Here is a 115,343-nt window from a genome sequence, read left to right as displayed (position 1 = left end):
ATCACAATCCCTAAAACGGGGTGATGATGTCCTTAATTCACTTTGCGAGGCGTTACGCAAGAACGAAATGCCAGCGTCGAACCCCGAATTTGCCTGTGGCAGCATAATGGCAAACAGAAGGAGGCCGGGCATGGAAGAGACTGAACTGCTGCTACCGCGTGAAAAAATGCTGCGTCATGGCGTCACGTTGTTAAAGGACGACGAGCTGCTGGCGCTCTTTTTACGCACAGGCACGCCGGGGAAAACGGTATTTACGCTGGCGAAAGAACTGATAGACCATTTCGGTTCACTGTATGGATTGCTGACCGCTGAGCTGGAGGCGTTTACGCACGTTGAGGGCATTGGCGTGGCGAAATATGCCCAGTTACGGGGCATTGCCGAGCTGGCCCGGCGATTTTACAACGTGCGTATGGAGGAAGAAGACCCGATCCTCACCCCCGATATGACCCGCGAATTTCTGCAAAGCCAGCTCTCCGATCTGGAGCGGGAGATCTTTATGGTGATCTTTCTCGATAACAAAAACCGGGTACTGAAACATACCCGCCTTTTTTCGGGAACATTGAGCCATGTTGAGGTGCATCCGCGTGAAATTGTGCGGGAAGCGATAAAAGTGAATGCAGCCGGCGTGATCCTCGCGCATAATCACCCCTCTGGCTGTGCAGAACCAAGCAGAGCTGACAAAGCAATTACCGAACGTATTATCAAATGCTGTCAATTCATGGACATTCGTGTGCTGGACCATCTGATAATTGGCCGCGGAGAGTACATTTCTTTTGCCGAACGTGGCTGGATTTAGGCCTTTTCTCGCGATCCATCGGGATCTTTGTCTGTTCGGGACTTGAGCACACCGCCGAGTCAGCGTATACTACGCCACCTTTGAGAATCTCGGGTTTGGCATTTGGGCCTGGCAATCGAGAGTTCAATAGAACTATGCGATGACCGGGCTGTAAAGCCTGACGAGGCGCCGATACCCCATACGAAGCTCGAGCTAATTTGATTTTTGGAGAATAGACATGTCCCGAGTCTGCCAAGTTACTGGCAAGCGTCCGGTGACCGGTAACAACCGTTCCCACGCACTGAACGCGACTAAACGCCGTTTCCTGCCGAACCTGCACTCTCACCGTTTCTGGGTTGAGAGCGAGAAGCGTTTTGTCACCCTGCGCGTATCTGCTAAAGGTATGCGTGTAATCGATAAGAAAGGCATCGATACAGTTCTGTCCGAACTGCGTGCCCGTGGCGAAAAGTACTAAGTACTTAAAGAGGAAATAAATCATGGCTAAAGGTATTCGCGAGAAAATCAAGCTGGTTTCTTCTGCTGGTACAGGTCACTTCTACACCACCACGAAGAACAAACGTACTAAGCCGGAAAAACTGGAACTGAAAAAATTCGATCCAGTTGTACGCCAGCACGTACTGTACAAAGAAGCTAAAATCAAATAATTTTAGTCTCCTTGTATTGAAAAACCCCGCAACTGCGGGGTTTTTTGCATTCTGCATCTCAACGGAGGAACCATGCCTGAATTACCAGAGGTAGAGACCAGCCGCCGCGGCATTGAGCCCCATCTGGTTGGCGCGACTATTCTTCATGCTGTCGTTCGCAACGGGCGTCTGCGCTGGCCGGTGTCCGATGAGATCCACGCGTTAAGCGACAAACCCGTCCTGAGCGTGCAGCGCCGCGCGAAATACCTGCTGCTGGAGCTGCCTGACGGCTGGATCATTATCCATCTGGGCATGTCGGGAAGCCTGCGCATCCTCACCGAAGAGTTGCCTGCGGAAAAGCACGACCACGTTGATCTGGTGATGAGTAACGGCAAAGTACTGCGTTACACCGACCCGCGTCGCTTTGGCGCATGGCTGTGGACCAAAGAGCTGGAAGGACACAACGTGCTGGCGCATCTCGGACCTGAGCCGCTGTCAGAGGCGTTTAACGCGGATTATCTCAAAGAGAAGTGCGCGAAAAAGAAAACCCCGATTAAACCCTGGCTGATGGATAACAAGCTGGTGGTGGGCGTGGGAAATATCTATGCCAGCGAATCGTTGTTTGCCGCCGGGATCCATCCCGATCGGCTGGCCTCCTCGCTGTCGGCGCAGGAGTGCGAGCTGCTGGTCAGAGTAATTAAAGCGGTACTGCTGCGCTCAATTGAGCAGGGCGGGACGACGCTGAAGGATTTCCTGCAAAGCGACGGGAAGCCGGGCTATTTTGCGCAGGAGTTGCAGGTTTATGGCCGTAAGGGTGAGCCGTGCAGAGCCTGCGGGACGCCGATTATTGCCACGAAGCACGCTCAGCGCGCCACGTTTTACTGCCGTCAGTGCCAGAAGTAGGGTTACTTTAGCTTTTCCATCAACGCCTGGTGGACGTTAACCGGCAGGAAGTGGGTAACGTCCCCGTGATGGCGCGCCACCTCTTTCACCAGTGAGGAAGAGATGAAGGACCACTCTTTGGAGGGCATCAGGAATACGCTCTCCAGCTCCGGCATCAGATGGCGGTTCATGTGTGCCAGCTGCATCTCATATTCGAAGTCTGCTACCGCGCGAAGACCGCGGATCAGGATATTGGCCTGCCGGTCACGGGCAAAGTTTGCCATCAAGTCGCTGAATCCGACGACCTCAACATTCGACAGATGCGAAATCGCATCGGTGGCAAGCTGCACGCGTTCGTTCAGGTCGAACATCGGCTTTTTGCTCGGGCTGGCGGCAATGGCCAGAATCACCTTGTCGAACATACACGCCGCACGGGTGATGATATCAAGATGACCGTTAGTGATCGGATCGAAGGTACCCGGATAAATCGCTTTTGTGCTCATGGCTCACGTTTTCTCTGAGTAGCCGCGGTTCAGCGCCCACAGCTCGGTGTATTTGTTGAAAGTATACTGGGCATTCACTACGGCCAGTAACCAGCCCTGTTTGCCGTCCAGCACGCCGCCACGCAGCAGCAGCGTTTTCAGAAACGCGCCCAGCGTGTGGGTGAAGATGCCGGTCAGCGTGGCCTTCTTGCCGCGCGTATGCCGCTCCTGTGCCCAGGCGGTGGCATAGTTCAGCTGTTTCCGCTGGAAGCTGGCGAAATCGCGGCAGGTCAGATGAAGCAGATCGCCCGTCAGAGGGATGACCTGAGCGCTATCGCAGGCCAGAGATTCATGGACCAGGTTGTCGTTGTACTGATAACGCTCGCGCGCATAGAGGCGCATCACGCGGTCGGGGTACCAGCCGCTGTGGCGCATAAAGCGGCCCAGGAAATAGTTACGACGCGCGATACTGTAGACCGCGCCGGGCTGTGGCGCGGCAAGCACCGTTTGAATGGCCTGTCGGAGTTCCGGGGTGACGCGCTCATCGGTATCGATCATCAACACGTAATCGCCCGTGGCGTAACCCTGCGCACGCTGGCGCTGAATACCGTAGCCCTGCCAGTCGGTGTCGGTAAAGACTTTTGCCCCGGCTGCACGGGCAACGTCCGCCGTGTTGTCCGTACTTCCGGAGTCGAGAATGACGATTTCGTCAGCCCAGGCAACAGAGGCCAGGCAATCCGGAAGCAGGTCGGCGGCGTTTTTGGCGATCATCACGACCGACAGACGCGTTGACATTAGTGGCTCCGCTGCGGCAGGTAAGGTTGCAGAAGTTGCAGCAGACGGGTCAGTGCGCCCTGGTTCTGATGCAGGACTTCAACGGCGTGACGACCGTACCACAGGCGGTAATCTTCGTCAGTCAGAAGGGTAGAGACCTCTTTGACCACCGAATCCGCGTCGGTCACGGTGATTAAGCCATCGGCTTGCTGCAATTTCGCGCAGATATCTTTGAAGTTAAACGTGTGTGGCCCCATCAGTACGGGGATGGCGTGGGCTGCTGGCTCCAGCGGGTTATGACCACCGCGCTCCACCAGGCTTCCGCCAACGAATGCAAGATCGGCGATCCCGTACAGCAGCATCAGTTCGCCCATCGTATCGCCAATCACCACCTGCGTGCTGCCAGAGGGGATTTCGCCGCTGCTGCGCAGGGTGAAGCTGAAACCGCCTTTTTGCACCATCTCGCGGGCATCTTTAAAACGCTCAGGATGGCGAGGAACCAGAATCAGCAGTAAATCAGGGAATTTTTCCAGCAGCTGGCGGTGAGCCTGAAGAATAATGGCTTCTTCGCCATCATGGGTGCTGGTGGCAATCCAGACCTGGCGACGCGGCGCCCACTGACGACGCAGCGTTACCGCACGGGCGGCGAGTTCAGGGGTGACGGAAATATCGAACTTCAGGCTACCCGTGACCGCAAGCTGGTTGCGCTTCAGGCCGAGGGCGATAAAGCGCGCGGCATCTTCTTCGTTCTGCGCGGCGATCAGCGTGATTTTGCTGAGCAGGCGACGCATAAATTTACCCAGCTTGCCGTACCCTTTCGCCGAGCGTTCCGACAGACGCGCGTTGGCGATAACCAAAGGAATTTTACGGGCATGCAGGGCGGAAATCATATTCGGCCACAGTTCGGTTTCCATGACGATCACCAGTTTAGGGCGCACGGTATTCAGGAAACGGTTCATGGCGCAGGGGAGATCGTACGGCAGGTAGACGTGATGCACGTCTTTACCGAAGGCAGACATCACGCGCTCTGAGCCGGTTGGCGTCATCGTGGTGACGGTGATGGGCAGTGACGGATAACGGTGGCGCAGGGCACGCACCAGTGGAATGGCGGCCAGCGTTTCCCCGACTGACACGGAATGCAGCAGAATACCGTCCGGCGCCACTTTATTGCGGCAGTAGCCATAACGTTCGGCCCAGCGTTTACGGTACGCAGGCGCTTTACGGCTACGAAGCAACAGTCGCAGCCACACCAGTGGCTGAATGATGTAGAGCAGGGCGGTATACAACAATTCCAAGCGATTATCCGTTTTTTTAGTTTCGGCCGGGAAATTCTAAGCATTTAAGCGTGCTAAAGCTATCTCTTATGCCAGATACCGTTTTAAACGGAAGTAGCGCCGGCCCAGGCGCCAGCGCAAACGCGGGCTTTTGGCACTTTTCCAGATGAGCTTCCAGATCCCGGTGTCGAAGAACTCTTTGATTATCATTGATTTCTTCGCCTCATCCTTCATGTTGTCGAAGGTATGAATAATTCCCAGACCCTCTTTAGCGATTTGCCAGTAACAGGCCGGGATATTTTTCACTTTATCCGGGTAGCGCTGGTTAATGGCATCAAGCATCTTCAGGATCTTCATATAATGGCGCGCAGAGCGAATCAGCGTGTCGTCATTATCCGGGGTGTGCGATACCGAGGCGGAGTGAATGTAGTAGTCGTAAAAGCGTTCGCTGGTGTACTGAACGCGTTCCGCGGCAAGCAGCACCTCAGTCGTCCACGGGATATCCTGATGGCGCAGGCCTGGCTCGAAACGGAAGCCGTGCTGACGAATAAAATCGTGACGATAGATATTCAGCCAGGTCACATGCAGGAACTTACGTGAATCCAGCGCCTTTTTTAACCATGCCGCGCCATTCATGACGCCCGTTGAGGCGAGCTTATCTTCAGGGAAGATAGGGCGAGACGGTTTTTTGTTATTTTCCCAGACGTAGTTGCCATTGCAGGTGGCGACATCCAGGTTCTGCGTGACGGCCATATCCAGCAGACGCTGGTACATGCCGGGTTTGAAGACATCATCAATATCCGGGAAAGAGAGATACTGCCCGGTCGCAACGGCCAGGCCAGTATTACGCGCGATGGACACGCCCTGATTAGGTTGTTCAATAACCTGCATCTTTGGCAGCTTTTCGCGCCATTTTTCGACAATCTGCATCGAGCGGTCAGTGGAACCGTCATTCACGATGATGACTTCCATACTGTCGATGTGTTGATTTACAAGGCAGGTAAAGAACTGATCGAGAAAAGCTTCACCGTTATAAACGGCCACCACCACGCTTAATAAAGGCGCTGAATTTTGCATATGAAACCTGATTATTTTTGGTTGTCGACCAAAGCAATGTATTGCTGGCAAATGGCGTTGATACCGAACGATGCGATCGTTTCGCGATCAACAACCGGCGGAGAGGCATACAGTTCTGCCAGTGTTTTCGCCAGTGATTCGTCGGTTAACGCTGTCAGACCACGCGCCAGGGGGCCAGTAAGGATCTCAGCAGGGCCGCCAGGGCAGTTTGTACTCACCGGTGGGGTCTGACAGATAATGGACTCTACCAGTACATTACCAAAACCTTCGCAGTCGGAACTTAACACTAAAAGGCGTGCCCCTTTGATCCACGGGTAGGGGTTGGTTTCGAACGGGCGGAAGACGATCTTGTTTTCAATTCCCAGCTTAGCGGCAAGCTGTTTGAGCTGATTTATTTTCGCGTCAGAACCTTTGCCCATCAACACCAGCGATGCGTCGATCTTGCTCAGCGCGAACGCCCGCAGCAGCCTGTCGTGACGTTTGTGTTCATGAAAACGGCCAACATGGATAATGTAATCCTGCCCCTGCATCTCAAAGGGCGCTTCCGCCAGACGCTGAATTTCAGGGATATCAAAGGGGTTATGGATAACCGCTTTGCGCCGCAGGGGGATCGCGAGTACTTCAGACAGATCGTGCAGCACGGCGCCGGATACCGCCACCACGTTGCGGTTTTCATAGGTATGACGGATTTTATAATGCTTAAACCAGCGAGAAAGCCCGCTGCGATGGCGCAAATAGGAGAAGGAGAACATCCCGTGTACGCAGAACCAGACCTTATCCCGATCCAGCACGCGGCTGTGCGCCACGATACGGTCGGTTTTATGCAGATGTGAGAACACGACGTCAAATTTACCGCTGCGTTCTGCCTGCTCGATGGCGCGATCCAGCAAACGGGCGCGACGCGGGATCTCGGTCAGCTTCCGCCAGGGTTTTTTACAGGTATCCTGCACAACCTGAAAATCGATGCCTTCTGGAATGGCGTAGTCGCACACCTTCCGTAAGGAGAAAAGGGTGACCTGATGCCCCACTTCTGTCAGTCCGCTGGAGAGGGTAAGAACCGTCTTTTCGGCTCCTCCACCGGGTAAACCATCAATAATCATTAGGATGCGCATTATTAATCCAGTAATTTTTGATAAAGCGAAATAAGCTGACTTGATAGTTTTTCAGGGGTTGCTTCTCTGACGCGTTCACGCGCCGCAAGCCCCATATTGTTATTTTTCTCCAGTGAAGGGATGGACATGACGGCCTCCTTCAATGTGTGGATATCAAGTGCATCACAGTAAAACCCGTTCTGGCCTTGCTCAATAAATTCTGAACCACCGCAACTCTCTGACGTAATGACGGGCAATCCACAGGCCATTGCTTCAAGTATGACGTTAGGGAAAGGATCATACAGCGTCGGCAGCAGTAAACCATCAGAAAGCTGATAAAACGGCAGCGTCTCTTTTTGCATCCCCAGGAAACGGATTTGCCCCTCACAGCCTAATGAACGGGCGAGGTCGCGATAACGGCTTTCCGCTTTATCCTGACCGACCACAACCAGCCACGCCGAGGTTCCTGCTATAGCCCGAATAGCGCTTGCCAGCCCCTTGCGTTCAAATCCTGAACCCACGAAGCAGAAAATGACGGCATCAGCGGGTAAGCCAAATTGCTGACGCAGTACAGCGCGTTGTCTCTCTTCTGCCGGAACGAAGCGGCTGGAATCTATTGAATTATAAATCACATGTATCTTTTTTGCGTCAATATCAAAGTCTTCGACGATTTCGCGCTTGATCATCTCCGCATTACAGATAACGGCTTTCAACTCGGGAGCCTGGTACATTTCACGTTCTGCGTGCATCACGTAGCGGTGATAGCGATCGTGCATAAGCAGCTTCGCGCGCCAGGCGGGAAGAATACGCGTACGCTGTAGCAGCCAGCGTCGATGTACACCATCCCCGGCGCGGTAAATATCGCAGCCCGGAATACGTTCGTGGCTCTGGACAATATCAAACTGCTGTTGCTGCCACAGCGCGCGTGCGGCGTGTGCAAAGCCGCGCTCACGGCTGATGCGGCCCCACTTTCGGGGATCGCAAATATGAATATGCCAGTCGTCCTGCTTTTCGCCCTGCCACTCGCGGGTGATGACGTTGAGCTCAAGATTTTGATTGCTCAGCGCGGTAAGTGCCCTGGAGACAAAACGTTCTGCTCCCCCATCCGGACGATATTTTTGGCGCACAATGGCCAGACGATGAAGCTTCATTGCAGGTATCTCCTTGCGGCGGAGACGACAGCATCAACGGGGATGGCGTCGAGATAACGTTCCGTCGTTTTTGTATCAATGGCGTCAGGGTTGGGAAGCGGGCCGTAGTTACCTGCCCAGATGACCTCTCCGCTAACCTGCCATGGCGACCAGAACGTCAATTTTGACGGGCCAAACAGCGCCACGCAGGGCGTCTGAAGGGCGGCGGCCATGTGCATGGGTACGGAGTCAACGCCAATGAACAGGATCGCGTGATCGATTAGCGAGGCCAGTTGGCGCAGGGTTAACTGGCCTGCCAGTGATACAACACCCGTCTGCGGGGAGGCGGCAAGAATGCGGTCAATCATCGCCAGCTCTTTCTTATCCGGTCCCGCCGTGAGGACGATAGTGTGGCCGTCCTGCTGCAACGCGGCGATAGTTTGCGCCATTTTGCCTTCATCCCAGCACTTAAAGAACCAGCGTGAAGTGGGTTGAATAACGATGTAGCGGTCTCCCACGCCCTTTTGCGACAGCTTTTGGTGAGCATGGCGCCAGTCATCCGCGCTGTAAGCCATGGTCACGGTAGGGTTGGCCATTACCGGCAGCGCTGACAGTATGGAGAGATTTTGTTCAACGGTGTGCAACGACTGATGGCTGGCGACCGAGACCAGTTCACTGTGACAAAAACGCCAGAAGGCATTATTGCGCTTGTTAAAAGCGAACCCGAGCCGAATCGGTGCACCGGTGAAGCGGGTAACAATCGCGCTGCGCCACTGATCGGCAAGATTGATCACCAGATGATAATGCTGAGCGCGTAAAGCACGAAGCAACTGCCACTCTTTTTGCAGGTGCTTCAGCGTCCCCAGCTGCTTCCATTTACGATCGATACCATAGATCGTCCTGATTGCCGGATGCGCGGCGAGCATGTCTCGCGTCTCTTCATAGAGAAGCACGTCGATTTGGGCTTCAGGCCATTTCTGGCGTAATGAATTGATGACGGGGGTGGTGAGTAACATGTCACCATGATGGCGAAGTTTGATCAGTAAAATGCGCAAATCAGGCGTGTCAGGTAAGTTATTCATCATCATCTTATCGGCGTTGTACTATTGGCAATTCTAATAGACCTGGTAACGACTTGCACTCTTTCTCCATAATGTCAGGAATTTCCCTGGAAGGGTTTACTCCTGCTTTCGGGCGTGCGTAACATAGCGCTAACTATTTTGTCTTGCGGGCTCATTATGAAAAAACCAGCGTTTATCATCACGATCGATACCGAAGGGGATAATCTCTGGCAGAACCACCGGGTGATCAAAACGGAAAACGCGCGCTACCTGGCGCGGTTTCAGGCGCTTTGTGAACGCTTCGGCTTTAAGCCCGTCTGGCTGACCAACTACGAGATGGCAGTCGAACCGGTATTCATTGAGTTCGCGAAAGAGGTCATAGCCCGCGGCCAGGGTGAGGTGGGAATGCATCTCCATGCCTGGAATAGCCCTCCGGAGCACGATCTGACCGGTGATGACTGGCGCTGGCAGCCTTATCTGATTGAGTTTTCAGACGAGGTCATGCGTGAGAAAGTGCTCTTCATGACCCGCTTACTGGAAGAGACTTTCCAGACAAAAATGCTCAGCCATCGCGCCGGGCGCTGGGCATTCGACAGCCGTTACGCCCAGTTGCTGATTGAGCTGGGGTATCAGGTAGATTGTTCCGTTACGCCGCGCGTGAACTGGCGCAACGCGAAAGGTGCCCCGCAGGGTAAGGGCGGAACGAATTACCAGCATTTTCCCGATCGTGCCTACTTTTTGGACGTAGACGACATTTCCCGGCCGGGAAACAGCCCTCTCCTCGAAGTGCCGATGAGCATCCAGTATAAACACCCGGCATGGCTGAATTCCCTGAAGCAGGGTTATGATCGTCTGCGCGGTAAATACCGTTCTCCGTCAGTTAACTGGTTACGTCCGTCCGGAGGAAATGCGGCGGAGATGATTAAGGTTGCGCAGCAGTGCCTGGCTCAGGGGAATGACTACGTGGAATTCATGCTGCATTCGTCGGAATTTATGCCTGGCGGGAGCCCTACTTTTAAAGACGAGGTCGCGATTGAGGGGCTGTATCAGGATCTGGAGCAGCTCTTTACCTGGTTATCAGATAAGACCGTGGGGATGACGCTGGCGGAGTTTTACCAGTACAAAAAATAGTTATGCCCGCCAGGCGGGCTGAGCCGTTAGCCGTGGTTTTATTTTTTCCATAACGCCTCAATAACCCTTTTTTTGTAGCTAAAACGAACATCGGTGGACAGGAAAAAAGACAATGTATACATGGTCTTTACGCGTTGTTTCACGAGCTGCAATTGTTGGTCTGTCAGACAGGACCGATGGTTGCTGTAAATATCAAACCAGTGGCAATTGACGAGATGTTTGTAGCGTGACGGAAATGTTCTTTCCATCTGTAACGTGCATTCGACAAGCGTTGAAATTTTGCTGGCGTCCAGACTGCTCGACAAACTGTCGCGACGCTTGATGTAATAATAATGCCCCTGGCGTTGATAGGCTATTTTGCTCGATTGCATCAACATTCCCGGGAAGACAGCGAAATCCTCATAACATAACATCGGAGGTATGGGATTTTTCTCGTAAAGACTACGATGAATAAACTGGCCAATGAGATGTGCCTGAAAGTCTTTATGACGTAAGAAACGAGCAATTGCTTCATGTTGTGACAATGGCACAGGATTAAATCCCTGCCAGTCTGAAGTCATTCTCCGGGGATCGCGAATCTCAAGCAAACGTGTCAGTAACATATCCGGACGTTGCGCTTTCAGGTAGGCCATTGCGTCCCTGAGGCTGCCCGGCTTTAAGCAATCGTCACTGTCGAGCATCGTAATATACTCACCCGATGCCAGCGCGACAGCGCTGTTTCTTACCCGGCCTACGTTACGAAAGTTCACGTTGCGCGTTATGATCTGAGGAAATTTCGGCGACCACTCATCAATTATTGCCTGCGTGGCATCCTCAGAACTGTCATTGAAAATAATAATTTCAGTGTCCTGATCGGTTGCTGCCAGCAGGCTTGAAAGCGTGGCGTGCAGCGTAGCTTCAGCGTTATGCGCAGCAATAATGACGCTTAAAAAAGCCATAAAAATTAGTTTCCTTGAGCGTCGGTAGCGCTAGCCAGTGAGCGGGCTTTTGGTAATGTACGGATAAACTGCTGAAGATCGTGTAACGCGGAGTCAGTGACAGAGAATAGCGCTTCCCGTTCTTGCGGGAAGTAATAGCGCGTTTCAAACACATAAGAACAAATGTTATCGTCATTCCCGATCAGCATCACATTGCCAAGCGGACGCTGTTCATAGTGACAACACGGTCCAAACAGCAGGACCACCGGCACGCCGACGGCGTCTGCGATGTAGACATTCCCCGAGTCAGACGCGATATAGCAGTCCATCTTAGAAATGGCCCAGGGAAGCTCTTCCAGCGAAATTTTGCCAATAAGATTGATAAAATTGGGGATGTCACCGTAAAGACGGGTGATATCGTCCATCCACGACTGTTCGTTTGGCGCGCCGAAGACATAAAACTCGCAGGGTAAATCAGCGAGTTGATCAACAATCCGCTTCCAGATAACCGGAGGGACGGTTTTGGCTTTATTGCCCGCCGCAATACTGATGCCGATGCGGATAACGCCAGGTTTATCAAGAATGGCCGGCCAGGTCGTCGGCTTGAAGAGTGGCTTTGTGGCGTGCTTGGGAGAGTCTTGCCACGTGAGCGAGCGGTCGGCCAGTTTCAGGTAGTTCGTCACCGAAAGCGTTTTTTTGCCATGCTCAACGGTACCGTCGGCCGCGAGATAGAAAATCCCGTGATACCACCTGCGCGTGTAAATGCTTAAAAATTGTTTGTTTTTGGCATTGCAGACGGCGGCAAAAAAGAGGTTCACGCTGTTGGGCTGTAGCAGGTAGACGTTGTCGTAGCGGTTCATGATCCTGCACGCGAAGCACAGTTTACGCCACAGGTTGCGCTTATGCTGCTCAATAAAATAGATCTGCTCAATAGTCTCATCATGCTTCGCCAGCGCGCCAACGCTGCGACTGATCAACACATCGCTTTTTTGCAGATATGCCAGAAGAGGCGTCGCATTAATAAAGTCACCGATTTTGGCTGTCTGAATGACAAGGTTCTTGCCCGTGTCCTTTCGAAACAGCTTCCGGATGAGTTTCACCGGAAAGAGTAAAATCAGCAGAAATACATAACTCATGGGTTAAATATCCCTGTTGGAAAGCCGATGGCTGCCCTGTAAAAATGAAAAAATAGCATCTGCGCTAATATCCTTCGTTTGTTGCGTAGGGCTGACCATCTGATGCTGGTTTTTACCGTAACCCCCGATCAACCCCGGATCGGTCGGGCCGAAAATCGTGATATTAGGACGATCCAGTGCGGCGGTTAAATGGCTTAACCCTGTATCCACAGAAACGACGGCGTTAGCGCCCGCCAGCTGTGCGGCAACCTGCGCCAGCGTGAGTTTGGGTAACACCTCGACGTGGGAAAAACCTGCTGCCAGACGTTCCGCTCGCTGCCGCTCATGTTCAGCGCCCCACGGGAGTTTAATATGGATACCGCAAGGTTGCATTAGTTCAATCAGCCTTCTCCAGTGCGTTTCCGGCCAGTGCTTATCGTCGCGCGTTGTGGCATGCAGGAAGACCAGATAGGGCGCGATATCCTTGTCCGTTTCGCGCAGAAAATGCTGTGCGATGGCGTAGTCACCCTGGAGGTCGGGTTTTGCATAGCCGAGACTCTTAGCGAACAGCTCGCGGGTACGTTCCACGGCGTGCTGCTGCTTCGCAATATGGTGGCGACGATTATAGAACAGGCTCGCCAGCGGTTCGCGGGCGGTTTGCCAGTCCATGCCGTGCTTTACGCCGTGCGCCAGACGCGTGACCAGCGCGGCGCTTTTCACCAGCCCCTGGGCGTCGACGATCGCGTCGTAACGCCGGGCCTGCACCGCTTCGCGGAAGGCTTTGCGTTCGGCTTTAATCGGTGCGGAGAACCATGCTTTGCGCCAGCGGCGAATGGCCACCGGGATCACGCGATCAACCGCTTCATGCCAGGTGGGGATCTGCGCGAAGCCTTCTTCCACCACCCAGTCAAAACGGATGCCGGGAATGGCCCGCATGGCGTCCGTCAGCGACGGCAGCGTATGCAGAACATCACCCATTGAGGAGGTTTTAACGATCAATACCCGCATCCGTTATCCTTCTTCGCTCAACAGCAGTGCGTTGAGTTCTTCGAGAACACGCTGCGGGGTAATGTCGATCAGGCTCTGATGGTAACCTTCTGCGGCATCGCCTTTGCGCACCTTGTGGTAGCCGGTGATCAAACGGATCACGCGCGCCTTGTGCGACAGCGGCGGCGTGAAGTCCGGGCTGCTTGGGCCATACAGCGCGACCAGCGGGCGGTCCAGCGCGGCGGCGACGTGCATCAGGCCAGAGTCGTTACTGACCACGGCCTTACAGGCAGCAATCAGGATAACCGCCTGCTCGAGCTGCGTTTCCCCGGCCAGGTTTCGGCACCATGCCTGTTGCTCGGTGCTCAGCGTGGCGAGAATTTCATTGCCCGCCTCATGGTCTTTCGCCGAGCCAAACAGCACAATCTGATAGCCTTCATCGATAAGCTGTTTCGCCAGCTCTGCATAGTGATAGTGCGGCCAGCGTTTTGCCGGACCGAATTCTGCGCCAGGGCAGAACCCAATCATCGGGCGTTCGGACGAAATGCCAAATGCGTTGCAGGTGTGGGATTTCTCCCCATCGCTTACCTGGAGCTGCGGCCACAGCAGCGGCTGCGGCAGATCTTTCGCGCTGCGCATCACGCCTTTGTCGTAGGCCAGCGCCACGTAGCGCTCCACCATCAGCGGCCAGGCCTCTTTATCCAGCACCCGGGCGTCGTTCAGCAGGCCGTAGCGCATTTCACCGCGCCAGCCGGTACGGTGCGGGATGCCCGCAAAGAAGGGCACAAGGGCGGATTTGAAGGAGTTAGGCAGCACGTACGCGCGGTCATAGCGTTTCTCGCGCAGGCTGTGGCCGAGTTTGCGGCGTTCACCGATTTCCAGCGCGCCGTGTCCGAGCGGCATCGGGATCGCCTCGTTCACTTCCGGCATACGCGATAACAGCGGACGGCACCATGCGGGTGCCATCACGTCGATTATCGCCTGGGGATAACGCGCCTTGAGCGTGCGATAGAGACTTTGCGACATCATCATGTCGCCCACCCATGACGGGCCGATCACCAGAATTTTCATGCTTATGCGTCGCGGTTCAGCCAGGCCATATATTCCGTTACGCCTTCGGCAACGGTCTTGAACGGCTTGTCGTAGCCTGCGGCGCGCAGGTTAGTCAGGTCCGCCTGGGTGAATGCCTGGTAGCGGCCTTTCAGCTTATCCGGGAACGGAATGTACTCGATGCTGCCTTTCTTATGGTACGCCAGCGTCGCGTCTGCCACCGCCTGGAAGGATTCCGCGCGGCCGGTGCCCAGGTTGAAAATGCCGGACACGCCATTTTCCAGGAACCACAGGTTTACTGCCGCCACATCGCCCACGTAGACGAAGTCACGCTTGAAGCCGTCGCTGCCTTCGAACAGTTTCGGGCTTTCGCCGTTATTTAATTGGGTGTTCAGGTGGAACGCCACGCTCGCCATGCTGCCTTTGTGGCCTTCGCGCGGCCCGTAGACGTTGAAGTAGCGGAAGCCGACAATCTGCGAGTTCGCTTCTGGCAGGATCTGACGTACGTACTCATCAAACAGGAATTTGGAGTAACCGTAAACGTTCAGCGGCTGCTCATATTCGCGGGATTCGATGAAATCTGAAGTGCGCCCACCGTAAGTTGCCGCGGAAGAGGCGTACAGGAACGGAATTTCACGCTCCAGGCAGTAGTGCAGGAGCTCTTTGGAGTACTGATAGTTGTTATCCATCATGTACTTGCCGTCCCACTCGGTGGTGGAGGAGCAAGCACCTTCGTGGAAGATGGCTTCGATCTCGCCGAACTCTTCACCCGCCATAATCTGGATAAGGAAGTCTTCTTTATCCATGTAGTCAGCGATGTTCAGATCCACCAGGTTCACGAACTTGGTGCCGTCTTTCAGGTTGTCCACCACCAGAATGTCGGTGATGCCTTTGTCATTGAGGGCCTTAACAATATTGCTGCCGATAAAGCCCGCGCCGCCAGTAACGATGATCATAACTGTAACCTTTGAAGTATGAGTCGGGGAATATCCCGAACGCTAATCTCTTTATCATATCATCACAATGCTCAGGCTTCAGCCATTCACCGATATGCAGCAGGGGTACGCGTGATTTATGCTGCAAAAACGAGAAGAGATACTGCGTCATCTCGTCATGAACTATTGGTTTGGGTAATATGTGCCAAAATTTGCCGAGTCTGGAGAATTGCAATGCGTGGTGATTTTTACAAACAGTTAAACAGCGACCTCGACACCGCACGTGCGGAAGGGTTGTTCAAAGAAGAGCGTATTATCACGTCTGCCCAGCAGGCGGACATCACCGTTGCCGACGGCAGCCATGTGATCAACTTTTGCGCGAACAACTACTTAGGTCTTGCGAATCACCCTGAGCTAATTGCCGCGGCGAAAAACGGCATGGACACCCACGGTTTCGGTATGGCCTCCGTTCGCTTTATCTGCGGTACGCAGGACAGCCACAAGCAGCTTGAGCAAAAGCTGGCGAACTTCCTCGGAATGGAAGACGCGATTCTGTACTCCTCCTGCTTCGACGCCAACGGCGGTCTGTTTGAGACCCTGCTCGGCGCAGAAGACGCGATTATCTCCGACGCCCTGAACCACGCCTCCATCATCGACGGCGTACGCCTGTGCAAAGCGAAGCGTTTCCGCTACGCCAACAACGACATGGTGGAGCTGGAAGCGCGCCTGAAAGAGGCCCGTGAAGCAGGGGCTCGCCACGTCCTGATCGCCACCGACGGCGTGTTCTCCATGGACGGTGTGATCGCCAACCTGAAGGGCGTGTGCGATCTGGCGGATAAATACGACGCGCTGGTGATGGTGGATGACTCTCACGCGGTCGGTTTTGTCGGCGAAAACGGTCGTGGCTCCCACGAATACTGCGACGTAATGGGCCGCGTGGATATCATCACCGGTACGCTGGGCAAAGCGCTCGGCGGCGCGTCTGGCGGCTACACTGCCGCGCGTAAAGAGGTGGTCGAGTGGCTGCGCCAGCGCTCCCGCCCGTATTTGTTCTCCAACTCCCTGGCGCCGGCGATTGTGGCTGCCTCCATTAAAGTGCTGGAGATGGTGGAATCCGGGGCTGAGCTGCGCGACCGCCTGTGGGCTAACGCCCGCCTGTTCCGTGAAAAAATGAGTGCCGCAGGATTCACCCTGGCCGGTGCCGATCACGCGATCATTCCGGTGATGCTGGGCGACGCGGTTGTCGCGCAGAAATTTGCTCGTGAGCTTCAGAAAGAAGGGATTTACGTGACCGGGTTCTTCTTCCCGGTGGTACCAAAAGGTCAGGCGCGTATCCGCACCCAGATGTCTGCGGCGCACTCGCCTGAACAAATTGAACGTGCGGTGGAAGCCTTTACCCGCATCGGCAAACAGCTGGGCGTCATTGCCTGAGGACGTATGATGAAAGCGTTATCCAAACTGAAAGCGGAAGAAGGGATTTGGATGACCGACGTGCCGGAGCCGGAAGTCGGTCATAACGATCTGCTGATCAAAATTCGTAAAACCGCCATCTGCGGTACTGACGTTCACATCTACAACTGGGACCAGTGGTCACAGAAAACCATTCCGGTACCGATGGTTGTCGGTCACGAATATGTCGGCGAAGTGGTGGGTATCGGCCAGGAAGTAAAAGGCTTCAACATTGGCGATCGCGTCTCCGGTGAAGGCCACATTACCTGCGGTCACTGCCGTAACTGTCGCGGTGGGCGTACCCACCTGTGCCGCAACACCGTCGGCGTGGGCGTGAACCGTCCGGGCTGTTTCGCGGAATATCTGGTGATCCCGGCGTTTAACGCCTTCAAAATCCCGGACAATATCTCTGACGATCTGGCCTCCATTTTCGACCCGTTCGGCAACGCGGTACACACGGCGCTCTCCTTCGACCTGGTGGGTGAAGACGTGCTGGTTTCCGGCGCGGGCCCCATCGGCATTATGGCGGCAGCCGTGGCGAAGCATGTGGGTGCGCGCAACGTGGTGATCACCGACGTGAACGAATACCGCCTGTCGTTGGCGCGCAAAATGGGCGTCACCCGCGCGGTGGATGTCTCGAAAGAGAGCCTGACCGATGTGATGGAAGAGCTGGGCATGACCGAAGGCTTTGACGTGGGTCTGGAGATGTCCGGCGCGCCACCGGCGTTCCGCACCATGCTCGACACCATGAACCACGGTGGCCGTATCGCGATGCTGGGTATTCCACCGTCAGATATGTCCATTGACTGGAACAAAGTCATCTTCAAGGGGCTGTTCATTAAGGGCATCTATGGCCGTGAGATGTTCGAAACCTGGTACAAGATGGCCGCGCTGATCCAGTCCGGTCTGGATCTGTCCCCGATTATCACTCACCGTTTCTCCATCGATGAGTTCCAGCAGGGCTTTGACGCAATGCGGTCCGGCCAGTCAGGGAAAGTGATCCTGAGCTGGGATAAGTAATTAAAAAGGGGCCAGCGGCCCCTTTTTTTACTGATTCTTTTTCTCTTCGTCCGTCAGGTAACGCACCTTGCGGGTGTAATCCTGGCCTTTGAACAGCAGCCTGTTATCCGGCGATTCCAGATACTTCTGCCATTCGGAAAGCGGGAAACCACCGTGCGCGCCAATCACCTCTTTCGGCACAACGGCTTCCTGACCGCCGATCTTCTTGGAGACCGGCCAGTTCATCCAGTCACCGAGGTTAACCGTTTTTACATCCAGCATGTCCAGCAGCGCAGCGAGCGGCAGCTGATCGGTCGGCGGCTGCGTGTCGTCCATCAGCTCCCAGGTATCCTGGAACAGCGTCAGCCACAGCGGGCAGATACGGCGCCAGGTCTTTTTGGTGGCGGCAAGAAACGCGCCGTTAACGTGATCGACCAGATACGGACGCACCGTTTCTTTGTAATATGCCGGCACTTTCTCCGCTGGCGCGCCGTCCAGCTTGGCAATCATTTTGCCCTGACGGAAGCTGGAGTAGATGTGCATATCCGCCATGTTGATCTCTGGCATTTTAAGCAGGTTGAGATCGGAGTCGATCATCAGCACACCTTCACCGCGCGCCTGCAACGGAGCGTTAAGCTTCACCAGACGACTGAGGTAGATCTGCTTATAGCGGTAACCTTCTTCACGTTTTGGAAGCGTGAGGGTAACAACGCGGGTTTTTGGCGGCAGCTCGCCGAAAGCGGATTCAGGCTGATCGCTGACGATAACAATCTCGCTGACGTCGGTGGCATAACGCTCTGCAAAGGTCGCTGACAATAACGCCTCTTCGACGAAATCCGCGCCCGTACACGGGATCACAATGGAATCCACCGCAACGAGATCGCGCGTGACCGGAAGGGAAGCGTAAGGAATGTTATGACGCCCGGTAATGTGGCGGTAGCGAGCATTCAGGAATTTAAACATGTTCTTCTCGTTTGGTTATTGCGCGCCAAGAACGGCCTCGACACCGTTAACATAGCTTTCAATGGCATACATGTTGCAGACATTCTGGTGTGCGGCAGCGGCGAGCCGGGCGCGCAGAGCAGGATCCTGCCAGATATTATCCAGATGTTGAGCAAGTTGCGACACGTCGCTCCAGGGAAACAGCAGGCCGGTCGACTCATGATCGATCAATTCTGCCGTGCCGGTCACCTTTGAACCAATCACGGGAATATTCAGCAGCATTGCCTCCAGCACGACGCGCGGCAGGCCTTCGCTCTTCGAGGCCAGAATAAATGCGTCAAAGGTGGCGAGATAGTCAAAAGGCGTGTTCTGGAAACCGGTAAAAATGACGTGCTCAGCAATACCCAGCGCGTCAGCCTGTGCCGCCAGTGCGCCGCGCTCCGCCCCTTCACCGACCAGCACCATCTTCCATTTTGCCTGCGGGTGCCTCTGGCTGAACTGTGCCAGCGCCTCCAGCGTATGGTGGTTGGCTTTGCGAGGGATTAGCGAGCCAATGCTGCCGAACACAAACGTGTCGTCATCAATGTTCAGACGCTGGCGCATCGCGCGTCGGTCGGGCAAAGGCTGGTGGATGTCGATAGCATTGTTGACCGTGGTACACAGCGCTGGCCGGACGCCATGCTGAAGCAACACGCGTTCAACGCCGTGCGAGACGGCGATGATTTTTGTGGCATGGGCATTGACCAGCTTCACCAGCGGCGGGGTCAGCACCGGTTCAATCCGGCAGTGCTGGATTATCCGCGCATGCAGGTTTGCGCCCGCCAGATACCCTTCTTCGTTAGAGCCTGGCTGGTTGTTCATATACAGCGTATCGAATCCACCTTCCCTGAAAATGGTCTCGATCTTGCTGACGTTGGGGCGAATGCGCCACAGGGTATCGATATGCCGCGTAAATGCTTTGCGCGCTGAACGCGAGAAAAACAGCAGACCACGTCCCGCTTCTTTCAGTAGTTTTGCCCATGCCGGTTGCTTACGTTGAGGGATAACGAGTAGCGGGATCCCAATGCTATTGAGCACTTGGCCAATCGTTTGACCTTCAGCACGACTATAATCACTGTAAAAACAACAAGTAATGTCGAATTTGTCGCGGTTGATTCGCTTCAGAAGCTCAAGCATACTGTTGGTACCTCCCCCCCATTCTTTGCCCGTGTCCAGGAGGAGGATTTTACGTTTTTGCGGCATGTCTGAATCCGTATGCTACCCTTCATCTGACCGCATTATAAAGAATTTACTGAAATAAAATAGATTTTTTGTATTTCTTTGTCTTTTTACAAGAAAACATTTTAAACGCGCTTATTTTAAAAGTGCGATTTAAGACTTTAATCGCCTCTTCTCAATTCGATAGTATGAGTGAAAAATTTTATGTCGTTATTGAGAGAGTGAAAATATGTTTAAAATAACGGTCTGCTTATTAACGTTTAACTCCGAAAGAACGTTGCACGATGTTATTCCTCCTCTTTTAAAAATAGCAGATGAATTCGTTATAGTGGATTCCGGAAGTACAGACTCGACGATATATATTTGCCAGAGTTATGGATTGTCGCCCATATTCAAAAAATATAGCTGGCACGGCGAGCAGATGAACCATGCCGTATCCCATGCGCATAACGACTGGGTGCTGTGCATGGACAGTGACGAAATACTCGATCAAGAAACCGTTGATGCTATTTTAGAATTAAAAATGGGCGATGAACCCGAACTGGATATGGCGTGGCGGATATGTCGTCACTGGTTTGTTTTGGGAGAAAATGTCCGAACGATTTATCCCGTCTCATCACCGGATTATCCGGTGCGTCTTTTTAACCGTACGCAGTCGCGATTTAATAACCGGCCAGTAGACGATCAGGTTGAAGGTTTTCTCCGTTCTGAACGTATTCCAGGTTATGTCAGACATGAGACGTTTCATTCGCTGCATGAACTTTTTAATAAATTAAACGGATATACCACTCGCCTGGTTCAATATCAGACGATACGTCCCTCTCTTGGTCGCGGCGCGATCAGCGCTATCGGCGCATTTTTCAAATGGTATCTGTTTAGCGGTGCCTGGCGTCAGGGCAAAGTAGGTGTGGTGACAGGGTTTTATGCCACGGCGTACAGTTTTTTGAAGTATTTCAAGGCCTGGTATCAGGATCGGGAAAAGAGAGAGTCCGTTGCAAAAGAGCAGTCGGACTCTTATCTGGCAGAATAGGCGTTAGCCGATCAGGCTTTTTTTCCCCAACCCTGCCACTGTTGCTGGACGTATTTAACCAGTGTACTGCTGCTGATGCTTTCGCCAATCACCGAGAAGAAGCGGGTTGCATAGACCGGTTCAGGCGGCTGTTTCAGCGTGCAGTTCTTCACGCCGCGGAATGGATTACGCGGCTGCGTTGCGGATGGTTGCGTGCTACCCGGACGAGAAGTATCCACCTGAGGTTCATTGAGCAGATCGCTCGGACGCACCAGCGTAATATCGGCGGGTAATCCCGACAACATTTGCTGCAAAACGCGAACGGTAGACGGATGCGGATGCCCAATGGCAATCGCCGAACCGTTACGGCGCGCCAGCTGTACCGCGCGGTTGAACTGCACGCGGATATCCGCTTCGTTCTGGGAGTCGTCCAGGAATACTTTGCGCTTGATGACTTTTACACCTGTCCCCTGAGCGGCACGCATCGCCTGGCTGTTGCCGATGGTCATGCTGTCGAGGAAATAGAGATTGTAACGCTCCAGCGCCTGCATCACTTTCAGCATACCGTACAGGCTGGAGGTCATCGCGCTGCCCATATGGTTATTCAGACCCACGGCATACGGCACTTTATTGTACGCATCGCGGATGATGCGATCGATCTCGTCGCTGCTCATGTCCGGGCGCAGGGTATCTTTTTCCAGCGGCTGCTTGCTGAGGGGGGCCATCGGCAGATGGATGAGGACCTGATGGCCGCCATTGTGCGCTTTGGTCGCCATTTCATGCGCGTGAGGCGCATTAGGCAGGACGGCGACAGAGATGGCTGGCGGCATCGCCAGCACCTGATTTTCATAGTGTGGTCGATAACCGAAGTCATCAATCACAATCGCGAGTTTGCCTGCATAAACCGGTGCAGCCAGCGCCAGTGCGCTGACTACGGAAACAACAATTCGACGAAATTGAAGCAAAACCTATCTTCCCAACCACGGCTGTGGATTGACCGCCTGACCCTGACGACGAATTTCGAAATAGAGTGACGGGCGGCCCTGACCGCCACTGCTGCCCACAAGGGCAATGGGTTGACCCGCGCGCACCTGGGTGCCAACGCTGACCAGCGCGCTCTGGTTGTAGCCGTAAAGACTCATATCGCCTTTACCGTGTTCAACCACCACCACGAGCCCATAACCCTGTAGCCAGTCGGCCAGGATCACGCGGCCATCGGCGATGGCTTTCACTTCGCTACCTTCAGACGCACCGATAACGATCCCCTTCCAACGTAGCTCACCCTGCAACTGTTCGCCATAGCGATGCAGGATCGTACCGCGAACGGGCCAGTAAGCCTGACCACGCGGGGAGCCGAGGCCGCCGGTACGCGACATCAGGGAACGTTCATTTTCAGTCGGTTTGTAGGTGGTGCCTTTCCGGGAGGCTTCCTGCTGCTTATTACGCACCGCCTGCGCTTCGCGCGCTTCTTTTTCGGCGCGCGCTTTGGCCGCGGCTTCTGCCCGGGCAATGCTGTTACGCAGTCTGGATTCGTTGGCGCGCATTTCGCTCAGCTGGCTTTGTCCTGCCTGGATAGAGGACTCCAGCCCGGCGAGCGTCTTCTTACGCTCATTGCGCGCCTGCTCAAGCTTCTCCTGCTGCGCCTGCTGATCGTAGAGCAGCGTTTGCTGCTGGCTCTGCTTCTCTTCCAGCTCGGCTTTTTGCGTGGTGACTTCTTCGCGCGTCTGTTTCAGCTGCGCAATGGTCTCCTGACGCGCCTGGTTTAGATAGCCGAAATAGGCCTGTAAACGCTGACCACGCTGGCTCTCTTCACCGCTGAGGATCAGCTGAAGGCCTGTGTGCTCACCCTGACGGAAAGCAGCATCAAGCTGTGCAGCAAGGTTCCGCTCCTGGGCATCGCGCTGACGCTCCAGTTTCGCAATCGACGCGTTCATTTCATCGATTTGCTTATTGAGCTGGGCAAGGGTGTTTTGTGTTTCACGCAGCTTACGCGCGGCGGTGGAAATGGCCTCTTCCTGCTTTTTAAGCTGGGCGAGCAGGGTGGCGCGCTGCTGTTGCTGCTGACGTACCGCACGCTCTTTGGCGGCGATATCGGCCTGAATGGATTTAAGCTGATCGCGGTCATCCGCGTGGGCGGATGCGGCGCACAGCAATACGCCAGCGCTGAGTGCGCTGGCGCAAAGCAGAGGTCTGACTGATAACCGAAGCGGCTTCACGACCCATGTGATTGAAAAAATCGCCTTTCCCCTCATGGGGAGCGATTATTCCACGATGAACAGCGGCTTGCCAGTCATCTCTTCAGGGATTTCCATACCCATCAGCGACAACATGGTTGGCGCGATGTCGGAAAGCTTGCCGCCTTCCACAGCTTTCACTGATTTATCACCCACATAAATCAGTGGAACAGGCAGGTTGGTATGGGCGGTATGCGCCTGACCGGTTGCCGGGTCACGCATCTGTTCTGCGTTACCGTGGTCAGCGGTGATCAGCAGTTGGCCGCCTACGGATTCAACCGCCTTCGCAACCTGCTCAACGCAGTGGTCCAGCGCTTCAACCGCTTTAACGGCTGCTTCCATCACGCCGGTGTGGCCCACCATGTCGCCATTCGGATAGTTACAGATGATGGTGTCGTATTTACCGCTTTCGATCGCGGCCACCAGTTTTTCGGTCAGCTCCGCAGAGCTCATTTCTGGCTGGAGATCGTAAGTGGCGACTTTCGGCGAGTTAATCAGGATGCGGTCTTCGCCTTCAAACGGCTCTTCTACGCCGCCGTTAAAGAAGAAGGTCACGTGCGCATACTTCTCAGTTTCGGAGATGCGCAGCTGCGTTTTATCGTTTTTCGCCATCCACTCGCCGAAGGTATTTTCCAGGGAAGCGGGTGGATACGCGCATGGCGCTTTGATATCCGCTGCATATTCGGTCAACTGGATGAAATCGATCTTCGCCACTTTCTTACGGGCGAAACCGTCGAAATCGCTGTTGACGAAGGCGCGGGTGATTTCGCGCGCGCGGTCAGCACGGAAGTTCATGAAGATCAGCGCATCGCCATCTTCCATGGCGGCATCGGCCTGGCCTTCAGCGCGGATCACGGTTGCCTTCACAAATTCGTCGTTTTCATCACGCGCGTAAGCCGCTTCCAGGCCTTCAACGGCGGTCGGGAACTGGAACTCACCTTTTGCCAGGGTCAGCAGATCATAGGCTTGCTCAACGCGGTCCCAGCGGTTGTCGCGGTCCATGGCATAGTAACGGCCAACGATGGACGCCACGCGGCCTTTGCCCAGTGCGGCAAATTTATCTTCAAACGCTTTAAGAGAACCTTTTGCGCTGCGTGGCGGCGTATCGCGACCATCCAGGAAGGCGTGCAGATAGATTTTTTCCGCACCGCGCTCGGCGGCCAGTTCTACCATCGCCATGATGTGATCTTCGTGGCTGTGAACGCCGCCCGCAGAGAGCAGACCCATAATGTGAACGGCCTTGCCTGCGGCAACGGCTTTATCAACCGCTCCGGTGAGCGTTGGGTTGGCAAAGAATGTACGTTCTTTGATTTCAACGTCCAGGCGCGTCAGGTCCTGGTAAACGATACGGCCCGCACCCAGGTTAACGTGACCCACTTCAGAGTTGCCCATCTGACGATCCGGCAGACCCACTTCCAGGCCAGACGCATCAATCAGGGTGTGGGGACGTTTTGCCCATAGCGCATCCATAACCGGGGTTTTGGCGTTGAAAATGGCGTTATCCTGTTGATCTTCACGGTAGCCATAGCCATCCAGAATCACCAGTACCATAGGTTTTTTAGAAACCGACATTGCGACAACCTCATGCTCAAGAGACAAAAAATTTGCGTAATTTTACTACAGCTGAATCGATAAAATAGCCGCAGAAGATCAAAGAAAGCGCGGGGGCAATGCTGTTCTCAGGCCATTTTGAGGCTTTTTTTACGTGGCATGCCGCAGAAAATAGATTAGCTTTATGTCGCTGGCTGTATTTGCCACAGCGCACAGGTATACTCCTGTCCTGGTTTTTTTAATCACTTAGTCGGGAGTTGTTACCCCCCATGCAAGAAATTATGCAATTCGTTAGCCGCCACCCGGTTCTGAGCATCGCGTGGATTGGCCTGCTGGTCGCTGTACTGTTCACCACATTTAAGGGACTGACGTCTAAAATTAAGGTGATCACCCGCGGTGAAGCGACACGTCTGATCAACAAAGAGGACGCCGTGGTTGTCGATCTGCGTCAGCGCGACGATTTCCGCAAGGGCCACATCGCAGGTGCTATCAACCTGCTGCCAGCGGAAATTAAAGCGAACAACATTGGTGAGCTGGAGAAGCATAAAGCCCAGCCGATTATTGTTGTTGACGGCACTGGCATGCAGGCGCAGGAATCTGCCAACGCACTGCATAAAGCAGGCTTTGAAAACGTAACGGTGCTGAAAGAAGGCATCTCCGGCTGGAGCGGGGAGAATCTTCCTTTAGTGCGCGGTAAATAAGGAGTTAAGTGATGGCCAATATTGAGATCTACACCAAAGCAACGTGCCCGTTCTGCCACCGAGCGAAAGCGCTGCTGTCCAGCAAAGGCGTAACGTTCAAGGAACTGCCGATCGATGGTGACGCGATTAAACGCGAAGAGATGATCCAACGCAGTGGTCGCACAACGGTTCCACAGATTTTTATTGATGCGCAGCACATTGGCGGCTGTGATGACTTGTATGCGCTCGACGCCCGTGGTGGACTCGATCCGCTGCTGAGCTAGAGACTTTAGGACAATTAAAAAGGGTTTTTCCATGTCAGAACAAAATAACACCGAGATGACTTTCCAGATCCAGCGCATCTACACCAAGGATGTCTCTTTCGAAGCGCCAAATGCGCCGCACGTTTTCCAGAAAGACTGGCAGCCAGAGGTTAAACTTGATCTGGATACCGCATCCACCCAGCTGGCGGATGATGTGTATGAAGTCGTACTGCGTGTCACCGTGACCGCCTCTCTGGGCGAAGAGACTGCATTCCTGTGCGAAGTTCAGCAGGGCGGTATCTTCTCCATCGGCGGCATCGAAGGCAACCAGATGGCACATTGCCTGGGTGCATACTGCCCGAACATCCTGTTCCCGTATGCCCGTGAATGCATCACCAGCCTGGTTTCTCGCGGTACATTCCCGCAACTGAACCTTGCGCCAGTAAACTTTGATGCGCTGTTCATGAACTATCTACAGCAGCAGGCTGGCGAAGGTGCCGAACAACATCAGGATGCCTGATGAGCACTGTTAATGCGTCAATGACTGTGATCGGTGCCGGCTCTTACGGCACCGCTCTTGCCATCACGCTGGCAAGAAATGGTCACGACGTGGTCCTGTGGGGCCACGATCCAAAACATATCGCGACGTTGCAACACGACCGCTGCAACGTGGCGTTTCTCCCGGACGTTCCGTTCCCTGACTCTCTGTATCTGGAAAGCGACCTCGCGACCGCGCTGGCGGCCAGCCGCAATATTTTGATTGTGGTGCCAAGCCACGTGTTTGGCGAAGTCCTGCGTCAGATTAAGCCGCTGATGCGTGCGGATGCGCGTATTGTATGGGCGACGAAGGGGCTGGAAGCGGAAACCGGACGTCTGTTGCAGGACGTTGCCCGCGAAGCGCTGGGAACAGCGATCCCGCTGGCGGTGATCTCCGGGCCGACGTTTGCCAAAGAGCTGGCTGCGGGCTTGCCGACGGCGATTTCGCTGGCGTCCACCGACCAGGCATTTTCCGACGATCTTCAGCAACTGCTGCATTGCGGCAAAAGCTTCCGCGTGTACAGCAATCCCGATTTTATCGGCGTGCAGCTGGGCGGCGCGGTGAAGAACGTCATTGCCATCGGGGCCGGGATGTCTGACGGCATCGGTTTCGGCGCGAATGCGCGTACTGCGCTGATCACCCGTGGCCTGACCGAAATGTCCCGCCTGGGCGAAGCGCTGGGTGCCGATCCGGCCACCTTTATGGGAATGGCAGGGCTGGGCGACCTGGTGCTGACCTGCACCGATAACCAGTCGCGTAACCGCCGCTTTGGCATGATGCTCGGACAGGGCAGCGATGTAAAAAGCGCGCAGGAGAAGATTGGTCAGGTGGTTGAAGGCTATCGCAATACCAAAGAAGTTCGCGAATTGGCGCACCGTTTCGGTGTCGAAATGCCAATAACCGAGGAAATTTATCAGGTATTGTATTGCGGAAAAAATGCGCGCGAGGCAGCATTGACCTTATTAGGTCGTGCGCGCAAGGACGAGCGCAGCAGCAATTAGCCGGGAAGTATCGTCACCTGAATGACCCAGCCAGCGCAGAACTGGCTGGTCATTAACTATCGTCTGGAGCAAGCAATGCCGTGTGAAGAACTGGATATCGTCTGGAATAATATTAAAGCCGAAGCCCGAGCTTTGGCCGACTGTGAGCCCATGCTGGCCAGTTTCTATCACGCGACGCTACTCAAGCACGAAAATCTCGGCAGCGCCCTGAGCTATATGCTCGCCAATAAACTGGCTTCCCCTATCATGCCTGCTATTGCGATTCGCGAGGTGGTGGAAGAGGCCTACGCCGCAGATCCGGAAATGATTGCTTCTGCCGCCTGCGACATCCAGGCTGTGCGCACGCGAGACCCGGCGGTGGATAAATACTCCACGCCGCTGCTGTATCTCAAAGGCTTCCACGCCTTACAGGCGTACCGCATCGGCCACTGGTTATGGAATGAGGGACGCCGCGCGCTGGCCATCTTCCTGCAAAACCAGGTTTCCGTGACCTTCCAGGTCGATATTCACCCGGCGGCGAAAATTGGCCGCGGGATCATGCTCGATCACGCCACCGGCATTGTTGTTGGTGAAACGGCGGTGATCGAAGATGACGTGTCGATCCTGCAATCCGTTACGCTGGGCGGTACCGGTAAAACCAGCGGCGATCGCCATCCGAAAATTCGTGAAGGGGTGATGATTGGCGCGGGCGCTAAAATCCTCGGCAATATTGAAGTCGGACGCGGCGCGAAGATTGGCGCGGGGTCGGTTGTGCTCCAGCCTGTACCGCCGCACACCACCGCCGCTGGCGTCCCGGCGCGCATCGTCGGTAAGCCAGACAGCGATAAGCCGTCGATGGATATGGATCAGCACTTCAACGGTATTCATCACACCTTCGAATACGGCGACGGTATCTGAACGCCGGAACACCTAAATAAAAAAGCCCGGTGAGTCAATGCACCGGGCTTTTGATTAGTTGCGGTATAACACTTTGATAATGTGATAGCCGAATTGTGTGTGCAGAGGGCCAGTTGGCTCCAGCACCGGGCAGGAGAAGACCACTTTATCAAACGCCGGGACCATCTGGCCCTGGCGGAACTCGCCTAAGTCACCACCGCGTTTGCCTGACGGGCAAATCGAGTGTTTCTTCGCCAGTTTGCCGAAGTCGGCGCCGTTTTTAATCTGTTCGAGCAGATCCTGTGCCAGTTTCTCTTCTTTAACAAGGATATGCAGTGCTGCTGCTGTTTTTGCCATGATCGTGCCTTGAGTCGACTAGTTTACGGTCGGTATACTACCACGCGTTTTTCCTCCTCTCCCGACTTTCATTGAGTGACCATTTATGCGTTTAAACCCCGGACAACAACATGCTGTCGAATTCGTCACCGGACCCTGCCTGGTGCTGGCAGGAGCGGGATCCGGTAAAACACGCGTGATCACCAACAAAATCGCCCACTTAATTCGGGGTTGTGGATACCAGGCGCGCCATATCGCGGCGGTCACCTTTACCAACAAAGCGGCGCGTGAGATGAAAGAGCGCGTCGGCCAGACGCTGGGCCGTAAAGAGGCGCGCGGGCTGATGATCTCCACCTTCCACACGCTGGGTCTGGATATTATCAAGCGCGAATACGCGGCGCTGGGCATGAAGTCCAACTTTTCTCTCTTCGATGACACCGACCAGGTGGCGCTGCTTAAAGAGCTGACGGAAGGGCTGATCGAAGATGACAAAGTGCTGTTGCAACAGCTGATCTCGACGATCTCGAACTGGAAAAACGATCTGATGACGCCGGCCCAGGCAGCGGCAAGCGCCAAAGGCGAGCGCGACCGCATCTTTGCCCACTGCTACGGTCTGTACGACGCGCATATGAAAGCCTGTAACGTCCTGGATTTCGACGATCTGATCCTGCTGCCGACGCTGCTGCTTCAGCGGAATGAAGAGGTACGCGAGCGCTGGCAGAACAAAATCCGTTACCTGCTGGTGGATGAATACCAGGATACCAACACCAGCCAGTACGAGCTGGTGAAGCTGCTGGTAGGGCAGCGTGCACGCTTTACCGTCGTAGGCGATGACGATCAGTCGATTTATTCATGGCGTGGCGCGCGTCCGCAAAACCTGGTGCTACTAAGCAAAGACTTCCCGACGTTGCAGGTGATTAAACTGGAGCAGAACTACCGTTCTTCCGGGCGTATCCTGAAGGCGGCGAACATCCTGATTGCCAATAACCCGCACGTCTTTGAGAAGCGCCTGTTCTCCGAACTGGGTTACGGCACCGAGCTGAAAGTGCTAAGCGCCAACAACGAAGAGCACGAAGCGGAGCGCGTAACGGGCGAGCTGATTGCCCATCACTTCGTCAACAAAACTGAATACAAGGATTACGCGATCCTCTATCGCGGAAACCACCAGTCGCGCGTCTTTGAAAAGATGCTGATGCAGAACCGCATTCCCTACAAAATCTCCGGCGGTACGTCGTTCTTTTCGCGTCCCGAAATCAAGGATCTGCTGGCCTATCTGCGCGTGCTGACCAACCCGGATGACGACAGCGCTTTCCTGCGCATCGTGAACACGCCGAAACGCGAGATTGGCTCTGCGACGCTGCAAAAACTGGGTGAATGGGCGATGACCCGCAACAAAAGCCTGTTCACCGCCAGCTTCGATATGGGGCTGAGCCAGACCCTGACCGGGCGCGGCTATGACGCCTTAACCCGCTTTACCCACTGGCTGGGTGAGGTGCAGCGTCTGGCAGAGCGCGAGCCTGTGGCGGCAGTACGCGATCTGATCCACGGCATTGATTACGAATCCTGGTTGTATGAAACCTCTGCCAGCCCGAAAGCAGCCGAGATGCGGATGAAAAACGTTAACCAGCTCTTCAGCTGGATGACCGAAATGCTTGAAGGATCTGAGATTGACGAGCCCATGACCCTGACGCAGGTGGTCACCCGCTTCACGCTGCGCGATATGATGGAGCGCGGCGAAAGCGAAGAAGAGGCCGATCAGGTTCAGCTGATGACGTTACATGCCTCGAAAGGGCTGGAGTTCCCCTATGTCTATCTGGTGGGGATGGAAGAGGGCCTATTGCCGCACCAGAGCAGCATTGATGAAGATAACGTCGACGAAGAGCGCCGTCTGGCCTACGTGGGGATCACTCGTGCGCAGAAAGAGCTGACGTTTACGCTGTGCAAAGAGCGCCGCCAGTATGGTGAGCTGGTGCGCCCGGAGCCGAGCCGTTTTCTGCTGGAGTTGCCTCAGGACGATCTTATCTGGGAGCAGGAGCGTAAAGTCATTACCGCTGAAGAGCGTATGCACAAAGGGCAGGCAAACGTGGCAAACATTCGCGCGATGCTGGCAAAAGCCAAAGAGAAGGGATAACTATTTGCAGGCCGGGTAAGGCGAAGCCGCCACCCGGCACGCTTCAAAGGGTCACTTCACATCAAGCGCCCAGTGCACATAGCTCTGCCACTGGTACTCCTGCTCAATCAGTTCCGCCCCAAGCGGATGATCCTCAAGCCAGTTTTCCGGTAGCGTCAGCGTCAGTTTCTCATCGTCTGCCGCCAGCGTAATGGCTGGCAGCAAATCATCACGACGCCGACTGGCAAACAGGATCGCCAGGCGAAGCAGACGACACAGATGCTCCGCCACGCGCGGCGGTACAGCGTTCTGCTGGTGAAGGGAAGAGAGATCGACGGCGTTAGTCTGATTTAGCAGCAGGGTGGCCAGCAGCTTCTTCTGGGCGGGCGTATAGCCCGGTAAATCGAGATTACGCACCAGCCAGGCCGCGTGCAGCGGTGCCTGCTTGTACTCCACGCTGAGACCAATTTCATGTAGCGCACAGGCGCTTAGCAGCAGATCGCGGCTTAACGGTTCAATATCCCAGCTTTTTTTCACCTGATCGGCAAACAGTGACGCCAGTTGACTCACTCTGTGTGCCTGGTCGATATCAACAATAAAGCGGCGCTGAACGTTACGCAGCGTACGGCTACGGATGTCCTGATCGACCGACTGGTGCAGCATTCCGTAGACCAGACCTTCGCGCAGCGCACCGCCTGCCAGGGTCATACACTGGATATTGAGTTCAGTAAAAATGGCGATCAGAATGGCGAGCCCACTGGGGAAAACCAGCGCGCGTTCGAGCGTCAGCCCTTCTATTTCAAGCTCTTCCAGACGACCACACTGGATGGCGCGCTGTTTAAGCTGCTGGAGTTTGGCAAGCGTGATCCGCTCGTCCATTCCCTGTGCCATCATGATTTCCTGCAACGCCTGAACGGTTCCGGACGCGCCGACACACACTTTCCAGCCGTGATAGCGCAGTTCGTCCATGACCGGGCGCAGGACCGCACGCGCCGCGTTTTCCGCCTCGTCAAAATTCTCTTTGGCAAGGTTTCGATCGGTAAAGTAGCGTTCCAGCCAGGTCACACAGCCCATCGACAGGCTGAACAGTGACGTCGCCTGCGCGCCTGTGCCCGTGACCAGTTCAGTACTGGCGCCACCGATATCGACCACCAGACGACGATCGTCGCCGCCGGTCGTATGCGCCACACCCTGATAAATCAGACGCGCTTCTTCTTCACCGCTGATGACCTGCACCGGGCAGCCCAGAATTTCCTGTGCTCTGGCAATGAAATCGCCAGCGTTAACCGCCAGACGAAGGGTCGCCGTGGCAACAACGCGAATTTGACTGAGCGGGATATCCTGCAAACGTTCTGCAAACAGACGCAGACACTGCCAGCCACGTTCCATGGCTTCCGGGGAGAGGTGATTATCGCTGCTCAGGCCCGCCGCGAGGCGGACCTTGCGCTTAATGCGCGTCAGCGTTTGTATGCTTCCCGCCACCTCGCGCACAACCAGCATATGAAAACTATTCGAACCGAGATCAATTGCCGCATAAAGCGAGGTGGAGCTGAGCATATTTTTTAACCTGAACGACGACGATTACGCGGTGCACCGCCGGAACGACGCGGACCATTGCCGGAGCGTGGACGGGTAAGGCGCTTAGGTGGCGGCAGCTCGCTCAACAGCGCGTCCGGATTGTATTTGCTCTGTGGAATAGAGTGACCGATGTAGGTCTCAATGGCCGGAAGATTCAGCGCATACTCTTCACACGCAAGGCTGATGGAGTGACCGCTTGCGCCGGCACGACCGGTACGTCCGATACGGTGTACATAGTCTTCACAGTCATCTGGCAGGTCATAGTTAAAGACGTGCGTCACGGCTGGAATGTGCAGGCCACGGGCCGCCACGTCGGTCGCGACCAGAATATCAAGGTCGCCACGAGTAAATTCGTCGAGAATGCGCAGGCGTTTTTTCTGCGCCACGTCGCCGGTCAGCAGGCCCACACGGTGCCCATCTGCCGCCAGGTGACCCCAGATATCTTCACAGCGGTGTTTGGTGTTCGCGAAGATAATCGCGCGATCCGGCCACTCTTCTTCGATCAGGGTTTGCAGCAGGCGCATTTTCTCTTCATTCGAAGGATAGAAGAGCTCTTCTTTAATGCGGTGCCCGGTTTTCTGCTCCGGTTCTACTTCCACATATTCCGCATTGTTCATCTGCTCGAATGCGAGTTCACGTACGCGGTATGACAGGGTAGCGGAGAACAGCATGTTCAGACGCTGGTTTGCCGCAGGCATACGGCGGAACAGCCAGCGGATGTCTTTAATGAAGCCCAGATCGTACATGCGGTCTGCTTCATCCAGCACCACGACCTGGATTGCGCCGAGGTTGATATGGTTCTGTTTGGCGTAGTCGATAAGACGGCCGGTGGTCCCAATCAGGATATCGACGCCGCTTTCCAGCACTTTCAGCTGTTTATCGTAGCCGTCGCCGCCATAGGCCAGGCCAAGTTTCAGGCCGGTGGCTTGCGCCAGGGGCTCAGCGTCTGCGTGGATCTGTACCGCCAGTTCTCGCGTCGGGGCCATAATTAGCGCGCGCGGCTGGTTAACTTTGCGGTCTGCAATCGCCGGGTGAGAAAGTAAATAATGAAACGTTGACGTTAAAAACGCCATCGTTTTGCCAGTACCGGTTTGCGCCTGCCCTGCAACGTCGCGACCGGCCAGCGTCAGCGGCAGGGCGAGAGCCTGAATGGGCGTGCAGTTATGAAACCCTTTAGTTTCAAGGGCTTCGATAACCTTTGGGTGCAGGGCGAAGTCGGAAAACTTCTGTTCTGTTAAATGTGTTTTGCTCATAGTGTGGTAGAATATCAGCTTACTATTGCTTTACGAAAGCGTATCCGGTGAAATAAAGTCAACCTTTAGTTGGTTAATGCGACATCAACACGTCGTTGGTGGAGACAAAACCAACGTACCAGGCTTATTCCTGTGGAGTTATATATGAGCGATAAAATTATTCACCTGACTGACGACAGTTTTGACACGGACGTACTTAAAGCTGACGGGCTGATCCTCGTTGATTTCTGGGCTGAATGGTGTGGTCCTTGCAAAATGATCGCTCCGATTCTGGATGAAATCGCTGACGAATATCAGGGCAAACTGACCGTTGCCAAGCTGAACATCGACCAGAACCCGGGCACCGCGCCAAAATACGGTATCCGTGGCATCCCGACCCTGCTGCTGTTCAAGAACGGTGACGTGGCGGCGACCAAAGTGGGCGCACTGTCCAAAGGTCAACTGAAAGAGTTCCTGGACGCTAACCTGGCGTAAGGTTTCTCAGCTGAGCGTCCAGAACGCCTAATTAACGGCGAGCTCTGGACGCCCGGCTTTAGTCGTGCTAAGTTAGCTATGACTACGTTTTAAACATATCTTGTTGTTTGAATCTTGTTTTACCCGATACTTCCCGTTGTTAACTTAAACAGTGCGTGAAGTTGCTAGATTCCGGGCTTGTCACTCAATCCGTCTTGTCGTTTCAGTTCTGCGTTCTTTCCCTGTGACCAGACAGCGAACAGACATGAGGTGATGGCCGCTAAACAGGCATGGATGACCCTGCCATACCATTCACAACATTAAGTTCGAGAATCACCCCGAGTTTAAGAACCCACACCATTATGAATCTTACCGAATTAAAGAATACGCCGGTTTCTGAGCTGATCACTCTCGGCGAAAATATGGGACTGGAAAACCAGGCTCGTATGCGCAAGCAGGACATCATTTTCGCCATCCTGAAGCAGCACGCTAAGAGTGGCGAAGATATCTTTGGCGACGGTGTGCTGGAGATACTGCAAGACGGATTTGGTTTCCTCCGCTCCGCAGACAGCTCCTACCTCGCCGGCCCTGACGACATCTACGTATCCCCTAGCCAAATCCGCCGTTTCAACCTCCGCACTGGTGACACCATTTCAGGTAAGATTCGTCCTCCAAAAGAGGGTGAACGCTACTTTGCGCTGTTGAAGGTTAACGAAGTTAACTACGACAAACCGGAAAACTCCCGCAATAAGATCCTGTTCGAGAACTTAACGCCGCTGCACGCTAACTCTCGTCTGCGCATGGAGCGTGGTAACGGGTCTACTGAAGACTTAACCGCTCGTGTGCTGGATCTGGCATCGCCAATTGGTCGTGGCCAGCGTGGTCTGATTGTGGCGCCGCCAAAAGCCGGTAAAACCATGCTGCTGCAAAACATCGCGCAGAGCATTGCTTACAACCATCCAGACTGTGTGCTGATGGTGCTGCTGATTGACGAACGTCCGGAAGAAGTGACCGAGATGCAGCGTCTGGTGAAAGGGGAAGTGGTTGCGTCTACCTTCGACGAGCCTGCTTCTCGCCACGTTCAGGTTGCGGAAATGGTCATCGAGAAGGCGAAACGCCTGGTTGAGCACAAGAAAGACGTGATCATCCTGCTCGACTCCATTACCCGTCTGGCGCGTGCCTACAACACCGTGGTGCCGGCTTCCGGTAAAGTACTGACCGGTGGTGTGGATGCTAACGCCCTGCATCGTCCGAAGCGTTTCTTCGGTGCGGCGCGTAACGTGGAAGAGGGCGGTAGCCTGACCATTATCGCGACGGCGCTGATCGATACCGGCTCCAAAATGGACGAGGTTATCTACGAAGAGTTCAAAGGTACAGGCAACATGGAACTGCACCTTTCTCGTAAAATCGCAGAAAAACGCGTCTTCCCGGCGATCGACTACAACCGTTCCGGTACCCGTAAAGAAGAGCTGCTTACCACTCAGGAAGAGCTTCAGAAAATGTGGATCCTGCGTAAAATCATCCATCCAATGGGCGAAATCGACGCAATGGAATTCCTCATTAACAAACTGGCGATGACCAAAACGAACGACGATTTCTTCGACATGATGAAACGCTCGTAACGCAAATAATCCCAGTAAACGCCACGTTTTTACGTGGCGTTTTTTATTTATGGACTATACGCTATTACCACACACTCCCAATTTAGACCTGTCGGTGCGACAATAAGAAGGTTTGCACAGTCAAAGAAATAATTGATTGAAAAACATACAAAGGGAGTTGTGATGAGCCATCTTTAATCCTTCTGAGGCAGAGGCTTCATGGTTATACTTCCGGGACTAACATTTGTTGAGAGCAATCCATTGTGAATCTACTCACTGCTGTAACTGAGCTGATCAGTATTTTTTTATTCACAACCTGTTTTTTGTTCATTGCGCGCAAGGTAGCAAAAAGAATTGGGTTAGTGGACAAACCGAACTTCCGTAAACGTCATCAGGGGCTTATTCCGCTGGTGGGCGGCATTTCGGTATACGCAGGCATCTGTTTCACATTCGGGATCGCGGATTACTATATCCCCCATGCCGCACTCTACCTGGCATGTGCCGGTGTGCTGGTACTGGTCGGCGCCCTTGATGATCGTTTTGATATCAGCGTGAAGTTCCGCGCGACGGTACAGGCGGCCATTGGCATCATTATGATGGTGGTAGGCGGCCTCTATCTAAGAAGCCTGGGCTACGTGTTTGGTCCCTGGGAGCTGGTGCTTGGGCCATTCGGCTTCTTCCTGACGCTGTTTGCCGTGTGGGCGGCTATCAACGCCTTTAACATGGTTGACGGTATAGACGGTCTGCTCGGTGGGCTGTCCTCTGTTTCGTTTGGCGCTATCGGCATCATCTTATGGTTTGACGGCCAGTACAGCCTGTCAATGTGGTGCTTTGCCATGATTGCCGCCATCCTGCCTTACATCTGCCTGAACCTGGGTGTGTTAGGGCGTCGCTATAAAGTCTTTATGGGCGATGCGGGCAGTACCCTTATTGGCTTTACGGTTATCTGGGTCCTGCTGGAAACCACGCAGGGTAAAACGCACCCTATCAGCCCGGTAACGGCTCTCTGGATTATCGCCATCCCGCTGATGGACATGGTGGCTATTATGTACCGCCGTCTGCGTAAAGGGATGAGCCCGTTTTCTCCCGATCGGCAGCATATTCATCACCTGATTATGCGCGCCGGCTTCACGTCTCGTCAGGCATTTGTGTTGATTACGCTTGCGGCTGCTATTCTGGCTGCGATTGGCGTTGCCGCGGAATACGCACATTTCATTCCTGAATGGGTAATGTTGGTATTATTCTTGCTAGCATTTTTCATGTACGGTTACTGCATCAAGCGTGCATGGAAAGTCGCGCGTTTTATTAAACGTTTAAAACGCAGGATGCGTCGGAACAGTGGCAAAAACACAACATTAACTAAGTAAAACCGGGACTATGATGACTCAACCGTTGGCGGGAGCGAAATCAGTGGGCACTGAGAACGAGCTGGATATTCGTGGTTTGTTTCGCGTGTTATGGCAGGGCAAACTGTGGATTGTGGGGATTGCCCTGGGGTTCGCGCTGTTAGCGCTTGCCTACACCTTCTTTGCAAAACAAGAGTGGAGCGCCACGGCGATCACAGACCGACCAACGGTGAATATGCTTGGAGGCTACTACTCCCAGCAGCAATTCCTGCGTAATCTTGATATCAAGGCCAATCTGGCGACCCCGGATCAGGCCTCGGTGATGGATGAATCCTACAAAGAGTTTGTGATGCAGCTGGCGTCGTGGGATACACGTCGCGATTTCTGGTCCCAGACGGACTATTACAAGCAGCGCATGGTCGGTAACAGCAAAGCGGATGCCGCACTGCTGGATGACCTGATTAATAACATTCAGTTTATGCCTGGCGATGTGCTCCGTAACGTTAGCGACAGCGTGAAGCTGATTGCGGAAACGGCGCCGGACGCCAATAACCTGTTGCGACAGTACGTTGCTTTTGCCAGCCAGCGCGCGGCCAGTCATCTGAATGACGAGCTGAAAGGCGCCTGGGCTGCGCGTACTATTCAGATGAAAGCGCAGGTCAAACGCCAGGAAGAGGTCGCTAAGGCTATCTTCGCCCGTCGCGTACATAATATTGAGCAGGCGCTGAAGATTGCGGAACAGCACAATATTTCCCGTAGCGAAACGGATGTTCCGGCTGACGAACTCCCGGATTCAGAAATGTTCCTTCTTGGTCGCCCAATGCTTCAGGCACGTCTGGAAAATATCCAGGCCGTTGGCCCTGACTTTGACCTTGATTACGACCAAAACCGCGCCATGCTCAATACGCTCAACGTCGGTCCAACGCTGGACCCGCGTTTTCAGACCTATCGTTATTTAAGAACGCCTGAAGAGCCTGTAAAACGCGATAGTCCGCGTCGCGCATTCCTGATGATTATGTGGGGGATTGTGGGCGCACTGACTGGCGCTGGCGTAGCGTTATTGCGTCGCCGCACAAACTAAGAACGCCGTCTACGATGAAGGCTGCGGCCTTCATCGTCTAATCGAAGAGAATCGATGTGAAAGTACTAACCGTATTTGGCACCAGGCCGGAGGCCATCAAGATGGCGCCTCTGGTTCATGCGCTGGCCAGAGATCCTGATATTGAAGCGAAAGTGTGCGTGACTGCCCAGCACCGTGAGATGCTCGATCAGGTCTTAACCCTCTTTTCTATCGTCCCGGATTACGATCTCAATATAATGAAACCGGGACAGGGACTGACGGAAATCACCTGCCGTATTCTGCAAGAATTAAAGCCTATTCTGGAGTCGTTCAAGCCGGATGTGGTGCTGGTGCACGGCGACACCACCACCACCGTGGCGACCAGCCTGGCCGCGTTCTATCAGCGTATCCCCGTTGGTCATATTGAAGCGGGTCTGCGTACCGGCAATCTCTATTCCCCGTGGCCGGAAGAGGCCAACCGTACGCTCACCGGTCACCTGGCGATGTACCATTTTGCGCCAACCGAGAACTCACGTCAGAACCTGCTGCGCGAAAATATCAGCGACAGCAAGATCTTCGTCACCGGCAATACGGTCATTGATGCGCTGATTTGGGTGCGTGACCGCGTGCTGGCTAACAGCGAGCTTCAGGCAGAACTTGCTGCGCACTATCCGTTCCTGAACAACGGCAAGAAAACGATTCTGGTGACGGGCCACCGCCGCGAAAGCTTTGGCCGTGGCTTTGAGCAAATATGCCACGCGCTGGCTGAAATCGCCGCGCAGAACGAGGATGTGCAGATTGTCTATCCGGTGCACCTCAACCCGAACGTCAGCGAACCGGTCAACCGTATCCTGGGCCACGTGGAAAACGTGCTCCTGATCGAGCCGCAGGACTATTTGCCATTTGTCTGGCTGATGAACCACGCCTGGCTGATCCTGACCGATTCTGGCGGCATTCAGGAAGAGGCGCCCTCCCTCGGTAAGCCGGTACTGGTGATGCGTGAAACCACCGAACGCCCGGAAGCGGTTACTGCCGGTACCGTGCGTCTGGTGGGAACGGATCCGCGTCGTATTGTCGAAGAGGTCACGCGCTTACTGCATGACGATGAAGAGTATCAGGCGATGAGCCGGGCCCACAATCCGTACGGTGACGGGCAGGCTTGTGGTCGTATTTTGCACGCACTTAAACACAATCGGGTAACGCTATGAGTTTTTCTACCATCTCTGTTGTTGGTCTTGGCTATATCGGGCTGCCTACTGCGGCGGCCTTTGCCTCTCGTCAAAAGCAGGTCGTTGGCGTAGATATCAACGCGCACGCGGTGGAAACCATCAACCGTGGCGAAATTCATATCGTGGAGCCCGATCTCGATCGTGTGGTGAAAAAGGCGGTGGACGGTGGCTTACTGCGCGCCAGCACCACGCCGGTAGAAGCCGATGCGTACCTGATTGCGGTTCCAACGCCCTTTAAAGGCGATCATGAGCCTGACATGGTTTACGTCGAGGCGGCAGCAAAATCCATTGCGCCTGTGCTGAAGAAAGGGGCGCTGGTTATCCTTGAGTCCACTTCACCTGTTGGGGCTACCGAGCAGATGGCGCAGTGGCTGGCCGAGGCGCGTCCCGATCTCAGCTTCCCGCAGCAGGCGGGCGACCAGGCCGATATCAATATCGCCTACTGTCCTGAGCGCGTACTGCCCGGCCAGGTGATGGTGGAACTGATTAAAAATGACCGCGTGATTGGCGGCATGACGCCAGTCTGCTCCGCGCGCGCCAGCGAGCTGTATAAAATTTTCCTTGAAGGCGAATGTGTGGTGACCAACTCCCGCACCGCCGAGATGTGCAAACTGACCGAAAATAGCTTCCGCGACGTTAACATCGCGTTTGCGAATGAACTGTCGTTGATTTGTGCCGATCAGGGGATTAACGTCTGGGAACTTATTCGCCTTGCTAACCGTCACCCCCGCGTGAACATCCTTCAGCCGGGGCCGGGCGTGGGTGGGCACTGCATCGCGGTCGATCCGTGGTTTATCGTGGCGCAGAACCCGGAACAGGCACGCCTGATTCGCACCGCACGCGAAGTAAACGACCACAAACCGCACTGGGTCATCAACCAGGTCAAAGCCACGGTCGCGGATTGCCTGGCCGACAGCGGCAAACGCGCCAGTGAGCTGAAAATTGCCTGCTTTGGTCTGGCATTCAAACCGAATATTGACGATCTGCGCGAAAGCCCGGCGATGGAAATTGCCGAAATGATCGCTGCCTGGCACAGCGGTGAAACGCTGGTGGTTGAGCCGAATATTCATGCGCTGCCGGCAAAACTTGCCGGTCACTGCACCCTTACCGCCCTGGATGACGCGCTGGCGACGGCGGATGTGCTGGTGCTGCTGGTGGATCACAATGCGTTCAAAGCGGTTTCCGGTGATGCCGTACGTCAGCAGTATGTTGTTGATACCAAAGGCGTGTGGCGTTGAGTATCCTCAACGGCGTGCTGGAGGCCCTTGAGTGGGAAAGCGCATTCTTTGCGCGTCCCTCAGCGATAGTGCGTCTGCGCGACAATGCCCCTGCGTTGCAGGAAGCAGACTTCAGCGCCTGGCAGCGCGTACAAGCTAAGATCCCGGCGGACCGCGCCGATCTGCTGGACGCCCTCCAGCAGCACGGATTCCGGCTGGTCGAGGGTGAGGTTGATCTCTCTGTTACCGTGGCTCTCCACGCCTCACCGGGCGCGGAAATTGCAACGGAGCAGGATATCCCCGCGCTGCGCAAGATGGCGGCGCTGGCCTTCGCTCAGAGCCGTTTCCGGGCGCCCTGGTATGCGCCCGATGACAGCGGCCGCTTTTATGCCCAGTGGATAGAGAATGCGGTCAAAGGCACGTTTGACCACGTCTGTCTGGTGTTCCGTACTGCCGGGGGGCAGATTCAGGGTTTTGTTTCGCTTCGCAGGCTCAACGAGCACGAGGCGCGCATCGGTTTGTTAGCCGGGCGCGGCATGGGCGAGAAACTCATGCAGGCGGCGCTGCACTGGGCGGAGCAACAACAGGTATCGACGCTGCGGGTCGCAACCCAGATGGGCAACACCGCTGCGCTTAAACGTTATATTGCGAGTGGTGCCAGCATCGACGCCACCGCCTACTGGTTATACAGGTGACAAGATGATTCCATTTAACGCGCCTCCCGTTGTGGGCACTGAACTTGATTACATGCAGTCTGCTATGGGCAGCGGCAAGCTCTGTGGCGATGGCGGTTTTACCCGCCGCTGCCAGCAGTGGATGGAGCAACGTTTTCACAGTGCCAAGGTACTGCTGACGCCGTCCTGTACCGCATCGCTTGAGATGGCGGCGCTGTTGCTGGATATCCAGCCCGGCGATGAAGTGATCATGCCGAGCTACACCTTCGTCTCCACGGCGAACGCGTTTGTCCTGCGCAGGGCGAAAATCGTGTTTGTGGATATCCGTCCGGATACTATGAACATCGACGAAACGCTGATTGAAGCGGCGGTCACCGATAAAACGCGGGCGATTGTGCCGGTGCATTACGCGGGCGTGGCCTGTGAGATGGACACCATCATGGCCATCGCTAAAAAGCACAACCTGTTTGTGGTGGAAGACGCAGCGCAGGGCGTGATGTCCACCTACAAAGGGCGCGCGCTGGGCACCATTGGTCATATCGGCTGCTTTAGCTTCCACGAAACCAAAAACTACACCGCAGGCGGCGAAGGCGGCGCGACGCTGATTAACGATCGTGCCCTGGTGGAGCGTGCGGAAGTGATCCGTGAAAAAGGGACCAACCGCAGCCAGTTCTTCCGCGGTCAGGTGGATAAGTACACCTGGCGCGATATCGGCTCAAGCTACCTGATGGCGGATTTGCAGGCCGCGTATCTCTGGGCGCAGCTGGAAGCGGCAGAGCGAATCAATCTGCAACGCCTCTCCCTGTGGCAAACCTACTACGACGCGCTGGAGCCGCTGGCAAAAGCCGGACGTATTGAACTGCCGACTATTCCGGCAGACTGTATCCACAACGCTCACATGTTCTACATCAAGCTGCGCGATAACGACGATCGCAGCAAGCTGATTGCCTGGCTGAAAGAGGCGGAAATTATGGCGGTATTCCACTATATTCCGCTGCACTCCAGCCCGGCTGGCGAAGCCTTCGGGATGTTTGCCGGTGAAGACCGCTACACCACCAAAGAGAGCGAACGTCTGCTCCGCCTGCCCCTGTTCTACAACCTCGCGCCGGTGAACCAGCGTACGGTGATCAATTCGCTTCTGAGTTATTTCGCCTGATATGTCTCTGGCAAAAGCGTCGGTGTGGACGGCAGCGTCCACGCTTGTAAAAATTGGCGCCGGGTTACTGGTCGTCAAGCTGCTGGCCGTCTCATTTGGTCCGTCAGGCGTTGGGCTGGCAGGGAATTTCCGCCAGCTGGTCACGGTGCTTGGCGTGCTGGCGGGTGCCGGGATATTCAATGGCGTCACCAAATACGTCGCGCAGCATCATGACGATGCCGAAAAGCTCCGCACGGTGGTGGGCACCTCCTCTGCTATGGTGCTGGGCTTTTCTACGTTGCTGGCCGTCGTCTTTTTGCTGGCGGCGGCACCCATCAGCCAGGGACTGTTCGGACACACGCACTATCAGGGGCTGGTGCGCCTGGTGGCGCTCGTTCAGATGGGGATCGCCTGGGCAAACCTGCTGCTGGCGCTGATGAAAGGCTTCCGTGATGCCGCCGGGAATGCGCTGGCGCTGATCCTCGGCAGCATCATCGGCGTTATCGCCTACTACTTTTGCTATCGGCTGGGCGGCTATGAAGGCGCGCTGCTGGGGCTGGCGCTGGTGCCTGCGCTCGTTGTCATTCCGGCAGCGTTTATGCTGATGCGCAGAGGCAATGTCCCGCTGAATTACCTGAAACCGCAGTGGGACAAGATGCTGGCGGGGCAGCTAGGAAAGTTTACCCTGATGGCGCTCATCACTTCAGTAACGCTTCCCGTTGCCTACGTGATGATGCGAAACCTGCTGGCAGCGCATTACAGCTGGGATGAAGTGGGGATCTGGCAGGGCGTGAGCAGCATTTCAGATGCTTACCTCCAATTTATTACGGCTTCCTTTAGCGTCTATTTACTGCCAACCTTATCGCGCCTGACTTCCAGGCAGGATATTACCCGCGAGATTTTTCGCTCCCTGCGTTTTGTATTGCCGGCGGTTGCGATCGCCAGCTTTACCGTCTGGTTACTGCGTGATTTCGCCATCTGGCTGCTGTTTTCGGCGAAGTTTACCGCCATGCGCGATCTGTTTGCCTGGCAACTGGTCGGCGATGTGCTGAAAGTGGGGGCATACGTTTTCGGCTATCTGGTGATTGCGAAGGCTTCGCTGCGGTTGTATATCCTGGCAGAGATCGGCCAGTTTGCGCTGCTGACGGCATTTTCTCACTGGCTGATCCCCACCCACGGTGCGCTGGGGGCGGCTCAGGCCTATATGGCAACTTATATCGTTTATTTCGCTGCCTGTTGCGGCGTATTTTTACTTTGGCGTAAACGCGCATGACTGCACTGATACACATACTGGGATCGGATATCCCGCATCATAACCAGACCGTTCTGCGGTTCTTCAACGATGAACTGGCATCCGGCACGCCCGATGCGCGCGAGTTTATGGTCGTTGGACGCGATAACGGCCTGAGCGCGGCGTGTCCGGCATTGCACATCACCTTCTGGCCAGACAAAGCGGCCCTGACCAAAGCCGTTGTCGCGAAAGCCAAAGCGGACCGAAGCCAGCGTTTCTTCTTCCACGGACAATTCAATACCGGGCTGTGGCTGGCGCTGTTAAGCGGCGGGATAAAACCTTCCCAGTTCAGCTGGCATATCTGGGGAGCGGATCTCTACGAAGTCTCCCACGGCTGGAAGTTCCGTCTTTTCTATCCGCTGCGTCGTCTGGCGCAGGCGCGCGTGGGCTGCGTTTTTGCTACCCGTGGCGACCTCAACTATTTTGCTAAACAGCACCCGAAGGTTCGCGGGGAACTGCTCTATTTTCCGACCCGTATGGATCCGGCACTGAATACCATGGCGAATGACGCGGTTCGTGAGGGCAAACTGACTATCCTGGTGGGAAATTCCGGCGATCGCAGTAACGAGCATGTCGCGGCGCTGCGGGCGGTGCATCAGCAGTTTGGCGATACGGTGAACGTGGTGGTGCCGATGGGCTATCCCGCCAATAACGACGCCTACATCGATGACGTTCGCCAGCAGGGGCTTGGGCTGTTTAGCGCGGAAAATCTGCACATTCTCAGCGATAAGCTGGAATTTGATGACTATCTCGCGCTGCTGCGAAAATGCGATCTGGGCTATTTCATCTTTGCCCGTCAGCAGGGGATTGGTACGCTGTGTCTGCTGATTCAGGCGGGCGTACCGTGCGTGCTCAACCGCGAAAACCCGTTCTGGCAGGACATGGCCGAACAGCATATTCCGGTGCTGTTTACCTCTGACACGCTTAATGTCGAGGTGGTACGGGAAGCGCAGCGTCAGCTCACGCTGGTGGATAAAAATAGCATCGACTTTTTCAGCCCGAACTATCTCACGCCGTGGCACCGCGCGCTGCGTATTGCTTCAGGAGACAACGCATGAGCCAATTGCAATTTAGCGGCTTGCTGGTGGTCTGGCTGCTGAGCACGCTGTTTATCGCCACGCTCACATGGTTTGAATTCCGGCGCGTACGTTTTAACTTCAACGTATTCTTCTCGCTGCTGTTTTTGCTGACCTTTTTTTTTGGCTTCCCGCTGACCAGCATCCTCGTGTTCCGCTTTGATGTTGGCGTCGCTCCGCCGGAAATCTTGTTGCAGGCGCTGCTCTCTGCGACCTGCTTCTACGCGGTGTATTACGTCACCTATAAAACGCGCCTGCGCGCGGCGAAAGACACCACACCCCGTCGTCCGCTGTTTACCATGAACCGGGTAGAAACCCATCTGACGTGGGTTATGCTGATGACCATCGCCCTCGTCAGCGTGGCGATTTTCTTCATGCATAACGGCTTTTTACTGTTTAAGTTGCAGTCCTATAGCCAGATTTTCTCCGCCGAAGTCTCTGGCGTCGCGCTCAAGCGTTTCTTCTATTTCTTCATTCCGGCGATGCTGGTGGTCTTTTTCCTGCGTCAGGACAGCAAAGCCTGGCTGTTCTTCCTGGTCAGCACCGTCGCATTTGGCATTCTGACCTACATGATCGTCGGCGGCACCCGCGCCAACATCATTATCGCCTTCGCGATTTTCCTGTTTATCGGCATTATTCGCGGTTGGATCTCGCTGTGGATGCTGGCGGCGGCAGGCGTCTTTGGCATTGTGGGGATGTTCTGGCTGGCGCTGAAGCGCTACGGACTGAACGTGGCGGGCGACGAAGCGTTTTATACCTTCCTGTATCTGACGCGCGACACCTTCTCGCCGTGGGAAAACCTGGCTTTACTGCTGCAAAACTACGACAAAATCGAATTCCAGGGGCTGGCGCCGATTGTTCGCGATTTCTATGTCTTTATACCGACGTGGCTGTGGCCTGACCGTCCCGGTATTGTCCTGAACACGGCGAACTACTTTACCTGGGAAGTGCTGAACAACCATTCGGGCCTGGCGATTTCCCCAACCCTGATTGGCTCGCTGGTAGTGATGGGCGGAACGTGGTTTATCCTGCCGGGCGCGATCGCGGTCGGGCTGATAATAAAATGGTTCGACTGGCTATATACGCTGGGTAACGAAGAGACCAACCGCTACAAAGCCGCTGTTTTGCACAGTTTCTGTTTCGGTGCCATTTTCAATATGATCGTTCTGGCGCGCGAGGGGCTGGATTCGTTCGTCTCACGCGTGGTGTTTTTTATGGTCGTTTTCGGTCTCTGTCTGCTGCTGGCAAAACTGCTGTACTGGTTGTTTGACAGTGCAGGGCTTGTGCACAGACGTGAGCCACAGGGCAGCACAACGCTGTCGCAAGTCTGAGTAGGGATTATCATGACGGATACAACTTCAGCCCCGCGTTATGCGCTGCGTGGGCTACAGCTTATTGGCTGGCGTGACATGCAACACGCGCTGGATTTCCTGTTCGCGGACGGGCAGATGAAATCGGGCACGCTGGTGGCCATCAACGCAGAAAAAATGCTGGCGGTTGAAGATAATGCGGAAGTGAAAAGCCTGATTGAAGCCGCGGAGTTTAAATATGCCGACGGTATTAGCGTGGTGCGTTCAATTCGTAAAAAGTTTCCTGACGCTAATGTTTCTCGCGTGGCGGGTGCTGACCTTTGGGAGCGACTTATGGAACGCGCAGGCGCTGAAGGCACGCCGGTATTTTTGATTGGCGGCAAACCAGAGGTGCTGGCGCAGACCGAACAAAAGCTGCGTAGCCAGTGGAATGTTAACATCGTGGGCAGCCAGGATGGCTATTTCAGGCCGGAAGATCGCCAGGCGTTATATGAGCGCGTGCGCGACAGCGGGGCGAAAATTGTCACTGTCGCCATGGGGTCGCCGCGGCAGGAAATTCTGATGCGCGATTGCCGTCTGGTCAGCCCGGATGCGCTCTATATGGGCGTTGGCGGCACCTACGACGTCTTTACCGGCCACGTTAAGCGGGCGCCCAAAGTCTGGCAAAACCTGGGGCTGGAGTGGCTCTACCGCCTGCTCTCTCAACCGACGCGTATCAAACGACAGATTCGTCTGCTGCGCTACCTCGCCTGGCACTACACCGGGAAAATGTAATCAATATGCAGCGCGATCTGCTGTTCGCGCTGCAGCCCCCCTGTAAAACTGCTGGATTTCTGTACAATGCATTCATTTTTTTAATGCATTGTTTGCCATTTGCCAGAATTTAAGAAACCATTCGCTCCGTATTTCAGTACCCCTCAAAACAATACCCGGCAATAAGTCGGGAAACAGCAAACACAACCGAGGATTTATGGCAGAGAAAAAACCGGAGCTTCAGCGTGGGCTGGAAGCTCGACATATTGAATTGATCGCGCTGGGCGGGACTATCGGCGTTGGCCTGTTTATGGGCTCGGCAAGCACGCTGAAATGGGCGGGGCCTTCCGTCCTGCTGGCGTATATTATTGCCGGGCTCTTCGTCTTCTTCATCATGCGCTCAATGGGCGAAATGTTGTTTCTGGAGCCGGTAACGGGCTCTTTCGCCGTTTACGCCCACCGTTATATGAGCCCGTTCTTTGGCTATCTCACGGCCTGGTCGTACTGGTTTATGTGGATGGCCGTCGGGATTTCGGAGATCACCGCCATCGGGGTCTACGTGCAGTTCTGGTTCCCGGAGATGGCCCAGTGGATACCCGCGCTCATCGCCGTAGGGCTTGTGGCGCTGGCGAACCTTGCCGCCGTTCGCCTTTACGGTGAAATCGAGTTCTGGTTTGCGATGATCAAAGTCACCACCATTATCGTGATGATTGTTGTGGGTCTGGGTGTCATCTTCTTTGGTTTCGGTAACGGCGGGCACGCGATTGGTTTCGGTAACCTGACCGGACACGGCGGCTTCTTTGCCGGCGGCTGGAAAGGCTTCCTGACCGCACTCTGTATCGTTGTCGCCTCTTATCAGGGCGTTGAGCTGATCGGCATTACCGCAGGTGAGGCGAAAAACCCGCAGGTCACGCTGCGTAGCGCGGTAGGCAAGGTGCTGTGGCGTATCCTGATTTTCTATGTGGGCGCGATCTTCGTTATCGTGACCATTTTCCCATGGAACGAGATCGGCACCACCGGCAGCCCGTTTGTCTTAACCTTCGCTAAGATTGGCATCACGGCGGCGGCCGCCATTATCAACTTTGTGGTGCTGACGGCGGCGCTCTCCGGCTGTAACAGCGGGATGTACAGCTGCGGGCGTATGCTTTACGCGCTCTCGCAAAACAAACAGCTGCCGGCGGTGATGGGTAAAGTCTCCCGCGTGGGTGTACCGGTGGCGGGCGTAGCGGTGTCGATTGTGATTCTGCTGATTGGCTCTTGCCTGAACTACATCATCCCGAATCCGCAGCGCGTGTTTGTTTACGTCTATAGCGCCAGCGTGCTGCCGGGAATGGTACCGTGGTTTGTCATTTTGATTAGCCAGCTGCGTTTCCGACAGGCGCACAAAAAAGCGATCGCCAGCCATCCGTTCCGCTCCATTCTGTTCCCGTATGCGAACTATTTGACGATGGCGTTCCTGATTTGCGTATTAATTGGAATGTACTTTAATGAAGATACCCGCATGTCGCTGTTTGTCGGGATGATCTTCCTGGCTGCCGTCACAGCTGCATATAAACTTTTTGGCCTGGGCCGCCGTGGCTCCGCCCATAAAGTGGAGGAATAAGCGGCAAAATGTGCAAACCATAACCAAACGCGCATTTTTTCCAAAAAAGCACTAGACAGCGGGGACGGAGGTACGTAATATCCAGCCCCGCAACGGCGCTAAGCGCCCGTAGCTCAGCTGGATAGAGCGCTGCCCTCCGGAGGCAGAGGTCTCAGGTTCGAATCCTGTCGGGCGCGCCATTTTAGTCCCGGCGCTAGAGCTGCGGTGGTCTGAGAAGTAGTCAGAACCGCGTGAAAGAATACAGTGGTGGCTATAGCTCAGTTGGTAGAGCCCTGGATTGTGATTCCAGTTGTCGTGGGTTCGAATCCCATTAGCCACCCCATTATTGAAAGAGTTGTGAATTGCGAAGGTGGCGGAATTGGTAGACGCGCTAGCTTCAGGTGTTAGTGTTCTTACGGACGTGGGGGTTCAAGTCCCCCCCCTCGCACCACGACTTTTAATGAGTTGAACTAAAAATTCAAAAAAGCAGTACATCGGCGAGTAGCGCAGCTTGGTAGCGCAACTGGTTTGGGACCAGTGGGTCGGAGGTTCGAATCCTCTCTCGCCGACCAATTTTGAACCCCGCTTCGGCGGGGTTTTTTGTTTTCTGCGTTTTTTATCCTGTAGCCTTTCCCCGACAACACTCTATATCCTTGTCGCGATTCAGCGACATATAACCCGTTAATATTAAAGAATTTATTATTTTACCTCTTAACCTGTCTCCTGGTGACGACATATCGCCGCCTTCAGCGCGATGTTGTATGGCTTCAGGCGGTTCTTAACAGCATAATTTCCTTTTATCTTAAAATGTTGCGCGATGTAAAAGTTCTGCGTGTAAACCTGGCACATTACATGCAATAATATGCGTGTAGATGCTCATTCCATCTCTTATGTTCGCCTTAAGGCCTCATAAACTCAGGAATGACGCAGAGCCGTTTACGGTGCTTATCGTCCACTGACAGATGTCGCTTCGGCCTCATCAGACACCATGGACACAACGTTGAGTGAAGCACCAAATATGTTGTCTTACAGACCTGTTTTAACGCCTGCTTTTATAGCAGGCGTTTTTTTATGGGCGTAAAAAAGGAGGCCATCTGGCCTCCTGTTAATTACTGCTGCGTTCCGTTATTTTGCAACGTCAATAACAGCCCATCACGGCGCATAGCTGCGGCCTCTTCCGGCTTATGCTGCTTGTCCAGCGAATCAGCAAGCCAGGCGTAATCAAATGCGTCCGGACGTTGCTTCAGCGCGGCGCGGAAGGCGAGGCTCGCCTCCTGCCACTCGCCGTGTTTCATCAGAGACTGGCCCAGCGTACTCCACAGCAGCGGACGATCGCCCACGGTTTTGATCTGCTGGCGCAGTGCTTTTTCAATTTGTTCCGGATTGTTGGTTTTCAGACGCGGGATGACTATCACCAGGCGGTCATCATACTGTCGCTTGAGACCGTCGAGGAGGATCTCCTGCGCGGTGTCATGGTCATCACACTCAATCAGATGTTCTGCCATCGCCACCTGAAGAGGAACCTGCTGGCGCGTTTTGCGGCTCTGGTTTTTCCACCAGGTTTTCAGGCCGTCGCTGCCGAGATCGGCGCGCGCCTGATCCATCAGGCCAATCCAGGCCAGACGCTGAAGTTCATCACGATGTTCATCATCGCCCACGTCGGCTTTCGCCATGGAAGGGATAATGTCCAGCAGCGAGCCCCAGGCACCGGTCCGAATATATGCCTGCTCAGCCAGACGCAGCACTTCCGGGTGACGAGGGGTAATTTCCAGCAGACGGTCAACGCCGTGACGGGCGGCATGGTTTTCATTGCGCGCCAGTTGCAGACGAACGCGGGTGATCTCAACCGGAATCGGATCTTTAGTAGAGAGCTCAGACGCGCGTTCAAGATGCTGATTGGCGCGGGCCTCATCGCCTCGCTGTTGCGCCGCCTCAGCGGCCAGCAGATAGTTAACAACCGGCTGTTCTGCATGGTCGGCATTTTTCGACATCAGCTTTTCAACCTGCTGATAGTCGCCTTCGGCCAGCTTCAGCAACGCTTGCTCGGTCTGCTTGCGGGCGCGACGGCGCTTACGGCCAACGAACCAGCCGCGCGTATGTACGCCGGTACGGAAAATACGACGCAGGAGCCACTCCACTGCCAGCAGAACGACCACACCCAGGATCAGGATAATCACCAGCCCTGTTACGCTGGTTTCGATATTGTAGTTATCGGTCTGGATCAATACATAACCCTGGTGACCCGCGAGCATCGGCCCCAGTACAATCCCGGCGATCAGCAGGATGAAGAGTAAGAAGACTTTTAGCATCATTACTCTCCTTGCGGCGCGCTTTCAGGCGCTGGTGCGGCGGCAGGTGCTTCAGCCGGACGCTCTGCCGGAACGCCCGGCTGGGCCAGCAGGTTACGCACGCGCGTCTGCATGAGCTTCTCCAGAATCGGCTGGCTTTCCAGCTTGTCCGGCACGTTCATGGTGATGTTTTGCTGGCTCAGCTTGTCGATATCCTCAAGGAACGCGGTCGTGGTTGCGTCATTGGTATCGTAGTAAGCACGTACCCAGGTTGAAACGTTATCCAGCGCCTGTTTGTAGGTCTCTTCCTGGTGACGCGGTACGGCCTGGGCAGCCACCAGCAGGCGGGAGCGGATGTTTTCACGCAGATAGACGTCCTGGTTCGGCGCCAGCAGCGGCACGGCAGTTTCATCACGGCGGCGAATGGTAATAAAGCTGTCCATAAAGTTCTGCCAGCTCTTTTGCAGGTTGATACGCCATTCGCTCAGGGAGCTGGACAGCTCGGTGCCGTCAGAATCCATCGGGGAGTCATCGTCGTTGTTATCGGCCAGCTGAAGGTTATCAATCTGGTTGGAGAGCTGATTTACCTTAAGGATGATACCATCGTAATCGACCTGAGAAACCGCGGACAGGCTGGCGATATCTTCCGTAATAGCGCGGCGAGCGTTGATGAGGCTCGGATCGTTCATGTCCGCCAGGCTTGCGTCGGCGCTTTTCAGCAGCGCGGCGGCGGTGGTGACATCCTGATCGCTCCAGAGCTTGCGCCCGGCCAGTTTCACCAGAAAATCGGCCTGTGAAAGTAGCCAGGTTTTGGCATCGGTTCCCGAAATTGTGGCGACTTTTTCCTGCACTTCGCTCAGCTGTTTGGTCAACTCTTCACGTTTGCTGTTCGCGTCGGCGAGGGCGGCAGCCTGCTGTTTGATCACACCTTCCAGCTCAGCTTTTTGCGTCTCCTGCGCTTTCTGTAGGGCAGTGATTTGGTTAACCAGCGCGTCGCTGGTGGCCGTCTGGTTGGTGCCTTGTTTCTTCACCAGTCCGTAGAGTCCCACGCCTGCGGCCAGCGCAATCGCGATGGCAATCACGCTCAGCGTGAGGCTGGTTTTGTTGCTGCCGTTTTTCTTCTCAACGGTTGTGTCTGTCGTCTCTGGCTGTGACGTGGTGTCCACAGTCTCCCTGGTCTCTTCAACCACGGCGGAGGATTTTTCGTGTTCCGTCATTATGGCTTCCCATTTGAGAGTTATTGTAATGCGCGCAGCAGCGCATCGTTGTCGGCGTTTTCAGCGATCCGAATATCCTGCCAGCCCAGTTCCCGGGCGTGGTTCGCCAGACGCTCACTGACGACCAGAAGCCGACAGCGGAGTAACCAGTTTTCGCGATACCAAAGCGGAATCAGCGACCAAAGCTGTTGTAACATTTCACCGCTGGTGACCACCAGCGTATTAATACCGCGGGCGTGCCAGCGCATTGCTTCTTCCGCGCCATCATAGTGTTTCGCACAGCGCTGATAGCACTCCACAAACGTCACGTCTGCGCCGCGTTCGCGCAGCGTTTCGCCCAGCAGTTCGCGGCCACCGTTGCCGCGCAAAATGAGCGCGCGCTTTCCGGCAATGGTTTGTAATTCAGGTAATTGTAGCAAGACTTCGCTGATTTCCCGATCTAACGGGTAACGAACATCGATTCCGCTCGCGGTATGTAAGGCCAGCGCCGTGGTGCGCCCGATGGCGAAATAGCGGGGGGCGTGAGGCCAGCAAACGGCATGCTGTTGCAGCTGCGCATGGGCAAACTCCACGGCATGCTGCGACAGCGCAAAGAGCAGATCGCCTTCCTGCAAGAGACGCATCTGGTCAGCGAGCTCAGGCAGCTCGCGACCGGGGGAGAACTCAATCAGCGGAAAACTCCAGGCCACCTGCCCCAGTGCGCGCAGACGGCTCACTAACTGCTCTCCTGCGGGAGAAGGGCGGGTGACAAGTATGCTCATGCAGGGGGCTCTCCGTTATAGACCTCAGCCAGAATTTCACGCGCGCCGTTATTCAGCAGCTCTTCCGCCAGCGATACGCCAAGCGCCTCGGCATCTTGCGGCTTGCCGCGACGTTCACCGCGAACCATCTGTGAGCCGTCCGGCGCGCCAACCAGCGCACGCAACCACAGCTCACCGTCAGTTAATTCAGCATAGCTGCCAATTGGCACCTGACAGCCTCCTTCGAGGCGAGTATTCATCGCGCGCTCGGCTTTTACGCGAACTGCGGTATCGTCATGATTCAGCGGCGCGAGCAGTGCCTGAGTGCGCGCATCAACCAGACGACACTCAATGCCGACGGCACCTTGGCCGACGGCGGGCAGCGACAGCTCCGGCGGCAACGCGACGCGAATGCGTTCTTCCAGCCCCAGGCGTTTCAGGCCCGCAACCGCAAGAATAATGGCATCGTAGTCGCCGTTATCCAGCTTGCCAAGGCGTGTGCCGACGTTCCCGCGCAGCGAACGGATCACCAGATCCGGGCGACGTTCAGCCAGCTGACACTGGCGGCGTAAACTTGACGTGCCGACCACGCTGCCTGCCGGCAACGCATCGAGCGAGTCATAGCGATTAGAGACAAACGCATCGCGCGGATCCTCGCGCTCGCAGATGGTCACCAGCCCCAGCCCTTCCGGGAACTCAACGGGCACATCCTTCATCGAATGCACGGCGATATCGGCGCGGTTCTCAAGCAATGCCAGCTCCAGCTCTTTGACAAACAGACCCTTTCCGCCCACTTTGGCCAGCGGCGTATCCAGAATGACATCGCCACGCGTGACCATTGGCACCAGCTCAACGCGTAATCCGGTGTGGCAGGCTTCCAGGCGCTGCTTAACATAATGTGCCTGCCAGAGTGCAAGAGGACTTTGGCGTGTGGCAATTCTCAAAACATTGTCTAACATGCTTGTTACCGTCATTATCAATCGCTAACCATCCTAACATTGTTGACACTCGGATGGCAGTTTTACGGTTGATGAAGAGTGAGAGGGACAGGGCGGCGTACTCGTCAGCCATCGCCGTATTCAGGAATTTACACGTCAAGAACGGTGCTACACTTGTATGTAGCGCATCTTTCTTTACGGTCAACCGGCAAGGTGTTAAATTGATCACGTTTTAGACCATTTTTTCGTCTGTACCACCAGAAAAGCAAAAGGCGAAAAAAGGGTAACGGTTATTTTTTGAAATACTGCGGGTCCGCTGCTTTTTGTGTTCTGACTGGCGTGCGACACCCGGAAACATCAGGCGATACGTCTTGTACCTCTATATTGAGACTCTGAAACAGAGACTGGATGCCATCAATCAATTGCGTGTGGATCGCGCGCTTGCTGCCATGGGCCCTGCTTTCCAGCAGGTATACAGTCTACTGCCAACATTGTTGCACTATCACCATCCGCTGATGCCGGGTTACCTTGATGGTAACGTTCCCAAGGGCATTTGCCTCTTCACGCCTGATGAAACCCAACAGCATTACCTGACTGAACTTGAACTCTACCGTGGTATGCCGCCGCAGGATTCGCCGAAAGGCGAGCTGCCGATTACCGGGGTTTACTCCATGGGCAGCACGTCATCGGTTGGGCAAAGTTGCTCTTCTGACCTGGATATCTGGGTCTGCCATCAGTCCTGGCTCGACAATGAAGAGCGCCAGCTGTTGCAGCGTAAATGCAGCCTGCTGGAGAGCTGGGCGGCGTCGCTCGGCGTGGAAGTGAGCTTCTTCCTGATTGATGAAAATCGTTTCCGCCATAACGAAAGCGGCAGTCTGGGTGGTGAAGACTGCGGCTCGACTCAGCACATCCTGTTGCTGGATGAGTTTTACCGTACTGCCGTTCGCCTGGCCGGGAAACGTATTCTGTGGAATATGGTGCCGTGCGATGAAGAAGAGAATTATGACGACTACGTCATGTCGCTTTACTCGCAGGGCGTTCTGACGCCAAACGAGTGGCTGGATCTGGGCGGCCTGAGCTCCCTGTCCGCCGAAGAGTACTTTGGCGCAAGCCTCTGGCAGCTTTATAAGAGCATTGATTCACCGTACAAAGCGGTGCTGAAAACCCTGCTGCTGGAAGCCTACTCCTGGGAGTACCCCACGCCGCGCCTGCTGGCGAAAGATATTAAACAGCGTCTGCACGACGGGGAGATCGTCTCCTACGGGCTTGATGCCTACTGCATGATGCTGGAACGCGTCACCGAATACCTGACAGCCATTGAGGACGCCACGCGTCTTGACCTGGTGCGTCGATGTTTCTATCTCAAAGTCTGTGAAAAACTGAGCCGCGAACGCGCCTGCGTGGGCTGGCGTCGTGAAGTCGTCAGCCAGTTAGTCAAAGAGTGGGGATGGGACGAAGAGCGTCTCGCCATGCTCGACAACCGCGCCAACTGGAAGATCGATCAGGTGCGTGAGGCGCACAACGAACTGCTTGATGCGATGATGCAGAGCTACCGCAACCTGATCCGCTTTGCCCGCCGTAACAACCTTAGCGTTTCTGCCAGCCCACAGGATATCGGGGTGCTGACCCGCAAACTGTACGCCGCGTTTGAAGCGTTGCCGGGCAAGGTAACGCTGGTTAACCCACAGATTTCGCCTGACCTGTCTGAACCGAATCTGACCTTTATCTACGTACCGCCGGGCCGCGCGAACCGCACCGGGTGGTATCTGTACAACCGTGCGCCAAGCATGGATTCGATCATCAGCCATCAGCCGCTGGAGTATAACCGCTACCTGAACAAGCTGGTGGCCTGGGCCTGGTTTAACGGCCTTCTCACTTCACGTACCCGGTTGTTTATCAAAGGCAACGAGGTGGTCGATTTAGCCAAGTTGCAGGAGATGGTGGCGGATGTCTCGCACCACTTCCCGCTGCGTCTGCCTGCGCCGACGCCAAAAGCGCTCTACAGCCCGTGTGAGATTCGCCATCTGGCGATCATCGTCAACCTGGAATACGACCCGACGGCGGCCTTCCGCAATCAGGTGGTTCACTTTGACTTCCGCAAGCTGGACGTCTTTAGCTTTGGCGAGCAGCAAAACTGCCTGGTGGGCAGCGTGGATCTGCTGTACCGCAACTCGTGGAACGAAGTGCGTACCCTGCACTTTAACGGCGAGCAGGCGATGATCGAGGCGCTGAAAACGATCCTCGGCAAGATGCACCAGGACGCCGCGCCGCCGGACAGCGTGGAGGTGTTCTGCTACAGCCAGCACCTGCGCGGCCTGATTCGTACCCGCGTTCAGCAGCTGGTGTCTGAGTGCATCGAACTGCGTCTCTCCAGCACCCGACAGGAAACCGGGCGCTTTAAAGCCTTGCGCGTCTCCGGCCAGACCTGGGGGCTGTTCTTTGAGCGCCTGAACGTGTCGGTGCAGAAGCTGGAAAACGCCATTGAATTCTACGGCGCGATTTCACACAACAAACTGCATGGCCTGTCGGTCCAGGTGGAAACCAATCACGTTAAGCTGCCGCAGGTGGTGGATGGCTTTGCGAGTGAAGGGATTATTCAGTTCTTCTTCGAAGAGTCGGGCGATAACGCCGGGTTTAACATCTACATTCTGGATGAAACCAACCGTGCCGAGGTGTATCACCACTGCGAAGGCAGCAAAGAGGAGCTGGTGCGCGACGTCAGCCGCTTCTATTCGTCCTCGCACGATCGCTTTACCTACGGCTCAAGCTTTATCAACTTCAACCTGCCGCAGTTCTACCAGATTGTGAATGTGGATGGGCGAGCGCAGGTGATCCCGTTCCGTACGCAGGCGATTACCCCGGCGGCGCCCGCTAACCAGGAAACTGCGCCGCTGTTGCAGCAGTATTTTTCCTGAGGCTTTTCGCCGGGTGGCGCTAACGCTTACCCGGCCTACGGTCCGAGCCGCTGTTGCCGGGTGGCGCTAACGCTTATCCGGCCTACGGTTTGAGCCGCTGTTGCCGGGTGGCGCTGACGCTTACCCGGCCTACGGTCCGAGCCGCTGTTGCCGGGTGGCGCTGACGCTTACCCGGCCTACGGTTCGAGTCGTTGTAGGCCCGGTAAGGCGTAGCCGTCACCGGGCAACGCAACTACCTGAAACTCACTGCCTCGCCTGCCTGCGCCGTCGCCGCCTGCTCCAGCCTATCCCAGAACGTTTCGCCGCTGCGATCGCAGACCCACTCGTCACCTTTCAGATCAAAGTGATAGCCGCCCTGTTTCGCCGCCAGCCACACCTGGTGAAGCGGCTCCTGACGGTTAATAATAATCTTGCTGCCGTTTTCGAAGCTTAAGGTCAGGATCCCGCCGTTGATTTCACAATCGATATCGCTGTCGCCGTCCCAGTCGTCGATACGCTCTTCGATGGTCATCCACAGGGTATCGGCAAGGCGATGAAATTCACTGTCGTTCATGGTTTTATTCCTGTTTTTCGTGATGGCGGCAGTATAACGCTAAATAATTCCCGTTGCAGGAAAGCGGCAAACTCTTGCTTTTGTGTCTTCTCCTGCGATGATAGAAACAGATTTGAACTTACGGGCAACCTCTACATGAAAAACGTCTTCCGAACGCTTGTCGTTCTTGTCACTCTGTTTAGCCTGACCGGCTGTGGACTGAAGGGACCACTGTACTTCCCGCCAGAGGATAAAAACGCACCACCGCCGACAAAACCGGTGCAAAGTGGTATCGAGTCATCTACGCCGGATACCAACGATCGCGGCAATAACGGCGGCCCGACTCAGGTCAATCTCTGACAATTACGTTCTGTACCCGCGCAATGGAGCAAATGATGCAGTTCTCTAAAATGCATGGCCTTGGCAACGACTTTATGGTCGTCGACGCGGTAACGCAGAATGTCTTTTTCTCCCCGGAATTGATCCGTCGCCTGGCGGATCGACACGTGGGCGTGGGGTTTGACCAGCTGCTGGTGGTGGAGCCGCCTTACGATCCTGACCTGGATTTTCACTACCGCATTTTTAACGCCGACGGCAGCGAAGTTTCCCAGTGCGGCAACGGCGCGCGCTGTTTTGCCCGCTTTGTTCGGCTGAAAGGGCTGACCAACAAGCGCGATATCCGCGTCAGCACCGCCAACGGCCGGATGGTGCTCAGCGTCACCGACGACGAACTGGTGCGCGTGAACATGGGCGAGCCGAACTTCGACCCCTCTGCCGTGCCGTTTCGCGCCAACAAAGCGGAAAAGACCTATATTATGCGTGCCGCCGAGCAGACAGTATTGTGCGGCGTCGTCTCAATGGGTAACCCGCACTGCGTGATTCAGGTGGATGATGTGCAAACCGCGGCGGTTGAAACGCTCGGCCCGGTGCTGGAAAGCCACGAGCGCTTCCCGGAGCGGGCGAACATCGGTTTCATGCAGGTGGTGAAGCGTGAACACATTCGCCTGCGGGTTTACGAGCGCGGCGCGGGCGAAACCCAGGCCTGCGGAAGCGGTGCCTGTGCGGCGGTGGCCGTCGGTATCTCACAGGGGTTACTGGCAGAAGAGGTTCGCGTGGAATTACCGGGCGGACGTCTTGATATCGCCTGGAAAGGAGCGGGTCATCCACTGTACATGACTGGCCCGGCGACACATGTTTATGACGGGTTTATCCATCTATGAAGCAACCAGGGGAAGAACTGCGGGAACCTGTAACGGAGCTGGACGACAGCGCTGTTGTGGATTACCTGCTGCACAATCCTGAGTTTTTTATCCGCAATGCACGCGTCGTCGAACAGATGCGCGTGCCGCATCCGGTTCGCGAGACCGTGTCGCTGGTTGAATGGCACATGGCGCGCTCGCGCAACCACATCAATCAGCTCGAAGAGAACATGACGCTGCTGATGGAGCAGGCCAGCAATAACGAAAGCCTGTTCTACCGTCTACTGCACCTTCAGGCGCGTCTGGCTTCCGCGCACAGTCTCGAAGAGTTCCTCAACCGCTTCCACCGCTGGGCGCGCGAGCTGGGGCTGGCAGGCGCGACGATCCGTCTCTTCCCTGACCGCTGGCGCATTGGCGCGCCGTCCGGGTTTACCCATCTGGCGCTGAGCCGTCAGGCGTTTGAGCCGCTGCGCATTCAGCGTCTGGGCCATGAGCACCACTATCTGGGGCCGCTTAACGGGCCAGAACTGCTGGTGGTGCTGCCGGAAGCCAAAGCTATCGGCTCGGTGGCGATGTCGCTGATGGGGCGCGATGGTGACCTGGGCGTGATGTTATTTACCAGCCGCGACGCGCATCATTATGAACAGGGGCAGGGCACGCAACTGTTGCAGGAGATCGCCCTGATGCTGCCTGAGCTGCTGGAGCGCTGGATTGAGCGCGTATGACGGACGGATTGCTCGCCACTGACGTCAACCGCTTTCTGCGCTATCTGGGCGTAGAACGCCAGCTCAGCCCTATTACGCTGCTCAACTATCAGCGTCAGCTTGATGCCATCATGCAGCTTGCCGATGAAATCGGCCTGAAAAGCTGGCAACAATGTGACGCCGCCACGGTACGCGGGTTCGTCGTGCGTAGCCGTAAAAAAAATCTCAGCCCGGCGAGCCTGGCGCTCCGGCTCTCTGCCCTGCGCAGTTTCTTCGACTGGCTGGTCAGTCAGGGCGGTCTGAAAGCCAACCCGGCAAAAGGGATCGCCACGCCGAAAGCCCCGCGTCATCTGCCGAAAAATATCGACGTCGACGACGTAAACCGCCTGCTGGATATCGATCTTAACGATCCGCTGGCCGTGCGCGACCGCGCGATGCTGGAGGTGATGTACGGCGCGGGCCTGCGTCTCTCTGAGCTGGTGAACCTCGACTTAAAGCACCTCGATCTAGAATCCGGCGAGGTGTGGGTAATGGGCAAGGGCAGCAAAGAGCGCCGCCTGCCGATCGGCCGCAATGCGGTCTCCTGGATTGAGCACTGGCTGGACCTTCGCGGGCTGTTTGGCGCCGACGAAGATGCGCTGTTCCTGTCGAAACTCGGCAAGCGGATCTCGGCGCGTAACGTGCAGAAGCGCTTTGCGGAGTGGGGCATTAAGCAGGGGCTGAACAGCCACGTTCACCCCCACAAGCTGCGCCACTCCTTTGCGACGCACATGCTGGAATCAAGCGGCGACCTGCGCGGCGTACAGGAGCTGCTTGGTCACGCGAATCTGTCGACCACCCAAATCTATACCCACTTAGACTTCCAACACCTTGCCTCGGTGTATGACGCGGCGCATCCACGCGCCAAACGGGGGAAATAATGCGTTTTTACCGCCCACTCGGTCAGATATCAGCCCTGACGTTTGACCTTGATGACACTCTTTACGATAACCGCCCGGTGATCCTGCGTACCGAGCAGGAGTCGCTGGCGTTTGTGCAGAACTACCATCCTGCGCTGAAAGCGATGCAGAACAAAGACTTCCAGCAGCTGCGTCAGTCCCTGCGGGAAACCGAACCGGAGATTTACCACGACGTGACCGAATGGCGCCGCCGTGCGGTTGAGCAGGCGATGCTCAACGCCGGCCTGAGCGCGCAGGATGCGGCCACGGGGGCCGAAGCGGCCATGGAAAACTTCGCCAAATGGCGCAGTCGGATCGACGTGCCGCAGGAGACCCACGACACGCTGGCGAAGCTCGCCGAAAAGTGGCCGCTGGTGGCCATCACCAACGGCAACGCTCAGCCTGAACTGTTTGGTCTGGGGAACTATTTTCAGTTCGTGCTGCGCGCGGGCCCGCACGGACGCTCGAAGCCGTTCAACGATATGTATCATCTGGCAGCGGAAAAACTGGATTTGCCGCTCGGTGAGATCCTGCACGTGGGCGACGACCTGACCACGGACGTCGCCGGGGCGATCCGCTGCGGCATGCAGGCCTGCTGGATCAAGCCGGAAAATGCCGATCTGATGACTACCCCGGATAGCCGTCTTCTGCCGCACGTGGAAATTTCACGGTTGGCATCCCTCACGACGCTGATATAATCATCAATTGTTCTGTATAAATTAACAGGGTTTTGGCGAATGGAAACATTTGCCTGCCCGACATGACGTGACGGTGCCAATGGACGTTTCTTACCTGCTCGACAGCCTTAATGATAAACAGCGTGACGCGGTTGCCGCCTCGCGTACGAACCTGCTGGTACTGGCTGGAGCGGGCAGTGGTAAGACGCGCGTGCTGGTTCACCGTATCGCCTGGCTACAGAGCGTGGAGAACTGCTCGCCGTACTCGATTATGGCCGTGACGTTCACCAACAAGGCGGCGGCGGAGATGCGCCACCGTATCGCGCAGCTGATGGGCACCAGCCAGGGCGGCATGTGGGTTGGCACCTTCCACGGCCTGGCGCACCGTCTGCTGCGCGCGCACCATATGGACGCTAACCTGCCGCAGGATTTCCAGATCCTCGACAGCGAAGATCAGCTGCGCTTGCTGAAACGCCTGATCAAGGCGATGAACCTCGATGAGAAGCAGTGGCCGCCGCGTCAGGCGATGTGGTACATCAACGGTCAGAAAGACGAAGGGCTGCGTCCGCATCATATTCAGAGCTTCGGTAACCCGGTCGAGCAGACCTGGCAGAACGTCTACAAGGCCTATCAGGAAGCGTGCGATCGCGCCGGTCTGGTGGATTTCGCCGAGCTGCTGCTGCGCGCCCACGAGCTGTGGCTGAACAAACCGCATATTCTGCAACACTACCGTGAACGCTTTACCAACATCCTGGTGGACGAATTCCAGGATACCAACAACATCCAGTACGCCTGGATCCGCCTGCTGGCCGGGGATACCGGCAAGGTGATGATCGTAGGCGATGACGACCAGTCTATCTACGGCTGGCGCGGCGCGCAGGTGGAGAACATCCAGCGCTTCCTCAACGATTTCCCCGGCGCGCAAACCATCCGTCTGGAGCAGAACTACCGTTCTACCAGCAACATTCTGAGCGCGGCCAACGCCCTGATTGAGAACAACAACGGGCGCCTGGGTAAAAAGCTGTGGACCGATGGCGTCGACGGCGAACCGATTTCGATTTACTGCGCCTTCAACGAGCTCGACGAAGCCCGCTTCGTGGTGAACCGCATTAAAACCTGGCAGGAGAACGGCGGCGCGCTGGAGCAGTGTGCCATTCTCTATCGCAGCAACGCCCAGTCGCGCGTGCTGGAAGAGGCGCTGTTGCAGGTGAGCATGCCGTACCGCATTTATGGCGGTATGCGCTTCTTCGAACGTCAGGAGATCAAAGATGCGCTCTCGTATTTGCGTCTGATTGCCAACCGTAACGACGATGCGGCGTTTGAGCGCGTGGTGAACACGCCGACGCGCGGCATCGGCGATCGTACGCTGGACGTGGTGCGTCAGGCCTCGCGCGATCGTCAGCTCACGTTGTGGCAGGCGTGCCGCGAGCTGTTACAGGAAAAAGCCCTTGCCGGGCGCGCCGCCAGCGCATTGCAGCGCTTCCTGGAGTTAATCGACGCGCTGGCGCAGGAAACGGCCGACATGCCGCTGCACGTCCAGACCGACCGGGTGATCAAAGATTCCGGCTTGCGCACCATGTACGAGCAGGAAAAAGGCGAGAAGGGCCAGACCCGTATTGAGAACTTAGAGGAACTGGTGACGGCAACGCGCCAGTTCAGCTACAACGAAGAAGACGAAGACCTGATGCCGTTGCAGGCATTCCTCTCTCACGCCGCGCTGGAGGCGGGTGAAGGGCAGGCCGATACCTGGCAGGATGCGGTTCAGCTGATGACCCTGCACTCCGCGAAAGGTCTGGAGTTCCCGCAGGTGTTCATCGTCGGGATGGAAGAGGGGATGTTCCCGAGCCAGATGTCGCTGGATGAAGGCGGGCGTCTGGAAGAGGAGCGTCGTCTGGCCTACGTGGGCGTGACCCGTGCGATGCAGAAACTGACCCTGACCTACGCGGAAACCCGCCGCCTGTACGGGAAAGAGGTATATCACCGTCCGTCGCGCTTTATCGGCGAACTGCCGGAAGAGTGTGTGGAAGAGGTGCGCCTGCGCGCCAGCATCAGCCGTCCGGTCAGCCATCAGCGTATGGGCTCGCCGATCTCTGAAACCGACACCGGTTACAAGCTGGGCCAGCGCGTGCGCCACTCGAAGTTTGGCGAAGGCACCATCGTCAACCTGGAAGGCAGCGGCGAGCACAGCCGTTTGCAGGTAGCGTTCCAGGGGCAGGGGATCAAATGGCTGGTGGCAGCCTATGCCAAGCTGGAAAGTGTGTAACTTTCAGAAAAATATCACTATTTTGTAATAATCTGCTAGCCTTATACGTTGAAGGTCAATTAATGCCCTTCAGCGTTCCGTTGCGTGTTGACGCCACAGTTATTGCTGGCGTAACATGCGCGCACGATTACGCTAAGAGGACATTCGCCTTGGACACACCCAGTAGATACTGGCTCAATTCCCTGTCATCCAGGAACAACTCCTAAGGCTATCTCCTCTTGCTGATGGCCTTAGTGGTTGTCAGCGACTGCATCATTCCCGTCGCGCTGAGTCAGGCTGTTTAATGGTCTGAAACCCAATTTGTTTCTGTGTGCCCACCGAACTGTCCGATATTTTTTGCATTGGGAGTCCCGGTCATGTTGAGCGCATTTCAACTCGAAAATAACCGACTGACTCGGCTTGAAGCCGAAGAGTCACAGCCCCTCATTGATGCCGTATGGGTGGATCTGGTCGAGCCGGACGACGATGAGCGCCTTCGCGTACAATCTGAACTGGGGCAAAGCCTGGCGACACGCCCGGAACTGGAAGACATCGAAGCATCCGCCCGTTTTTTTGAAGACGAAGACGGCCTGCACATTCACTCCTTCTTCTTTTTCGAAGATGCCGAAGACCACGCGGGGAACTCCACCGTGGCGTTTACCATCCGCGATGGCCGCCTGTTCACCCTGCGCGAGCGCGAACTGCCTGCGTTTCGTCTCTACCGTATGCGTGCCCGCAGCCAGGCGATGATGGACGGCAACGCTTATGAGCTGCTGCTGGATCTGTTCGAAACCAAAATCGAACAGCTGGCGGATGAAATCGAAAACATCTACAGCGACCTGGAAAAGCTGAGCCGCGTGATCATGGAAGGCCATCAGGGCGATGAGTACGACGAAGCGTTGTCCACGCTGGCTGAGCTGGAAGATATCGGCTGGAAGGTGCGTTTGTGTCTGATGGATACCCAGCGCGCGCTGAACTTCCTGGTGCGCAAGGCGCGTCTGCCGGGCGGTCAGCTGGAGCAGGCGCGTGAGATCTTACGCGATATCGAATCCCTGCTGCCGCACAACGAATCCCTGTTCCAGAAGGTCAACTTCCTGATGCAGGCGGCGATGGGCTTTATCAACATCGAGCAGAACCGCATCATCAAGATCTTCTCGGTGGTGTCCGTGGTGTTCCTGCCGCCGACGCTGGTGGCGTCCAGCTACGGGATGAACTTCGAGTTTATGCCGGAGCTGAAGTGGAGCTTTGGCTACCCGGGGGCGATTATCTTTATGATCCTCGCCGGGCTGGCGCCGTATCTGTACTTTAAGCGGAAGAACTGGCTGTAAAAATCTGGCGGGTGGCGCTGCGCTTACCCGCCCTACGATCGAATTCCCTCTCCCTGTGGGAGAGGGCTGGGGTGAGGGGGAACATACGGCTCTGGTGGTCATTCCGTTCACTTTATGTTCCTTGCTACTCTGTCACGACATGACCGGTGAACGTGCCAGGGTGGCTCAGTCGCCACCACCCTGGCGACCCGGGCTTCCGGCGGTAAATCGCCGCTTCGCGGTGCCTTCGGCTTATTCCTTCCGGCTTATCGGGGACGGGCGGAGGTAACATCCCTGTAAAGCCCGCCCTCTCGGCGCATCCCTGCGCCTCGCCCCGGCCTCCAGGAAACGCCTCAGCGATTTACAGCCGGACCGAGGCATCGCTGAAAGCCCTCAGTTATTCTGAGGCAACGTTATCGCTTTTGCTTTCAAATTACTGGGGAACCCTCTCCCCTGTGGGAGAGGGTTAGGGTGAGGGCAACATCACAGCCCTTTGCGCACCCTGCGCTGGGTATAAATCGCATCCGCAACAAAGATGGCCAGCGCCACCCAGATAAAGGCGAACGTCACCATCTTATCCGCACCCGGCACCTCGCCGTAAAACACCACCGCCAGCAGGAACATCAGCGTGGGGCCAATGTACTGGAAGAAGCCCAGCGTGGAGAGGCGCAGACGCGTTGCCGCGCCGGTAAAGCACAGCAGGGGGATCGTCGTGACCACGCCCGCGGCCATCAGCATCAGGTTCAGCGACCATGGATTGCTGCCCATGTGGCTGGTGGCGCTGTCGGCAATACCGAACAGGTAGATCGCGGCGACAGGCAGCAGCCACAGGGTTTCAAACAGCATTCCCGTCTGCGCTTCCACCGCAATCTTCTTACGCACCAGGCCGTAAAACGCAAAGCTGAACGCCAGTCCCAGGGCGATAACCGGCAGTGAGCCGAAGGTCCACAGCTGTACCAGCACGCCGCAGAAGGCCAGAATCACCGCCACCCACTGCATCCGGCGAAAGCGCTCACCAAGGAAAATCATCCCCAGCAAAATATTGACCAGCGGGTTAATAAAGTAGCCCAGGCTGGCTTCGAGCATGTGATGGTTATTCACCGCCCAGATAAACAGCAGCCAGTTTCCGCCAATCAGCACCGCAGAGAGAGCGAGCAGGAAGACCTTCTTCGGGGTTTTCAGCAGCGTTTTGACGCCTGACCACTGACGGCTGATACTCATCAGCGCAATCATGAAGAAAAAGGACCAGATGACGCGGTGAGTGAGGATCTCGTCCGCCGGGACATAGGCGATAAGTTTGAAGTACGCCGGTGCGATACCCCAAATAAAATAAGCGGCAAGGGCGAGTAAAACGCCCTGCCGCGTCTGTTTAGCATCCATCGGGAAAATCCGTTACAAAAAAGTGAAGTAATTTTACCCGAATTTGCCGTCTCAACCCACCATATAAGTGGCGGTTGCGCTGGCGATATAAACCTGCTCCTCGTTATGCAGCTCAACGCGGGCGACGGCAACTTTATTCCCGGCGCGCAGCAGGCTGCTGGTGCAGGTGAAGCGGTTTCCGCGTCCCGGACGCAGGTAGTCGACGCGTAAATCGATGGTGCCCATGCGCGACAGGCGCTGGCGTAACTCATCTTCGTTGATGGTGTCATGGCGCGTCAGCGTGCTGCCCACGCACACCAGACCGGCCGCCACGTCCAGCGCGGAGGCAATGACCCCGCCGTGCAAAATGCTTTGCGCCCAGTTACCGACCATCATTGGCTGATTATTGAAACTCAGCTGAGCGAAGTCTTTTTCGTATCGCTCCAGCTCAAGACCCAGTGCACGGTTGAACGGCATGTGGTACACAAAAATCTCGCCCACGAGCTTTAAGGTTTCTTCGGCGGTGAGTGTGGCTGACATCTGACGTGGCATCCTTGTTGTTAACAAAATGTTGATTTTATGCTTCAGGATAAAGGAATGCCACTTTAAGAAACGAGGAAGCGGAAGTTATCGCAGAAGTCTGTAGAATGCCCGGACAAAACTATTCATTAAATGTCACCATTTCAGGAGAACACCACCGATGCGGACGTATCTGGGTTGGTTACTGGCGGCGGTTGCGCTGCCCCTCACAGCATATGCGCAGGAAGCGACGATCAAAGAGGTGCATGATAAACCTGCCGTTAAGGGCAGCATCATCGCCAATATGCTTCAGGAGCATGACAATCCGTTCACGCTGTACCCTTATGATACAAACTACGTGATCTACACCCAGACCAGCGATCTCAACAAAGAGGCGATAAGCTCCTATAACTGGTCTGATAATGCGCGTAAAGATGAGGTGAAGTTCCAGCTCAGCCTCGCCTTCCCGTTCTGGCGCGGCATCCTGGGGCCGAACTCGGTGCTTGGCGCGTCTTACACGCAGAAGTCATGGTGGCAGCTCTCCAACAGCGGGGAATCTTCACCGTTCCGCGAAACCAACTATGAACCGCAGCTGTTCCTCGGTTTCGCCACCGATTATGAGTTTGCAGGCTGGACGCTGCGAGACGTGGAGGTGGGCTATAACCACGATTCCAACGGTCGTTCCGACCCAACCTCACGCAGCTGGAACCGCATCTATACGCGTCTGATGGCGCAGAACGGCAATTTCATGGTGGAAGTGAAGCCGTGGTACGTGGTGGGCAGCACCGATGACAACCCGGATATCACCAAATATATGGGCTACTATCAGCTTAAAGTGGGCTATCAGCTGGGTGACGCGGTGCTGAGCGCCAAAGGCCAGTACAACTGGAATACCGGCTACGGCGGTGCAGAGCTGGGCCTGAGCTACCCGGTAACGAAACACGTTCGTCTTTATACTCAGGTGTATAGCGGGTATGGCGAATCGCTGATCGACTACAATTTCAATCAGACCCGCGTCGGTGTGGGCGTCATGCTGAACGATATTTTCTAAGCTGCTCGAATGTTTTTGCGTTAAACGTTGAAGTTTCTCTCTCAGGCGCTGAAAATAGCGCCTGTTTCATTTCTGGCATATGGGGTTAACGTGGCGCAGGCGGAAGTATTGAATCAGGAATCGCTGGCTAAACAGGTTTTGCAGGAAACCTTTGGCTACCAGCAGTTCCGTCCTGGCCAGGAAACCATCATTGAAACCGTGCTGGAAGGCCGCGATTGCCTGGTGGTCATGCCGACCGGCGGCGGTAAATCGCTCTGCTATCAGGTGCCCGCGCTGGTGCTTAATGGCCTGACGGTCGTGGTATCGCCCCTTATTTCCCTGATGAAAGACCAGGTCGACCAGCTGCTTGCCAACGGCGTGGCGGCGGCCTGCCTGAACTCGACGCAGACCCGCGAGCAACAGCAAGAGGTAATGACCGGGTGCCGCACCGGGCAGATCCGCCTGCTGTATATCGCGCCAGAACGCCTGATGCTGGACAACTTCCTCGATCATCTGGCGCACTGGAATCCGGTGCTGCTGGCAGTGGATGAAGCGCACTGTATCTCCCAGTGGGGGCACGATTTCCGCCCGGAATACGCCGCGCTTGGCCAGCTTCGTCAGCGCTTCCCCGAGCTGCCGTTTATGGCGCTTACCGCCACGGCGGACGACACCACGCGTCAGGACATCGTTCGCCTGCTGGGGCTGAACGACCCGTATATTCAGGTCAGCAGCTTCGACCGCCCGAACATCCGCTATATGCTGATGGAGAAGTTCAAGCCGCTGGATCAGCTCTTACGCTACGTGCAGGAGCAGCGCGGAAAGTCCGGCATCATCTACTGCAACAGCCGGGCGAAGGTGGAAGACACCGCCGCGCGTCTGCAAAACCGTGGCTTTAGCGCCGCGGCCTATCACGCCGGGCTGGAGAACCATATCCGCGCCGACGTGCAGGAGAAATTCCAGCGCGACGACCTGCAAATCGTGGTCGCAACGGTGGCGTTCGGGATGGGGATCAACAAGCCCAACGTGCGCTTTGTGGTGCATTTCGACATTCCGCGCAATATCGAATCCTACTATCAGGAAACCGGCCGCGCCGGGCGTGACGGCCTGCCTGCGGAAGCGATGCTGTTTTACGATCCGGCGGATATGGCGTGGCTGCGCCGCTGTCTCGAGGAGAAACCGCAGGGGCAGTTGCAGGATATCGAACGGCACAAGCTTAACGCGATGGGGGCCTTCGCCGAAGCGCAAACCTGCCGCCGTCTGGTGCTGCTCAACTACTTTGGTGAAGGGCGTCAGGCACCGTGCGGCAACTGCGATATCTGCCTCGACCCGCCGAAGCAGTACGATGGCCTGATGGACGCGCGCAAAGCGCTCTCGACTATCGGACGCGTGAACCAGCGCTTCGGGATGGGCTACGTCGTTGAAGTGCTGCGCGGGGCTAACAACCAGCGTATCCGCGATATGGGTCACGACAAACTGCCGGTTTATGGCATCGGGAAAGACCAGAGCCACGAGCACTGGGTGAGTATCATCCGCCAGCTGATCCATCTCGGCTTTGCCACGCAGAACATTGCCCAGCACTCTGCGCTTCAGCTGACCGAAGCGGCGCGACCGGTCCTGCGTGGCGAGGTTGAACTGAAGCTCGCCGTTCCGCGCGTTGTCGCCCTGAAGCCGCGCGTGATGCAGAAATCCTACGGCGGTAACTACGATCGCAAGCTGTTCGCCAAGCTGCGTAAGCTGCGTAAAGCCATTGCGGATGAAGAGAACATCCCGCCATACGTGGTGTTCAACGACGCGACGCTTATCGAGATGGCCGAGCAAATGCCGCTCAGCGCCAGCGAGATGCTCAGCGTCAACGGCGTCGGCACGCGTAAGCTGGAGCGCTTTGGTAAAGAGTTTATGGCGCTCATCCGTTCCCACGCTGATGGTGATGATGAGGAGTAGTCAGCCGGGCGAAAAAGTGCCAGGATGGTGACTCACTGTATTATTTCCCCGCGAGCTAATTATGTTAATGCTATTTCTCACCGTGGCGTTAGTGCACATCGTTGCGCTGATGAGCCCTGGCCCTGACTTTTTCTTCGTGTCACAAACGGCCGTCAGCCGCTCCCGCAAAGAGGCAATGATGGGTGTGCTCGGTATTACCATGGGCGTCATGGTCTGGGCGGCGGTTGCGCTGCTCGGTCTGAACCTGATCCTGGCGAAAATGGCGTGGCTGCATAACATCATCATGGTCGGCGGCGGTCTGTACCTGTGCTGGATGGGCTACCAGATGCTGCGCGGGGCGCTGAAGAAAGAAGAGAAAAAGCCGGAAGAGCCAAAGGTTGAGCTGGCAACGGGCGGCCGTAGCTTTGTGAAAGGGCTGCTGACCAACCTGGCGAACCCGAAAGCGATTATCTACTTCGGCTCTGTGTTCTCGCTGTTTGTAGGGGATAACGTCGGCGCGGGCGCGCGCTGGGGGATCTTCCTGCTGATCGTTGTTGAGACGTTCGCCTGGTTTACCGTTGTGGCAAGCCTGTTTGCCTTACCGGCGATGCGTCGCGGCTACCAGCGCATCGCGAAGTGGATCGACGGCTTTGCCGGCGCGCTGTTCGCCGGCTTCGGCATTCATCTCATCATTTCTCGCTAAGCATGACGCGCTGACGCAAGCAGCGCGCCAACCAGCATAAACAGCGAACCAAAGACTTTGTTCAGGGCCTTCATCTGTTTAGGCCCTTTGATCCACGCCGCAATTCGCTGCGCCAGCGTCGCGTAACCAATCATCACAATGATATCGACAATAATGGTGGTCGCGCCCAGCACCACGTACTGCATCACCTGTGGCTGATGCGGCACGATAAACTGCGGGAACAGGGCGGCGAGGAACACGATGCTTTTCGGGTTGGTCAGGTTAACGAACACCGCGCGTTTAAACAGGTGGCCGCGTGTTTGCGTCCGGGAGAGCGTATGCAGATCAATCGAGCCTGCGGCGCGCCACTGCTGAATACCCAGCCAGATAAGATACGCTGCGCCAGCCCATTTCAACACCTCGAAGGCCAGCACCGAACGGGAGAACAGCGTGCCCAGACCAATCCCCACCAGCACAATATGAATGCCAAGCCCGGTCTGTAAACCGGCGATTGACGCCGCCGCGCCGCGATAGCCGTGATTAATGGAGGTGGTCATGGTGTTGATTGCGCCCGAGCCAGGTGAAAGGCTGAGGATGATGGATGTCAGCAGGTAGGCGAACCACCATTCGAAGGTCATTTGAAACTCCCGGATCGTCTGTTTTTATGCCACAATACGCTATTGTTGAGTCATTTTGTGACCGGTGACGAAAAAAACGATATTCCCTGAATTACGGGGGGTGGAAACCCAATGTTTCAGCAGAAAAAGGACTGGGAAACACGAGAAAACGCATTTGCTGCTTTCTCCATGGGGCCGCTGACCGATTTCTGGCGCCAGCGTGAGGAAGATGAGTTTATGGGCGTCGGGGAAATCCCGGTACGCTTCGTTCGTTTCCGTGATGAAAAAAATGACCGGGTGATTGTGGTCTGCCCCGGGCGCATCGAAAGCTATATCAAATATGCCGAGTTGGCGTATGACCTGTTCCATCTGGGCTTTGATGTGTTAATTATCGACCATCGCGGGCAGGGGCTTTCTGGCAGGATGTTGCCGGATACCCATCGCGGCCACGTGGATAACTTCAGCGATTACGTCGACGATCTGGCCGCGTTCTGGCAGCAGGAAGTGCAGCCCGGACCGTGGCGCAAGCGTTATATTCTTGCCCACTCCATGGGGGGCGCGATCTCGACGTTGTTTTTGCAGCGCCATAAGCACCAGTGTGACGCCATTGCGCTGACCGCGCCGATGTACGGCATTGTGATACGTTTTCCTGACTGGATGGTGCGCCATCTGCTGGACTGGGCTGAGGGCCATCAGCGCATTCGAGAAGGCTATGCCATCGGAACAGGACGCTGGCGGGCATTGCCATTTGCCATCAACGTGTTAACCCACAGCCGGCAGCGTTATCGCCGCAACCTGCGTTTTTATGCCGATGAACCGCGTCTGCGGGTCGGCGGCCCCACCTGGCACTGGGTGCGGGAAGGTATTCATGCCGGTGAGCAGGTGCTGGCGGGCGTAGGCGATGATGACACGCCGACGCTCCTGATCCAGGCGGAAGAAGAGCGTGTGGTGGATAACCGCATGCATGACCGCTATTGTGAACTTCGCGCCGCTGCGGGCCATCCCTGTGAAGGGGGTAAACCGCTGGTCATCAACGGTGCGTACCATGAGATCCTTTTTGAAAAGGACGCTATGCGCTCAGTCGCGCTCAACGCCATTGTTGAATTTTTCAACAGGCATAACTGATTATTGTTTTCCACCAGAGGTTGAAATCCCTATGTACCAGGTTGTTGCATCTGATTTAGATGGCACGCTGCTTTCCCCCGACCACACCCTGTCGCCTTATGCGAAAGAGACCCTAAAACTCCTGACTGCCCGCGGCGTGAACTTTGTGTTCGCCACCGGTCGCCACCACGTGGACGTGGGGCAGATCCGCGATAACCTGGAGATCAAGTCGTACATGATCACCTCTAACGGTGCGCGCGTACATGACACGGACGGCAACCTGATTTTTACCCATAATCTCGATCGTGACATCGCCACCGATTTGTTCGGCATTGTGCATAACAACCCGGATATCGTGACTAACGTTTACCGCGACGACGAGTGGTTTATGAACCGCCATCGCCCGGAAGAGATGCGCTTCTTCAAGGAAGCCGTATTCCAGTACTCACTGTACGAGCCGGGTCTGCTGGAGCCGGAAGGGATCAGCAAGGTATTCTTCACCTGTGTAAATCATGAGGAGTTACTGCCGCTGGAGCAGGCGATCAACGCCCGCTGGGGCGACCGGGTGAACGTGAGCTTCTCCACGCTGACCTGTCTGGAAGTGATGGCGGGCGGGGTGTCCAAAGGTCACGCGCTGGAAGCGGTAGCGAAACGGCTGGGCTTTGATCTGAAAGACTGTATCGCCTTTGGCGATGGCATGAACGATGCCGAGATGCTCTCCATGGCGGGTAAAGGCTGCATCATGCAGAACGCGCACCAGCGCCTGAAAGATCTGCACCCGGAGCTGGAAGTGATCGGCACCAACGGCGATAACGCCGTGCCTAAGTATCTGCGCAAACTGTTCCTTGAATAATCTTCAATTGATTGTTTATTGTTCAGATGTCAACTAAAGAGTTCGCTACAATGCCTCTCCTTCTTTCTGAGAGACAAGCATTGTGGCGCTACTCATTATCACCACTATCCTGTGGGCCTTCTCCTTTAGTCTGATTGGCGAATACCTTGCCGGATCGGTCGACAGCTACTTCTCGGTACTGATGCGCGTGGGGCTGGCGGCGCTGGTGTTCCTGCCGTTCCTGCGTACCCGCGGGCAGTCGCTAAAAACGATACTGCTGTACATGCTGGTAGGCGCGATGCAGCTCGGCATCATGTACCTGTTCAGCTTCCGGGCCTACGTTTACCTGTCCGTCTCGGAATTTCTGCTCTTCACCGTGCTGACGCCGCTCTACATCACGCTGATTTATGAATTGCTCAGCAGGCGCCGTTTGCGCTGGGGATATCTGCTGAGCGCTGCGCTGGCAGTCATTGGCGCGGCGATTATTCGCTATGACAAGGTAAGCGATCACTTCTGGACCGGGCTGATGTTCGTCCAGCTCGCTAATATCAGCTTTGCCATCGGGATGGTGGGTTACAAACGTCTGATGGAGACCCGCCCGATGCCGCAGCATAACGCGTTTGCGTGGTTCTATATGGGCGCGGCGATTGTCGCGGTAGCGGCGTGGTTTCTGCTCGGCAATCCGCAAAAGCTGCCGACCACCTCCGTGCAGTGGAGCGTTCTGGTCTGGCTGGGCGTGGTGGCGTCGGGGCTGGGCTATTTTATGTGGAACTACGGCGCTACGCAGGTAGACGCCGGAACGCTGGGGATCATGAACAACGTGCACGTGCCGGCGGGGCTACTGGTGAACCTCGCCATCTGGCAGGAGCAGCCGCACTGGCCGAGTTTCCTTATTGGGGGAACGGTGATCCTGGCTTCGCTGTGGGTACATCGCCGCTGGGTCGCTCCGCGCTCCGCACAAACGGAAGATGGTCGCACGCGTGGTTCCGCGCTGAGCGAATAAACGCTTCCGTAATCGGCTGACGCTGCTCGCCGTCGCGCACGGCGGCGTACAGCCGGCTCCACAGTCCTTCACCCAGGGTTTTGGTGACCACCAGACCCTGGCGTTCAACCGTCTCGACCACCCAGTGCGGCAGCGCCGCAATCCCCATTCTGGCCGCCACCATCTGAATTAACAGCAGCGTGTTATCCACGCTTTTCAGCTGTGGGCTGATGCCCGCGGGTTGCAGGAAATGGCGCCAGATATCCAGACGACTGCGCTGTACCGGGTAAATCAGCAGCGTCTCCGTTGCCAGATCTTCCGGCGTGATACGCGTTTTAGCGGCCAGCGGATGGTCCGGGGCCAGCACCAGACGCACCTCAAAATCAAACATTGGCGAATAGTGCAGACCGCTGCGCGGCAGAATATCTGAGGTCATCACCAGATCCAGCTCACCCTGCTGAAGCGACGGCTGCGGATCAAACGTGACGCCGGATTTGAAGTCCATCTCCACCTGCGGCCACTTCTGGCGGAAGTTCTCAAGCGCGGGGGTCAGCCACTGAATACAGCTGTGACACTCAATGGCGATGCGCAGGGTGGTCTGCTGCGGCTCGTTGCATGACTGCAACGCGCTGGCAATCTGCGGCAGCACCTGGTTCGCCAGCTGAAGCAAAATTTCGCCCTGCGGCGTAAAGCGCAAAGGCTGGCTCTTGCGCACAAAAAGACGGAAGCCGAGGCGTTGTTCCAGATCGCTGAACTGGTGAGAAAGGGCAGACTGAGTCTGGTGCAGCGTGGCCGCTGCCGCCGCAAGAGAACCGCAGTTCCGCAACGCTTGTAGCGTTTTCAGGTGTTTAATCTCGATCATGAAAGTCCTTCACTTCGCCATGAACATTTTGCGCTTGAGGAATATACAGTACCTGCCAATTATAGAAGTGTAAACATCTGGACGTCTAAATAACGAATTTCTACAAGGGGTATGCCATGACAATCCGCACTCACACTCTCGGTTTCCCTCGCGTTGGTCTGCGTCGCGAGCTGAAAAAAGCGCAAGAAAGCTACTGGGCGGGTAACGCCACCCGCGAAGAACTGCTGGCGGTGGGGCGCGAGCTGCGCGCGCGTCACTGGGATCAGCAAAAACAGGCGGGCGTAGACCTGCTGCCGGTGGGCGATTTCGCCTGGTACGACCATGTTCTGACCACCAGCCTGCTGCTTGGCAACGTGCCGGCTCGTCATCAGAACAACGATGGATCGGTGGATATCGATACCCTGTTCCGCATCGGCCGTGGCCGCGCGCCAGCGGGTGAGCCAGCGGCAGCGGCGGAAATGACCAAGTGGTTTAACACTAACTATCACTATATGGTGCCGGAGTTCGTTAAGGGCCAGCAGTTCAAACTGACCTGGACCCAGCTTCTGGATGAAGTGGACGAAGCGCTGGCGCTGGGTCACCAGGTGAAACCCGTGCTGCTGGGGCCGGTCACCTACCTGTGGCTGGGCAAAGTGAAAGGCGAGCAGTTCGACCGCCTCAGCCTGCTGAACGATATTCTGCCGGTTTATAAGCAGGTGCTGATTGAGCTGGGTAAGCGCGGTATTCAGTGGGTGCAAATCGATGAACCGGCGCTGGTGCTTGAGCTGCCGCAGGCGTGGCTGGATGCCTTCAAACCGGCGTATGACGCGCTCACGGGCCAGGTGAAGCTGCTGCTGACCACCTATTTCGAGGGCGTAACGCCGAACCTCGACACCATTACCGCGCTGCCGGTTCAGGGTCTGCACGTTGATCTCGTTCACGGCAAAGACGATGTGGCAGAGTTGCACAAGCGTCTGCCTGCGGAGTGGCTGCTCTCTGCCGGTCTGGTGAATGGTCGTAACGTCTGGCGTGCCGATCTCACCGGGAAATATGCACAAATCAAGGACATTGTCGGTAAACGTGAATTGTGGGTAGCCTCTTCCTGTTCCCTGCTGCACAGCCCGATCGACCTGAGCGTGGAGACCCGACTCGACCCTGAGGTGAAAAGCTGGTTTGCCTTTGCCCTGCAAAAGTGTGAGGAGCTGGCTCTGCTGCGCGACGCGTTGAACAGCGGCGACACGGCAGCGATTACCGACTGGAGCGCCCCGATCCAGGCGCGCCGTCACTCGACGCGCGTGCATAACCCGGCGGTGGAAAAACGTCTGGCGGCCATCACTGCCCGGGACAGCCAGCGCCAGAGCCCGTATGAAGTGCGCGCCGAAGCCCAGCGTGCGCGCTTTAACCTGCCCGCATGGCCGACCACAACCATCGGCTCCTTCCCGCAGACTACCGAGATCCGCGGCCTGCGCCTGGACTTCAAAAAGGGCAATCTGGATGCGAATCACTACCGCACCGGCATTGCGGAGCACATCAAACAGGCGATCGTCGAGCAGGAACGTCTGGGTCTGGACGTGCTGGTGCACGGCGAGGCCGAGCGTAACGATATGGTGGAATACTTCGGTGAACACCTGGACGGCTTTGTCTTTACCCAGAACGGCTGGGTGCAAAGCTACGGCTCCCGCTGCGTGAAGCCGCCGGTGGTGATCGGTGACGTCAGCCGCCCGGAAGCGATCACCGTGGAGTGGGCGAAGTATGCCCAGTCTCTGACCGACAAACCGGTAAAAGGCATGCTTACGGGGCCGGTGACCATTCTCTGCTGGTCGTTCCCGCGTGAAGATGTATCCCGGGAAACCATCGCCAAACAGATCGCCCTGGCGCTGCGTGATGAAGTGGCGGATCTGGAAGCGGCGGGGATTGGCATCATTCAGATCGACGAACCGGCGCTGCGTGAAGGCTTGCCGCTGCGTCGCAGCGACTGGGATGCTTATCTGACGTGGGGCGTGGAGGCGTTCCGCCTCAACGCGGCCGTCGCGAAGGACGACACGCAGATCCACACCCACATGTGTTACTGCGAATTTAACGACATCATGGACTCCATTGCCGCGCTCGACGCCGATGTGATCACCATCGAGACCTCGCGTTCAGACATGGAGCTGCTGGAGTCGTTCGAAGAGTTCGACTACCCGAACGAAATCGGGCCGGGTGTGTATGACATTCACTCCCCTAACGTGCCGAGCGTGGAGTGGATTGAAACGCTGCTGCAAAAAGCCGCCCGGCGCATTCCGGCGGAACGCCTGTGGGTAAACCCGGACTGCGGCCTGAAAACTCGCGGCTGGCCTGAAACCCGCGCGGCGCTGGCGAACATGGTGCAGGCGGCGCAGAATTTGCGTCAGGCGTAGTGGGGCTGGATTGCCCGGTTGGCGCAGCCGCCACCGGGCTTTTTGTATTACGCTTTCTTCCCGCCGTACTGGCTGAACCACGCCAGCATTCTCTGCCAGCCATCTTTCGCCGATTCTGCGTGATAGCTCGGACGATAATCGGCATTAAACGCGTGTCCCGCATCCGGGTACACCACGATTTCGGCCTTCGCGTTTGCCGCCCGCAGCGCGTGGCGCATGGTCTCGACGGTATCAAGCGGAATGCCGGTATCCTGGCCGCCATACAGCCCTAGCACCGGGGCATTTAAATCGGTGGCGATATCAACCGGATGTTTCGGCGAGTTCAGGGTCTTTTCACCCACCAGTTTACCGTACCAGGCCACAGCGGCTTTCAGCTGCGGATTGTGCGCGGCATACAGCCAGCTAATGCGTCCGCCCCAGCAAAAGCCGGTCACCATCAGACGGTGCGGGTCGCCACCGTTGCGCGCCGCCCAGCTGGCAACGTGGTCGAGATCGGCCAGCACCTGCGCGTCCGGCACTTTGCTGACCAGGTTGCTGAACAGCGTCGGGATGTCGCTGTAATCATTCGGATCGCCCTGACGGAAATAGAGTTCCGGCGCAACGGCCAGGTAACCTTCCAGCGCCAGACGGCGGCAGAGGTCGCGAATATGTTCATGAACGCCAAATATTTCCTGCACCACGATCACGATGGGCAGCGGGCCATCGGCGGATTTTGGCCGCGCGTGGTACGCTGGCATGTTCTCTCCCTGGGAGGGAATGGAGGTCTCGCCTGCGGTAATGGCCTCTTCAGGGGTTGAGACGATGGTTGAAGCATGCGGGGCCGCAGCAGGTGCAAAACCGATTTTTTCAGTCATGGCATTCTCCGTACCAATGAATGGATTAGCGCAAAGATAAATATAGACACCAGGTTAACAATCCACAGTGCCTTATAGCGTCTATCTTTTGTGCAGCACCCGGCGATATAACTTGTTAATGTGATGTGAATCACTATTTTATGGAAATTAACTGCAATCATTTTCATTCATGGTGAGGTGTATCACGAAATAATGCACATTGCTTCTGTAAAGTACCGTTTTACTTCTTCTGACAAACCGACCCACAGAGGAGTCACCTATGTCTAAGTCTGATGTTTTTCATCTCGGCCTCACTAAAAACGATTTACAAGGGGCTACGCTTGCTATCGTCCCTGGCGATCCTGAGCGTGTGGAAAAGATCGCCGCGCTGATGGATAAGCCGGTTAAGCTGGCAGCGCATCGCGAATTCACCACCTGGCGCGCAGAGCTGGACGGTAAAGCGGTGATCGTGTGCTCTACCGGTATTGGTGGCCCGTCTACCTCTATCGCCGTTGAAGAGCTGGCGCAGCTGGGCATTCGTACTTTCCTGCGCATCGGCACCACAGGCGCCATTCAGCCGCACATCAACGTGGGCGACGTGCTGGTTACCACCGCATCCGTGCGTCTGGACGGGGCAAGCCTGCACTTTGCACCGATGGAATTCCCGGCAGTGGCCGATTTCGAATGCACCACCGCGCTGGTTGAAGCCGCGAAGTCCGTGGGCGCCACCACCCACGTGGGCGTAACTGCCTCTTCCGATACCTTCTACCCGGGCCAGGAGCGTTACGACACCTTCTCTGGTCGCGTGGTGAGCCGTTTCAAAGGCTCCATGGAAGAGTGGCAGTCGATGGGCGTCATGAACTACGAAATGGAATCTGCGACGCTGCTGACCATGTGCGCAAGCCAGGGTCTGCGTGCCGGTATGGTGGCGGGCGTTATCGTCAACCGTACTCAGCAGGAGATCCCGAACGCTGAAACCATGAAGCAGACTGAAAGCCATGCGGTGAAAATCGTGGTTGAAGCGGCGCGCCGCCTGATCTAATTCTCTCTTCAGTGCTGAAAGGCCGACATGCTCGGCCTTTTCTTTTTGCGTAACGCCTCGCAGGAAAACCCTTTCAAACTGGACGTTCATACAGCACAATTCTATTTTGTGCGGTAATACGTTGATGCAGGGGGCATTGTGGATATCTCAATCCTGATTTATGCAGTGATTGCGCTGGTGAGCGTGGGAATTGGCTGGCTCATTTCCGGCTACCAGCATGCGCAGCAGAAAGCCGAACAGCTGGCAGAGCGCGAAGAGATCGTCGCTGAACTTAGCGCGACGAAACAACAGCTTGCGCTGAGTGACCACTGGCGCGACGAATGCGAACTGCTCAATAACGAACTGCGCAATCTGCGTGATATCAATACCTCGCTGGAGGCCGATCTCCGTGAAGTGACCACCCGTCTTGAGTCCACCCAACTGCACGCCGAAGACAAAATCCGTCAGATGATCAACAGCGAGCAGCGTCTTAGCGAGCAGTTTGAGAACCTCGCGAACCGCATTTTTGAGCACAGCAATCGCCGCGTGGATGAGCAGAACCGCCAGAGCCTGAACAGCCTGCTGACGCCGCTGCGTGAACAGCTGGACGGCTTTCGCCGTCAGGTACAGGACAGCTTTGGTCAGGAGGCCCGCGAACGCCACACGCTGGCGCATGAAATTCGTAATCTCCAGCAGCTGAATGCGCAGATGGCGCAGGAGGCGGTTAACCTGACGCGCGCACTGAAAGGTGATAACAAAGCGCAGGGAAACTGGGGCGAAGTGGTCATGACGCGTGTGCTGGAGGCCTCTGGCCTGCGCGAAGGATACGAATACGAAACGCAGGTCAGCATTGAGAACGATGCGCGCTCGCGGATGCAGCCGGATGTCATTGTTCGTCTGCCACAGGGCAAAGATGTGGTTATCGACGCCAAAATGACGCTGGTGGCCTATGAGCGCTACTTCAACGCGGAAGATGACTACGCCCGCGAAACAGCGTTGCAGGAGCACATTGCCTCCGTGCGTAACCATATCCGTCTGCTGGGCAGAAAAGATTATCAGCAGTTGCCGGGGCTGCGATCGCTGGATTATGTGCTGATGTTCATTCCGGTCGAGCCTGCGTTCCTGCTGGCACTCGACAGACAGCCCGAACTGATCACCGAAGCGCTGAAAAATAACATTATGCTGGTCAGCCCCACCACGCTACTGGTGGCGTTACGTACCATTGCCAACCTGTGGCGCTATGAGCACCAAAGCCGTAACGCGCAGCAGATTGCCGATCGCGCCAGCAAGCTGTACGACAAAATGCGGCTGTTTGTGGACGATATGTCCTCGGTGGGGCAAAGCCTGGATCGCGCGCAGGATAACTACCGCCAGGCGATGAAAAAACTCTCCTCCGGGCGTGGCAATTTGCTGGCGCAGGCGGAGGCGTTTCGCAGCCTGGGGGTGGAAGTTAAACGCGAGATTAATCCGGAACTGGTGGAGCAGGCTACCGCTCAGGACGAAGAGTTTCGTCTGCGTGAAGGCGACGGTAAGCAAAATAGCCGCAATGAAGACAACGATTTAGCGGCGAGTTTATCCCCCGAAGCGCAGCCGGCGCGTTTCTTTCACGGTGGTTGAAACGTAGGGCAAATGCGCCCAATCTGTTACACTTCACGAACATTTGACTGATTAGCAGGCTCTGAGATGGTTGACGATTCACAAGACACAACGCACTTTGGCTTTCAGACTGTCGCCAAAGCGCAGAAAGCTGACATGGTGGCCCACGTATTTCATTCCGTGGCGGCGAAGTACGATGTGATGAATGATTTGATGTCATTTGGCATTCATCGCTTGTGGAAGCGCTTCACTATTGATTGCAGCGGCGTGCGCCGTGGACAAACGGTGCTGGATTTAGCCGGAGGCACAGGGGATCTGACCGCTAAATTCTCCCGTCTGGTTGGCGAAACCGGCCGCGTGGTGCTGGCGGATATCAACGACTCCATGCTGAAAATGGGACGCGAAAAGCTGCGTAATATCGGCGTGGTAGGCAACGTTGAATATGTTCAGGCCAACGCCGAAGCGCTGCCGTTCCCGGACAATACGTTCGACTGCATCACCATCTCTTTCGGTCTGCGTAACGTTACCGATAAAGATAAAGCGCTGCGCTCCATGTACCGCGTGCTTAAGCCGGGCGGTCGACTTCTGGTACTCGAGTTTTCTAAACCGATTATCGACCCGCTGAGCAAAGCTTACGATGCCTATTCCTTCCACGTTCTGCCGCGCATCGGCGAGCTGGTGGCAAACGATGCAGAAAGTTACCGTTATCTGGCCGAGTCCATCCGAATGCACCCGGATCAGGACACGCTGAAAGCGATGATGCAGGATGCGGAGTTTGAAAACGTGGAATACTTCAATATGACGGCGGGTGTCGTCGCGCTGCATCGTGGTTACAAGTTCTGAGTGGAGGTTTCCCGTGCCCATTAAACCCTTAGTCACCGCTGGCATCGAGAATGTGCTGAATGCCTTTCTGTATCGCGCTCCGGCGCTGAAAACCGCACGTCAGCGGCTTAACGGAAAGGTGCTGCGCATCGTTTTAAAGGAGTTCTCGACGCCGCTTGTGTTGGTCTTCAGCGAACGCCAGCTTGACGTTCTGGGTGAGTGGGAAGGCGAGGCTGACTGCTCGGTGATTACGCACATGAGCGTATTGCCAAAACTGCGTGACCGTCAGCAGATGACGGCGCTTATTCGCAGCGGTGAGCTGGAGGTCGAAGGCGATATTCAGGTGGTACAGAACTTCGTTGCACTCAGCGATCAGGCTGAATTCGACCCGGCGGAACTGATGGCGCCCTATATCGGCGACATCGCGGCTGAAGGTATAAGCAAAACGCTGCGCACGGGTTCCGCTTTCCTTCGTAAAGGTCTGCTCCGTCAACAGCGCTACGCTGCCGAGGTGCTGACCGAAGAGTGGCGTATGGCGCCGGGGCCTTTAGAAGTCGCCTGGTTTGCAGAAGAGACCGCGGCAGTTGAGCGCGCAGTTGATGCGTTAACCAAACGGCTGGAAAAACTGGAGGGCAAATGACGCCTGGTGAAATTCGGCGCCTCTATTTTATCGTTCGCACCTTTTTGAGCTACGGGCTCGACGAGCTTATCCCCAGAATGCGTATCACCCTGCCGCTTCGGCTTTGGCGTCGCACGCTGTTCTGGATGCCGAATCGCCATAAGGATCAGGAGCTGGGCGCACGCCTGCGTCTTGCGTTACAGGAGCTGGGCCCGGTCTGGATCAAGTTTGGGCAGATGCTCTCAACACGTCGCGACCTTTTCCCACCGCAGATTGCCGATCAGCTCGCGCTATTGCAGGACCGCGTTGCTCCGTTTGACGGAGAGAGAGCGAAGAAACAAATCGAAGAAGCGATGGGCAATATCCCCATCGAGACCTGGTTTGATGATTTCGATATTCAGCCCCTGGCCTCTGCCTCTATTGCGCAGGTTCACACCGCGCGCCTGAAGGAAAATGGCAAAGAGGTGGTCATCAAAGTGATTCGTCCGGATATCCTGCCGGTTATCAAAGCAGACATGAAGCTGATTTATCGCCTGGCTCGCTGGGTGCCGCGTCTGTTGCCGGATGGTCGCCGTCTGCGTCCGCTGGAAGTGGTTCGGGAATACGAAAAAACGCTGATTGACGAGCTTAACCTGCTGCGTGAATCGGCGAACGCCATTCAGCTGCGTCGAAACTTTGAAGACAGCCCGATGCTGTATGTTCCTGAAGTCTATTCTGACTATTGCAGTCAGAACATGATGGTGATGGAACGTATCTACGGTATTCCGGTCTCGGACGTGGCGGCGCTGGAAAAACAGGGCACCAACATGAAGCTGCTGGCCGAGCGTGGCGTGCAGGTCTTCTTTACTCAGGTTTTCCGCGACAGCTTCTTCCATGCAGACATGCATCCGGGCAACATCTTCGTCAGCTATGAGCACCCGGAAGATCCGAAATACATCGGCATCGACTGCGGTATTGTCGGCTCGCTAAATAAAGAGGATAAGCGCTACCTCGCAGAGAACTTTATCGCTTTCTTCAATCGCGACTACCGTAAGGTGGCCGAGCTGCACGTGGATTCAGGCTGGGTTCCGCCAGATACCAACGTGGAAGAGTTTGAATTTGCGATCCGCACCGTCTGTGAGCCGATTTTTGAAAAGCCGCTCTCGGAGATCTCTTTCGGACACGTCCTGCTCAACCTGTTCAACACCGCACGCCGATTCAATATGGAAGTGCAGCCGCAATTAGTTTTACTTCAGAAAACATTACTTTACGTTGAGGGCGTAGGCCGCCAGCTCTATCCTCAGTTAGACTTGTGGAAAACCGCGAAACCGTTCCTCGAATCCTGGATTAAGGATCAGGTCGGAATTCCAGCTCTGATTCGCTCGCTTAAAGAGAAAGGCCCGTTCTGGATTGAAAAAATGCCTGAAATTCCTGAACTGGTTTACGACAGTTTGCGTCAGAGCAAGAACCTTCAGCACAGCATGGATAAAATCGCGCACGAGCTTCAATCCAGTCGCGTGCGTCAGGGGCAGTCCCGCTATCTCTTCGGAATTGGCGCGACGCTGCTGATAAGCGGCACGTTGCTGTTGATCAATCGTCCGGACTGGGAAATGATGCCAGCCTGGATTATGGCTGCCGGTGTGGTTGTCTGGCTTGCTGGCTGGAGAAAAACGCGCTGAATTAGCGTCGCTATCGAGAGATTGCATACGTATAATGCGATCTGACTAATTAATCATCTATCACTGGGGAACACGCATGGGTGGTATCAGTATCTGGCAGTTAGTGATCATTGCCGTCATCGTTGTGCTGCTGTTTGGCACGAAAAAACTCGGATCGATTGGTTCCGACCTGGGCGCGTCAATCAAAGGCTTCAAGAAAGCCATGAGCGATGATGAGAATAAGCAGGAAAAAACCAGTCAGGATGCTGATTTTACCGCTAAATCCATCGCCGATAAGCAGGACGAAGCCAAAAAGGAAGAGGCTAAACGTCACGATAAAGAGCAGGTGTAATTCGTGTTCGACATTGGTTTTGGTGAGTTACTGCTGGTCTTTGTGATTGGTCTGATTGTGTTGGGGCCGCAGCGTTTACCCGTTGCGGTGAAAACCGTCGTGGGCTGGGTGCGGGCGCTTCGCTCGCTGGCAACTACCGTGCAGAACGAGCTGGCGCAGGAGCTGAAGCTTCAGGAATTTCAGGACAGCCTGAAAAAGGTTGAAAAGGCGAGCATGGACAACCTGACGCCGGAGCTGAAAGCATCAATGGATGAGTTGCGCGAAGCGGCGGAATCCATGAAGCGTTCTTACAGCATTAACGATCCTGAGAAGGCGAGCGATGAAGCAAACACCATCCACAATCCGGTGGTGAAGGGTAGCGAAGAGCAGCGCGAGGGTGTAACGCCTTCCAGCGCGGAGCATCAGGCTGCTTCGCCAGAGCAATCGCCGCAGGAGCCCGAAGTGAAAAAGCAGGTGCCGCCGGAAGAGCCCGTGGTCAAAACGGCTGAGGTAAAACCCGCCGCGCCCGTTTCCGAATCATCCCCCTCGTCGAGTGATAAAGCGTAAACATGGCAGTAGATGATACTCAACCGCTTATTACGCACCTCATTGAGCTGCGTAAGCGCCTGTTAAACTGCATTATTGCGGTTTTCCTCATTTTTTTATGTCTGGTCTATTTTGCCAACGATATCTATCAGGTGGTTTCCGCGCCGCTGATTAAACAGATGCCTCTGGGCGCGACGATGATTGCAACAGACGTTGCTTCACCGTTCTTTACCCCGATCAAACTGACCTTCTGGGTGTCGTTGATTGCCTCTGCGCCGGTCATTTTGTATCAGGTCTGGGCATTTGTGGCGCCCGCGCTGTACAAGCATGAACGCAAGCTGGTTATTCCGCTGCTGGTGTCCAGTTCGCTGCTGTTTTATATCGGCATGGCGTTCGCCTACTTCGTTGTCTTCCCGCTGGCCTTCGGCTTCCTGACGCATACCGCACCGGAAGGGGTACAGGTGTCGACGGACATCGCCAGCTACCTCAGCTTCGTGATGGCGCTGTTTATGGCCTTTGGTGTCGCCTTCGAGGTGCCCGTAGCAATTGTCCTGCTCTGCTGGGTGGGGGTGACCACGCCTGACGATCTGCGTAAGAAGCGCCCGTACATCCTGGTGGGGGCATTTGTCGTAGGTATGCTGTTAACGCCACCGGACGTCTTCTCGCAAACCTTACTGGCGATACCTATGTACTGCCTGTTTGAAGTCGGCGTGTTCTTCGCTCGTTTCTACGTCGGAAAGGGGCGTACCCGGGACGAAGAAGACGAGCCGTCTGAAGAGACTACTAAAGAATAAAACCAACCGCCCGTCAGGGCGGTTGTCATATGGGGATACGTATGTTTGATATCGGGCTTAACCTCACCAGCGCCCAGTTTGCGAAAGACCACGATGAGGTGGTGGCGCGCGCCTTTGCCGCCGGCGTGGGTGGGCTGCTACTGACGGGAACGAATCTGCATGAGAGTGAGCAGGCACGGCAGCTGGCGCAACGCTATCAACACTGCTGGTCCACCGCAGGCGTGCATCCTCATGACAGCAGCCAGTGGACGCATGAAAGCGCTGAGGCGCTTCATCGTCTGGCACAAACGCCAGAAGTGGTTGCCATTGGCGAATGCGGGCTTGATTTCAACCGTAACTTCTCGACACCTGAAGAGCAGGAGAAGGCATTTACCGCCCAGCTCGCGCTGGCAGCAGAGCTGGAGATGCCGGTGTTTATGCACTGTCGCGATGCGCATGAACGTTTTATGGCGCTACTGGAACCCTGGCTGGAGAAACTGCCGGGCGCGGTGTTGCACTGCTTTACGGGCTCCCGTCAGGAAGCGCTGGATTGCCTGAACCGCGGGCTGTATTTGGGTATCACGGGCTGGGTCTGCGATGAGCGTCGTGGGCTGGAACTGCGTGAGCTGTTACCCGTTATCCCGGCCGATCGTTTGCTGCTGGAAACGGATGCGCCGTATCTGTTGCCCCGGGATATGCAGCCCAAACCGCCATCACGACGTAATGAACCGGCCTACCTGGGGCATATTGCTGAGCGAGTGGCGCACTGGCGCGGAGAAGATGCCCAGTGGCTGGCAGCACAAACCGATGATAACGTGCGTCGTCTGTTCGGCGTGCAGTTCTAAACTTTGCGGAAATCGGTGTTTTTAACGCTCTGCAACACCTCTTTGTTCAGCAGGTTGAGCAGCAGCATGGAGCGCGCTTCACCGTCCGGCTCAGCGAAGATGGCCTGTAACCCTTCAAAGGCGCCTTCGGTGATCACCACGCTGTCGCCGGCATAAGGGGTTTCCGGATCGGTAATATCTTCAGGCTGCTGGTAGACAGAAAGCTGATGAATAACCGATGACGGTACTCTTGCCGGATGGGCGCCAAAACGCACAAAATGGCTGACGCCGCGCGTGGCGCTGATCGTCGTGGTGTGGATCACTTCGGGGTCGAACTCGACGAACAGATAGTTCGGGAACAGAGGCTCACTGACGGTCGTGCGTCTTCCACGCTGCATTTTTTCAAGCGTGATCACGGGTGTCAGGCAGTTAACAGACTGACGTTCAAGATGTTCCTGCGCGCGCTGAAGTTGCCCGCGTTTGCAATACAGTAAATACCAGGCCTGCATAATCACTCTTCCCATTGTTCGGGGCGCAAGCATACCAAAACCCTGGCGGGATCGCTAAGGTGATTATAATGGCGAAAAAGAGAGTAAGTCGTGGAAGTTCACGCTAATTTAACAAAATTACAGCATCACGCGGTCTTACGCCGTATAATGAAGCGCTTACAGAGAGGCCATGATTAACTGCATGAAATACCACGATCTACGCGACTTCCTGGCGCTGCTGGAAAAGCAGGGCGAACTCAAACGCATTACGCTTCCTGTTGATCCGTATCTGGAAATGACAGAAATCGCTGACCGCACCCTGCGCGCGGGCGGCCCGGCGTTGCTGTTTGAAAACCCAAAAGGCTACGCCATGCCGGTGCTGTGCAACCTGTTTGGCACACCTCGCCGCGTGGCGCTGGGGATGGGACAGGAAGATGTCACGGCGTTACGTGAAGTGGGCAAACTGCTGGCCTTTCTTAAAGAGCCGGAGCCGCCAAAAGGGTTCCGCGACCTGTTCGACAAGCTGCCGCAGTTTAAGCAGGTGCTGAACATGCCCACCAAACGCCTGCGCGGTGCGCCGTGCCAGCAAAAAGTGCTGGAAGGCGATGCGGTGGATCTGACCAAAATTCCCATCATGCAGTGCTGGCCTGACGATGCCGCACCGCTGATCACCTGGGGCCTCACCGTGACGCGTGGGCCGCATAAAGAGCGTCAAAACCTCGGCATTTATCGCCAGCAGCTGATTGGCAAGAACAAGCTCATCATGCGCTGGTTGTCCCATCGCGGTGGGGCGCTGGATTTCCAGGAGTGGTGCGCGGCCCATCCGGGCGAACGCTTCCCGGTTTCCGTCGCGCTGGGTGCCGATCCGGCAACCATTCTGGGCGCGGTGACGCCTGTTCCTGATACGCTGTCTGAATATGCCTTTGCAGGGCTGCTGCGCGGCACCAAAACCGAAGTGGTGAAGTGCATCTCCAATGACCTGGAAGTACCGGCCAGCGCAGAGATTGTGCTGGAAGGTTACATTGAACAGGGCGAGCTGGCGCCCGAAGGGCCGTACGGCGACCACACCGGCTATTACAACGAAGTGGATAACTTCCCGGTGTTCACCGTCACCCACATTACCCAGCGTGAAGATGCCATCTATCACTCCACCTATACCGGCCGTCCACCGGATGAACCGGCGGTGCTTGGCGTGGCGCTGAACGAAGTGTTCGTGCCGATCCTGCAAAAGCAGTTCCCGGAAATTGTTGATTTTTATCTGCCGCCGGAAGGGTGTTCGTATCGCCTGGCGGTGGTGACGATGAAGAAGCAGTATGCCGGTCACGCTAAGCGCGTGATGATGGGCGTATGGTCTTTCCTGCGCCAGTTTATGTATACCAAGTTTGTGATTGTCTGCGATGATGACGTCAATGCCCGCGACTGGAATGACGTCATCTGGGCCATCACCACGCGTATGGATCCGGCGCGTGATACGGTGTTAGTGGAAAACACGCCGATTGATTACCTGGACTTTGCCTCGCCGGTTTCCGGCCTTGGCTCAAAAATGGGACTGGATGCCACGAACAAATGGCCTGGCGAAACCGACCGTGAATGGGGTCGCCCGATCAAAAAAGATCCTGCCGTGACCGCGCGAATTGACGCGATCTGGGACGAGCTGGCCATAATGAATAACGGTAAGGCAGAATAAGACCGTTTAGCCCTATAGACTTCCCGACAGAGAGAGCGAATGACAACCTTAAGCTGTAAAGTGACGTCGGTAGATGCTATTACCGACACCGTATATCGCGTCCGTTTGGTTCCTGAAGCGGCCTTCTCATTCCGTGCCGGTCAGTACCTGATGGTCGTGATGGACGAGCGTGATAAGCGTCCTTTCTCTATGGCCTCAACGCCAGCAGAGAAGGAATTTATTGAGCTGCATATTGGTGCGTCTGAGCTTAACCTGTACGCGATGGCCGTGATGGACCGCATCCTGAAAGAGCGTGAAATCGTGGTCGATATTCCTCACGGCGAGGCCTGGCTGCGTGAAGACGAAGACCGTCCGCTGATCCTGATTGCCGGTGGCACGGGCTTCTCATATGTCCGCTCTATTCTGCTGACCGCGCTGGCGCGCAACCCGAATCGCGATATCACCATCTACTGGGGCGGCCGTGAAGAGAAGCATCTTTACGATCTGTCTGAGCTGGAAGCGCTGAGCGTAAATCATCCAAACCTGCGCATCGAGCCGGTTGTCGAGCAGCCGGAAGAGGGCTGGCGCGGGCGCAGCGGTACGGTGCTGACTGCGGTATTGCAGGATCACGGGACGCTGGCCGGGCACGATATCTACATTGCCGGTCGCTTTGAAATGGCAAAAATTGCCCGCGACCTGTTCTGCAACGAGCGTGACGCGCGGGAAGATCGTCTGTTTGGCGATGCGTTTGCGTTTATCTGATTGAGAGACCCGCTTCGGCGGGTTTTTTATGCTCGGGCAATAGCCTGGTGAAAATTTAACCTTGAAATGAGCGGCGCAATGCCGTTATTCTTGTTCCCGTTAAATTTCGCCCTCAGGAGCGCCCCCCAAAAATGAACAAACACGACTGATGAATTTCGATCCTTGCTCAACGCACCGCGTCGGCAGGGGATGTTTTGATTTCATTCAGGAGTGCTTATGGCTCATTTTGCGCAGTCCCCCTCTTTTATTTTGCATCAGGTCACCTGTCAGTTTGCGACGGGCGATATCCTTTTTGGTCCACTGAATCTTTCTCTGGATGCGTCAGTGTGCGCGCTGGTTGGCCGCAACGGCAGCGGCAAAACACGGCTGCTGCGGCTGCTGGCAGGGGTTGATGAACCCGCCAGCGGTCATATTGAGCGCTTTGGTACACACGTCTATGTGGCGCAACAGCAGGATATTTCTGCGGATACCACGCTTGCCGGACTGCTTGGTTACGACGCGATCTTTGCGGCGCGCACGCGCATCGACAGCGGTCATTATGAACCCGACGATCTCGACACGCTCGACGGTTACTGGGATCTGGCTGAACGGCTGAGCCAGGCTTTTATCGCTGCAAAACTTCCCCCTTTTGACCCGAATAAACGCGCGGCAGAACTGAGCGGCGGCGAGCGCATTCGTGCTTTGCTGTGCAGCGCATTCACCGCAGATGCTGATTACCTGCTGCTGGACGAACCGACCAACCACCTCGACAGGCAAGGCCGCGTGTGGTTCTACGAGCAGCTTTCCCGGTATCAGGGCGGGGTACTGGTGGCCTCTCACGACCGTGAGTTGCTGGCCCAGGTACCGCGTATCCTTGAACTGAGCGCGTTGGGCTTGCGCAGCTACGGGGGGAATTATGCTGACTATCGAACCCAGCGTGATGCTGAGCAACTGGCTGCCCGCGCCGCGCTGGAGCATGCTGCCACCGAACGCAAGCGTACCCGCGCCCGTATGCATAAAGAGCATGACGACAGCCTGCGGCGTTCAGCCAAAACGCTTCGCACGGTCGACAGCCTTAACATCGCCTCGTTTGAACGGGTCAAATACAAAGGGGCGGCGAAAGAGCGTATTGGTTCCTGGAAAAAACAGCATAGCGATCAAAATCATGCTCTGAACGCTGCGTTCAACCAGGCACGCGAGCGGGTTGAAGAGGATAACGCGGTGATGTTTACCCTGCCGGGCAGTGAAATCCCGGAAGGAAAACAGGTACTGGTGCTGGAAGAACTGGTGCTTCCGCACGTGCCTGTCTCCCCGATAAACTGGCGAATGGATGGCCCGATGCGCGTGGCGCTACGCGGGCCGAACGGCTGTGGAAAATCCACGCTGTTGAAAGTGATGTTGGGCAAAACAGCCCCTGTCACGGGAACCTGTAAGGTCTCCGTCAGGTGTGCGTATCTCGATCAGCATCTTTCCCGGCTGGATCTGTCGCAGTCGGTGATGACACACCTTAGCCTGGGCAATACGCCGCTCGAAGAGGGGGCGCTGCGTACCCGTTTAGCGCAGCTTCAGTTGGGCGCAGAGAAAGTGACACTACCACTGGCCGAACTGAGTGGCGGCGAGCGCCTGAAGGCCGCGCTGGCCTGCGTATTGTGGCGTGAAGCGGCAACGCAGCTGTTGCTTCTGGATGAGCCGACCAACCATCTTGATCTGGCCTCTGTTCAGGCCATTGAAGCGGCCTTAGCCGATTACCCCGGCGCGCTGCTGGTGGTGTCGCATGATGAAGCCTTTCTGGCAGGGCTGAAGCTGACGCATGAACTGGTATGGGAAGAGACGGGATGGCGATGTGAAAGCCTGTAAACACAAGCCCCCGCAAGGGCGGGGGCAAACAAACTTTATCAGGCTAACTGCTTGCGAAGGTCAGGGTTTGCCTGGATCAGGCGCATCAGCTTTAGCTCGGCTGGGGTAGGTTTTTCACGTTTTGACTCCCACTCCAGCACCATCGCTACGCTGACACCCATCGCTCTTGCGAATTCATCTGTTTTCAGGCCCGATCCTTTGCGTAAACGCTCAAATTCACTAAAAGGATTGGACTTTTGATTCAGGGTAACCGTCGGCGGTACATCTTTAAAAATAATCTGTTCCAGGCTGCTCAGCAGCTCAAACTCAGGATCTTTTAATTCCATTGAGAACTCCTCATAAATCACACATCGGGATCATGAACATCAGAGAGCCTGTTAAGAATAGTCCCTAAACCAGACACAGGATCGTCACGGCTGTGATTAATTGTGCGATAACGATCGCTTTACGCGTTTCAGCTATATGGATAGTTATGCTAATTACCTGATTAGTCATATGTAGGGATGCACAGGTATTTTTTTGTAAATAGTCAGTACAAAAACGGGAATACCCGTTTTGCATGAAAACTCTATCTTGCAAGGCTGACCTGGACTATCCTTGTCAGCGTTGGGCACGCGTGTGCCGGTGTGCGCTTTTTGGGTGAAAGGAGTAATAAAATGGCGACAGGAAAGTCCTGCTCTCGCTGGTTTGCGCCTATTGCGGCGTTGTTGATGGTTGTTAGCCTGAGTGGGTGTTTCGATAAAGAAGGCGATCAGCGCAAAGCGTTTATCGATTTTCTACAGAATACAGTGATGCGTAGCGGCGAGCGTTTACCAACGCTGACTGCGGATCAGAAAAAACAGTTTGGTCCATTCGTGTCGGATTACGCCATTCTGTATGGCTATTCACAGCAGGTAAGCCAGGCGATGGATTCCGGTATTCGCCCGGTAGTGGATAGCGTGAATGCCATCCGCGTTCCACAGGATTATATGACCCAGCGCGAACCGCTGCGCCAGTCAAATGGCGCGCTTGGGGTACTGAGCCAGCAGCTGCAAAATGCCAAAATGCAGGCTGATGCGTCGCGTTCCGCGTTGAAGCAGGGCGAGGATCTCAAACCGGTCTATGACCAGGTGTATGAGAAAGTCGTGACCAAGCCGTCAAACGCCTTGCAACCGCTGATCCCGGCGGCGCAGGTCTTTACTCAGCAGCTGGTTCAGGTGGGTGACTTTATTAGTGAACAAGGTACGCAGGTGAGCTTCGTCTCTAACGGTATCCAGTTCCCGACCTCCCAGCAGGCGAGCCAGTACAACGCGCTGATCGGGCCGCTAGCGTCCCAGCATCAGGCCTTTAGCCAGGCCTGGAGCGCAGCGGTCGCTGCTACGGAATAAGAAAAACCCCCGCTTCGGCGGGGTTTTTTTTATGCTTGATGAAAATAACACTTGTCATTCATCTACCACATCGGTATAACTATGTTCGTCGGTTTGTTACACAGACCTAAAGCAGTTTAGTAAAGCAGTCCAGATTGTTATCCATAGATACCCTTCGTAGTGACCCTTCCTTCATCGCTTAAAAATCTGTAACGCAATCCATCAAGCCGGAAGGCACAATATATTTGTTAATAAGGTAATTTCTATGTCTGCTAAAATGACTGGTCTGGTAAAATGGTTCAACGCTGATAAAGGTTTCGGCTTCATCACTCCTGACGATGGCTCTAAAGACGTGTTCGTACACTTCTCTGCTATCCAGAACGATGGCTACAAATCTCTGGATGAAGGTCAGAAAGTTTCCTTCACCATCGAAAGCGGCGCTAAAGGCCCAGCAGCTGGTAACGTTGTAAGCCTGTAAGCTTCCAACCCAGTAGCACAAAATTCAAAAACCCGCCTTCTGGCGGGTTTTTTCGTATCTACTGTTGTATCTGCGGGTTAACGCAGTTCTTATCCACTTTACCGCCGAGCGCGGCAATCAGATTATCCACGGCGGTCGCCGCCATATTGTAGCGTGTTTCATGAGTGGCAGAGCCGATGTGGGGCAGGGCGACGACGTTCGGCATGGTCAGTAGCGGAGAATCCACCGGCAGCGGCTCCTGTTCAAACACGTCCAGACCGGCTGCGTGGATCTCACCGTTTTGCAGGGCCTCAATCAGCGCCTTCTCATCGACCACCGGACCACGACCCGCGTTGATGAAAATGGCCGACTTCTTCATCTTTTCAAAGGCCGCTTTGCCGATGAGATGACGCGTTTCATCCGTCAGCGGCAGGATCAGGCAGACAAAGTCGGCTTCCCGCAACAGCGTATCAAGCTCGCAGTAGCGGGCGTTGAAACGTTCTTCAGCTTCACTGTGGTGACGGCGTGCGTTATACAGGATGGGCATGTTGAAGCCAAAATGCGCGCGCTGTGCCAGCGCCAGACCGATACGGCCCATCCCAACAATCCCCAGCGTTTTGCCATGAACGTCCACGCCGAACCAGTCCGGGCCAATGCTTTTCGTCCATTCGCCCGCTTTCACGCGCTCGGCCACTTCCACCACGCGACGGGCGGTGCTGAGCACCAGCGCCATCAGCGTGTCGGCGACGGTTTCCGTCAGGGCATGCGGCGTGTGCATCAGCAGGATGTTGCGTGCGTTTAGCGCATCCACGTCGAAATTGTCGTATCCCACCGAAACGGTTGAGGTAGCACGAAGCTTCGGCATTTTCTCCAGCAGCGCTGCATCCACCTTTTCGCTCGAACCCAGCAGGCCCTCGGCGCTGGCAAACGCGTCGGCGTGCTGCGCCACGGTTTCCGGGCTGAGGTTCTTTACCCGGGTAACGGTAAAGTGTTCCTCCAGGCGTTTTTGCAGATCTTCAGGCAGTGCTTTGTACAAAATGACGGACGGCTTCATGCTAATCTCCGTTGATTTTAAAAGGATTCAGGCGTGGCGTGCGCCGACGGGTAGCTGTTGATTATTAGCAGGCTTAACAATCAAAGTAAGCCATACCGAGGCAAAAAGCGCCACCCCCATAAAGATGTAAGAGGCCGACGGGCTGCCGGTGGTGCCGTTCAGATAGCCCACAAACCACGAGCCAAAGAACGAACCCAGCGCGCCCATACTGTTGATCAACGCCATCGCGCCCCCTGCGACGTTACGCGGCAGCATTTCCGGGATGATGGCAAAGAACGGACCATACGGGGCATACATGGCCGCACCCGCAATCACCAGCAGAGTGTACGAGACCCAGAAGTGGTTTGCGCCTACGGCCCAGGAGCCAATGAAGGCAAAAGCAGCGATCAGCAGCAGTGGCCAGACGAACAGCTTACGGTTTTGCAGCTTGTCCGATGCCCAGGAGACGATAATCATCGCGATGGTCGCAGCCAGGTAAGGCACGGATGACAGCCAGCCCACTTCCACCATGCCAAGGTTTTCACCGCCGCTGCGGATAATCGACGGCAGCCACAGCACAAAGCCGTACACGCCAATGCTCCAGGTAAAATACTGTGCGCACAGCAGGATGACATTCCGGGAGCGGAAGGCTTCGCCGTAGTTACGCACCGCTTTCAGCCCCTGCTGCTCTTTATCCAGCTGTGCCTGGAGTGCGGCTTTTTCGTCCTCAGAAAGCCATTTCGCCTGGGCTGGCTTATCTTTCACCAGCACCCACCAGCAGAAGGCCCAGATAATCGCGGGAACCCCTTCGATGATGAACATCTCGCGCCAGCCGAAGGACTGGATCAGATAGCCGGAAACCACCGACATCCACAGCACGGTGACCGGGTTACCGAGTATCAGGAACGTATTAGCACGTGAACGCTCAGATTTTGTGAACCAGTTACTGATGTAAATCAGCATTGCTGGCATGACGGCCGCCTCAACCACGCCGAGAATAAAGCGAATGGCCGCCAGAGCAGGTATGTTATTCACCACGCCAGTAAGCGAAGCACAGGCACCCCACAAGATCAGGCAGATGAAAATGAGCTTTCGCACGCTGCGGCGTTCAGCGTAAATCGCGCCGGGGATCTGGAAGAAGAAATAACCCAGGAAGAAGAGGGCACCCAGCAGGGAGGAGACCCCTTTGGTGATCCCGAGGTCTTCGTTGATCCCGGCGGCGGATGCGAAACTGAAGTTGGCACGATCCAGGTACGCCAGGCTGTACGTGATAAACACGATTGGCATGATGTACCACCAGCGTTTTACTGCATTGGTCGAACTGTTCATAGGCTTGCCTCTGTTGTTGAGGTTGTTGCCGCCGTTGTCTGTAGGGTACACGGTGGCTTAATTATCTGGTGCGGATTGCTGCCCTCACCCAGGCCCTCTCCCACAGGGAGAGGGAATTTAGACGCCGAGCTCTGCTCGTGTTGGTAATCCTTCGCTGTCGCCCTGCACCTGAATCGCCAGCGAACCAATTTTGTTGCCTCGCGCCACGGCCTGCGACAGCGGTTTGCCCTCCAGCAGGGCGCTGATGACCCCGACGGCAAACCCATCGCCCGCGCCCACGGTATCGACCACGTTGTCGACTTTTACCGCAGCGACAGCGCCTTGCTCACCGTCGGCAGTTTTGAACCATGCGCCGTCGGCACCGGTTTTCAGCACCACGGCTTTTACCCCTCTGTTGAGGTAAAAATCAGCAATGCCTTCGGGCGTGCTTTCGCCAGTGAGGATCATTCCCTCTTTTATGCCCGGCAGAACCCAGTCCGCCTGAAACGCCAGTCGGTTTAGTTTCTCAGCCATCTCCGCTTCGCTTTTCCACAGCACCGGGCGCAGGTTAGGATCGAAAGAGATCGTTTTGCCCTGTGCTTTCATTGCCGAAGCCGCGTGATCCAGTAAATCGTACGAGCTGGTCGAGAGCGCCGCCGCCACGCCGCTCAGGTGCAGGTGGCGCGCGGAGGATAAATACGCGGCGTGATAATCATCCACGGAGAGATGGCTTGCCGCTGAGCCTTTGCGGAAATACTCCACGATGGGATCGGTTCCATTTTCAACTTTAGATTTCAGCTGAAAGCCCGTCGCAAAGCGTCCGTCGAGGGTCACGCCTGCGGCATCAATGCCCTCTTTTTTCAGTGAGTCGAGAATAAAATGGCCAAAGCTGTCATTTCCCACGCGGCTTACCCAGCCGACATTCAGCCCCAGCCGCGCAAGTCCGGTAGCAACATTCAGCTCGGCACCTGCCACGCGTTTAATGAAGTGCTCCACTGCGCTCAGCTCGCCCGTTTCGGTGGCGACAAACATCGCCATGGCCTCGCCAATGGTGATGACATCCAGCGTCTTGTGCATGGTTTACTCCTCGCGCAGCAGGTTGACGTAATGGCGGGTGACGGCGGTGAGATCCGTCCCTTCCAGCGGAAATTCGATACCGCGTGGCGCATCGGCAGGGAGTTGATTAAGCAGATCCCGCCAGCGAGAATCGGTCTGATCCGGCGCGACGGCGCGGAACTGCGCCTTATGCGGGACTGCGGACTTCACATGAATATAGCTCACGGCGGGAGCCAGCTGACGTGCAGCCTCTTCCGGAGAGTCGCCAACCCACAGCCAGTTGCCCATATCGAACGTCAGCGTGACCGGCAGCGCCATTACCCGGCAGGCGGCTTTGAAGCGCTGCATCGGCGCGAGCTGCCCGCAGTCGGTCTGGTCGTTTTCCACCACCAGCGTCATGCCGCTTTCATCCAGCAGTGCGCGCAGGGCTTCAAGCGGCTGTTTGTCGCTGAAATGACCCAGCGAGACTTTAAGCCACAGCGCGTTCAGGGCGCTGGCTTCGCTAAGGTAGCGCGGGAGATCCGTGTTGAGGGTGCCATCGGGCATAAACAGGGGGGCCGGGGCGGAGTAGCACGCCAGTAAACCCAGCAGTTCAATGGACTCGCCGAGCGCAGGCAGGGCCATTAACTCGTCGTTGCTGAAGAGCTCGCGGCGGATTTCAACGCCATCAGCTCCTGCGCCGGCAATAACGGGAAGTATTGCCCGTTGACCGCCTGCCTGTCGCACCTGATCCGCACCATACGCGGCGGTGACCACCATAATTTTCCTGCTCATTTCCTGACTCCAGAGCGTAATCGATAGTATTACGCTAGATGGAACCGGTTCCAAAGAAAAGATCGGGATGCTGAATTTATGATCGCTGTCACGAAGGGGAAATTAACGGGCAGTAGAGCCGCGAACGATCAGTTCGCCGGAAAACACCTGCTCGCGTACGGCGTCGCGGGTGCCTTCAATGCGGCGAACCACTTGTTCAACCGCGGCATAGCCGATCTGCCAGGTGGGTTGTTTGAGGGTGGTGATGCCTACGCCAGCAAGTTCTGCCCACTCCAGTTCATCAAAGCCGAGTAAGCCGATGTCGCTGCCCCAGTGCAGGCCAATGCGTTTAAGCGAGCGGGCAACCTGAAGCGTCAGCGCCCCGTTCGCGGAGATCACCGCCTTGCGCATACCCCGATGGCGGGTATGGAACTGGCGCAGGGTATTATCCAGCTGCCCGGCTTCATGCAGGGGGATTTCGGCATTCTCGGCGATCACGCCGGGATATCGCGCCAGCGTGGCACGAAATGCCGCCAGGCGGTCGCGGCGGGTGTTAACCATGCCCAGCGGTTCGCTCAGGAATAAAATGGCTTCGAAGCCCTGTTCAATCAGGTGCTCAGTGGCGGTGGTAGCCGCCTGGGTGTTATCCAGCCCGACCACATCGCAGGCAAATTCCGGGATTTTTCGGTCAATAAGCACCATTGGCAGAGACGATTGTTGCAGACGATTTAGCCCCTCTTCTCGCATCCCGACGGCATTCACCACAATCCCTTCCACCTGATAGCTGCGCAGCAGATCGAGGTAATGCAGCTCCTGATCAACCTCGTTATTGGTGTTACAGACCAGCGGGGTAAAGCCTTTTTCACGGCACGCCGCTTCGATGCCGCTGAGGACGTTAACGGAATAGGGGTTGGTGATATCGGCGATGATGAGGCCAATCAGACGGGTGCGGCCCCGCTTGAGGCCGCGCGCCATCAGGCTGGGACGGTAGTCGAGATCGGCAATGGCCTGTTCGATTCGTGCCAGCAGCGCATCGGAAAGCAGGTGTTTCTCGCCGTTGAGGTAGCGTGAAATGCTGGTTTTACCGGTTTTGGCGGCTTTCGCCACGTCGCTGATGGTGGCCCGGGTTGGTTTGATCATCGCTGATTTCCCTGAATTTAGTGAGAATACCTTAGCGGGAAAATCTGGCGAATCAAGCAATTTACCGGGTGGCGCTGCGCTTACCGGAGGTTGCGGTCTGATGTCCTCACCCCAACCCTCTCCCACGGGAGAGGGCGCAAACACTAAAAACGGCAACGGGGTTGCCGTTTTGCTTTTAACTACTGCACCGGGCTTAACGTAATCTCAACGCGGCGGTTCTGCGCTTTGCCTTCCGCCGTGCTGTTGCTGGCGATCGGGTTAGCCGGACCCATGCCGCTGGTGCGGATGCGGTTCGCTTCTACGCCCTGGGCGATCAGCGAGCTGGCCACGGAATCGGCGCGCTGCTGGGACAGACGCATGTTCAGATCCTGGCTGCCGGTGCTGTCGGTGTAGCCAATCACGTTCACGGCAGTTTTATTGTACTCTTTCAGCACTGCGGCCACGCCGGTCAGGGTGTTTGCGCCTGCGGGTTTCAGCGTCGCGCTGCTGCTGTCAAAGGTCACGTTGTTTGGCATGTTCAGGATGATGTTGTCACCGCTGCGCGTCACGCTCACGCCCGTACCTTTCATTTTGTCACGCAGTTTTGCTTCCTGCACGTCCATGTAATAACCCACGCCGCCGCCCAGAGCTGCGCCTGCCGCTGCGCCAATCAGCGCACCTTTGCCGCGATCTTTCTTGGAGGAGGAGAGTGCGCCAACGCCAGCGCCCACCAGGGAACCAATACCCGCGCCAATGCCGGATTTGCCCGCTTCGCGTTCACCGGTGTAAGGGTTGGTTGTGCAGCCAGAAACAGCCAGTGCGCCGCTCACCAGAGCGGCAATAACGAGTACGCGTTTTTTCATCTTATTTCCTTAATCCTTTTTATTCTTTGCCACGATGGACGTGGCAGTGGATTATGACGTCCGGATACGGAGAAAATTCAGTGTATAACTCTGAAATTTGTCACAAACGATAAACTGCCTCAATGAAAGGCCGAAACACCTGCACGCAACCAGGAGCGCACGCTTTGAGCACCTCAACAAAAACCATTCTGACCGCCGCCCACTGGGGGCCGATGCTGGTCGAAACCGATGGCGACACTGTGCTGTCGTCTCGCGGGGCTTTGCCTTCGCGCCATCTCAACTCTTTACAGACCGTCGTTCGCGATCAGGTACACAGTAAAACCCGCGTCCGCTGGCCGATGGTGCGTAAAGGCTTTCTGGCGTCACCGGATAAGCCGCAGGGTATTCGTGGGCAGGATGAGTTCGTACGCGTGAGCTGGGACGACGCGCTGGCGCTGATCCATACCCAGCATAAACGCATTCGCGACAGCTATGGCCCGTCGTCCATTTTTGCCGGCTCCTATGGCTGGCGCTCGAACGGCGTGCTGCATAAGGCCGCAACCCTGCTGCAACGCTATATGAGCCTGGCCGGAGGATACACCGGCCATCTGGGCGATTACTCGACCGGCGCGGCGCAGGCAATCATGCCGTATGTCGTGGGCGGGAATGAGGTTTATCAGCAGCAGACCAGCTGGCCGCTGGTGCTGGAGCATGCGGAGGTGGTGGTGCTCTGGAGCGCCAACCCGCTCAATACCCTGAAAATTGCCTGGAATGCGTCCGACGAGCAGGGCGTTTCCTACTTTGATGCGCTGCGCAAAAGCGGCAAGCGCATCATCTGTATCGATCCGATGCGTTCTGAAACGCTGGATTTCTTCGGCGACAGCGCCGAGTGGATCGCGCCGCATATGGGCACCGACGTGGCGATGATGCTGGGCATCGCCCACACCCTGGTGGAGAACGGCTGGCACGATACGGAATTTCTGGCGCGCTGCACCACGGGCTTCGATAAATTTGCCGACTACCTGACGGGACAAACCGACGGTATCGCCAAAACCGCAGAGTGGGCTGCGGCGATTTGTGGCGTTGATGCCGTTAAAATCCGCGAACTGGCGACGTTATTCCATAGCCGTGTCACGATGCTCATGTCCGGCTGGGGGATGCAGCGCCAGCAGTTTGGCGAGCAGAAGCACTGGATGCTGGTGACGCTCGCCGCGATGCTCGGGCAGATTGGCACACCCGGCGGCGGTTTTGGGCTTTCCTATCACTTTGCTAACGGCGGCAACCCGACGCGAAAAGCCGCGGTGCTGGCCTCCATGCAGGGCTCAGTGCAGGGTGGCGTGGACGCGGTAGATAAAATTCCGGTGGCACGCATTGTTGAAGCCCTGGAGAACCCAGGCGGGTTTTATCAGCACAACGGCCAGGATCGGCATTTCCCGGATATTAAGTTTGTCTGGTGGGCGGGTGGGGCCAACTTCACCCATCACCAGGATACTAACCGCCTGATCCGCGCCTGGCAGAAACCGGAGCTGGTGGTGATCTCGGAGTGCTTCTGGACCGCGTCAGCGAAACATGCCGATATCGTTTTGCCCGCCACGACCTCGTTCGAGCGTAACGATCTCACCATGACGGGGGATTACAGCAATCAGCATATGGTGCCGATGAAGCGCGTCGTGGCTCCCCGGGATGAAGCGCGGGATGATTTTGATGTCTTTGCCGACCTGAGTGAAATGTGGGAAGCGGGCGGTCGGGAGCGTTTCACCGAGGGCAAAACCGATCTGCAATGGCTGGAAACGTTTTACCAGATTGCCAGCCAGCGCGGGGCTGCGCAGGGCGTGACGCTGCCGCCATTCGCTGAGTTCTGGGAGGCGAATCAACTCTTCGAAATGCCGGAAAGCGAGCAGAATGCGCGGTTTGTGCGCTTTGCTGACTTCCGTCGCGATCCGGAGAATCACCCGCTAAAAACCGAAAGCGGGAAGATTGTGATCTACAGCGAACGCATCGCCAGCTTTGGCTACGCGGACTGTCCGCCACATCCGGCGTGGCTGGAGCCGGACGAATGGCATGGCAATGCGCAGCCGGGGCAGCTTCAGCTGCTGTCTGCCCATCCCGCCCATCGTCTGCACAGCCAGCTCAACTATTCGGCTTTGCGCGAGCAGTATGCGGTGGCGGGTCGTGAGCCGATTGCGCTGAACAGCGATGACGCAAAGGCGCGGGGGATTAACCACGGCGACCTCGTTCGGGTCTGGAACGCGCGCGGGCAGGTGCTGGCAGGCGCCGTGGTGAGTGACGGGATCCGCCCTGGCGTTTTCTGCATTCATCAGGGCGCATGGCCGGATCTGGCGCTGGACGAGGGCGGTATTTGTAAGAACGGCGCCGTAAACGTGCTGACCAAAGATCTCCCCAGCTCGAAGCTGGGGAATGGCTGCGCGGGGAATACGGCGCTGGCATGGGTGGAGAAATATGAGGGGCCGGCGCTTACCCTTACGGCGTTTGATCCGCCTGCCAGCTCATGATCCACGTCGGGTGTTGGGTATCATCCTGCCAGGCGCTGTCTTCGATGCGAAAACCCTGAGCATGATAGAAATTCACCGCCCGCACGTTTTTCTGATACACCTCCAGAGTTAAATACGGATAGTGCTGCTGAACGTGGTTCAGCAGCGCACGCCCGATCCCCTTTCCGATGAACGCCGGGGCGATAAACAACGCCCCCACGAACTGGAACTGCATGACGCTGATAAAACCGCACAGGGTACCGTTTTCTTCCCAGACCCAGGTCTCGGCGGCGGGAAGGTATTCATCCCGCACTACCGCTTCATTCGCTTGCCAGTAACTTGCGTCGATAAACGGATGCGCCTCGGTGGTGCTCTCCAGCCACAGACTCAAAAGCGGAGCGGTGTCCTCACTTTGCCATTTGCGGATCATGGTGGCCCTCCGGATGGCAGAAGCAGCCCGTAATGTGGTCATTGACCAGCCCGCAGGCCTGCATAAAGGAGTAACAGATGGTGGTGCCCACAAACTTAAAGCCGCGTTTTTTCAGCGCTTTCGACAGGGCATCTGAGGCGGGGGTCGACGTTGGGATCTCTGCAAGCGTGGCGGCCTGCGTCACCTTCGGCTCGTTATCCACAAACGACCAGACGAATGCTGAGAAGGGTTCGCCGTTTTGCTCCATCGCCAGATAAGCACGCGCGTTACCAATAATGGCCTGAATTTTACCGCGATGGCGGATGATACCGGTATCCAGAACCAGCCTTTCCACGTCGTCGTCGGTCATGGCGGCAACCGCAGCCGGATCGAACTGGTGGAAGGCTTTGCGATAGTTCTCACGCTTTTTCAGAACGGTGATCCACGACAGTCCGGCCTGCTGGCCTTCAAGGCAAATCATTTCAAACAGTTTTTTACCGTCGGTTTCCGGTACGCCCCATTCCTTGTCGTGATAATCGATATAAAGCTGATCCTGGCTTACCCAGCCGCAACGTTGCATAGGTCATCTCCCTTCCTGATACGGTAAACGCAAAAATTTCAATCTGCCCGGCTTGACGTGTCTGCTAAAGAGACAATAGTTAATACAGGGCTATACGCCCTAATACCTCTTCGAACAATGACATATATCGCCGAACTCGGCTCTTTCTGGAGTCGCTTTGATGATGATAAAAAAAATCAGTGGTCGCCATGCTGCTTCTGGCCTGGTGGGTGTTTCAGTCTGCCTGCTTTTTTGTAACACCGCTTTTGCGTGGCAACAGGAATATATCGTTTCAGATGCTCAAAGTAATACGATGGAACGCTATACATGGGACGCCGATCACCAACCTCGTTATGAAGATATTCTCGCGGAGCGTATTAACCGCACGCAGAATGCTGCGGGGTTTACCCTGAACGACCCATCCGGTTCAGATGCGGAAACCGTTCTGAGCGTTGGCTGGAATTTTCCCGTGGCGGGACATTTCACCACCGGGCCCGTAATGGCGTGGCGCACTGATGGCGCTCCCTCCGCACCAGTGAATGCGTTTGAGGATACAACCACCACGCAGTCGCTTACCGATCCACTCTGGCATGCCAGCGTGAACTCATTGGGGTGGCGTGTCGATACGCAGTATGGTGATTTACACCCCTGGGCGAAGATCAGCTATAACCAGCAAACTGAAGAAGAATATTTATATACGCTGGGATTGAGCGCCAAATTTTAAAGGGTTGTCACTTTTTTAAACGCTGCGGTAACATATTTAATACAATAACGGCAGGGACTGTAGCGATAGTGATCGCTCACCTTTGAGCTTTTTCTTCTCCGGCAAGGTCATTCATTCCCGCTTCCAGGCATTTCATTCCGTTTCTCCTGCATTTCATGCCGTTTTACCCCTGGTGTTATGGGGTTTTGTTTATCGTGTCCTCAGCGAATTTCCTTAATTTATCTTGCAGGACACTGCCATGAACACATCAACTTATAACCGCACGCGTTGGCTGACGCTATTCGGCACCATCGTTACCCAGTTCGCACTGGGATCGGTCTATACCTGGAGCCTGTTTAACAGCGCCCTGTCTGATAAGATCGGCGCGCCGATAAGCCAGGTGGCGTTCTCCTTCGGCTTGCTGAGTCTTGGGTTAGCAATTTCCTCTTCCGTGGCGGGCAAACTTCAGGAGCGCTTCGGCGTGAAGCGTGTAACCATGGCCTCCGGGATCTTGCTGGGCGTGGGCTTCTTCCTGACGGCATATTCCGACAACCTGATGATGCTGTGGCTGAGCGCCGGGGTGCTGGTGGGGCTGGCGGACGGGGCAGGTTACCTGCTGACGCTGTCTAACTGCGTGAAGTGGTTCCCGGAGCGTAAAGGGCTTATCTCCGCGTTTGCCATTGGTTCATATGGCCTGGGCAGCCTTGGCTTCAAATTCATCGATGCGCATCTGCTGGCCTCGGTGGGGCTTGAGAAAACCTTTATGATCTGGGGCGTGATTGTGCTGGTGATGATCCTCTTCGGCGCAACGCTGATGAAAGACGCGCCGCAGCAGGAAGTGAAAACCGTTAACGGTGTGGTGGAGAATGATTTCACCCTTGCACAGTCCATGCGTAAACCGCAGTACTGGATGCTGGCGGTGATGTTCCTGACGGCCTGCATGAGCGGTCTGTATGTCATCGGCGTGGCGAAAGATATCGCGCAGGGAATGGTGAAACTGGACGCGGCGACGGCGGCGAACGCGGTAACGGTCATCTCCATTGCTAACCTCTCGGGTCGTCTGGTGCTCGGTATCCTGTCTGACAAAATCGCCCGCATCCGCGTGATTACGCTGGGGCAGGTCATCTCTCTGGTGGGCATGGCGGCGCTGCTGTTTGCACCGCTGAACGAAGCGACATTCTTTGCGGCGATAGCCTGCGTAGCCTTTAACTTTGGCGGTACCATTACCGTCTTCCCGTCGCTGGTGAGCGAGTTCTTCGGCCTGAACAATCTGGCGAAAAACTACGGTGTGATTTATCTCGGCTTCGGTATCGGCAGTATTTGCGGGTCGCTGATTGCCTCGCTGTTTGGTGGCTTCTACGTGACATTCTGCGTGATATTTGCCTTGTTGATTATTTCACTGGCGCTGTCCACCACGATTCGTCAGCCGCAACGCGAGGTCTATAAAGAAGCGCATGCATGATTCGATAAAAAGGGGCCGCAGGGCCTCTTTTTTTATCGCAATATCACTTCCGGACTTGTTATTTTGTAAAAATTCTCATCGATTCACATTCTCTGCTGCCACTTTTCTTCCTCGCTGTGGTCTACTTATCGCGCTTGTAGACGTTTCTGATAACGGTTTATCTCGCACCTACTTACTCTGTCTGCTTTCTCAATGAGATTCGGCGGGTCTTTATACCCCTTCCCCCAGGGTTGTTTGCATGAAATATATCAGGTCTCTTACCCAGCAAAGATTGTGTCTGATGCTGGCTGTCTATATCGGTTTGTTTCTGAATGGCGCGGTGCTGTTCAGAAGAGTGGAAGGTTATTTTGAACACCTCACCGTAAGAAACGGGATTTTCGCCGCGATTGAAGTGTTTGGCTCAATTCTGGCAACCTTCTTCCTGCTACGTCTGCTCTCGCTTTTTGGCAGACGTACATGGCAGGTTCTGGCCTCGCTGGTGGTGATTATCTCTGCCGCCGCAAGCTATTACATGACATTCATGAATGTGGTCATTGGCTACGGTATTGTGGCCTCGGTGATGACCACGGACATCGACCTCTCGAAAGAGGTAGTGGGGCAAGGGTTCATCATGTGGACGATTTTGACCTGCCTGATCCCGCTCTTCTTTATCTGGAGTAATACCTGTCGCTATACCCTGTTACGCCAGCTGCGTACCCGTGGGCAACGCATCCGCAACGTCGCCGTCGTTCTTCTGGCGGGTCTGCTGGTATGGGCGCCTATTCGCCTGATGGAAAAACAGCAAAAGCGGATCGAAAAAGCGACAGGCGTAGATATGCCAAGCTACGGCGGCGTGGTGGCTAACTCGTATCTGCCGTCTAACTGGCTGTCGGCGCTAGGTCTCTATGCCTGGGCTCAGGCGGACGAATCCAGCGATGTGAAATCGCTGATTAACCCGACCAAAAAGTTCACCTACCAGGCTCCGGCTGACGGACTGGATGATACTTACGTGGTCTTCGTTATCGGCGAAACGACGCGCTGGGATCATATGGGTATTCTCGGTTATGACCGCGATACCACCCCGAAACTGGCGCAGGAAAAGAACCTGGTGGCATACCGCGGCTACTCCTGCGATACCGCCACGAAGCTTTCGTTGCGCTGTATGTTTGTTCGTGAGGGCGGTGCGAGTGATAATCCTCAGCGCACTCTCAAAGAGCAAAACGTGTTTGCTGTTCTGAAGCAGCTTGGATTTAGCTCCGATCTGTTCGCCATGCAAAGTGAGATGTGGTTCTACACCAACACCATGGCGGATAACATCGCCTACCGCGAGCAGATTGGCGCCGAGCCGCGTAACCGCGGAAAGAACGTTGATGATATGCTGCTGCTCTCTGAGATGGAACAGTCGCTGAAAAACCATCCGCAGGGTAAGCACCTTATTGTTCTGCATACCAAAGGTTCACACTACAGCTACTATCAGCGTTACACGCGCGATTTCGCCAAATGGACGCCTGAGTGCGTCGGCATTAACAAGAACTGTAGCAAGCAGGAGCTGATCAATGCCTATGATAACTCGATTCTGTATGTGGATACCTTCCTCAGCCGGGTGATCGACCAGCTTCGCGATAAGAAAGCGATTGTGATTTACGCGGCCGACCACGGCGAGTCCATCAACGAGAAAGAGCATTTACACGGCACGCCGCGTAAGCTGGCCCCGCCTGAGCAGTTCCGCGTGCCGATGATCATGTGGATGTCGGATAAGTACCTGGAAAACCCGGACAAAGCCAAAATGTTTGCCCATCTGAAACAGCAGGCAGAGATCAAGGTACCGCGTCGTCACGTTGAGCTGTACGACACCATTATGGGTTGTCTCGGCTATACCTCACCGAACGGTGGGATTAACGAAAACAACAACTGGTGTAAACTCCCTGATAACACCACAAAAGCCGCGCAGTAGCTGGTCTGGCGAGAATATCGCCAGTTGAATGGCTTTTTGAAAATAAGGGATTGACGGGGGCGCACCTCAGCAGTAAGATGCGCTCCGCATTCGGCGAGTAGCGCAGCTTGGTAGCGCAACTGGTTTGGGACCAGTGGGTCGGAGGTTCGAATCCTCTCTCGCCGACCACATTCTAAAAAGGGCTAACCGCAAGGTTAGCCCTTTTTGCATTAACGCGTTACCCCGCACGAGTCCTCAAAATACCCCTTAGCCCTGCTTCCCCCTGCCTGCTTGCGGTTTTGTGACATAATCCATTGTATTTTTTTATATATAGTTTGATCTTTTTTCGCGTTGCTTATGGATAACCTCAGCATTTTTCGCTGTGCGTTTTAACGTTCGCGGTATTTAGTGCTCAGATAATCACCATTCTGTAAGAAAATTTACCCATTCTGAATAAAACTTAATCACTGAGTGTTGCGAAATATGAAGATAATTGTGCTGCATCATGGCGAGTAGCATAAATTTCTCTGCTGAAAACTCACGGTCAGGGTTTTTTTAATCTTTGTTTGCGGTTTCTCACACTCCACGTAAATCCCCGCCACCTGTATTGACGTTTTCACATTCTGTTGACAGATTGTAGGGCACGAGGGGCATTTCAGGGAGGATCTGCGCTGCAACTCAAACGCTCTTCTGAAAGGATTCTCTATCCCTTTTAACGCCTTCGGGCATCACCGACCGGACCGGGTAAAAAATAAATAAAGGTCAGGCGGCGTAACACAACAAAGCAAAACATCACATTGGAGCACAATAATGAGTATTTCCTTGAAGAAGTCAGGGATGCTGAAGCTTGGTCTGAGCCTGGTGGCCATGACCGTTGCAGCAAGCGTACAGGCAAAAACCCTGGTTTACTGTTCTGAAGGCTCTCCGGAAGGCTTTAACCCACAGCTCTTTACCTCTGGTACGACTTACGACGCAAGCTCTGTACCGATCTATAACCGTCTGGTTGAATTTAAAACCGGCACCACGGAAGTAATTCCTGGCCTGGCTGAAAAGTGGGATATCAGCGAAGACGGTAAAACCTATACCTTCCACCTGCGCCAGGGCGTGAAGTGGCAGGACAGCAAAGAATTTAAACCTACGCGCGACTTTAACGCCGACGACGTTGTGTTCTCCTTCGACCGTCAGAAAAATGCCCAGAACCCGTACCATAAAGTGTCTGGCGGCAGCTATGAATACTTCGAAGGGATGGGTCTGCCAGACCTGATCGCTGAAGTGAAAAAAGTGGACGATAAAACCGTTCAGTTTGTGCTGACGCGTCCGGAAGCGCCATTCCTGGCTGACCTGGCGATGGACTTCGCCTCGATTCTCTCTAAAGAGTACGCGGACAACATGCTGAAAGCCGGCACCCCGGAAAAAGTGGACCTGAACCCAATCGGTACCGGCCCGTTCCAGCTGCTTCAGTACCAGAAAGATTCCCGTATTCTGTATAAAGCCTTCCCGGGCTACTGGGGTACCAAGCCGCAGATCGACCGTCTGGTCTTCTCCATCACGCCTGACGCATCCGTGCGTTACGCAAAATTGCAGAAAAACGAATGTCAGGTGATGCCGTATCCAAACCCGGCTGACATCGCGCGCATGAAGCAGGACAAAAATATCAACCTGCTGGAGCAGGCGGGCCTGAACGTGGGTTATCTCTCCTTCAACACCGAGAAGAAACCGTTCGATGACGTGAAAGTGCGTCAGGCGCTGACTTACGCGGTGAACAAAGAAGCGATCATCAAAGCCGTTTACCAGGGCGCGGGCGTTGCGGCCAAGAACCTGATCCCACCAACCATGTGGGGTTATAACGACGACATTAAGGACTACACCTACGATCCTGAGAAAGCGAAAGCGCTGCTGAAAGAAGCGGGCCAGGACAAAGGCTTCACCGTCGAGCTGTGGGCGATGCCGGTACAGCGTCCTTACAACCCGAACGCACGTCGTATGGCGGAAATGGTTCAGGCTGACTGGGCGAAGATTGGCGTACAGGCCAAAATTGTGACCTACGAGTGGGGCGAGTACCTGAAGCGCGCTAAAGCGGGCGAACACCAGGCGGTCATGATGGGCTGGACCGGCGACAACGGGGATCCGGACAACTTCTTCGCGACCCTGTTCAGCTGTGCGGCAGCGAAAGACGGTTCCAACTACTCTCGCTGGTGCTACAAGCCGTTTGAAGATCTGATCCAGCCGGCGCGTGCGACCGACGATCACAACAAACGTATTGAACTGTACAAGCAAGCGCAGGTTGTTATGCACGATCAGGCCCCGGCGCTGATTGTTGCTCACTCCACCGTGTACGAGCCAGTGCGTAAAGAAGTGAAGGGCTACGTGGTTGATCCACTGGGCAAACACCACTTCGAAAACGTATCTGTTGAATAATAAGTAGGGTGTTCTCCCTCTCCCTGTGGGAGAGGGCAGGGGTGAGGGGCGTGCATGCATCCCCTCATCCTAACCCTCTCCCACAGGGAGAGGGAATTTACATTTGTGAGCAATACAGACGTCACGCCACTGGGCGTGCGTCATCAGAGAGAATCCGGGTTATGTTGCAGTTCATCCTCCGACGTCTGGGACTGGTTATCCCGACGTTTATCGGTATCACCCTTCTCACTTTTGCCTTCGTCCATATGATCCCGGGTGACCCGGTAATGATTATGGCGGGCGAGCGTGGTATCTCCCCTGAACGTCATGCGCAACTGCTGGCTGAACTCGGCCTTGATAAGCCGATGTGGCAGCAGTATCTCCACTATATCTGGGGTGTGTTGCACGGCGATTTAGGGATTTCACTGAAAAGCCGTCTTCCGGTGTGGGACGAGTTCGTACCGCGCTTTAAAGCGACGCTGGAACTCGGTATCTGCGCCATGATCTTCGCGACCGCGGTAGGGATCCCCGTTGGCGTACTGGCTGCCGTTAAGCGTGGCTCTATTTTCGACCACACCGCTGTTGGCCTGGCACTGACCGGCTACTCCATGCCTATCTTCTGGTGGGGCATGATGCTGATCATGCTGGTCTCGGTGCAGTGGAACCTGACGCCGGTCTCCGGACGCGTCAGCGACATGGTTTTCCTTGACGACACCAACCCGTTAACCGGCTTTATGCTGATTGATACGGCGATCTGGGGCGAAGAGGGCAACTTCATTGATGCGGTTGCGCACATGATCCTGCCTGCAATGGTGCTGGGCACCATCCCTCTGGCGGTGATCGTGCGTATGACCCGTTCCTCCATGCTGGAAGTGCTGGGCGAGGATTATATTCGTACTGCCCGCGCTAAAGGCCTGACCCGTATGCGCGTCATCATCATTCATGCCCTGCGTAACGCTATGCTGCCGGTGGTAACCGTTATCGGTTTGCAGGTCGGTACGCTGCTGGCGGGGGCGATCCTGACCGAAACCATCTTCTCCTGGCCGGGTCTTGGACGCTGGCTGATTGATGCGCTGCAACGCCGTGACTATCCGGTTGTGCAGGGCGGTGTACTGCTGGTCGCGACGATGATTATCCTCGTCAACCTGCTGGTCGATTTGCTGTACGGCGTGGTGAACCCGCGTATTCGTCATAAGAAGTAAGGGGCCATCATGTCACAAGTTACTCAAAATAAAGTGGTCACCGCACCGGTGCCAATGACGCCGATGCAGGAGTTCTGGCACTACTTCAAGCGCAACAAAGGCGCGGTCGTCGGGCTGGTGTATGTTTCCATCATGATCCTGATTGCGGTGTTTGCGAACTTCCTTGCGCCGTATAACCCGGCTGATCAGTTCCGCGATGCGCTGCTGGCACCTCCTGCATGGCAGGACGGCGGAAGCCTGACGCACCTGCTGGGCACCGACGACGTGGGCCGCGATGTGCTGTCGCGCCTGATGTACGGCGCACGCCTGTCGCTGCTGGTTGGCTGCCTCGTTGTCGTACTGTCGCTGATCATGGGGATCGTACTCGGCCTGGTGGCAGGCTACTTCGGCGGCATTGTTGATAACATCATCATGCGCGTCGTCGACATTATGCTGGCATTGCCAAGCCTGCTGCTGGCGCTGGTGCTGGTGGCGATCTTTGGTCCGTCGATTGGTAACGCCGCGCTTGCGCTGACGTTTGTTGCGCTACCGCATTACGTGCGTCTGACCCGTGCGGCGGTGCTGGTGGAAGTGAACCGGGACTACGTTACCGCCTCTCGCGTGGCGGGTGCCGGTGCTATGCGTCAGATGTTTATCAATATCTTCCCAAACTGCCTTGCGCCGCTGATTGTTCAGGCGTCGCTCGGTTTCTCTAACGCCATTCTTGATATGGCCGCTCTTGGCTTCCTTGGCATGGGTGCGCAGCCGCCAACACCGGAGTGGGGCACCATGCTCTCCGACGTGTTGCAGTTCGCGCAAAGCGCCTGGTGGGTCGTCACCTTCCCGGGTCTGGCGATTCTGCTGACGGTGCTGGCATTTAACCTGATGGGTGACGGTCTGCGTGATGCACTTGATCCCAAACTGAAGCAGTAAGAGGCACGAGATGGCGTTATTAAATGTAGATAAATTATCCGTGCACTTTGGCGACGAAGGCACACCGTTTCGCGCCGTGGACCGCATCAGCTACAGCGTTAATCAGGGCGAAGTGGTCGGGATTGTAGGAGAGTCGGGCTCCGGTAAGTCAGTGAGTTCGCTGGCGATTATGGGGCTGATTGACTACCCCGGTCGCGTGATGGCGGAAAATCTGGAGTTCAACGGTCAGGATCTGAAGCGCATTTCCGAAAAACAGCGCCGCCAGCTGGTGGGCGCGGAAGTGGCGATGATCTTCCAGGACCCCATGACCAGCCTGAACCCATGCTACACCGTCGGTTTCCAGATTATGGAAGCCATTAAGGTGCATCAGGGCGGGAATAAGAAAACCCGTCGCCAGCGTGCTATCGATCTGCTGAACCTGGTGGGGATACCTGACCCAGCATCGCGTCTGGACGTTTACCCGCATCAGCTTTCCGGCGGCATGAGCCAGCGCGTGATGATCGCCATGGCGATTGCCTGTCGACCAAAACTGCTGATTGCGGATGAACCAACTACCGCGCTGGACGTAACCATCCAGGCGCAAATCATCGAGCTGCTGCTGGAGTTGCAGCAGAAAGAGAATATGGCGCTGGTGCTGATTACGCACGACCTGGCGCTGGTGGCGGAAGCGGCACACAAAATCATCGTGATGTATGCGGGTCAGGTAGTGGAGACCGGAAGTTCGCACGATATCTTCCGCGCGCCGCGTCACCCGTATACGCAGGCGTTACTGCGCGCGCTGCCGGAGTTTGCCCAGGACAAAGCGCGTCTGGCGTCACTGCCGGGTGTGGTTCCGGGTAAATATGACCGTCCGCAGGGCTGCCTGCTGAATCCGCGCTGCCCGTATGCGACGGATAAATGCCGCGCCGAGGAGCCAGAGCTGAATCTGCTGGCCGATGGTCGGCAGTCAAAATGCCACTACCCACTCGATGATGCCGGGAGGCCAACACTATGAGTACGCACGAGGCCACCACGCAACAGCCGCTGTTGCAGGCTATCGACCTGAAAAAACATTACCCGGTGAAGAAGGGGATTTTTGCCCCCGAGCGCCTGGTAAAAGCGCTGGACGGCGTCTCCTTCAGCCTTGAACGCGGTAAAACGCTGGCGGTCGTCGGGGAGTCGGGCTGTGGAAAATCCACGCTGGGCCGTCTGCTGACGATGATCGAAACGCCAACCGGCGGCGAGCTTTACTATCAGGGCCAGGATCTGCTCAAGCACGATCCGCAGGCGCAGAAGCTGCGTCGTCAAAAAATCCAGATTGTGTTCCAGAACCCGTACGGTTCTTTAAACCCGCGTAAAAAAGTGGGGCAGATTCTGGAAGAGCCGCTGCTGATTAACAGCAATCTGAGCAAAGAGCAGCGTCGTGAAAAAGCGCTGGCGATGATGGCGAAGGTGGGGCTTAAAACCGAGCATTACGATCGCTACCCGCATATGTTCTCTGGCGGTCAGCGTCAGCGTATTGCCATCGCCCGTGGGCTGATGCTTGACCCGGACGTGGTGATTGCCGATGAGCCGGTCTCAGCGCTTGACGTGTCCGTACGTGCGCAGGTGCTTAACCTGATGATGGATTTACAGCAGGATCTGGGACTGTCGTACGTCTTCATCTCCCATGACCTGTCCGTGGTTGAGCACATTGCCGATGAGGTGATGGTGATGTATCTGGGACGCTGCGTGGAGAAGGGGACGAAAGATCAGATCTTTACTAACCCGCGTCATCCGTATACGCAGGCGCTGCTGTCTGCAACGCCGCGGCTGAACCCGGATGACCGCCGGGAGCGCATTAAGCTGACCGGCGAGTTGCCAAGCCCACTTAACCCGCCGCCGGGATGTGCGTTCAACGCCCGTTGCCGTCGCCGCTTCGGCCCGTGCACGCAGTTGCAGCCACAGCTGAAGGATTATGGCGGACAGCTGGTGGCCTGCTTCGCGGTCGATCAGGATGAAAACGGCGAAAAGCCGCAGGCATAAATAAAAAAACCGGCGTTAAGCCGGTTTTTTTTACGTCTGAGGTCTACTTCCGTAAACGAATCTGGTCGACGGCGTGTTTCTCACTCTTGGTGAGGATCAGGCTTGCGCGTTCGCGCGTCGGCAGGATGTTCTCTTTGAGGTTGACGTAGTTGATCTCATTCCACAGCCCGGTCGCCACGCTGATAGCCTCTTCTTCAGAGAGCTGGGCGTAGTTGTGGAAGTAGGAATCCGGGTCGGTGAACGCGCCTTCGCGGAACTTCAGGAAGCGGTTGATATACCAGCGTTGCAGCAAATCTTCCGGCGCATCGACATAAATTGAGAAATCGACAAAGTCAGAGACAAACACATGATGCGGATCGTGAGGATAATCCATCCCGCTTTGCAGGACGTTTAAGCCTTCCAGAATCAGGATGTCGGGCTGCACAACCGTTTTGTCGCCATCCGGGATGCGGTCGTAGATCAGATGCGAGTAAACCGGCGCGGTAACGTGAGGTACGCCCGATTTTAGATCTGAAACAAACTTTACCAGGCGGTGCATATCATAAGAGAGCGGGAAGCCCTTCTTTTTCATCAGGCCGCGTTCTTTCAACACCTCGTTGGGATGCAGGAAGCCGTCGGTGGTGATCAGCTCCACGCTGCGGTGTTCCGGCCAGCGGCTCAGCAGCGCCTGTAGCACGCGCGCGGTGGTACTTTTACCCACTGCCACGCTGCCCGCAATACTGATGATATAAGGAATACGTTGACCGTTCGTGCCGAGGAACTGTTCCAGTACGGCCTGACGGCGCAAATTGGAGCTGATATAGAAGTTAAGCAAGCGAGAAAGGGGGAGATAGATTTCTGCCACCTCTTCCAGGGAGAGATCTTCGTTTATCCCTTTTAGCCGTGCGATTTCACCTTCCGTCAGTGTCATAGGGACGGAGTCACGCAGGGCTGCCCACTGGCTACGGTTAAACTGAAGATAGGGCGTCATTAACGTTTGCTCTTTTTTGCTCATAAGCATGCTTCTGTGAACCATCACGAAACGGCGGGTGCGGGCTCATCACATAGTTAATTTTGGACAATGGGCAGGAGGTTAACACCAGATGAGAGGAATAATAAGAAAAAATATGGGAAAGCGATGCTTAACCGGGCAGGCATCACCTGGGGCTATAGCGTGCCGAAATCAGGCGTTCATGTTGAATTTTTAACCGTGAGCGGATGAATTTACAGCGGTTAGCCCTGGTTTCGAATAAAATGTGAGCGAAAGAACGTTTTATGCAATTTTTTAGTTGCATGACTGCGCAGGTCTCCATAGAATGCGCGCTACTTGATGCCGACTTAGCTCAGTAGGTAGAGCAACTGACTTGTAATCAGTAGGTCACCAGTTCGATTCCGGTAGTCGGCACCATCAAGTCCGGTGGGGTTCCCGAGCGGCCAAAGGGAGCAGACTGTAAATCTGCCGTCACAGACTTCGAAGGTTCGAATCCTTCCCCCACCACCACTTTCTGGCAGCGACAACGCCGCCGGAGCTGGTTGGAAAAATTGACCAGCTCGAACAGAAAAGAGAGAAATCTCTTTTTTTGTTACAGAAAGAACTGGGTAGCCGAGTTTCAGGATGCGGGCATCGTATAATGGCTATTACCTCAGCCTTCCAAGCTGATGATGCGGGTTCGATTCCCGCTGCCCGCTCCAATACGTGCTGATATGGCTCAGTTGGTAGAGCGCACCCTTGGTAAGGGTGAGGTCCCCAGTTCGACTCTGGGTATCAGCACCACTTCACTTCTCCCTCCCTTTCTCTCTGTTTCAATGTAAATGTATTCAACAGTTCAGGCATTTTCGCCTGGTTGATGTGGTGATATCACCGATTTATCCGTGTCTTAGAGGGACAATCGATGTCTAAAGAAAAGTTTGAACGTACAAAACCGCACGTTAACGTCGGTACTATCGGCCACGTTGACCATGGTAAAACAACGCTGACCGCTGCAATCACTACCGTACTGGCTAAAACCTACGGCGGTGCTGCTCGTGCTTTCGACCAGATCGATAACGCACCAGAAGAAAAAGCTCGTGGTATCACCATCAACACCTCTCACGTTGAGTATGACACCCCGACTCGCCACTACGCGCACGTAGACTGCCCAGGCCACGCCGACTATGTTAAAAACATGATCACCGGTGCTGCGCAGATGGACGGCGCGATCCTGGTTGTTGCTGCGACTGACGGCCCTATGCCTCAGACTCGTGAGCACATCCTGCTGGGTCGTCAGGTAGGCGTTCCTTACATCATCGTGTTCCTGAACAAATGCGACATGGTTGATGACGAAGAGCTGCTGGAACTGGTAGAGATGGAAGTTCGTGAACTGCTGTCTCAGTACGATTTCCCAGGCGACGACACTCCAATCGTTCGTGGTTCCGCGCTGAAAGCGCTGGAAGGCGACGCAGAGTGGGAAGCGAAAATCATCGAACTGGCTGGCTACCTGGATTCTTACATCCCAGAACCAGAGCGTGCGATTGACAAGCCATTCCTGCTGCCAATCGAAGACGTATTCTCCATCTCCGGTCGTGGTACCGTTGTTACCGGTCGTGTAGAGCGCGGTATCATCAAAGTGGGTGAAGAAGTTGAAATCGTTGGTATCAAAGAGACTGCGAAGTCTACCTGTACTGGCGTTGAAATGTTCCGCAAACTGCTGGACGAAGGCCGTGCTGGTGAGAACGTTGGTGTTCTGCTGCGTGGTATCAAACGTGAAGAAATCGAACGTGGTCAGGTTCTGGCGAAGCCAGGCTCAATCAAGCCACACACCAAGTTCGAATCTGAAGTGTACATTCTGTCCAAAGACGAAGGCGGCCGTCATACTCCGTTCTTCAAAGGCTACCGTCCACAGTTCTACTTCCGTACAACTGACGTGACCGGTACCATCGAACTGCCAGAAGGCGTAGAGATGGTAATGCCAGGCGACAACATCAAGATGGTTGTGACGCTGATCCACCCAATCGCGATGGACGACGGTCTGCGTTTCGCAATCCGTGAAGGCGGCCGTACCGTTGGCGCGGGCGTTGTTGCTAAAGTTCTCGGCTAATCGCTGATAACATTTGACGCAATGCGCAATAAAAGGGCATCATTTGATGCCCTTTTTGCACGCTTTCACATCAGAACCTGGCTCATCAGTGATTAATTTTGTCATAATCATTGCTGAGACAGGCTCTGCGGAGAGCGTATAATACGAAAAGCGAATAGCATTTCGATTGGTTTGCCTCGCACTCGCGGGGTGAAAATGTTTGTAGAATACTTCTGACAGGTTGGTTTATGAGTGCGAATACCGAAGCTCAAGGGAGCGGGCGCGGCCTGGAAGCGATGAAATGGGTAGTTGTAGCCGTGCTGCTGATTGTGGCGATTGTCGGCAACTATCTTTATCGTGACATGATGCTGCCGCTACGCGCGCTTGCAGTGGTAATTCTGATTGCTGCGGCGGGTGGTGTCGCGCTGTTGACGACGAAAGGCAAAGCGACCGTTGCGTTTGCCCGCGAAGCGCGTACCGAAGTCCGCAAGGTCATTTGGCCGACTCGCCAGGAAAC

The 115,343-nt window shown here is 55.6% G+C and carries 109 protein-coding genes and 9 tRNA genes (1 of these 118 running past the window's edge); 77 read left to right on the top strand and 41 right to left on the bottom strand.

What is annotated here, in order from left to right; genetic code table 11:
* The first annotated feature begins 130 nt into the window (after positions 1–130).
* The 4 genes from radC (at position 131) to mutM (ending at position 2,322) form a co-directional block, all read left to right on the top strand.
* Positions 131–796, top strand: coding sequence for a DNA repair protein RadC (gene radC / locus KTH07_RS19670; protein WP_006812419.1), 666 nt, complete (start codon positions 131–133; stop codon positions 794–796).
* Positions 797–1,013: 217 nt separating this feature from the next.
* On the top strand, positions 1,014–1,250 hold the full coding sequence (gene rpmB / locus KTH07_RS19665; protein ID WP_002436699.1) for a 50S ribosomal protein L28: 237 nt from the start codon (positions 1,014–1,016) through the stop codon (positions 1,248–1,250).
* 22 nt (positions 1,251–1,272) lie between these two features.
* The gene (gene rpmG, locus KTH07_RS19660) at positions 1,273–1,440 is read left to right on the top strand and encodes a 50S ribosomal protein L33 (protein ID WP_003024094.1); all 168 of its coding nucleotides are present in this window, start codon (positions 1,273–1,275) and stop codon (positions 1,438–1,440) included.
* A 72-nt stretch (positions 1,441–1,512) separates the two neighbouring features.
* Positions 1,513–2,322, top strand: coding sequence for a bifunctional DNA-formamidopyrimidine glycosylase/DNA-(apurinic or apyrimidinic site) lyase (mutM, locus tag KTH07_RS19655; RefSeq protein ID WP_003860879.1), 810 nt, complete (start codon positions 1,513–1,515; stop codon positions 2,320–2,322).
* A gap of 2 nt (positions 2,323–2,324) precedes the next feature.
* Here mutM and coaD read toward each other — a convergent pair whose 3' ends face one another.
* The 7 genes from coaD to rfaQ form a co-directional block, all read right to left on the bottom strand.
* Complete coding sequence (gene coaD, locus KTH07_RS19650) at positions 2,325–2,804, bottom strand: pantetheine-phosphate adenylyltransferase (RefSeq protein ID WP_015570040.1); 480 nt, start codon at positions 2,802–2,804, stop codon at positions 2,325–2,327.
* Positions 2,805–2,807: 3 nt separating this feature from the next.
* Positions 2,808–3,578, bottom strand: a complete 771-nt coding sequence (locus KTH07_RS19645; protein WP_015570039.1) for a glycosyltransferase family 2 protein — start codon at positions 3,576–3,578, stop codon at positions 2,808–2,810.
* Positions 3,578–4,852, bottom strand: coding sequence for a lipid IV(A) 3-deoxy-D-manno-octulosonic acid transferase (gene waaA, locus KTH07_RS19640; protein WP_003860874.1), 1,275 nt, complete (start codon positions 4,850–4,852; stop codon positions 3,578–3,580). Before waaA ends, KTH07_RS19645 begins: the two co-directional genes overlap by 1 nt.
* A 66-nt stretch (positions 4,853–4,918) precedes the next feature.
* A complete protein-coding gene (locus KTH07_RS19635) occupies positions 4,919–5,908 on the bottom strand; it encodes a glycosyltransferase (RefSeq protein WP_023302883.1) in 990 nt (329 codons plus the stop codon).
* Positions 5,909–5,919: 11 nt separating this feature from the next.
* Positions 5,920–7,020 carry a glycosyltransferase gene (locus KTH07_RS19630; RefSeq protein ID WP_023302884.1) on the bottom strand — a complete coding sequence of 367 codons (1,101 nt, stop codon included), beginning with the start codon at positions 7,018–7,020 and terminating at the stop codon, positions 5,920–5,922.
* A gap of 2 nt (positions 7,021–7,022) precedes the next feature.
* Positions 7,023–8,150 (bottom strand): glycosyltransferase family 4 protein, encoded by a 1,128-nt coding sequence (locus KTH07_RS19625; RefSeq protein ID WP_015570036.1) that lies wholly within the window; start codon positions 8,148–8,150, stop codon positions 7,023–7,025.
* Positions 8,147–9,217, bottom strand: a complete 1,071-nt coding sequence (rfaQ, locus tag KTH07_RS19620; RefSeq protein WP_032620679.1) for a putative lipopolysaccharide heptosyltransferase III — start codon at positions 9,215–9,217, stop codon at positions 8,147–8,149. Before rfaQ ends, KTH07_RS19625 begins: the two co-directional genes overlap by 4 nt.
* A 150-nt stretch (positions 9,218–9,367) precedes the next feature.
* Here rfaQ and KTH07_RS19615 point away from each other — a divergent pair, with 150 nt between their 5' ends.
* On the top strand, positions 9,368–10,321 hold the full coding sequence (locus KTH07_RS19615; RefSeq protein ID WP_017693960.1) for a polysaccharide deacetylase family protein: 954 nt from the start codon (positions 9,368–9,370) through the stop codon (positions 10,319–10,321).
* Positions 10,322–10,359: 38 nt separating this feature from the next.
* Here KTH07_RS19615 and KTH07_RS19610 read toward each other — a convergent pair whose 3' ends face one another.
* From KTH07_RS19610 to rfaD, 5 genes are read right to left on the bottom strand one after another with little or no spacing between them, the layout of a single operon-like run.
* Positions 10,360–11,259: a glycosyltransferase family 2 protein gene (locus KTH07_RS19610; RefSeq protein WP_032620678.1), complete on the bottom strand. Its 900-nt coding sequence runs from the start codon at positions 11,257–11,259 to the stop codon at positions 10,360–10,362.
* Between the two features lie 5 nt (positions 11,260–11,264).
* Positions 11,265–12,374 carry a glycosyltransferase family 9 protein gene (locus tag KTH07_RS19605; protein WP_017693958.1) on the bottom strand — a complete coding sequence of 370 codons (1,110 nt, stop codon included), beginning with the start codon at positions 12,372–12,374 and terminating at the stop codon, positions 11,265–11,267.
* 3 nt (positions 12,375–12,377) lie between these two features.
* Complete coding sequence (gene rfaC / locus KTH07_RS19600; RefSeq protein ID WP_023302889.1) at positions 12,378–13,361, bottom strand: lipopolysaccharide heptosyltransferase RfaC; 984 nt, start codon at positions 13,359–13,361, stop codon at positions 12,378–12,380.
* A 3-nt stretch (positions 13,362–13,364) separates the two neighbouring features.
* Positions 13,365–14,411, bottom strand: a complete 1,047-nt coding sequence (gene rfaF / locus KTH07_RS19595; RefSeq protein WP_015570031.1) for an ADP-heptose--LPS heptosyltransferase RfaF — start codon at positions 14,409–14,411, stop codon at positions 13,365–13,367.
* A 2-nt stretch (positions 14,412–14,413) separates the two neighbouring features.
* On the bottom strand, positions 14,414–15,346 hold the full coding sequence (gene rfaD, locus KTH07_RS19590; protein ID WP_003860858.1) for an ADP-glyceromanno-heptose 6-epimerase: 933 nt from the start codon (positions 15,344–15,346) through the stop codon (positions 14,414–14,416).
* Positions 15,347–15,559: 213 nt separating this feature from the next.
* On the opposite strand from rfaD, the gene kbl reads away from it, so the two are divergent.
* Both kbl and tdh read left to right on the top strand, forming a co-directional pair.
* Positions 15,560–16,756 carry a glycine C-acetyltransferase gene (gene kbl / locus KTH07_RS19585; RefSeq protein ID WP_015570030.1) on the top strand — a complete coding sequence of 399 codons (1,197 nt, stop codon included), beginning with the start codon at positions 15,560–15,562 and terminating at the stop codon, positions 16,754–16,756.
* 9 nt (positions 16,757–16,765) lie between these two features.
* A complete protein-coding gene (tdh, locus tag KTH07_RS19580) occupies positions 16,766–17,794 on the top strand; it encodes an L-threonine 3-dehydrogenase (protein WP_017383610.1) in 1,029 nt (342 codons plus the stop codon).
* A gap of 27 nt (positions 17,795–17,821) precedes the next feature.
* Here the strand turns inward: tdh and KTH07_RS19575 are convergent, their stop codons facing one another.
* Complete coding sequence (locus KTH07_RS19575; protein WP_023302890.1) at positions 17,822–18,736, bottom strand: hypothetical protein; 915 nt, start codon at positions 18,734–18,736, stop codon at positions 17,822–17,824.
* Positions 18,737–18,751: 15 nt separating this feature from the next.
* Entirely contained in the window at positions 18,752–19,957 is a 1,206-nt protein-coding gene (locus KTH07_RS19570; protein WP_017693957.1) for a glycosyltransferase, read from the bottom strand.
* 205 nt (positions 19,958–20,162) lie between these two features.
* Between KTH07_RS19570 and KTH07_RS19565 the strand changes: the two genes are divergently transcribed.
* Entirely contained in the window at positions 20,163–20,963 is an 801-nt protein-coding gene (locus KTH07_RS19565) for a glycosyltransferase family 2 protein (RefSeq protein WP_023302891.1), read from the top strand.
* Positions 20,964–20,974: 11 nt separating this feature from the next.
* Here the strand turns inward: KTH07_RS19565 and KTH07_RS19560 are convergent, their stop codons facing one another.
* From KTH07_RS19560 to gpmM, 3 genes are read right to left on the bottom strand one after another with little or no spacing between them, the layout of a single operon-like run.
* On the bottom strand, positions 20,975–21,907 hold the full coding sequence (locus tag KTH07_RS19560; protein WP_032620676.1) for a divergent polysaccharide deacetylase family protein: 933 nt from the start codon (positions 21,905–21,907) through the stop codon (positions 20,975–20,977).
* Between the two features lie 3 nt (positions 21,908–21,910).
* A complete protein-coding gene (gene envC, locus KTH07_RS19555; protein WP_230199842.1) occupies positions 21,911–23,170 on the bottom strand; it encodes a murein hydrolase activator EnvC in 1,260 nt (419 codons plus the stop codon).
* Between the two features lie 33 nt (positions 23,171–23,203).
* Complete coding sequence (gene gpmM / locus KTH07_RS19550; protein WP_023302893.1) at positions 23,204–24,748, bottom strand: 2,3-bisphosphoglycerate-independent phosphoglycerate mutase; 1,545 nt, start codon at positions 24,746–24,748, stop codon at positions 23,204–23,206.
* 248 nt (positions 24,749–24,996) lie between these two features.
* On the opposite strand from gpmM, the gene KTH07_RS19545 reads away from it, so the two are divergent.
* The 5 genes from KTH07_RS19545 (at position 24,997) to cysE (ending at position 28,106) form a co-directional block, all read left to right on the top strand.
* Positions 24,997–25,428 (top strand): rhodanese-like domain-containing protein, encoded by a 432-nt coding sequence (locus tag KTH07_RS19545; protein ID WP_003860840.1) that lies wholly within the window; start codon positions 24,997–24,999, stop codon positions 25,426–25,428.
* A gap of 11 nt (positions 25,429–25,439) precedes the next feature.
* Positions 25,440–25,691: a glutaredoxin 3 gene (gene grxC, locus KTH07_RS19540; RefSeq protein ID WP_003860837.1), complete on the top strand. Its 252-nt coding sequence runs from the start codon at positions 25,440–25,442 to the stop codon at positions 25,689–25,691.
* A 31-nt stretch (positions 25,692–25,722) separates the two neighbouring features.
* Positions 25,723–26,190: a protein-export chaperone SecB gene (gene secB, locus KTH07_RS19535; RefSeq protein WP_003860835.1), complete on the top strand. Its 468-nt coding sequence runs from the start codon at positions 25,723–25,725 to the stop codon at positions 26,188–26,190.
* Complete coding sequence (gene gpsA, locus KTH07_RS19530) at positions 26,190–27,209, top strand: NAD(P)H-dependent glycerol-3-phosphate dehydrogenase (protein WP_006812398.1); 1,020 nt, start codon at positions 26,190–26,192, stop codon at positions 27,207–27,209. Before secB ends, gpsA begins: the two co-directional genes overlap by 1 nt.
* Positions 27,210–27,284: 75 nt before the next feature.
* Positions 27,285–28,106, top strand: coding sequence for a serine O-acetyltransferase (gene cysE, locus KTH07_RS19525; protein WP_022646641.1), 822 nt, complete (start codon positions 27,285–27,287; stop codon positions 28,104–28,106).
* 54 nt (positions 28,107–28,160) lie between these two features.
* Here the strand turns inward: cysE and ppiC are convergent, their stop codons facing one another.
* A complete protein-coding gene (gene ppiC, locus KTH07_RS19520; protein WP_006812396.1) occupies positions 28,161–28,442 on the bottom strand; it encodes a peptidylprolyl isomerase PpiC in 282 nt (93 codons plus the stop codon).
* Between the two features lie 85 nt (positions 28,443–28,527).
* Between ppiC and rep the strand changes: the two genes are divergently transcribed.
* Positions 28,528–30,552 carry a DNA helicase Rep gene (gene rep / locus KTH07_RS19515; protein WP_032620671.1) on the top strand — a complete coding sequence of 675 codons (2,025 nt, stop codon included), beginning with the start codon at positions 28,528–28,530 and terminating at the stop codon, positions 30,550–30,552.
* 51 nt (positions 30,553–30,603) lie between these two features.
* Here the strand turns inward: rep and gppA are convergent, their stop codons facing one another.
* Complete coding sequence (gppA, locus tag KTH07_RS19510; RefSeq protein ID WP_017383602.1) at positions 30,604–32,088, bottom strand: guanosine-5'-triphosphate,3'-diphosphate diphosphatase; 1,485 nt, start codon at positions 32,086–32,088, stop codon at positions 30,604–30,606.
* 5 nt (positions 32,089–32,093) lie between these two features.
* Positions 32,094–33,362, bottom strand: a complete 1,269-nt coding sequence (gene rhlB / locus KTH07_RS19505) for an ATP-dependent RNA helicase RhlB (protein ID WP_006812393.1) — start codon at positions 33,360–33,362, stop codon at positions 32,094–32,096.
* 144 nt (positions 33,363–33,506) lie between these two features.
* On the opposite strand from rhlB, the gene trxA reads away from it, so the two are divergent.
* The 17 genes from trxA to KTH07_RS19420 all read left to right on the top strand — a co-directional run bounded on the left by trxA (position 33,507) and on the right by KTH07_RS19420 (position 48,661).
* Positions 33,507–33,836, top strand: coding sequence for a thioredoxin TrxA (gene trxA, locus KTH07_RS19500; protein WP_006812392.1), 330 nt, complete (start codon positions 33,507–33,509; stop codon positions 33,834–33,836).
* A gap of 341 nt (positions 33,837–34,177) precedes the next feature.
* Positions 34,178–35,437, top strand: coding sequence for a transcription termination factor Rho (rho, locus tag KTH07_RS19495; protein ID WP_001054528.1), 1,260 nt, complete (start codon positions 34,178–34,180; stop codon positions 35,435–35,437).
* Between the two features lie 242 nt (positions 35,438–35,679).
* Positions 35,680–36,783 carry a UDP-N-acetylglucosamine--undecaprenyl-phosphate N-acetylglucosaminephosphotransferase gene (gene wecA / locus KTH07_RS19490; protein WP_001050933.1) on the top strand — a complete coding sequence of 368 codons (1,104 nt, stop codon included), beginning with the start codon at positions 35,680–35,682 and terminating at the stop codon, positions 36,781–36,783.
* Positions 36,784–36,796: 13 nt separating this feature from the next.
* Positions 36,797–37,843 (top strand): ECA polysaccharide chain length modulation protein, encoded by a 1,047-nt coding sequence (gene wzzE, locus KTH07_RS19485; protein ID WP_017693953.1) that lies wholly within the window; start codon positions 36,797–36,799, stop codon positions 37,841–37,843.
* A 56-nt stretch (positions 37,844–37,899) separates the two neighbouring features.
* Positions 37,900–39,030 carry a non-hydrolyzing UDP-N-acetylglucosamine 2-epimerase gene (gene wecB, locus KTH07_RS19480; RefSeq protein ID WP_032620669.1) on the top strand — a complete coding sequence of 377 codons (1,131 nt, stop codon included), beginning with the start codon at positions 37,900–37,902 and terminating at the stop codon, positions 39,028–39,030.
* On the top strand, positions 39,027–40,289 hold the full coding sequence (wecC, locus tag KTH07_RS19475) for a UDP-N-acetyl-D-mannosamine dehydrogenase (RefSeq protein WP_032620668.1): 1,263 nt from the start codon (positions 39,027–39,029) through the stop codon (positions 40,287–40,289). Before wecB ends, wecC begins: the two co-directional genes overlap by 4 nt.
* Positions 40,286–40,963 (top strand): dTDP-4-amino-4,6-dideoxy-D-galactose acyltransferase, encoded by a 678-nt coding sequence (gene rffC, locus KTH07_RS19470; RefSeq protein ID WP_032620667.1) that lies wholly within the window; start codon positions 40,286–40,288, stop codon positions 40,961–40,963. The genes wecC and rffC overlap by 4 nt, the downstream gene beginning before the upstream one ends.
* 4 nt (positions 40,964–40,967) lie before the next feature.
* The gene (gene rffA / locus KTH07_RS19465; RefSeq protein ID WP_032620666.1) at positions 40,968–42,098 is read left to right on the top strand and encodes a dTDP-4-amino-4,6-dideoxygalactose transaminase; all 1,131 of its coding nucleotides are present in this window, start codon (positions 40,968–40,970) and stop codon (positions 42,096–42,098) included.
* Between the two features lies 1 nt (position 42,099).
* Positions 42,100–43,350 carry a lipid III flippase WzxE gene (gene wzxE, locus KTH07_RS19460; RefSeq protein WP_017383597.1) on the top strand — a complete coding sequence of 417 codons (1,251 nt, stop codon included), beginning with the start codon at positions 42,100–42,102 and terminating at the stop codon, positions 43,348–43,350.
* Entirely contained in the window at positions 43,347–44,426 is a 1,080-nt protein-coding gene (locus KTH07_RS19455; RefSeq protein ID WP_032620664.1) for a TDP-N-acetylfucosamine:lipid II N-acetylfucosaminyltransferase, read from the top strand. The genes wzxE and KTH07_RS19455 overlap by 4 nt, the downstream gene beginning before the upstream one ends.
* The gene (gene wzyE, locus KTH07_RS19450; protein ID WP_017693948.1) at positions 44,423–45,775 is read left to right on the top strand and encodes an ECA oligosaccharide polymerase; all 1,353 of its coding nucleotides are present in this window, start codon (positions 44,423–44,425) and stop codon (positions 45,773–45,775) included. Before KTH07_RS19455 ends, wzyE begins: the two co-directional genes overlap by 4 nt.
* A 12-nt stretch (positions 45,776–45,787) precedes the next feature.
* Positions 45,788–46,528, top strand: coding sequence for a lipopolysaccharide N-acetylmannosaminouronosyltransferase (wecG, locus tag KTH07_RS19445; RefSeq protein WP_015570015.1), 741 nt, complete (start codon positions 45,788–45,790; stop codon positions 46,526–46,528).
* 196 nt (positions 46,529–46,724) lie between these two features.
* A complete protein-coding gene (locus KTH07_RS19440) occupies positions 46,725–48,110 on the top strand; it encodes an amino acid permease (protein ID WP_017693946.1) in 1,386 nt (461 codons plus the stop codon).
* Between the two features lie 102 nt (positions 48,111–48,212).
* Positions 48,213–48,289 (top strand) — tRNA-Arg (locus KTH07_RS19435).
* Between the two features lie 67 nt (positions 48,290–48,356).
* A tRNA-His gene (locus KTH07_RS19430) sits at positions 48,357–48,432 on the top strand.
* A 21-nt stretch (positions 48,433–48,453) separates the two neighbouring features.
* Positions 48,454–48,540, top strand: a tRNA-Leu gene (locus tag KTH07_RS19425).
* 44 nt (positions 48,541–48,584) lie between these two features.
* A tRNA-Pro gene (locus KTH07_RS19420) sits at positions 48,585–48,661 on the top strand.
* A gap of 537 nt (positions 48,662–49,198) precedes the next feature.
* On the opposite strand, the gene hemY is transcribed toward KTH07_RS19420, so the two are convergent.
* From hemY to hemC, 4 genes are read right to left on the bottom strand one after another with little or no spacing between them, the layout of a single operon-like run.
* The gene (gene hemY / locus KTH07_RS19415; protein ID WP_032620663.1) at positions 49,199–50,398 is read right to left on the bottom strand and encodes a protoheme IX biogenesis protein HemY; all 1,200 of its coding nucleotides are present in this window, start codon (positions 50,396–50,398) and stop codon (positions 49,199–49,201) included.
* Between the two features lie 2 nt (positions 50,399–50,400).
* Complete coding sequence (gene hemX / locus KTH07_RS19410) at positions 50,401–51,594, bottom strand: uroporphyrinogen-III C-methyltransferase (protein ID WP_015570012.1); 1,194 nt, start codon at positions 51,592–51,594, stop codon at positions 50,401–50,403.
* Between the two features lie 20 nt (positions 51,595–51,614).
* Positions 51,615–52,355: a uroporphyrinogen-III synthase gene (gene hemD, locus KTH07_RS19405; RefSeq protein ID WP_032620662.1), complete on the bottom strand. Its 741-nt coding sequence runs from the start codon at positions 52,353–52,355 to the stop codon at positions 51,615–51,617.
* Positions 52,352–53,293 (bottom strand): hydroxymethylbilane synthase, encoded by a 942-nt coding sequence (hemC, locus tag KTH07_RS19400; RefSeq protein ID WP_017383592.1) that lies wholly within the window; start codon positions 53,291–53,293, stop codon positions 52,352–52,354. The genes hemD and hemC overlap by 4 nt, the downstream gene beginning before the upstream one ends.
* 350 nt (positions 53,294–53,643) lie before the next feature.
* Here hemC and cyaA point away from each other — a divergent pair, with 350 nt between their 5' ends.
* The gene (gene cyaA, locus KTH07_RS19395; RefSeq protein ID WP_217310843.1) at positions 53,644–56,187 is read left to right on the top strand and encodes a class I adenylate cyclase; all 2,544 of its coding nucleotides are present in this window, start codon (positions 53,644–53,646) and stop codon (positions 56,185–56,187) included.
* Positions 56,188–56,419: 232 nt separating this feature from the next.
* Here the strand turns inward: cyaA and cyaY are convergent, their stop codons facing one another.
* A complete protein-coding gene (gene cyaY, locus KTH07_RS19390) occupies positions 56,420–56,740 on the bottom strand; it encodes an iron donor protein CyaY (protein WP_017694788.1) in 321 nt (106 codons plus the stop codon).
* Between the two features lie 135 nt (positions 56,741–56,875).
* Here cyaY and KTH07_RS19385 point away from each other — a divergent pair, with 135 nt between their 5' ends.
* The 8 genes from KTH07_RS19385 (at position 56,876) to corA (ending at position 63,807) form a co-directional block, all read left to right on the top strand.
* On the top strand, positions 56,876–57,079 hold the full coding sequence (locus KTH07_RS19385; RefSeq protein WP_003860815.1) for a lipoprotein: 204 nt from the start codon (positions 56,876–56,878) through the stop codon (positions 57,077–57,079).
* 35 nt (positions 57,080–57,114) lie between these two features.
* A complete protein-coding gene (gene dapF, locus KTH07_RS19380; protein ID WP_017383590.1) occupies positions 57,115–57,939 on the top strand; it encodes a diaminopimelate epimerase in 825 nt (274 codons plus the stop codon).
* Entirely contained in the window at positions 57,936–58,643 is a 708-nt protein-coding gene (locus KTH07_RS19375; protein WP_017694746.1) for a DUF484 domain-containing protein, read from the top strand. Before dapF ends, KTH07_RS19375 begins: the two co-directional genes overlap by 4 nt.
* A complete protein-coding gene (xerC, locus tag KTH07_RS19370) occupies positions 58,640–59,542 on the top strand; it encodes a tyrosine recombinase XerC (protein ID WP_017383588.1) in 903 nt (300 codons plus the stop codon). Before KTH07_RS19375 ends, xerC begins: the two co-directional genes overlap by 4 nt.
* Entirely contained in the window at positions 59,542–60,258 is a 717-nt protein-coding gene (gene yigB, locus KTH07_RS19365) for a 5-amino-6-(5-phospho-D-ribitylamino)uracil phosphatase YigB (protein WP_017383587.1), read from the top strand. Before xerC ends, yigB begins: the two co-directional genes overlap by 1 nt.
* 79 nt (positions 60,259–60,337) lie before the next feature.
* Positions 60,338–62,500, top strand: a complete 2,163-nt coding sequence (gene uvrD, locus KTH07_RS19360; protein WP_017383586.1) for a DNA helicase II — start codon at positions 60,338–60,340, stop codon at positions 62,498–62,500.
* A gap of 149 nt (positions 62,501–62,649) precedes the next feature.
* Positions 62,650–62,706, top strand: a complete 57-nt coding sequence (ysgD, locus tag KTH07_RS19355; RefSeq protein WP_212743980.1) for a YsgD/CorL family protein — start codon at positions 62,650–62,652, stop codon at positions 62,704–62,706.
* A gap of 150 nt (positions 62,707–62,856) precedes the next feature.
* The gene (gene corA, locus KTH07_RS19350; protein WP_003860807.1) at positions 62,857–63,807 is read left to right on the top strand and encodes a magnesium/cobalt transporter CorA; all 951 of its coding nucleotides are present in this window, start codon (positions 62,857–62,859) and stop codon (positions 63,805–63,807) included.
* 462 nt (positions 63,808–64,269) lie between these two features.
* On the opposite strand, the gene rarD is transcribed toward corA, so the two are convergent.
* Together rarD and yigI are read right to left on the bottom strand one after the other, a co-directional pair.
* Complete coding sequence (gene rarD / locus KTH07_RS19345) at positions 64,270–65,166, bottom strand: EamA family transporter RarD (protein WP_017694744.1); 897 nt, start codon at positions 65,164–65,166, stop codon at positions 64,270–64,272.
* 51 nt (positions 65,167–65,217) lie between these two features.
* Complete coding sequence (yigI, locus tag KTH07_RS19340; RefSeq protein ID WP_006812366.1) at positions 65,218–65,685, bottom strand: acyl-CoA thioesterase YigI; 468 nt, start codon at positions 65,683–65,685, stop codon at positions 65,218–65,220.
* 160 nt (positions 65,686–65,845) lie between these two features.
* Between yigI and pldA the strand changes: the two genes are divergently transcribed.
* The 3 genes from pldA to rhtC all read left to right on the top strand — a co-directional run bounded on the left by pldA (position 65,846) and on the right by rhtC (position 69,317).
* Positions 65,846–66,715: a phospholipase A gene (gene pldA, locus KTH07_RS19335; protein ID WP_003860803.1), complete on the top strand. Its 870-nt coding sequence runs from the start codon at positions 65,846–65,848 to the stop codon at positions 66,713–66,715.
* A gap of 90 nt (positions 66,716–66,805) precedes the next feature.
* On the top strand, positions 66,806–68,635 hold the full coding sequence (gene recQ / locus KTH07_RS19330; RefSeq protein WP_032620661.1) for an ATP-dependent DNA helicase RecQ: 1,830 nt from the start codon (positions 66,806–66,808) through the stop codon (positions 68,633–68,635).
* A 61-nt stretch (positions 68,636–68,696) separates the two neighbouring features.
* A complete protein-coding gene (gene rhtC, locus KTH07_RS19325) occupies positions 68,697–69,317 on the top strand; it encodes a threonine export protein RhtC (protein ID WP_006179256.1) in 621 nt (206 codons plus the stop codon).
* On the opposite strand, the gene rhtB is transcribed toward rhtC, so the two are convergent.
* On the bottom strand, positions 69,314–69,934 hold the full coding sequence (gene rhtB, locus KTH07_RS19320) for a homoserine/homoserine lactone efflux protein (RefSeq protein ID WP_006812363.1): 621 nt from the start codon (positions 69,932–69,934) through the stop codon (positions 69,314–69,316). The genes rhtC and rhtB overlap by 4 nt on opposite strands.
* 111 nt (positions 69,935–70,045) lie before the next feature.
* Here rhtB and pldB point away from each other — a divergent pair, with 111 nt between their 5' ends.
* The 3 genes from pldB (at position 70,046) to KTH07_RS19305 (ending at position 72,852) form a co-directional block, all read left to right on the top strand.
* On the top strand, positions 70,046–71,038 hold the full coding sequence (gene pldB, locus KTH07_RS19315) for a lysophospholipase L2 (RefSeq protein ID WP_015570002.1): 993 nt from the start codon (positions 70,046–70,048) through the stop codon (positions 71,036–71,038).
* 31 nt (positions 71,039–71,069) lie between these two features.
* Positions 71,070–71,870: a sugar/pyridoxal phosphate phosphatase YigL gene (gene yigL, locus KTH07_RS19310; protein WP_015570001.1), complete on the top strand. Its 801-nt coding sequence runs from the start codon at positions 71,070–71,072 to the stop codon at positions 71,868–71,870.
* An 82-nt stretch (positions 71,871–71,952) separates the two neighbouring features.
* The gene (locus tag KTH07_RS19305) at positions 71,953–72,852 is read left to right on the top strand and encodes a carboxylate/amino acid/amine transporter (protein WP_032620660.1); all 900 of its coding nucleotides are present in this window, start codon (positions 71,953–71,955) and stop codon (positions 72,850–72,852) included.
* Here the strand turns inward: KTH07_RS19305 and metR are convergent.
* Positions 72,740–73,693 carry an HTH-type transcriptional regulator MetR gene (gene metR, locus KTH07_RS19300; protein ID WP_015570000.1) on the bottom strand — a complete coding sequence of 318 codons (954 nt, stop codon included), beginning with the start codon at positions 73,691–73,693 and terminating at the stop codon, positions 72,740–72,742. The two genes, KTH07_RS19305 and metR, sit on opposite strands and share 113 nt — an antisense overlap.
* A 116-nt stretch (positions 73,694–73,809) precedes the next feature.
* Here metR and metE point away from each other — a divergent pair, with 116 nt between their 5' ends.
* Positions 73,810–76,071, top strand: a complete 2,262-nt coding sequence (metE, locus tag KTH07_RS19295; RefSeq protein WP_032620658.1) for a 5-methyltetrahydropteroyltriglutamate--homocysteine S-methyltransferase — start codon at positions 73,810–73,812, stop codon at positions 76,069–76,071.
* 47 nt (positions 76,072–76,118) lie between these two features.
* Here metE and KTH07_RS19290 read toward each other — a convergent pair whose 3' ends face one another.
* A complete protein-coding gene (locus tag KTH07_RS19290) occupies positions 76,119–76,925 on the bottom strand; it encodes a dienelactone hydrolase family protein (protein WP_023302906.1) in 807 nt (268 codons plus the stop codon).
* A 259-nt stretch (positions 76,926–77,184) separates the two neighbouring features.
* Here KTH07_RS19290 and udp point away from each other — a divergent pair, with 259 nt between their 5' ends.
* The 9 genes from udp (at position 77,185) to tatD (ending at position 85,094) form a co-directional block, all read left to right on the top strand.
* Positions 77,185–77,946, top strand: a complete 762-nt coding sequence (gene udp, locus KTH07_RS19285; RefSeq protein ID WP_003860792.1) for a uridine phosphorylase — start codon at positions 77,185–77,187, stop codon at positions 77,944–77,946.
* Between the two features lie 138 nt (positions 77,947–78,084).
* Positions 78,085–79,542 (top strand): DNA recombination protein RmuC, encoded by a 1,458-nt coding sequence (rmuC, locus tag KTH07_RS19280; RefSeq protein WP_063162199.1) that lies wholly within the window; start codon positions 78,085–78,087, stop codon positions 79,540–79,542.
* 66 nt (positions 79,543–79,608) lie between these two features.
* Positions 79,609–80,364: a bifunctional demethylmenaquinone methyltransferase/2-methoxy-6-polyprenyl-1,4-benzoquinol methylase UbiE gene (gene ubiE, locus KTH07_RS19275; protein WP_003860790.1), complete on the top strand. Its 756-nt coding sequence runs from the start codon at positions 79,609–79,611 to the stop codon at positions 80,362–80,364.
* 13 nt (positions 80,365–80,377) lie between these two features.
* Entirely contained in the window at positions 80,378–80,983 is a 606-nt protein-coding gene (locus tag KTH07_RS19270) for an SCP2 domain-containing protein (RefSeq protein WP_023295740.1), read from the top strand.
* Positions 80,980–82,620, top strand: coding sequence for a ubiquinone biosynthesis regulatory protein kinase UbiB (gene ubiB / locus KTH07_RS19265; RefSeq protein ID WP_023302908.1), 1,641 nt, complete (start codon positions 80,980–80,982; stop codon positions 82,618–82,620). The genes KTH07_RS19270 and ubiB overlap by 4 nt, the downstream gene beginning before the upstream one ends.
* A 76-nt stretch (positions 82,621–82,696) precedes the next feature.
* Positions 82,697–82,951, top strand: coding sequence for a Sec-independent protein translocase subunit TatA (gene tatA / locus KTH07_RS19260; RefSeq protein ID WP_003860787.1), 255 nt, complete (start codon positions 82,697–82,699; stop codon positions 82,949–82,951).
* Positions 82,952–82,954: 3 nt separating this feature from the next.
* Positions 82,955–83,497, top strand: a complete 543-nt coding sequence (gene tatB / locus KTH07_RS19255) for a Sec-independent protein translocase protein TatB (protein WP_003860783.1) — start codon at positions 82,955–82,957, stop codon at positions 83,495–83,497.
* Between the two features lie 2 nt (positions 83,498–83,499).
* Positions 83,500–84,270 carry a Sec-independent protein translocase subunit TatC gene (tatC, locus tag KTH07_RS19250; protein WP_015569997.1) on the top strand — a complete coding sequence of 257 codons (771 nt, stop codon included), beginning with the start codon at positions 83,500–83,502 and terminating at the stop codon, positions 84,268–84,270.
* Between the two features lie 41 nt (positions 84,271–84,311).
* A complete protein-coding gene (tatD, locus tag KTH07_RS19245; RefSeq protein WP_017694739.1) occupies positions 84,312–85,094 on the top strand; it encodes a 3'-5' ssDNA/RNA exonuclease TatD in 783 nt (260 codons plus the stop codon).
* On the opposite strand, the gene rfaH is transcribed toward tatD, so the two are convergent.
* On the bottom strand, positions 85,091–85,582 hold the full coding sequence (gene rfaH, locus KTH07_RS19240) for a transcription/translation regulatory transformer protein RfaH (RefSeq protein WP_003860779.1): 492 nt from the start codon (positions 85,580–85,582) through the stop codon (positions 85,091–85,093). The two genes, tatD and rfaH, sit on opposite strands and share 4 nt — an antisense overlap.
* A 169-nt stretch (positions 85,583–85,751) precedes the next feature.
* On the opposite strand from rfaH, the gene ubiD reads away from it, so the two are divergent.
* The 3 genes from ubiD (at position 85,752) to KTH07_RS19225 (ending at position 89,825) form a co-directional block, all read left to right on the top strand.
* A complete protein-coding gene (gene ubiD, locus KTH07_RS19235) occupies positions 85,752–87,248 on the top strand; it encodes a 4-hydroxy-3-polyprenylbenzoate decarboxylase (protein WP_017383578.1) in 1,497 nt (498 codons plus the stop codon).
* Positions 87,249–87,287: 39 nt separating this feature from the next.
* Positions 87,288–87,989 (top strand): NAD(P)H-flavin reductase, encoded by a 702-nt coding sequence (gene fre, locus KTH07_RS19230; RefSeq protein ID WP_003860778.1) that lies wholly within the window; start codon positions 87,288–87,290, stop codon positions 87,987–87,989.
* 216 nt (positions 87,990–88,205) lie between these two features.
* A complete protein-coding gene (locus KTH07_RS19225) occupies positions 88,206–89,825 on the top strand; it encodes an ABC-F family ATP-binding cassette domain-containing protein (RefSeq protein WP_017383577.1) in 1,620 nt (539 codons plus the stop codon).
* Positions 89,826–89,863: 38 nt separating this feature from the next.
* Here KTH07_RS19225 and KTH07_RS19220 read toward each other — a convergent pair whose 3' ends face one another.
* Positions 89,864–90,151 carry an HTH-type transcriptional regulator gene (locus KTH07_RS19220; protein ID WP_003860776.1) on the bottom strand — a complete coding sequence of 96 codons (288 nt, stop codon included), beginning with the start codon at positions 90,149–90,151 and terminating at the stop codon, positions 89,864–89,866.
* Positions 90,152–90,481: 330 nt separating this feature from the next.
* On the opposite strand from KTH07_RS19220, the gene KTH07_RS19215 reads away from it, so the two are divergent.
* Positions 90,482–91,192, top strand: coding sequence for a DUF3053 domain-containing protein (locus KTH07_RS19215; protein ID WP_017383576.1), 711 nt, complete (start codon positions 90,482–90,484; stop codon positions 91,190–91,192).
* A gap of 244 nt (positions 91,193–91,436) precedes the next feature.
* Positions 91,437–91,649, top strand: coding sequence for an RNA chaperone/antiterminator CspA (gene cspA / locus KTH07_RS19210; protein ID WP_003860775.1), 213 nt, complete (start codon positions 91,437–91,439; stop codon positions 91,647–91,649).
* A 58-nt stretch (positions 91,650–91,707) separates the two neighbouring features.
* Here cspA and ghrB read toward each other — a convergent pair whose 3' ends face one another.
* The 6 genes from ghrB to KTH07_RS19180 form a co-directional block, all read right to left on the bottom strand.
* The gene (gene ghrB / locus KTH07_RS19205; protein ID WP_017694736.1) at positions 91,708–92,682 is read right to left on the bottom strand and encodes a glyoxylate/hydroxypyruvate reductase GhrB; all 975 of its coding nucleotides are present in this window, start codon (positions 92,680–92,682) and stop codon (positions 91,708–91,710) included.
* 27 nt (positions 92,683–92,709) lie between these two features.
* On the bottom strand, positions 92,710–93,990 hold the full coding sequence (locus tag KTH07_RS19200) for an MFS transporter (RefSeq protein ID WP_023302911.1): 1,281 nt from the start codon (positions 93,988–93,990) through the stop codon (positions 92,710–92,712).
* Positions 93,991–94,107: 117 nt separating this feature from the next.
* Entirely contained in the window at positions 94,108–95,046 is a 939-nt protein-coding gene (locus KTH07_RS19195; protein ID WP_023302912.1) for a sugar kinase, read from the bottom strand.
* 3 nt (positions 95,047–95,049) lie between these two features.
* Complete coding sequence (locus KTH07_RS19190; protein ID WP_015569989.1) at positions 95,050–95,799, bottom strand: sugar phosphate isomerase/epimerase; 750 nt, start codon at positions 95,797–95,799, stop codon at positions 95,050–95,052.
* Between the two features lie 102 nt (positions 95,800–95,901).
* The gene (locus tag KTH07_RS19185) at positions 95,902–96,918 is read right to left on the bottom strand and encodes a LacI family DNA-binding transcriptional regulator (RefSeq protein ID WP_015569988.1); all 1,017 of its coding nucleotides are present in this window, start codon (positions 96,916–96,918) and stop codon (positions 95,902–95,904) included.
* 179 nt (positions 96,919–97,097) lie between these two features.
* Positions 97,098–97,760 (bottom strand): OmpA family lipoprotein, encoded by a 663-nt coding sequence (locus KTH07_RS19180; protein WP_015569987.1) that lies wholly within the window; start codon positions 97,758–97,760, stop codon positions 97,098–97,100.
* Between the two features lie 122 nt (positions 97,761–97,882).
* On the opposite strand from KTH07_RS19180, the gene KTH07_RS19175 reads away from it, so the two are divergent.
* A complete protein-coding gene (locus tag KTH07_RS19175; protein ID WP_044488942.1) occupies positions 97,883–100,252 on the top strand; it encodes a molybdopterin guanine dinucleotide-containing S/N-oxide reductase in 2,370 nt (789 codons plus the stop codon).
* Here the strand turns inward: KTH07_RS19175 and KTH07_RS19170 are convergent.
* Both KTH07_RS19170 and tag read right to left on the bottom strand, forming a co-directional pair.
* Positions 100,221–100,661 (bottom strand): N-acetyltransferase, encoded by a 441-nt coding sequence (locus KTH07_RS19170; protein ID WP_015569985.1) that lies wholly within the window; start codon positions 100,659–100,661, stop codon positions 100,221–100,223. The genes KTH07_RS19175 and KTH07_RS19170 overlap by 32 nt on opposite strands.
* The gene (gene tag, locus KTH07_RS19165) at positions 100,639–101,220 is read right to left on the bottom strand and encodes a DNA-3-methyladenine glycosylase I (protein ID WP_017383572.1); all 582 of its coding nucleotides are present in this window, start codon (positions 101,218–101,220) and stop codon (positions 100,639–100,641) included. Before tag ends, KTH07_RS19170 begins: the two co-directional genes overlap by 23 nt.
* A 160-nt stretch (positions 101,221–101,380) precedes the next feature.
* On the opposite strand from tag, the gene KTH07_RS19160 reads away from it, so the two are divergent.
* The 9 genes from KTH07_RS19160 (at position 101,381) to dppF (ending at position 111,791) form a co-directional block, all read left to right on the top strand.
* The gene (locus tag KTH07_RS19160; RefSeq protein WP_015569983.1) at positions 101,381–101,923 is read left to right on the top strand and encodes a hypothetical protein; all 543 of its coding nucleotides are present in this window, start codon (positions 101,381–101,383) and stop codon (positions 101,921–101,923) included.
* A gap of 238 nt (positions 101,924–102,161) precedes the next feature.
* Positions 102,162–103,364 carry an MFS transporter gene (locus tag KTH07_RS19155; RefSeq protein WP_015569982.1) on the top strand — a complete coding sequence of 401 codons (1,203 nt, stop codon included), beginning with the start codon at positions 102,162–102,164 and terminating at the stop codon, positions 103,362–103,364.
* Positions 103,365–103,602: 238 nt separating this feature from the next.
* Positions 103,603–105,297, top strand: coding sequence for a kdo(2)-lipid A phosphoethanolamine 7''-transferase (gene eptB, locus KTH07_RS19150; protein WP_017383570.1), 1,695 nt, complete (start codon positions 103,603–103,605; stop codon positions 105,295–105,297).
* Between the two features lie 91 nt (positions 105,298–105,388).
* Positions 105,389–105,465 (top strand) — tRNA-Pro (locus KTH07_RS19145).
* Between the two features lie 621 nt (positions 105,466–106,086).
* Positions 106,087–107,694 carry a dipeptide ABC transporter periplasmic-binding protein DppA gene (dppA, locus tag KTH07_RS19140; RefSeq protein ID WP_003860756.1) on the top strand — a complete coding sequence of 536 codons (1,608 nt, stop codon included), beginning with the start codon at positions 106,087–106,089 and terminating at the stop codon, positions 107,692–107,694.
* A 161-nt stretch (positions 107,695–107,855) separates the two neighbouring features.
* Positions 107,856–108,875, top strand: a complete 1,020-nt coding sequence (gene dppB / locus KTH07_RS19135; RefSeq protein WP_006810536.1) for a dipeptide ABC transporter permease DppB — start codon at positions 107,856–107,858, stop codon at positions 108,873–108,875.
* 9 nt (positions 108,876–108,884) lie between these two features.
* Positions 108,885–109,787: a dipeptide ABC transporter permease DppC gene (gene dppC, locus KTH07_RS19130; RefSeq protein WP_017383569.1), complete on the top strand. Its 903-nt coding sequence runs from the start codon at positions 108,885–108,887 to the stop codon at positions 109,785–109,787.
* A gap of 10 nt (positions 109,788–109,797) precedes the next feature.
* Positions 109,798–110,781, top strand: coding sequence for a dipeptide ABC transporter ATP-binding protein (gene dppD, locus KTH07_RS19125; protein WP_015569978.1), 984 nt, complete (start codon positions 109,798–109,800; stop codon positions 110,779–110,781).
* Positions 110,778–111,791, top strand: a complete 1,014-nt coding sequence (gene dppF / locus KTH07_RS19120) for a dipeptide ABC transporter ATP-binding subunit DppF (RefSeq protein ID WP_017383568.1) — start codon at positions 110,778–110,780, stop codon at positions 111,789–111,791. Before dppD ends, dppF begins: the two co-directional genes overlap by 4 nt.
* A gap of 43 nt (positions 111,792–111,834) precedes the next feature.
* On the opposite strand, the gene coaA is transcribed toward dppF, so the two are convergent.
* On the bottom strand, positions 111,835–112,785 hold the full coding sequence (gene coaA, locus KTH07_RS19115; protein ID WP_015569977.1) for a type I pantothenate kinase: 951 nt from the start codon (positions 112,783–112,785) through the stop codon (positions 111,835–111,837).
* Positions 112,786–113,102: 317 nt separating this feature from the next.
* Between coaA and KTH07_RS19110 the strand changes: the two genes are divergently transcribed.
* The 6 genes from KTH07_RS19110 to secE form a co-directional block, all read left to right on the top strand.
* Positions 113,103–113,178 (top strand) — tRNA-Thr (locus KTH07_RS19110).
* Between the two features lie 8 nt (positions 113,179–113,186).
* Positions 113,187–113,271 (top strand) — tRNA-Tyr (locus KTH07_RS19105).
* A 116-nt stretch (positions 113,272–113,387) separates the two neighbouring features.
* Positions 113,388–113,462: transfer RNA gene (locus KTH07_RS19100), tRNA-Gly, on the top strand.
* 6 nt (positions 113,463–113,468) lie between these two features.
* A tRNA-Thr gene (locus KTH07_RS19095) sits at positions 113,469–113,544 on the top strand.
* A 118-nt stretch (positions 113,545–113,662) separates the two neighbouring features.
* A complete protein-coding gene (gene tuf, locus KTH07_RS19090; protein WP_014885484.1) occupies positions 113,663–114,847 on the top strand; it encodes an elongation factor Tu in 1,185 nt (394 codons plus the stop codon).
* 227 nt (positions 114,848–115,074) lie between these two features.
* Positions 115,075–115,343, top strand: partial view of a preprotein translocase subunit SecE gene (gene secE, locus KTH07_RS19085; RefSeq protein ID WP_003862342.1) — the 5' portion only. The gene runs 115 nt beyond the window's last position; 269 of the gene's 384 nt are visible here — the first part of the coding sequence; its start codon is at positions 115,075–115,077; the stop codon falls past the right edge of the window.

Origin of the sequence: Enterobacter cloacae complex sp. ECL72 (assembly GCF_019056635.1) — a bacterium.
GTDB lineage: Bacteria > Pseudomonadota > Gammaproteobacteria > Enterobacterales > Enterobacteriaceae > Enterobacter > Enterobacter hormaechei_C.
The sequence above is the reverse complement of the archived record's forward strand: the minus strand, read 5'-3'. Positions and strand labels throughout refer to the sequence as shown.

Coding starts and splice junctions, on each gene's coding strand:
- radC (WP_006812419.1), top strand. CDS start 131: ATGGAAGAGACTGAACTGCTGCTACCGCGTGAAAAAATGCTGCGTCAT.
- rpmB (WP_002436699.1), top strand. CDS start 1,014: ATGTCCCGAGTCTGCCAAGTTACTGGCAAGCGTCCGGTGACCGGTAAC.
- rpmG (WP_003024094.1), top strand. CDS start 1,273: ATGGCTAAAGGTATTCGCGAGAAAATCAAGCTGGTTTCTTCTGCTGGT.
- mutM (WP_003860879.1), top strand. CDS start 1,513: ATGCCTGAATTACCAGAGGTAGAGACCAGCCGCCGCGGCATTGAGCCC.
- coaD (WP_015570040.1), bottom strand. CDS start 2,804: ATGAGCACAAAAGCGATTTATCCGGGTACCTTCGATCCGATCACTAAC.
- KTH07_RS19645 (WP_015570039.1), bottom strand. CDS start 3,578: ATGTCAACGCGTCTGTCGGTCGTGATGATCGCCAAAAACGCCGCCGAC.
- KTH07_RS19635 (WP_023302883.1), bottom strand. CDS start 5,908: ATGCAAAATTCAGCGCCTTTATTAAGCGTGGTGGTGGCCGTTTATAAC.
- KTH07_RS19630 (WP_023302884.1), bottom strand. CDS start 7,020: ATGCGCATCCTAATGATTATTGATGGTTTACCCGGTGGAGGAGCCGAA.
- KTH07_RS19625 (WP_015570036.1), bottom strand. CDS start 8,150: ATGAAGCTTCATCGTCTGGCCATTGTGCGCCAAAAATATCGTCCGGAT.
- rfaQ (WP_032620679.1), bottom strand. CDS start 9,217: ATGATGATGAATAACTTACCTGACACGCCTGATTTGCGCATTTTACTG.
- KTH07_RS19615 (WP_017693960.1), top strand. CDS start 9,368: ATGAAAAAACCAGCGTTTATCATCACGATCGATACCGAAGGGGATAAT.
- KTH07_RS19610 (WP_032620678.1), bottom strand. CDS start 11,259: ATGGCTTTTTTAAGCGTCATTATTGCTGCGCATAACGCTGAAGCTACG.
- KTH07_RS19605 (WP_017693958.1), bottom strand. CDS start 12,374: ATGAGTTATGTATTTCTGCTGATTTTACTCTTTCCGGTGAAACTCATC.
- rfaC (WP_023302889.1), bottom strand. CDS start 13,361: ATGCGGGTATTGATCGTTAAAACCTCCTCAATGGGTGATGTTCTGCAT.
- rfaF (WP_015570031.1), bottom strand. CDS start 14,411: ATGAAAATTCTGGTGATCGGCCCGTCATGGGTGGGCGACATGATGATG.
- rfaD (WP_003860858.1), bottom strand. CDS start 15,346: ATGATCATCGTTACTGGCGGCGCGGGCTTTATCGGCAGCAATATTGTT.
- kbl (WP_015570030.1), top strand. CDS start 15,560: ATGCGTGGTGATTTTTACAAACAGTTAAACAGCGACCTCGACACCGCA.
- tdh (WP_017383610.1), top strand. CDS start 16,766: ATGAAAGCGTTATCCAAACTGAAAGCGGAAGAAGGGATTTGGATGACC.
- KTH07_RS19575 (WP_023302890.1), bottom strand. CDS start 18,736: ATGTTTAAATTCCTGAATGCTCGCTACCGCCACATTACCGGGCGTCAT.
- KTH07_RS19570 (WP_017693957.1), bottom strand. CDS start 19,957: ATGCCGCAAAAACGTAAAATCCTCCTCCTGGACACGGGCAAAGAATGG.
- KTH07_RS19565 (WP_023302891.1), top strand. CDS start 20,163: ATGTTTAAAATAACGGTCTGCTTATTAACGTTTAACTCCGAAAGAACG.
- gpmM (WP_023302893.1), bottom strand. CDS start 24,748: ATGTCGGTTTCTAAAAAACCTATGGTACTGGTGATTCTGGATGGCTAT.
- KTH07_RS19545 (WP_003860840.1), top strand. CDS start 24,997: ATGCAAGAAATTATGCAATTCGTTAGCCGCCACCCGGTTCTGAGCATC.
- grxC (WP_003860837.1), top strand. CDS start 25,440: ATGGCCAATATTGAGATCTACACCAAAGCAACGTGCCCGTTCTGCCAC.
- secB (WP_003860835.1), top strand. CDS start 25,723: ATGTCAGAACAAAATAACACCGAGATGACTTTCCAGATCCAGCGCATC.
- gpsA (WP_006812398.1), top strand. CDS start 26,190: ATGAGCACTGTTAATGCGTCAATGACTGTGATCGGTGCCGGCTCTTAC.
- cysE (WP_022646641.1), top strand. CDS start 27,285: ATGCCGTGTGAAGAACTGGATATCGTCTGGAATAATATTAAAGCCGAA.
- ppiC (WP_006812396.1), bottom strand. CDS start 28,442: ATGGCAAAAACAGCAGCAGCACTGCATATCCTTGTTAAAGAAGAGAAA.
- rep (WP_032620671.1), top strand. CDS start 28,528: ATGCGTTTAAACCCCGGACAACAACATGCTGTCGAATTCGTCACCGGA.
- gppA (WP_017383602.1), bottom strand. CDS start 32,088: ATGCTCAGCTCCACCTCGCTTTATGCGGCAATTGATCTCGGTTCGAAT.
- rhlB (WP_006812393.1), bottom strand. CDS start 33,362: ATGAGCAAAACACATTTAACAGAACAGAAGTTTTCCGACTTCGCCCTG.
- trxA (WP_006812392.1), top strand. CDS start 33,507: ATGAGCGATAAAATTATTCACCTGACTGACGACAGTTTTGACACGGAC.
- rho (WP_001054528.1), top strand. CDS start 34,178: ATGAATCTTACCGAATTAAAGAATACGCCGGTTTCTGAGCTGATCACT.
- wzzE (WP_017693953.1), top strand. CDS start 36,797: ATGACTCAACCGTTGGCGGGAGCGAAATCAGTGGGCACTGAGAACGAG.
- wecC (WP_032620668.1), top strand. CDS start 39,027: ATGAGTTTTTCTACCATCTCTGTTGTTGGTCTTGGCTATATCGGGCTG.
- rffA (WP_032620666.1), top strand. CDS start 40,968: ATGATTCCATTTAACGCGCCTCCCGTTGTGGGCACTGAACTTGATTAC.
- wzxE (WP_017383597.1), top strand. CDS start 42,100: ATGTCTCTGGCAAAAGCGTCGGTGTGGACGGCAGCGTCCACGCTTGTA.
- KTH07_RS19455 (WP_032620664.1), top strand. CDS start 43,347: ATGACTGCACTGATACACATACTGGGATCGGATATCCCGCATCATAAC.
- wzyE (WP_017693948.1), top strand. CDS start 44,423: ATGAGCCAATTGCAATTTAGCGGCTTGCTGGTGGTCTGGCTGCTGAGC.
- wecG (WP_015570015.1), top strand. CDS start 45,788: ATGACGGATACAACTTCAGCCCCGCGTTATGCGCTGCGTGGGCTACAG.
- KTH07_RS19440 (WP_017693946.1), top strand. CDS start 46,725: ATGGCAGAGAAAAAACCGGAGCTTCAGCGTGGGCTGGAAGCTCGACAT.
- hemY (WP_032620663.1), bottom strand. CDS start 50,398: ATGCTAAAAGTCTTCTTACTCTTCATCCTGCTGATCGCCGGGATTGTA.
- hemX (WP_015570012.1), bottom strand. CDS start 51,594: ATGACGGAACACGAAAAATCCTCCGCCGTGGTTGAAGAGACCAGGGAG.
- hemD (WP_032620662.1), bottom strand. CDS start 52,355: ATGAGCATACTTGTCACCCGCCCTTCTCCCGCAGGAGAGCAGTTAGTG.
- hemC (WP_017383592.1), bottom strand. CDS start 53,293: ATGTTAGACAATGTTTTGAGAATTGCCACACGCCAAAGTCCTCTTGCA.
- cyaY (WP_017694788.1), bottom strand. CDS start 56,740: ATGAACGACAGTGAATTTCATCGCCTTGCCGATACCCTGTGGATGACC.
- KTH07_RS19385 (WP_003860815.1), top strand. CDS start 56,876: ATGAAAAACGTCTTCCGAACGCTTGTCGTTCTTGTCACTCTGTTTAGC.
- dapF (WP_017383590.1), top strand. CDS start 57,115: ATGCAGTTCTCTAAAATGCATGGCCTTGGCAACGACTTTATGGTCGTC.
- KTH07_RS19375 (WP_017694746.1), top strand. CDS start 57,936: ATGAAGCAACCAGGGGAAGAACTGCGGGAACCTGTAACGGAGCTGGAC.
- xerC (WP_017383588.1), top strand. CDS start 58,640: ATGACGGACGGATTGCTCGCCACTGACGTCAACCGCTTTCTGCGCTAT.
- yigB (WP_017383587.1), top strand. CDS start 59,542: ATGCGTTTTTACCGCCCACTCGGTCAGATATCAGCCCTGACGTTTGAC.
- uvrD (WP_017383586.1), top strand. CDS start 60,338: ATGGACGTTTCTTACCTGCTCGACAGCCTTAATGATAAACAGCGTGAC.
- corA (WP_003860807.1), top strand. CDS start 62,857: ATGTTGAGCGCATTTCAACTCGAAAATAACCGACTGACTCGGCTTGAA.
- rarD (WP_017694744.1), bottom strand. CDS start 65,166: ATGGATGCTAAACAGACGCGGCAGGGCGTTTTACTCGCCCTTGCCGCT.
- yigI (WP_006812366.1), bottom strand. CDS start 65,685: ATGTCAGCCACACTCACCGCCGAAGAAACCTTAAAGCTCGTGGGCGAG.
- pldA (WP_003860803.1), top strand. CDS start 65,846: ATGCGGACGTATCTGGGTTGGTTACTGGCGGCGGTTGCGCTGCCCCTC.
- rhtC (WP_006179256.1), top strand. CDS start 68,697: ATGTTAATGCTATTTCTCACCGTGGCGTTAGTGCACATCGTTGCGCTG.
- rhtB (WP_006812363.1), bottom strand. CDS start 69,934: ATGACCTTCGAATGGTGGTTCGCCTACCTGCTGACATCCATCATCCTC.
- pldB (WP_015570002.1), top strand. CDS start 70,046: ATGTTTCAGCAGAAAAAGGACTGGGAAACACGAGAAAACGCATTTGCT.
- yigL (WP_015570001.1), top strand. CDS start 71,070: ATGTACCAGGTTGTTGCATCTGATTTAGATGGCACGCTGCTTTCCCCC.
- metR (WP_015570000.1), bottom strand. CDS start 73,693: ATGATCGAGATTAAACACCTGAAAACGCTACAAGCGTTGCGGAACTGC.
- metE (WP_032620658.1), top strand. CDS start 73,810: ATGACAATCCGCACTCACACTCTCGGTTTCCCTCGCGTTGGTCTGCGT.
- KTH07_RS19290 (WP_023302906.1), bottom strand. CDS start 76,925: ATGACTGAAAAAATCGGTTTTGCACCTGCTGCGGCCCCGCATGCTTCA.
- udp (WP_003860792.1), top strand. CDS start 77,185: ATGTCTAAGTCTGATGTTTTTCATCTCGGCCTCACTAAAAACGATTTA.
- ubiE (WP_003860790.1), top strand. CDS start 79,609: ATGGTTGACGATTCACAAGACACAACGCACTTTGGCTTTCAGACTGTC.
- ubiB (WP_023302908.1), top strand. CDS start 80,980: ATGACGCCTGGTGAAATTCGGCGCCTCTATTTTATCGTTCGCACCTTT.
- tatA (WP_003860787.1), top strand. CDS start 82,697: ATGGGTGGTATCAGTATCTGGCAGTTAGTGATCATTGCCGTCATCGTT.
- tatC (WP_015569997.1), top strand. CDS start 83,500: ATGGCAGTAGATGATACTCAACCGCTTATTACGCACCTCATTGAGCTG.
- tatD (WP_017694739.1), top strand. CDS start 84,312: ATGTTTGATATCGGGCTTAACCTCACCAGCGCCCAGTTTGCGAAAGAC.
- rfaH (WP_003860779.1), bottom strand. CDS start 85,582: ATGCAGGCCTGGTATTTACTGTATTGCAAACGCGGGCAACTTCAGCGC.
- ubiD (WP_017383578.1), top strand. CDS start 85,752: ATGATTAACTGCATGAAATACCACGATCTACGCGACTTCCTGGCGCTG.
- fre (WP_003860778.1), top strand. CDS start 87,288: ATGACAACCTTAAGCTGTAAAGTGACGTCGGTAGATGCTATTACCGAC.
- KTH07_RS19225 (WP_017383577.1), top strand. CDS start 88,206: ATGGCTCATTTTGCGCAGTCCCCCTCTTTTATTTTGCATCAGGTCACC.
- KTH07_RS19220 (WP_003860776.1), bottom strand. CDS start 90,151: ATGGAATTAAAAGATCCTGAGTTTGAGCTGCTGAGCAGCCTGGAACAG.
- KTH07_RS19215 (WP_017383576.1), top strand. CDS start 90,482: ATGGCGACAGGAAAGTCCTGCTCTCGCTGGTTTGCGCCTATTGCGGCG.
- cspA (WP_003860775.1), top strand. CDS start 91,437: ATGTCTGCTAAAATGACTGGTCTGGTAAAATGGTTCAACGCTGATAAA.
- ghrB (WP_017694736.1), bottom strand. CDS start 92,682: ATGAAGCCGTCCGTCATTTTGTACAAAGCACTGCCTGAAGATCTGCAA.
- KTH07_RS19200 (WP_023302911.1), bottom strand. CDS start 93,990: ATGAACAGTTCGACCAATGCAGTAAAACGCTGGTGGTACATCATGCCA.
- KTH07_RS19195 (WP_023302912.1), bottom strand. CDS start 95,046: ATGCACAAGACGCTGGATGTCATCACCATTGGCGAGGCCATGGCGATG.
- KTH07_RS19190 (WP_015569989.1), bottom strand. CDS start 95,799: ATGAGCAGGAAAATTATGGTGGTCACCGCCGCGTATGGTGCGGATCAG.
- KTH07_RS19185 (WP_015569988.1), bottom strand. CDS start 96,918: ATGATCAAACCAACCCGGGCCACCATCAGCGACGTGGCGAAAGCCGCC.
- KTH07_RS19180 (WP_015569987.1), bottom strand. CDS start 97,760: ATGAAAAAACGCGTACTCGTTATTGCCGCTCTGGTGAGCGGCGCACTG.
- KTH07_RS19175 (WP_044488942.1), top strand. CDS start 97,883: ATGAAAGGCCGAAACACCTGCACGCAACCAGGAGCGCACGCTTTGAGC.
- KTH07_RS19170 (WP_015569985.1), bottom strand. CDS start 100,661: ATGATCCGCAAATGGCAAAGTGAGGACACCGCTCCGCTTTTGAGTCTG.
- tag (WP_017383572.1), bottom strand. CDS start 101,220: ATGCAACGTTGCGGCTGGGTAAGCCAGGATCAGCTTTATATCGATTAT.
- KTH07_RS19160 (WP_015569983.1), top strand. CDS start 101,381: ATGATGATAAAAAAAATCAGTGGTCGCCATGCTGCTTCTGGCCTGGTG.
- KTH07_RS19155 (WP_015569982.1), top strand. CDS start 102,162: ATGAACACATCAACTTATAACCGCACGCGTTGGCTGACGCTATTCGGC.
- eptB (WP_017383570.1), top strand. CDS start 103,603: ATGAAATATATCAGGTCTCTTACCCAGCAAAGATTGTGTCTGATGCTG.
- dppA (WP_003860756.1), top strand. CDS start 106,087: ATGAGTATTTCCTTGAAGAAGTCAGGGATGCTGAAGCTTGGTCTGAGC.
- dppB (WP_006810536.1), top strand. CDS start 107,856: ATGTTGCAGTTCATCCTCCGACGTCTGGGACTGGTTATCCCGACGTTT.
- dppC (WP_017383569.1), top strand. CDS start 108,885: ATGTCACAAGTTACTCAAAATAAAGTGGTCACCGCACCGGTGCCAATG.
- dppD (WP_015569978.1), top strand. CDS start 109,798: ATGGCGTTATTAAATGTAGATAAATTATCCGTGCACTTTGGCGACGAA.
- dppF (WP_017383568.1), top strand. CDS start 110,778: ATGAGTACGCACGAGGCCACCACGCAACAGCCGCTGTTGCAGGCTATC.
- coaA (WP_015569977.1), bottom strand. CDS start 112,785: ATGAGCAAAAAAGAGCAAACGTTAATGACGCCCTATCTTCAGTTTAAC.
- tuf (WP_014885484.1), top strand. CDS start 113,663: ATGTCTAAAGAAAAGTTTGAACGTACAAAACCGCACGTTAACGTCGGT.